Raw genomic sequence first — 81,465 nt, forward strand, 5'->3', positions numbered from 1 at the left:
GCGGTGGGGGGGGGGGGAATCGGGCCCTCCTTGTGTGGGGCGGCGGGGGGGGGCCCCCCCGCCGTCGTCCGCTCACCGGTTCGCTCAGGACCCCGGCTTGTAGATCCCGTACGGCACGAACTGGAACTCGGCCTTGCCGTCCTTGACCTTCGCGACTCCGTACAGGGAGATGCTCAGGGTGTCCTTGGTGTCCGTGTACGGGCTGTCCTTCGCGTAGCTGGAGGTGCTCTTGCTCTGGTACGAGAGCTCGGCCGTGCCGGTCGTCTTCGGCTCAACCGCTACGGCACCGTCCGGATAGACGCGGTCGCCCACCGCGTACGTCGGTGCCTTCGTGATGCTCCAGTGCACGTTGCGGTAGTCGTAGCCGGACCAGCCTGACCGGTCGAAGGGGCACTCGGCGTCCGTGAAGCCGGTGGAGGCCGGAAGCGCTGTCCGCGCCGCGCAATGATCCAGGAACGCCTTGACCGATGCATCGAGCTGGTCCCGGAACTCCTTGCTCGGCGCCGCCTTGAGGGTCGCCGAGGCAGGGGCCTGCGCCCCGATTGCCACGGTGGCCCGCTGCTTCGCGCCGTCGAGCAGCGGACTGCCCGTGTCGACTCCGAACGTGTACTGGCCCGGCAGCGCGTAGAACGTGAGCGTCGTGGTGCGGTCCGAGAGCCAGCCGTCGGGGCCGGTCTGCGCGGAGGCTGACCCGAGGCTGTACGAGGACCCCACGTTCACGTCCGGTCCAGCAGCCGTGACCGCCGAGCCGTTGGCCGTCATCTTCGGGTTCTTGGTGTTCACCGTGACCTTGACGGGGCGGACGAGACTGCCCGAATCGACTGCCCAGTTGTCGTCGAACACGTTGGGATCGCGTTTGGAGACCATGAAGGTCGTCCGCTCGGTGCGGCCGCCCTGACTGAGCTCCACGACGACGGACGACGACGTGCCCTTGGACTCGGTGCTCACCACCGAGTAGCGGTCGATCCGCCCGCCGGCCTTTCCGTAAATTTCATCGCTCAGCAGCGCCCGCGACTCGTTGGGCACGTTCGGTGAGACCTTCCCCATCGCACCTTGAGCCCGCCCTGCTACGACATCGTCCAGATAGGCCCGCACCACGGCGTCCGGTCCCCTGCCGGCTTTCACCACGGCGAGCGCAACGGCACCGGCGCCCACGAGCAAGCCAACACCGACGACGACGGCGAGCGCCACGAGCGCGCGCTTCCTCGCCCGCGGGCTCAGGGTCCCGACGGCGGGCAAGGCTGCGGCAGGCGCCGGTGGCGCGGAGGGCGAGGGCGCGGCGTCGTGCGCGGGGACTGCCGTGGGGCCAAAGCCCCTGCCCAGCCTGACAAGGACCGGACCCGGGAGAGCAGCCAACAGAGATGGAGCCAGGACGCGGCTCGCGGCTTCGGCGAGGAGGCCCCATGCGGCAAGGACAAGGGGGAACCACCCGGCCGGGCCCGCCGATGCTTGGACCGACCCTGCCCCGAGGAAGGCGCTGAAGCTAGCGCTCATCGACACGTGGAACAGGCCCAGGATCGCAAGTCCCGCGAGTCCGTACACGACAGGCCCGACCCAGGTGTGCCTCCAGTCCTGCGACGAAGCACCGCGGGCCAGGGCCAACACGGTTCCTGCCACCATGGTCACGAGGATGGCGAGGACCACGAGGAGCCACGCCGCCCAGACCGGCACGGGCCCGCTGTCCCCAGCGAGGAAGTAGTAGAGGCCTTCGTTCCGGACGGCACCGAAGGCGCTTCCGCTCGTGATCCCTCCGAGGTGGCCGATCGTGAACGCGCCAGCGGCCGCGTGGCCGAGCCACAGCAGGGCTGACAGCGTCGCGCCCCAGCCGCCCTGGATGCCGCCGGCGATCCAGGCCGCGGGGACGGCGATGACGCTGAAGGCCAGAAGGTGGACGGCGCAAGCCTTGGCGCCGGGCAGCACCATGGCCGCCAAGCGGGCAACCTGCGGGCCCACAGCAGGCTTCGGTACCTGCGCACGGCCCATTCCGGAGCCGAGCCATGCCATGCCCGCGCCGAGCACCAGGGCCACAAGGAACGGCACGAACCCCGCCGCACTGAGATCTACCGCCGCGCCCGACGATGCGGAGCGCACGGGCGCCGAAACGGCGATGACAGTTGTCGCCACCGCGAAGCCGAGGCCGAACGCACCAGCCTGGGCTGCGCGTACAGCGACGCTCGTGGCGGGCGAAAAGCGGGCTTGGAGCGCGCCGGCAGCGAGGGCGAGCAGGGCTGCAACGAGCGTGAGCCCTGCGGGCACGGCGAAGATGCTCGCCGAACCCTGGACACCGAACGCTGCCGAGGCGTGGCCCTCCGCGGAGCCCAGCAGCGCCATCGCGCCCAGCTGCGCCGCGATCGCCGCGACGGCACCGGCGGCCTCGCTGGCGACCGCGTCCCCCACTGCGGGCACCGACTTGCCGACGGATTCGACGGCCCCTCCGGCCGCAGCCAGAAGCACCGTGGCCAGACACAGGAGAAAGAACGCGAGCCCGGCGGCGACGCCCGCCGCAGCGCCCTGCCAGGGAATGGTGAATCGGTTGGCTGGTGCTGGAGCGGGAGGCTTCGCCTCCGCGTTCGCACTGTCAGCAGGCACATCAGAAAGCATCGAGCGATCTCCCCCCGGGATAGACCTTGTGGATGTCTTCGACAGACACTGCGAGCCTATCTGCGATCGATGCCCTGGGGTCCCGGCGGCGGAGGTCCTGTGGATAACCCGGCCAGGAAAGGCGAGCGAACGACGGCGGGTGCGCCCCCGCCGTCGTGCGCTCGCCCCGCGAGACGAAGCGCCTCAGGCGCGGCGGCTCGCTTCCCGCGCATGCCGCGGGCTGTCGGGGTTGAGGAGGGAGTGCTTGCGGCCATAGGCGAAGTAGATGACCAGCCCGATCGCGAGCCAGACCACGAACCGCACCCAGGTCTCCCAGTGCAGCTGCGTGATCAGGGCAAGCGAGGCGATCACGCCGAACGCCGGCACCACGGGCATCCACGGCAGGCGGAAGGTGCGCGGCGCGTGCGGCTTGGTGCGGCGGAACACGATGACCGAGACGCACACCACCACGAAGGCGGCGAGGATGCCGATGTTGGTCAGGTCGGCCACGGCCCGGATCGGGAAGACGCCTGCGAGGAACGCGGAGCCCGCGCCGGCGATCCACGTCACGCGCTGCGGGGTCCCGCCGCGGTCCACCTTAGAGAACCACTTGGGCAGCAGGCCGTCGCGGCTCATGGAGAACCACACGCGGGTCACGCCGAGGAGGAAGGTGAGCATCACGGTGAGGATGGAGAGCACTGCGAACACGGAGATGATGCTCGCGACGATGGGCAGGCCCACGCCCGCGAAGGCGGAGGCGAAGCCCGCCTTGGGGTCGATGTCGTGGTAGTTCTGCATGCCCGTCAGGACGAGGGTCGCCGCGACGTAGAGGAGCATCGCGATGACGAGCGAGAGGATGATCGCCTTGGGCATGTGCTTCTTGCCGTCGGTGGCCTCCTCGGCGGCGGTGCTCATCGCGTCGTAGCCGAAGACGGCGAAGAAGACCGTGGCCGCGCCGCTGGCCACCGGGGCGAAGCCGCTCGGCATGAACGGCACGTAGTTGTTCGTGTTGATGTAGAACACGCCCAGGCCCACGATGAACAGGATCAGGACCACCTTGACGACGACCACGGCGAGCTCGAAGCGGCCGAACGCCTTGGTGCCGCGGCTCAGGATCAGGGTCACCAGAAGGCAGATGAGGATGGCGGGCAGGTTGATGATGCCGCCCTTTCCCTCGTCCACGGTCGAGGCCATCCAGGCGGGCAGGTGCACGCCGAAGCCACCCAGGAACGCGTCCAGATAGCCGGAGATGCCGATGGCGACGACGGCCACGATGGCGATGTACTCGAGCAGCAGGTCCCAGCCGATGAACCAGCCCGCGAGCTCCCCGAGCGCCACCGAACCGTACGTGTACGCGGATCCGGCGCGTGGGATCATGCCCGCGAATTCGGCGTAGGAGAGCGCGGCCGCGGCCGACGCCAGCCCCGCGATGAGGAAGGAGATGAGCACCGCAGGCCCCACGCCCGGGTTGTCTGCATCGCCGTGCGCCACCAGACCGGCGAGGGAGAAGATGCCGACACCGATGATCCCGCCCACACCGATCGCCGTGAGCTGCCACAGCCCCAGGCTCTTGTGGAGGCCGCTCGTGGCGCTTTCCTCTTCGATCGCGTCCAGCGGCTTGCGGCGCCACACCGACCGGGCTTCTATGGAACTCATCGCCTACTCCTGCCTCAGTTCGAACACTCTTGGGTGACACAAGCCACACAAGTCCTGACCAGTATGGGAAGGCGATACCCATCAGGTAAAGCGACTTTTCTAGGCCAGTACTCTTCGGTTCTACCGACGAATCGGCCCGAGAGCCACTCCGCAGGGATTAGGCACGACGGCGGCGGCGCGCCTTCGCGGGTCGCGTCGCCGTGCTACTCCAGCTGCTCGCGCCGCTGTCCTATCCCAGCGGGTCGCGTCGCCGTCCTATCCCAGCGGGCCCTCAAGCTCGTCGCGACGGTGGACGAGGTACGCGGTCTCCGCGGAGTGGCCGGGCAGCCCGATCGCTCTGTCGTAGGCCGCGCGGGATTCATCGCTGCGGCCCAGGCGCCGCAGCAGCTCCGCGCGGGCGGAGTGGTAGGCACGGTAGCCGGCGAGCGCCTGGCCGAGCAGGTCGACGGCCGCGAGGCCCGCCTGGGGACCCTCGAGCTCGGCGACCGCTACAGCCCGGTTGAGCGCGACCACCGGCGAGGGGTCGAGGCGGATGAGCTGACTGTAGAGGGCCACGACCTGCGACCAGTCGGTGTCGCGGGCATCGCGGGCGGAGGTGTGCACGGCGTTGATCGCCGCCAGGATCTGGAAACGGCCCGGGGCATCGCCGGAGGCAAGGCGCTCCCGCACGAGCCTGTGACCCTCGGCGATGAGCACCGCGTCCCAGACCGCGCGGTCCTGCCGGTCGAGGGGGACCAGCTCACCGTCGGCCGAGACCCGGGCGGTGCGGCGGGCCTCGGTCATGAGCATGAGCGCCAGGAGGCCTACCGCCTCGCCGTCATCCGGCAGGAGGGCCCGGACCAGGCGGGCGAGCCGGATCGCCTCGGACGTGAGGCCGGGACGCACGGGATCAGTGCCGGGGCCGCTCGCCAGATAGCCCTCGTTGAACACGAGGAAGAGGACGGTGAGCACGCCGGAGACGCGCGCCGGGAGGTCCTCGGCCGAGGGCACGCGGTACGGGATGCGCGCCGTACTGATCTTGTCCTTGGCGCGCGTGATCCGCCGCGCCATGGCGCCTTCCTGGACCAGGAAGGCACGCGCGATCTCGGGCACGGTCAGGCCCGCGACCATGCGCAGCGTCAGCGCCACCCGGGCCTCCATCCCTAGCGCCGGGTGGCAGCAGGTGAAGACCAGCCGGAGCCGGTCGTCGTCGATGGCGCCGAGCGATGGGTGCGGGTCGCCGTCGTGCATCAACAACGCCTCCCGATGCTTGTCGTCGCGCTTCTTCTCGCGCCGGATCCGGTCGATGGCCCTGCGGTTCGCCGTGGTGGTGAGCCAGGCACCCGGGTTGGGCGGGACGCCGTCGTGCGGCCAGCGCTCGACGGCGACGGCGAACGCCTCGGCGGCAGCCTCCTCGGCGATGTCGAGGTCGCCGAAGCGGCGGGCCAGCGAGGCCACCACCCGGGCCCACTCCTCGTGGTGCGCCCGGGTGATCGCGGAGGCGACGTCAAGCGGGTTCAAAGGAACGGCCGCACCTCGATCTTCCGGTTGCAAGCCTTCGAACCCTCGGCGGCGAGCTTGAGCGCCGCGTCCAGATCGGGAGCTTCCACGATCCAGAAGCCCACGATCCACTCCTTCGTCTCCACGAAGGGCCCGTCGGTGACCACGGACTCCGCCCCCCTGTTGTCGATCACTGTGGCCATGTCCGGCCCGCCGAGCCCGCCGGCGAAGACCCAGTGGCCCTCGGCCTGGAGCCGTTGGTTGAACACATCGATCGCCGCGTCCTCCTCGTCGGTGGCGAGGTCGCTGCTGTCATTGATCACGGACACCAGATACTGCATCTCGGTCATCTCCTTCGGCTGGGGACGCCCCGCGTGGGCGGCCGCTCACCCCTGCAACGAACGGCCCTGCCCCCATCGGACACCGCCGGCTCGATTTCTTTCAAGCCGCCCCCGCCCCGCCCGCGCGGCTCACTCGACCGTCAGCACCACCCGGAAGCGCGCCTCGCCGGACATCATGCGGTCGAACCCGTCGGCAGCCTTCTCGAGCGGGTACTCCTCGATGAGCGGCCGGACGCGGGTGAGGGCGGCGAAGCGGAGGGTGTCTTCGGAGTCCTTCGCGGAGCCGGACGCGTGCCCTGCCACCGACTGGCTGCCGCCGACGATCGCCCCCGCGCTGACGGCAAGCGGGTCGTGCGGGACGCCGAGCACCACAAGCTTCCCGCGCGGTGCGAGCCCGCCGATGGTGGCCGTCATCGCCGCGGCATCCGTCACGGTGGCGAGCACGACGCTCGCCCCGCCGAGCGCGGAGAGCGCGCCCGCGACGTCGTCCGCCGTGCTGTCGATGTAGTGGTGGGCGCCGAGCTCGCGGGCGAACTGCTCCTTCTCGGCGCCGCGCGCGATCGCCACGGTCTCGAAGCCCATCCGGCTCGCGAACTGAACCCCGAGGTGCCCGAGTCCACCGAGCCCGAGGACGGCGACGACGTCGCCGGGCCGGGCGCCGCTGTTGCGGAGCCCGTTGAACGTGGTCACGCCCGCGCACATGAGCGGCGCGGCCTCCGCATCGCTGAGGGCGTCAGGTACCGCCGCGAGCGCGTCGGCTGGGGCCACGACGAACTCGGCGTACCCGCCGTCCGACGTGAGGCCGGTGACCTTACCGGCGCGGCACGAGATGAAGTCGCCGTCGCGGCACGCGTCGCATACGAAACAAGCACCGCCGAACCAGCCGACCCCCACACGCTGCCCGGGCTTCCACTGCTCGACGCCCTGCCCGACGGTCTCGACGGTCCCGGCGATCTCGTGGCCCGGGATGCGCGGGTAGGACGAAGCGAGGCCAGCGCCGGGCATTGTGTCGCTGTGGCAGATGCCGGAGGCGGCCACGCGGACGAGGACGTGTCCGCGCGGTACGTCGGGGACATCGCGCTCGACGGCTTCGAAGGACTCGCCGGGTGCTGGAATCTGGACGGCTCGCATGGTGACACCTTTCGTCGAAGGGCTTGCCTGACCGCGGCACAGGGCTAAGAGGGGCACCCCGGCCAAGGCTGGCGGGCGGACGCCCTGAATGCTGCGTTACCTACCGCCTTACCCGCGTACGGCGCCAGCGAATCACCCGCCCGGGCCGGGTCGCCGACGTCGTGGGTTTCGACGTCGCTCAACCGCCGTCCCCCGTCCGCAGCCGGCAGGTGAACTCCCAGGGGCGCAGGTCCAGGCTGGGGCTGCCGGAGTAGTTCCCGAGCAGAAGGTCCGCGTTCGCCCAGCCGGGGTCGCCAACGTCCACCTGCTGGGGGTCCCCGGAGAAGTTGCCCAAGACCAGCAGCTCCGTCCCGCCCAGTCGCCGGGTGAAAGCGTAGACGGCCTCGTGGTTCGGCAGGAGCATCGTGAAGTCGCCGTCGGCGATCACCGGCAGTTCGTGGCGGAGGCGGATGAGCTGGCGGTAGAAGCTGAAGACGGAGTCCTCCCTGTCGACTTGGTCGGCGGCATTGATCTCCACCGCATTCGGGTTCACCACGATCCACGGCGTCCCGGTGCTGAAGCCGGCGGCAGGGCCGGCGTCCCACTGGACGGGAGTGCGCGCGTTGTCGCGGTTGAGCGGCGCGATGGAGGCGAGGACCTCGATCGGGTCGAGCCCCAGCCCGCCCGTGGCCTCCTGGTAATGGTTGAGGACCTCGATGTCCCGGTGGGCGTCGATCCCGGTGAAGGCCATGTTGGTCATGCCCAGTTCCTCGCCCTGATAGATGTACGGGGTGCCGCGGTGAAGGTGCAGGACCCCAGCGAGCATCTTCGCCGAGAGCTCGCGGTACGCGCCGTCGTCGCCGAAACGGGAGACGGCGCGCGGCTGGTCGTGGTTGCCCCAGTAGAGGCTGTTCCACCCCCGCTCCGCGAGCCCCGACTGCCAGCGCCCGAGGGAGGCCTTGAGGTCGGTGAGGCGGAGTGCGCCCGGCCGCCACTTGTTGCCGTCAAGGTGGTCAAGGTTCACGTGCTCGAACTGGAAGACCATGTCCAGCTCCGCACGCGCCGGATCGGTGAACAGGACGGCGTCCTCGAGCGTGACGCTGGGCATCTCGCCGACCTTCAACAGGCCCGCGGCACGGCTGGCGAACACCTCGCGATGCATCTCCTGGAGGAACTCGTGGATGCGCGGGCCGCAGACATAGCCGCTGCGGTCGTGGCTGTAGGGCTCGCCCTCGGTGGCCGGGGCATCCCCCAGCGCCGGGTCCTTGGAGAGGAAGTTGACGACGTCCATGCGGAACCCGTCCACGCCGCGGTCCAGCCACCAGTTCATCATCGCGTAGACGGCCCGCCGCACCTCGGGGTTCTCCCAGTTCAGGTCCGGCTGCTTCTTCGAGAAGAGGTGGAGGTAGTACTCGCCGGTGGCCTCGTCGAATTCCCAGACCGGGCCGGAGAAGAACGATGCCCAGTTGTTCGGCTCTGCCCCGGGCGTGCCCGGTTCGTGGCCGGGCCGCGGCGGGCGCCACCAGTACCAGTCGCGCTTGGGAGATTCCTTGGAGGCGCGGGACTCCGCGAACCAGGGGTGCTCGTCCGAGGTGTGGTTGACCACGAGGTCCATGACCAGCTTCATGCCGCGCTCGTGCAGGCCTGCGATGAGCTCGTCCAGATCGGCGAGGGACCCGAAGAGGGGGTCGATGTCCTGGTAGTCGCTGATGTCGTAGCCGTTGTCGTCCTGCGGGGAGCGATACACGGGCGAGAGCCAGACGACATCCACGCCCAAGTGCCCGAGGTAGTCGAGGCGGTTGATGACGCCGCGGAGGTCCCCGACGCCGTCGCCGTTGGAGTCCGCGAAGCTGCGCGGATAGATCTGGTAGACGACCGCGCTGTGGAACCAATCGCGGGCGATGGCAGTGTCCTCGGAAGGCGATGTGTTGGGATTGGGCATGGGTCCTCCTGTGGCGGTCTCGGGCATCGTAGGCACGGCGGTGAGTGCCCGGCCAGAGCCGATACGGGAGCCGCCGTCGTGTGCGCGCTGGAAACTTCGGCGAGAGCCGACGCGTCGCGCCGCCGAAGAAAACATTGAAGTTTATGATTTACATATTCAGTGCAGACCAACGTGGAGGATGGTGGGGACCCTGGCCGAGCCCATGAGTGACCTCGCCGGCTCCGTCTCGCTCCGAGCCCTCGACCTGGCCGCACAGGTCCGCGCCCCCGGCCATGACGCGTCCGGCCGCGCCGAGCAGGTGACCCACCAGCTGGAGAGCGCCATCGGACTGGGGCTCCTCAGCCCCGGCGAGCGGCTTCCGACAGAGTCGATCATGGCCGAACATCTGGGGGTGTCCCCGCTCACCCTGCGGCAGTCTCTCGCCGTGCTGCGGAGCAAGGGGCTCCTCGAGACACGACGCGGACGCGGAGGCGGGAGCTACGTGACCGGGGTGCTCCCCGTTGTCGAAGCCGACATTGCCCGCATGCTGCTCAGCCACACGAGCGACGACCTTCGCGATCTCGTCGACCTCGCGGGCGCGACTGCGGGCTCGGCAGCTCGACTCGCGTGCCATCGCGCCGATGAGCAGGACCTCCGGCGGCTGCGCAGCCTCGCGAAGCGGTTTGCCGCGAGCTCCGAGGCCCCCATGCTCCGCCAGACGGACGCGCGGCTCCATATCGGGCTCGGCGTCGCCGCACAGTCCCGCCGCCTGACCGCGCTCCTGATCCAGATCCACGCCGAACTCTCCCCGCTGGCATGGAGCCACGCGTGGGAGCACGAGCAGGAATCCGCTGACACCGAGCACGGGGCGCTCCTGGACGCGATCGAACGAGGCGACGCCCGCGCGGCCGAGGACCTCGCCGTAGCGCATGTCGAACGGGAAGGTGCCCTCATCATCGACCAGCATCTGGCGCTCCTCACAGCGCACCTCGTGGACCCGCGATGAGCTCCCTCAAGCAGGCCCTGGGCGCCGCGGCGGAGTCCCTCGCTCAGCTACTTGACGGCGTGTTCGCGGACCTGGCCGCGCTGTCGGCGGCAGCCGCCGGCGCCCTCGCCGCCTCTGCCCCGTCGCGGAGCACGCTAGAGTCCCTCCGTCCGGTCGTCGAGCGCATCGTCCTGGCGCAGGACGGCCTCGTGGAGAGCGCCGGGGTCTCTGTGGTCTCGGGACTGCTGGCTGATGCCGAGACATGGCACCAGTGGTGGAGCCTCGTCGGGGGCAAGGTCGTCTTCGTCCCGCACAATCTCAACCCCGCATCGGTCAACTTCTACGACTACACCGAGATGACCTGGTTCCAGGGGCCGCTGGCATCAGGCCGCCCCAAGCTTGTCGGCCCGTACATCGACTTCGGCGGCGCCTTCGACAGGAAGGTCGTGACCGCCGCGCAGCCGGTGCTCCGGGACGGTCGAGCGGCCGCAGTGGCCGGGGCAGACCTCTCGATGGACCACCTCGAGCGCGCGTTCCTCCGGAAGCTGGGCCGCAGGGACGAGGACGTCGCCCTCATCACCGAAACCGGCAAGGTGGTCGCGTCCAATAGCGCGCGATTCGCCCCGGGCACCCGCTTCGAGGGCCCGCGGGCCGGGCTCCGGTCGGTGCCGATTCCCGCGGCGGCCCTCGCGTCCCCTCCTTGGCTCCTCATCGTCGCCGGCTGAACGCCTCGATCCGCTTCCAGGAAGGAGCACGACGCCGGTGGCCCACCCTCGGAGGGCGAGTCACCGACGTCGCGCGTCAGGCAGACACGGGTAAGCAGGGATCAGCTGGCGGGACCGCGGCTGCCGGCCTGCTGCAGATCAGGATCGCGCGGCGCGGACCCGTGCGGGGCGTCGTGGTGATGGTGCCCGGGGTGGTGCTCCTCGTACTCGATCTCGAGCTCGTCTGCCGAGGTGAGCCCGTTGGGCAGCTCGACGGTGGAGCGGGGGCCGGTGTACGTGTGCCTGACCCGGACCTGCCACGCGATCCACAGCGCGAGCAGGGTCCCGCCGACCACGAGGGGCGTGTAGTTCACGTACTTCCACTCGAACTCGGGGTTCCACGGGACGCCGCCCGGGGAAGTGGGGAGCAGGGCGATCACGGTAGTGACCGCGATCTCGATCACGGCGATGAGGTTGAGCCACGTGTAGTGGCGCCCGAGGTGCCAGGTGCCGCGCTTGAACGCGGAGCCTTTGCGCAGCCGCTGGAAGATCGGGATCGCGAACGCGAGGTACAGCCCCACGACGCCGATGGACACGACCGCGTTGAAGGCCACCGGCACGGGTGCGCCGTTGATGTCCACCTCGACGAGGGCGGGCAGTGTGAGGACGATCGCGAGCACGGCGACGAGGGCCACACTGTACAGCGGCACCCCGCGCTTGTTGAGCCGGGTCCAGAACCGGGCGCCGGGGACCGCGCCGTCGCGGCTGAACGCGAACAGCATGCGGGTTGTCGAGGTCATGCAGGCCATGGCGCAGAAGCACTGGCCGACGGTCGAGATCACGAGCACAGCGCTGACCCACGGTCCGCTCAGGGCCTGGTTCAGGACGGTGACCACGCTGCCGCCGCTCGCGCTCACGGCGTCGGCGTCCTGCACGGCGAACAGGATCGCGAGCAGGAGGATCCACCCGCCGATCGACGAGTAGAGGATCGCCCGCCAGATCCCCTTGGCCGCCGAGTCCGAGGCGCCCTGCGTCTCCTCGGACATGTGGCACGAGGCATCGTATCCGGTCACCGTGAACTGCGGCAGGATCGCTGCCTGCGGCAGGACGAGCAGCAGGAAGCCGATCCCCGAGGTTGCCCCGTCGAAGAAGCCCGTGTTGTTGATGCGCTGGGCGAAGACGTCGGAGATGCTCGCGTGCCGCTCGGGCAGGAAGGCGATGATCGCGATGATCGCGATGGTTCCGACCACATGCCACCACACCGAGATGTTGTTGAAGACCGCCAGCAGGTGGCTCGAGAAGATCGAGAAGAGCGTCACGACGACGAGCACGCCGACGAAGATGAGGAACAGCCGCGCGAGGGAGTACCCGTCGGCCCACTCCTGGCTGAACGAGGAGATGGTCAGGTCGATGAAGGTCGCGCACCCGTAGGAGACGGCCGCGACGATCGCGAGCAGTCCGACGAAGTCGAGCCATCCGGTGAAGTAGCTCGACCGCAGTGACCCGAGCTTCGCGGCCCAGTAGTACATGCCGCCCGAGGTGGGCATCGCCGAGACGAGCTCGCCCATGCACAGGCCGACCACGAGGATGAGCGCGCACACCACGGGCCAGCCCCAGCTCATGGCCATAGGCCCGCCGTTGTTCCAGCCGATGAAGAAGCTGATGAAGGGGCCAGAGAGGATGGAGATGACGGAGAACGAAATGGCGAAGTTGGAGAAGCCCGACCACGATCGCTTGAGCTCGGGCTTGTAGCCGAGATCAGCAAGTATCTCGTCGTCGGTGCGCTGTGATTCAGAGACTGACATGGGAGTCCTTGGGGAGAGAACGGATCCTGAGGGATGAGAGTGGCAAGAGCGTGCTACATCGAGGTCAGGCCGCCGTCGATGGGCAGCAGCTGCCCGGTGATGTAGCGGGCCCAGTCCGAGGCCAGGAACACGACCGCAGGGGCGATGTCCTCAGCGGTCCCCTGGCGCCCGAGCGGCACCTGAGTCCCGACGAGCCGGCTCAGGTCCTCCGGGTCGAGGTGGCCGAGGACCGGGTCATTGAAGCCCGTCTCGATCCACCCCGGGCAGACGCCGTTGACCCGGATGCCGCGCCCCGCGTACTCGACGGCGAGCTGCCGCGTGAGGTTCACGAGGGCACCCTTCGAGGAGTTGTAGGCCACGAGATCCGGCTCGCCGATGAGCCCCGACACCGACGCGGTGATGATGATCGCACCTGACTTCTGCTTGATCATCTGGGGAAGCACCGCGCGGACTGTGAGGAAGGTGCCGCGGACGTTGACCGTGAAGCTCTTGTCCCACTCGTCGAGTGTCTGCGTGAGCGCGGTGCCTGCCATGAGCACGCCGGCGTTGGCGTGGACGATGTCGAGCCGCCCCTGGGTGCGCACGATGTCATCGACCACAGCATTCATAGCCCGCTCGTCCGTCACGTCGGCGACGGCGGCAAGGCTCTCGAAGCCGGCCTCCTTGATGAGCTGCTCGGTCTCGGCAGCCCGCGCGTAGTCAATGTCGGACGCCACCACGAGCGCTCCGGCTTGGGCAAGTGCAAGGGCACTTGCGCGGCCGATCCCGTGGCCAGCACCGGTCACCAGGGCCACTTGGCCTGTCAGGGACAAAGGGTTCACTATCAGCCTCCGCGGTTGTCATGCGTTGAGTTCGGGCACCCCGAATGTGACGACAGTCACTTCCGTGGGCGATGGTCCAACTCTAGGGACGGTCACCGCGTTGCGCAATAGTCTTTAAATTTAAATGTTTATTTCGGTGAACTCTCCGTCATCGCGACAGTTGCCCTTGGTCGAGGACGGCGACGACCGAGCGAGCGGGTGGACGATGGACCCATGACCGAGGACATGGAAATGATCCAGCGCGGCATAGGGATTCTGACCGCCGCCCTCTCTTGGGAGCCGGACGACCCGACCGCAACGGCGATGTTCAAGGAGTCGCTGAAGACGCTGGCCCGGGTGGACGACACGGTGTCGGTGTCGTTCGCGGGTGGCTCCCCGGAGCAGGCCGCTGTGCTCCAGAAGGTGCTGCCCCAGGTGGTCCGGCAGCTCATCGAGGCCATGGCGCCGGACTACACGCGCCTCGTCCTCGGGATGGCCATCGGGTTCAAGAGCGTCGCCGATGCCTACCGGCAGGACGTCCCCGCCGCGAGCATCGAGGGCATCCTCCAGGCCGCCTCGCTGCACCTCGCCGAGGGCGACGACGAGTAATCCCGGCAGCAGGCGGACGACAGCGAGTGCCCACCCGCCGTCGTCCGCCAGAGAGAGGCGTCAGGGACGCCGCGCGGCCTCTGAGTCTGTGCGGGTGGGCAGGACGAGGATCGCGTCGCCGACGGGCCGCTCCGACGTTCCTGACGGGGTGTTGACCACCGCACCCTGGGCAACGGCGGTCGTGGAGCCGCCGCCGTCGAGGTTCATCGCCTGGATCATGCCAAGGGACTGGGCGACGCCGGCCTCCTCCTTCAGGCTCAGCCCGAGCGAACTGGTCGAGCGGCCGTCTGCAGTCACCAGCATCGTGCGACCCTGGGCGTCAGTTCCAGCGAAGGTGCGCGGGTTCCGCTTGTGGACCCAACCGTAGTAGAAGCTGTTGGAGTCGTTCTGGTGGACCATGCCGTCCTGGCGGGCGGTCACGTCCTCCTTGCCGTCCTTCACGAGCATGGGACCGCCATTGACGACACTCGTGTCCTTCGTGGTCGGCAGCCTCTTGCCGTCCTCGCCGACGGTGTCGACGTTGACCCTCAGCTTCTGCCCGATGTGGGCGAGGCCGCGCAGCTGCGCGATGCCGGTGCCGGTGGCCTGGACGGTGTGGCCACCGGCCGGGACCGCGGTTCCGCGGGAGTCTGTGACGGAGGTTACGGTGCCGTGGCTATCGAGGACTGCCTCGAGCCCTGCGCCCGTGGGTGACTTGGCCCCGAACTCGGGGGTGAAGGCCACGAGCTCATCCGGGTTGGTGCAGGTGATGTCCTGCTGGGGCAGCTCGGTGGGCTGGTCGCCCTTCTCGCCGCAGTTGCGGATCAAGCCGGGAGCGCGGTTGATGCCCGTCAGGGGCACGTTCGCGCCGTCCGCCGACAGGGAGCCGGCCCAGGTGAGGCGCTGGATGCTCGTGCGGTTGGTTGCACCATCGAGGATCAGGCCGGGGCGATCACCAACGGGCTCGCGAAGGGTCTTGCCGCCGTAGACGCCCACGCCTGCCGGGTCCCCTGGGGCGCCGGCAGTCGGGTCGAAGACGAAGAAGCCGGCGTTGACGCCCGCGACCGCGTATTGGGCCGCAGCGAGCTGACTCGTGGTCTCGGGCGCCTCCAGGTCCGGACCGAAGGATGCAGAAAGCTCGCCGTGGTACTGCTTCGGGTCGATCGTGATGACATCCAGGTTCCACGGGCCGCGCGTCTGGCCGATAGTTCCGGCGTCGCCATCCCAGCCGGTGTAGATGACCGACGAGGAGTAGCCGGCCGCCTTGATCTGGGCGATCAGGGCGGAGCCATCGGCCTTCACGGTGAAGTGTCCGGCACGGACCCGGTAGCCCAGAAGGCCTCCCGCGTCGGCCAGCTGCGGCGAAACCACCTGCTCAACGCGTGCGACCACACCCGCCGTCGCGAGCTTGGCGGCGACCGCCTCCGCGGCCGACTGGCTCGAAAGCGCCGATTTCGGCGCGTCGGGATCGGGTGAGCCAGTGGGGATCGCGACCTCCGCCGTCCAGAACAGCGAGCTGTCCGCGGCGCCGCGATGGATCTGCGTCAGCGTGACCCCTGGGGCGAGGGTCTTCTCGGTCCGGGTCTCCGGTAGGTCCTGGGCGCCGAGGTCAAGGTGGGCGGACGGAACCGACGCGGGCTTCGTCTGGGAAGCCTGGGTCGGACCCGCCGGACCGAGGAGAGAGGCTGAGACGACGGCCGCGAGGCCGACGGCGAAGAGGCTTCGAGGGGTCTTGGGTGAGCGCACCGTTCAAGGCTACGAAGGCGTCGAGGGTGCGGGGGCAGATCCGTGCACAGTTGGTCCAAGCTTCCCGCCGAGTTCACCTCAGCCTCGAAATGCCCCCTGCGCGGTGGGCATTCCTTGACGTCAACTGTGCGGAGGCGAGCGGCGCACGCGGTCCCCCTCCCGTGGCGCCGCCGCCATCGACCGGCAGCCTGCCCTAGGGACCATTCAGGTACATCGTCACCGGTCTGCGCAGCAGCAGGACGATCGCGGGCACGGCGATCAACACGATGGGAAGGTTATAGAGGCCGAGCGCGACCGTGCTGATGCCCAGCGCCAGCGCCTAGATGGCCAGCACCCGCGCCCATCGCCGCCTGTTCAGTAGGTTCATCGACGCGACCAACGAAAGCCTCGGTGAGGATCAAGACGGACGCCCGGAAGTCCTCGAAGGATTCGCCTGGCATCGCACCCACGTCGAACTCGCGCCGCAGATCGTCCGAGTTGTAGTAATCCATCTGAAGGGAGAAGGTGCCCACCCCGATGAGGAGCTGGATCGCCGCCGTCGCGATGACGAAACCGACAGCGAGGCGTGTCGCGAAGCGCTGGCCCGCCTCGGTGGGCTGGCGCCGCGGAAACGGCGCGGGCGGCGTCGCGTACCCATCGCCACGAGGCTGCAGGTAGGGGTACTGAGACTGGTTGTCGTAGGGGTATGGGGGCCGAATGTAGTCGGGCCCATCGGGCAGCCGCTCCGAGTCCCGCCGCGGGTCCTGCCTCTCCATGCAGGAAACCTAAGCAGCCGGAGGCGAACAGCACGAGAGCACAAGGGCCCGGAGTCTACGCGTTCTGAAGTCGGGACCGGGACCTTCGCAACTGGCGCCGTGCACCCGCGCACGGAAGCATTGACGCAACGGAAGGGAGCCGACATGAAGAAGATCCTCATCGCCTATGGAACGACCGAGGGGCAGACCGAGAAGATCGCGGACGTCATCGCGGACTCCCTCCGCGGCCGCGGCCTGGACGCCACGATGCTCGACCTCAGGGATTCACAGGACGAGGCCCTGGACGCCTACGACGGCGTGATCGTCGGCGGCTCCATCCACGTCGGCAAACACGACAAGCGCGTCGTCGACTTCGTCGAGAAGAACCGCGGCACGCTCACCTCGCGCCCCTCGGCCTTCTTCTCCGTGAGCCTCGACGCACGCAGCGCCACCGGCGAGGCCGAGAAGTACGTCGACGAGTTCGAGGAGCAGACCGGCTGGCGGCCGGCCAAGGTGGCCCTGTTCGCCGGCGCGCTGCTCTTCACGCAGTACGGCTTCGTCAAGCGCCTCATGATGAAGCGGATCGCGGCGGGCAAACCCGGCACCCTCGGCACCGACACGTCGCGCGACTACGTCTACACCGAGTGGGACGGAGTGCGGCGCTTCGCCGAGGACTTCGCCGCGGGTCTCAGCGCGCCCGGCGCGTGACGGCGGACGACGGCGGGTGCGCACCCGGCGTCGTTCGCCGCCTCGTGCGCAGCCCCTGTCCGAATGCGGCGGGGAGCCGCAGACTCGAGACATGAAGAAGCGCGTGACGGCCGTGGGCGCGGGCGCCGCTGCGGCCCTCGTATACTGGACGGCCATCCGGCCTCGGCTCAAGAACTGGGGCGCGACCCGCGAGGAGATCACAGGCCCTTACCCGGGTGCCGAGGTGGTCCCCGACGGCGAGCGCGGAGCGACCATGGCCGTGACGATCAATGCTCCGCCGGAGAAGGTCTGGCCGTGGCTCGTGCAGCTCGGCGGCGACCGCGGCGGGTGGTACTCGTGGGACCGTCTGGACAACGGCGGCCACCCGAGCGCCAGAAGCATCCATCCAGAATGGCAGGCCCTCGCCGTCGGCGACACCGTGAAGTACTGGACGGGCCGCGACGGCGCCGTCGACGCCTGGACGGTGGCGGTCCTCGAGGCGAACCGGTTCCTCGGTCTCCATGGGCTCAGCGACCTGCGCGGCCGGCCCCTCGACCCGGCCAAGCCGCGGCCGGCGGCCTACACGGAAGGGCTCTGGGGGTTCCTCCTGAACGAGCTGCAGGACGGCGAGACCCGGCTCGTCATCGGCGGGTACCAGGCCTTCCGGCCACGATGGGTCAGCCCCCTCCTCTCCGACGTGCTCTTCCCCCCGATCGTATGGATCATGCAGGCCAGGATGCTGCGCGTGCTCAAGCGGAACGCCGAGAGCCCCGCGCCAACGGACTGATGACCCGGCGGGCGGCGGAAGTCCCCGTCCGGTGACGGCGGGCCCTTGTGCCCAAGGCCCCCATGGGGCGGGATGCCTAACATCGAGGCATGACACTGCTCCCCGGGCTCACCGCGCGCGCCTGGGTCCCGCTGTACCGGGCCGCCGGGATCGCGGCGCTCCTGTTCGTCGCCTTCGGGGTCGCGGCGCTCTCGCTCTACTTCGTCAACCCGCCGCCGGTCTCGGGCGGCGAGGCGACCCTGCGCTTCATCGCGGACCACAAGGCCTCGTACGTCGCCCAGCAGCTGCTGTGGCTCGTGCCGTCGCTGTTCGGGCTCGTCGTGTTCACGGCCCTGCTGGTGGCCCACCTGTCCGCCGGTCCGAGCCTCGCGGTGCTCGGCTTCGTCGTCGGCGCGGGTTCCTGGATCGCACTCCTCGCGGTGCCGACCACGAGCGTCGGGACGCTTGCGCTGGTGACGCTGAGCGACCAGTACAGGGCGGCGGACGCCGGCGCGCGCTCGGCCTTCGTCGCGGCCGCGGAGGCGCTCGTGGCCAGCAACAACACCGTCACGCTCGCGGGGATCCTCACGCCGCTCGGCGTCCTCCTGATCTGCCTCCCGATGGTCCGTGGGGTCCTCCCCCACTGGATCGGCTGGCTCGGGCTCGCAACCGGCGCCCTGGGTCTCGCAAGCGAGGCGCTGCGCTTCGCCGTCACCTCCCTCTACGCGGTCTACGGGCCGCTGCTGTGGGTGTGGTTCGCGGCGGTCGGAATCGCCCTGCTGCGGCTCGATCGGGCCTCGCCGGCCCCGCTCCCGTGAGCCTCGCCACGACGCTGGCGGAACCCAACGGGCCACGCGGCCATAGGCCGTGACGTTCCACGAGCCCACCCGTTTCCCACCGAGAGCCTTCCCTGCGGATGCCGGAATCCGGGTCCTTTGCCCGGTGCGTTCCCTAGACGGCGCCCGTAGTCTGAAGCTATGGCCGCGCAGGAAATCCTCGAAGTGGAACGCAAGTACAACGTCGACGACGACGCCGCCGTACAGCCCCTCGCAGGCCTCCCCGGCGTGGACCGTGTCGGACCGCCGGTCACACATCACCTCGTGGCCGTCTACTTCGACACCCACGACTTCACCCTCGCGACGCACGGCATCACGCTGCGCCACCGCACCGGAGGCTCGGACGCGGGCTGGCACCTCAAGCTGCCCGAGGGAGCCGCGCGCCGCGAGATCAGGGAGCCGTTGGGGGTCGACAGCAAGGCAGTGCCCGAACGGCTCCGCAGGCTCGTCGCCGTCCACGTTCGGGCCGCAGAACTCGTGCCGGTCGCCCAGCTGACGACGCGACGCACTGCCTCCCCACTGCTCACGGCCGGCGGCGAGGTGCTCGCCGAGTTCAGCGACGACCGCGTCGAGTCCCAGGCGCCTCCCGGCATCGGGCAGCAGCAGCGGTGGCGCGAGTGGGAGATCGAGCTCGTCGACGGCACCCCGGACCTGCTCACCGCGGCCGACGAGATGCTCGCCTCCAACGGCGTGCACCCGGCCGAGCTCGCGTCGAAGCTGGCCCGCGCCCTCGGTCCCTCCCTCCCGCAGAAGCCGAAGCCCGCGGCGGCCCCGAAGCGCAAGGGGCAGGCCGGCGTCGTGCTCCTGACGTACCTGCAGCGACACGTCGACGCGCTCAAGACCGTGGACCCCGGCGTGCGCCTCGACGCGGAGGACGCCGTCCATCAGCTCAGGGTCAGCGCGCGCCGCATGCGCTCGGCGCTCGCAACGTTCAAGAAGCTCGTGGACGCCCCTACCGCAGACCGCCTCCGTGCGGAGCTGCAGTGGCTCGCAGGCACTGTGGGCCAGGCGCGCGACGTCGAGGTCATGCGCGAGCGCCTGACCGCCCTCGCTGCGGGCGAGCTGCCCGAACTGCTCGTGGGTCCGGTCGCGCAGCGTATCCAGGAGGAGTCGGACTCCCGCTACCGGCAGGCGCACGACGTCGGTCTGGCCGCCATGGACAGCGAACGGTACTTCCACCTACTCGACTCGCTCGACGCTTTCGTTGCCGACCCGCCTCTGACCGACCGCGCGCACCAGAAGGCCAGCAAGACGGTGGCGCGCCACATCGCCAAGGACATCGAGCGGCTGAAGGAGGCCGTCCGCGCAGCGGAGGACGCCGATGATGCCGACTCCTCGGGCGAGGCGGCTGGTGAGGAAGCGGTCGATGCCGCGCTCCACGAGGTGCGCAAGAGCGCCAAGCGCCTGCGCTACGCGGCAGAGGCCGCGACCCCGGTGCTGGGCAAGCGGGCCTCCCGGCTGGCCAAATCCGCGGAGCGGATCCAGGAGACCCTCGGGACGGTCCAGGACTCGGTGGTGAGCCGCGCCCATCTCCTCGACCTCGCGGCGCAGGCGCATGACGACGGCGACAGTGCGTTCAGCTTCGGTCGCCTGCACGCCCTCGAGCAGCAACGGGCCGCCGAGGCACGCGCACAGTTCGTCCGCGACTGGGCGGACTTCATCAAGAACCAGTAGGCAGGCCCACTCGGTTCGCGTATGTGGATGATGTGTCAGTCAGGGGCGAGTCTTCGGCGCACGATCGACCGTGTAGACTAGTCAAGAACGCCGCCTCCCAAGAATGGTGGTTTGGCCTAAGGCCTCGAACGCCTTCTCTCTGCGGCTCAAATTCTTCAGAGCATATCTCCACATCTGCTGCGCACGGCCACTCGGCCGGAGGACGCACCCACTGACTCTCATCTGACTCACTCACCCCCCATTGTCCGCGTCGGCGCCGTCGCCGCGGCTTATGACCGGCCGTCAACGGCCGGATGCACAAAAGGAAAAACAAGAATGGCCACTGGCACCGTGAAATGGTTCAACTCCGAGAAGGGCTTTGGATTCATCGCGCCCGATAACGGCAACCCCGACGTCTTCGCGCACTACAGCGCGATCGTCTCCAACGGCTACCGCTCCCTCGAAGAGGGCCAGCAGGTGGAGTTCGACGCCGAGCAGGGCCCCAAGGGTCCGCAGGCCGTGAACATCCGCCCTCTCTGATTTTGAGGCATCTCGTGGGCGGGCCGCTTCTGCGGCCCGCCCACGGGCTCAACTCCTGCTGTTCACCCACTGCGCTGAACTGAGCGCTAACCCCATAGAAGGTGCTCTGATCTCGACGGTGTCCAGCCCCACAGTCCAGGCCCCGCGCAGCCCCAAGGCGCACGCGGGCACGGACACGTTCCCGCCCCTGACCCGGGCGTATCTCCAGGTTTCGCAGGTTGTCCGCGAGACTGGACTCCTTCGGCGCACGCCGTGGTTCTACTCCCTCGTGGGAGCGGCACTCGTGGTACTCCTCGGAGCAGGCCTCACCGGCTCGATCCTCCTGGGGCACAGCTGGTTCCAGCTGCTCATCGCCGCCGGCTTGGGGATCGTCTTCACTCAGATCGCATTTCTCGCCCATGAGGCCGCCCACCGCCAGATCCTGGCGTCCGGACCAGCCAATGACAGGCTCGCCCGCGGGCTCGCAGCCGTCGTAGGCATGAGCTACTCGTGGTGGGACTCCAAGCACAGCCGCCACCATGCAAACCCCAACCGCGTCGGCAAGGACCCGGACATCGAGGTCGACACGATCTCCTTCATCGAGGAGGACGCCTCCCAGGCCAAGGGCCTGAGGCGCCTCATCACACGCCGTCAGGGCTGGTTCTTCTTCCCCCTGCTGACCCTCGAGGGCATCAACCTCCACTTCCTCAGCGCGCGCCACCTCGCCTCCCGCGGCCCCGTGAAGGGCCGATGGATCGAGATCGGCCTGATCGTGCTGCGCTTCGCACTCTTCCTCACGCCCCTCTTCCTCCTGCTGCCGGTCGGAATGGCGTTCGCGTTCCTCGGTGTCCAGCTCGCGGTGTTCGGCCTGTACATGGGCGCGACCTTCGCCCCGAACCACAAGGGCATGCCGGTCATCGCGAAGGACGCCAGGCTCGACTTCTTCAGCAAGCAGGTCCGCACGTCCCGGAACATCTCGGGAGGCTGGTGGGCAACGTGGCTCATGGGCGGCCTCAACTACCAGGTCGAGCACCACCTGTTCCCGAGCATGCCCCGCCCTCATCTGGCGCAGGCCCGGCAGATCGTCCGCGAGCACTGCCGCACCCTCAAGGTCCCCTACACGGAGACCAACCTGTGGCGCTCCTACGGGATCGTCATCAGCTACCTCAACCGCGTCGGGCTCGCCGCCCGCGACCCCTTCGAATGCCCCATCACCGCGCAGTACCGGCGCGCCTGATGGCGAGCGGCCGGGCGTACCCTGAATCATGAGAACGAACTACGTTCGGGGGGCCTCACTCAGCTGCTCCGAGTCTCAGGCGGAGATCAGGGACATGCTCGCCGCGTCTGGGATTCGGCAGTTCCAGTTCCGCTCCGAACAGGGCCGGGCCGGCGTGGCCTTCAGTACCGGCGACCGCCGGTTCCGGCTAGTCCTGCCGGTCGCGGTGGCCGCCGCTGGCCCGCCGGATTCACGGAGCTCGCAGGACGCCGCCCGCAGACACTGGCGGCAGCTCTCGGTGCTGATGCGGGCCAAGCTCGACGCCGTCTCCTCGGGAATCGTCACCTTCGACGAGGAGTTCCTGGCGTACATGGTGATGCCGGGCGGGGGCACTGTCTTCCAAGCGACCGCGCCTGGAATCGCGAGCGCCTACGCCGTGGCCCAACCGCACGTGTGACTCACACGCCGTCGAACGTCACCAGCTGCCGGATCACCGAGCCTGACGCGAGCGCGTCCATGCCCTCGTTGATCTCCTCGAGCGTGATCTGCCGCGAGACGAGCCGCTCGAGCGGGAGGCGTCCCGCTCGCCACAGCTCCTCGAACGCCGGCACGTCCCGCTTGGGCACCGCCGAGCCGAGGTAGCTGCCGACCACGGTCTGAGCCCGGGCCGTGAGCTGGAGCGGCTCGATCTCAGCCGTCGCCCCCGGCGCGGGGAGCCCCACCGTCACGAGGGTCCCGCCGAGCCCGAGCAGTCGGAAGGCGGTCTCGAACGCCCGCGGGTGGCCCACCGCCTCGAGCACGACGTCGGCCTCCACCTTTCGCTCGACGGCCTCCCCCGGGGTATAGGCCTCGGCGGCCCCCCACTCCCGCGCAGTGGCGAGCTTGGACTCCTGCGAATCCACCGCGATGACCCGGCAGCCCGTCGCGAGAGCCGTCAGCAGTCCTGCCATCCCCACTCCCCCGAGGCCCACGACGGCGACACTCGTCTCTGCGGTGATCCTCCCCGCGTTCAGCAGCGCCCCGCCGCCCGTGAGCACCGCGCATCCGAGGAGGGCGGCGACGGTGGGCGGGACGTCGTCGCCCACGGGCACCACCGAACGCTCGTCGACGACAGCATGCGTCGCGAAGCCGGACACGCCCAGATGATGCTGCACCGCTTCTCCCCTGCGCGTGAGGTGGCGGGTCCCCGTGAGGAGCGTCCCGGCCGCGTTCGAGGCGCTCCCGCGCTCGCACGGCAGGCGGCCCTCAGTGGCACACGCCGCGCATTCGCCGCAGCGTGGCAGGAAGGTCATGACGACCCGCTGCCCGGGGCCCACGCCCACGACGCCGGGCCCCACCTCCTCGACGATGCCAGCCGCCTCATGGCCCAGGAGCATCGGCACCGGCCGCGGGCGCGAGCCGTTGACCACGGAGAGGTCCGAATGGCACAGGCCAGCCGCCTCGATGCGGACCAGCAGCTCACCGGCCCCGGGGCCGGTGAGCTCGAGCTCGTCGATGGTGAGCGGCTGGCTCGCCGCGTACGGCGCGTGCGCGTCCAAGGTGTTCAGGACGGCGCCGCGGATGATGCGGGTGGCAGTCACGCTCGCTCCTCAGTTCCGGCCGCGGCCGGAGCCTGAACGGAAGGCCTCCACGACGGAGGCCATGTCCTCTGCGCCGTGGCCGGCCGCCGCCGCTGCCTCGAAGCGGTCACGCAGCGCGTCCATGAGCACCGCGCTCACGCCGCTGGACCGGAGCGCGTCGCCGATGAGCCCAGAGTCCTTGGCCGCACCCTCGAGAGGGAACGCCGGCGGATACTCTCCAGCGATCATGGCCGCGCCCTTGAGCTGCGCATACGCGCTGTCGGTCCCGGCGCCGGAGATCGTGTCGAGGAACAGCTGCGGGTCGAGCCCGAGGCCGCGCGCCAGGTCGATGGCCTGCGCCGTGCCGCCGACGAGCGTGAGCACCCACGAGTTCATCACGAGCTTGAGGCGCTGCCCGTCGTCTGGCCTCTCGCCGACCCACACCGTCTCCGAGCCGATCGCGTCGAACACCGGCTCGACGGCGCCCCGCACCTCGCCCGGACACCCCGCGAGGACTGTCAGCGTCCCCTGCTCCGCGGGCTGGCGCGTGCCCATGACCGGCGCGTCCACGAACGCGACGCCCTGGGCACGGGCCAGCCCGGCCAGCCGCTGCGCGCCTTCCACGCCGACGGTGGCGCTCTGGACCCACACCGCGCCGTCCTTCATCGCGGGCAGGGCCTCACCCATGGCGTCGGCAATCGCGGCCTCGTCGAACAGCATCGTCACCACGATGTCCGCGTCCCTGACGGCGTCGGCCACGCTCTCGGCGACCCGCGCGCCGTCGTCCGCGAGAGCCTCCGCCCGCCCGCGCGTGCGGTTCCAGACGGCGACCTCGAACCCCGCCTTGGCGAGGTTCTTCGCCATCCCCGCGCCCATGATCCCTGTGCCGAGTACGGCGACTGATGTGCCCATGTGTGCCTCCTTAGACCTGTGCCCACGCTAGTTCGTGCAGCGCCGGGCCCTCAAGGCCGCGTGCCTCCGAAGGGCATTGCCCCGGCGAAGGCCCCCTGCGACGATGTCTCCGTGGCATACGACACAGAGCTCGCGGACCGGATCCGCGGCGTCCTCATCGGCACGGCCGACTTCACCGAGAAGAAGATGTTCGGCGGCCTCGCGTTCCTGGTCGGCGGGAACATGGCAGTGAGCGCGAGCGGCAACGGCGGCATGCTCCTGCGCGCCGACCCCGCGGCCAGCGACGAGCTGTGCGCGACCCCGGGCGTCGAGCGCGCCGTCATGCGCGGGAAGGCGATGGACGGCTGGCTGCGCGTCGCAGACGAGGTGATCGACTCCGAGGATGGGCTCAGGCACTGGGTGCGGGTCGGCGTCGCATACGCGGGCTCACTGCCGCCGAAGTAGCCGCCGGGCTCCGACGCCGCTGCGCTGTGCCACCGGGCCCCCCGCTCAGCCGACGAGCATGAGCCGCACCCCGCCGTCGTGCGCCACGGACACCGAGACGGCCGTGAAGTCCGGCACCCAGTAGGTCGGCGAGTACGACGCCGCGCGCTCGCCGACGCCGAGCACGCGCGCCCCCGCCGCAAGACCGGCGGCGATCCCTGCCTCGGAGTCCTCGAGCACGAGGCATGCGCCGGGATCCACTCCGAGCGTCGACGCGGCGAGGAGGAACCCCTCGGGATCGGGCTTGCTCGCCCTCACCATCTCGGCGGTTACCGCGACGGCCGGAAACGGCAGGCCGCCGGCGGCCATGCGGCGTCGCGCGAGGTCGTCGTCGGCCGAGGTGACGAGCGCGTGCGGCACACCGTCGAGCGCCGCGAGGAACACGCCCGCACCGGGCACGGCGACCACGCCGGCAACGTCCTCACGGGACTCGTCCAGCATGCGCTTCTCGTCAGCCAGGTTGTCCGCCGGGGGCCGATCCGGCAGAAGCAGCGACATCGTGAGCCAGCCCTGGCGCCCGTGGATGAGCGGCTCGACCGATCCCCACGCGAGGCCCTGCACGGCGGCCCACTCGGACCACAGCCGCTCGACCACGGCATCCGAGTTCACGAGTGTCCCGTCCATGTCGAGCAGGAGGGCGCTGGCGGTGACGGTCTGGATATTCATGGGTCCATTCTCCTGAGTCTCCCCACCGCACATGACATAATCCCCATAGTGGTCCTATCTGGATCGCACCAGATGCGAGGAGGCCCCCGTGCCGGCGACCCAGGCTGACGCACCGCGCGTGGCATCCATCAGCAATTCGAGCGTCCCCAAGCATGAGCAGCTCCGCTCCATCATCCTCAAGCTCGCCAAAGAGGAACTCGAGCCGGGTGCCCGGCTCCCGAGCGAGCGCACCCTGATGGACGCCTACGGCGTCTCCCGCATCACGGTCCGGGCAGCGATCGGCCGCCTCGTGACCGAGGGGCACCTCGTGCGCGTCCCGGGCAAGGGCACCTTCGTGGCGGACGCCGCGATCCAGTCCACCCTGCACCTCGCCTCGTTCACACAGGAGATGGAGTCGCGGGGCCTCACCGCGAGCACGGTGGTCCTGACCGCCGAGCGCACGACGGCGCCCGAGGACACCGCGGATGCGCTCGGCCTCGAGCCCGGCACCGACGCGATCCACCTGCGCCGGCTGCGCCTCGCCGACGGTCGGCCGGTGAGCGTCGACGACGCGTGGTACCACCCGACCCATGCCGAGCGGCTGCTGGACATAGACCTCACCGGCTCGGTGTACAAGGCACTGGCCGAGAAGTTCGGCCACCAGATCGACCGTGCGCGCCAGACCGTCCGGGCCGAAGGCGCGCCCGCAGACATCGGCGTGCTCCTCGGCACCGGCACGGGCGCACCGATCCTCTTCTTCGACCGCGTATCATTCTCGGGCGATCTGCCGATCGAACACGCGCGCTCGTGGTACCGCTCGGACCGCTATGCGTTGAGCATGGAAGTCCGGCTGTAGCCCAGCCTGCGCTCCGCTCAGGCGCCGTTGACTGAGAACAGGTCAGCCCCCGCGTCAACCGGACCCCTGGCCAGGACCCTCGCGGCGTCCGGCTTGGTGTCGAGCACGACGACGGGACTCACCAGCGAGTAGCCGGCGGCCACAGCGGCAGCCGGGTCGACCCGCATGACGGGAGCCCCGGCGTCGACCGTGTCCCCCTTCGCAGCGAGCAGCTCGAAGCCCTCGCCCTTGAGCTTGACCGTGTCGATGCCGACATGCGTGAGCACTCCACGCCCCGCCTCGTCCACGACGATGAACGCGTGGGGCAGGAGCTTGACGATCTTCCCGGCGACCGGGGCCACGACGTCGAACACGGCACCCGCGGGCGGCTCGACGGCCGCGCCGGAGCCGACCATCTGCGCCGAGAACACCGGGTCGGGGACCTCCGCGAGGGGCATGGCCATGCCGGCGAGTGGCGCGCGGACCACGAGGGTTGCCGCCATCAGAGCAGGTCCTCGATGTCCTCGGCGAGCGTGTCCGCCTCGGGTCCCACGATGACCTGGACCGCGGTGCCCGCTGCCAGTACCCCGTGCGCTCCGGCGGCCTTCAGTGCGCCCTCATTGACGAGGGAGGCGTCCTTGACCTCGGTCCGGAGGCGCGTGATGCAGGCCTCCACCTCGACGATGTTCCCGGCCCCACCGAGGCCCGCGATGATCTTCTCTGCCTTCGACATGGCATGTCCTCTCTGACTGTGCGCTTGCGACCAGCCCGCGGAGTCGTGAGCTCCTGACCGTTCGGATTGCCCCTTGACATCGGATCCCGGAGCCGTCCAGACTGAACTGGTCATAACCAGACAGTACCGGCTCGGGCCGGATACGCACAAGACCTCAAGACCAAGAACCGCAAAGGTGCATCTCATGGCAATTGATACGCCGGCCAAGGCTCCGGACAAGAAGCCCAACCTGGTCTTTGCGACCCTCCAGCGGCTCGGGCGCACGCTCATGCTGCCTATCGCGGTCCTGCCCGCCGCCGGCATCCTGCTGCGACTCGGCCAGGCGGACCTGCTCGGGGCCATCCCGGGCTTCGGGCAGGGCGCGGCGGTCATCTCCGCGGCCGGCAACGCCGTCTTCGCGTGGCTCCCGCTCATCTTCGCGGTGGGCATCGCCATCGGCTGGGCCAAGAAGTCGGACGGCTCGACGGCCCTCGCCGCCGTGGTCGGCTACATGGTGATCGACGGCGTCTTCAAGGCGATGTCACCGATCGTCCTTGCCGGCCAGGTAGACCCGGCCGGCAAGCCCGCCGTCATCAACTACGGTGTTCTGGCCGGCATCATCGTGGGCCTGTTCTCGGCATCGCTGTGGCAGAGGTTCTACCGGACCAAGCTGCCGGACTTCCTCGGCTTCTTCTCCGGCCGCCGCCTCGTGCCCATCCTGACCTCGGTCACGAGCCTCGTCTCCGGCGTGGTCCTCTCGCTCCTGTACCCGCTGTTCAACTCGGGCCTGTCCTGGGTGGGCCAGGCCGTGGCCTCCAACGCCGTGGTCGGTGGCGGCGTGTACGGGTTCGCGAACCGCATGCTCATCCCGGCAGGCCTGCACCACATCCTGAACTCCATGGTCTGGTTCCTCGTGGGCGACTACACCGACGCGTCCGGCCAGCTGGTGCGCGGAGACCTCAACCGCTTCTTCGCGGGCGACCCGAGCGCGGGGACCTTCATGACCGGCTTCTTCCCGATCATGATGTTCGGCCTCCCGGCCGCCGCCCTCGCCATCTGGCGCCACGCGAAGCCCTCGCAGAGGAAGATCGTGGGCGGCATCATGCTCTCGACCGCGCTGACCGCGTTCCTCACCGGCATCACCGAGCCGCTCGAGTACTCGTTCATGTTCGTCGCGTTCCCGCTCTACATCGCCCATGCCGCGCTCACCGGCACGTCCCTGGCCCTCGTGAACGCACTCGGCATCCACGACGGCTTCACGTTCTCCGCGGGCCTGATCGACTTCATCCTGAACTTCGGCAAGTCCCAGAACGGATGGCTCCTCATCCCGATCGGCATCGGCTACGCGCTGGTCTACTACTTCCTGTTCTCGTTCGTGATCAAACGGTGGAACCTGCGCACGCCGGGCCGCGAGGACGACGAGGTGACGGTCGAGACCGAGCCCGCCAAATAGGGCGAGGCGGCGCACGACGGCGACCGCTCGCCGTCGTGCGCGGGCTCACCGCCCGCAGCTATCCCCACCCGACCCGTGACCCCAGAGGAAGAGTCAGCATGGAGATCATCGTTCTGCCCGACGCCGATCAGGTGGCCCGCACCGCCGCCGACATCATCGAAGAGCGGGTGCGCCGCGGCCCTGCTGTTGTGGGCCTCGCGACCGGCTCGACGCCCCTCGGCACGTACCGCGAGCTCATCCGGCGGCACCGCGAGGAAGGGCTGAGCTTCACCGGCGCGCAGGCGTTCCTGCTGGACGAGTACGTGGGGCTGCCTGACTCGCACCCGGAGTCCTACCGGTCGGTGATCCGGCGCGAGATCGCCGACCACGTGGACTTCGCCTCGGATGCGGTGCACGGACTCGACGGCGAGGCCGCAGACCCCGCGGCCGAGGCCGCCCGGTACGACGCGTCGATCGCCGCGGCCGGCGGCATCGACGTGCAGATCCTCGGCATCGGGACGGACGGGCACATCGGCTTCAACGAGCCCATGAGCTCGCTCGCCTCCCGCACCAGGATCAAGACCTCACGGAGCAGACCCGCCGCGACAACGCGCGGTTCTTCGCGCGTCCCGACGATGTGCCCGAGCACGTGCTGACCCAGGGCCTCGGCACCATCCTCGAAGCGCGGCACGTACTGCTTCTCGGGCTCGGGGAGGCGAAGGCCGAGGCGGTTGCGGCCGCGGTGGAAGGACCCGTGGCCGCAGTGTGCCCGGCGTCGGCACTCCAGCTGCACCCGCACGTGACGGTTCTCATCGACGCCGCCGCGGCCTCGCAACTCGAGCACACGGAGTACTACCAGTACACGTACGGGAAGAAGCCGGCATGGCAGGGCTTCTGAGCCGCACGCCTGCGGTGATTGATCCCCCCGTGGTCGAGCGCAGTCGAGACCACGTCTCAAGCCCAGCCCTCGAGTTCGCGGTCGAGTCCGCAGCCGGCGTGAAAATCGCGCTCGCGGTCGGCGCGGACCGGGTCGAGCTGTGCGCGGATCTCGCCGCGACCGGCGGGGTCACGCCGACTCTCGCGGCCGTCGACGCCGCATGCGCGGTGGGCCTGCCGGTGCACGTGCTCGTGCGCCCGCGGCCCGGCGGCTTCACCTACACCGACGACGAGCTCGAGGCGATCGAGCGGGACTGCCTCCTCGCGGTGCGTGCGGGGGCGGCCGGAGTCGTGGTGGGCATGCTGGCGCCCGACGGCGGCCCCCACACCGAGGTTCTCAGGCGATTGGTCGGCGTCGTGCGCAGCGAGGAGCCAACGGCCCAGGTGACGTTCCACCGCGCGTTTGACGCCGCGCTGGCCTCGGGCGTGGACCCGGCTGCCGCGCTGGAGACCCTCTCGGGGGCCGGTATCGACAGAGTCCTCACGAGCGGCGGCGCGTCCGACTGCATGCGGGGACTCGAGGGACTGCGCCGGCTCGTGGAGCTCGCGCGGGAGGCGACGGCGGGGCTCGAGATCATGGCCGGGGGTGGAGTGACCGCTGCCCTCGTGCCTCCGCTCGTCGGCGCCGGGGTGCATGCTGTGCACGCGTCGGCGCGAGGGCGACGCGTGACGATTGATGAGGCCGTGGCTAGCGCCATCGCCTGCCGCCATCGGGATGCGGTGACGCAACTGCGCATCCCTCCAGGCCGAAGGGAAGCCCGATCACCCCTGGATTTTACGGATTCTTAACGTTCCGAATATTCACAAATTTGTGAAGCCAGCGTAGCTTCAACATCATGACAACGGTCATTAGAACAGTCGGCCTCCACAAGCACTTCGGCCGGGTCCACGCCCTCGACGGCCTCGACCTCGAGGTCACCCAGGGCGAGATCCACGGCTTCCTCGGCCCGAACGGCGCCGGGAAGTCCACCACGCTGCGCGTCCTGCTGGGCTTGGCCCGCGCTACCTCCGGAACCGCAACCGTCCTCGGCAAGAATCCGTGGACCGACGCCGTCGAGCTTCACCGCCGCATCGCAAGCATCCCCGGCGACGTGAGCATCTGGCCCAACCTCTCCGGCGGCGAGGCGATTGACCTTATCTCGAGGCTGCGTGGCGGCACCACCGATCATGTGAAGTACAAGGCACGCAAGAAGGAACTCTGCGAGATCTTCGACTTCGATCCGACCAAGAAGGGCCGGGCGTACTCGAAGGGCAACCGCCAGAAGGTCGCCCTCATCGCGGCCTTCGCCACGGACGCGGAGCTCTACCTTTTCGACGAGCCCACGAGCGGCCTCGATCCGCTCATGGAGGCAGTGTTCACCCGCGAGGTCCGCAAGCTCGCCGATCGGGGCGCCACAGTGCTCCTCTCGAGCCACATCCTCTCAGAGGTCGAGCGGCTCGCACACCGGGTCAGCATCATCCGCTCGGGCAGGATCGTCGACGGCGGCACCCTCGACGCGCTGCGCCACCTGACCCGCACAGAGATCTCCTTTGCGGTCGACCACATCGACACCGCCGCGCTCGGCCTGCGCCCCGAGGTCCACGACCTCACCGTCGCGGAGGGCCGCGTGAAGTTCGGCGCCGACTCCGACCACGTCGCCCAGGTGCTGCCGCTCCTCGGGAGCTTGAACGTCCAGAGCCTCCTCGTCTCGCCGGCCTCGCTCGAGGAGCTCTTCCTACGCCACTACGGCGACACGGTCGCACCGGCGGAGGACACCAACCACGACGACGGCCGCTCGGCGCGCCGGCACCGCTCGACGACCAGCACAGGAGCCTGAGATGGACACCTTCCTCATGCTCTACCGGCAGAGGCTGCGCCGCGACCGCTGGCAGCTGGTCAGCTGGGTTGTGGGAATCGGCGCCATGACGGTCTTCGCGGCCGCAGCGGTCGCCAAGACCTACGGCGACTTCACCGAGCAGGCAAGCATCCTCAAGGTCGCTCTGGCAACGCCAGCCATCCTCATCTTCCGCGGCCTCGCCCGCGGACCCGGCCTCGGCCCGTTCACTTTCTTCGAGATCTTCACGTTCCTTGCGCTGCTCGCCGGCTGGATGAGCACGTTCATGGCCGTGCGCCACTCGCGAGCCGAGGAGGAGAGCGGGCGCTCGGAGTTGATTTCCTCGACGCCGGCCGCACGCATGCTCCCCCTGGCGGCCACTGTCGTGCACGGAATCGTCGCGAACATCCTGGCCGCGATCGTCGTGGCCCTCGGGTTCATCGCCGCGAACCTCGACCCGGCCGGGTCTCTCCTCGCAGGCGCTGCCACCGGCGCCGTCGGCATCTCGTTCCTCGGGATCGGACTGCTCGCGGGCGAGTTCATGAGCACCTCACGCGGGGCGAACGCCATCTCGGCCTCGCTCGTGCTCGTCGCCTACCTCCTGCGCGGCTTCGGCGACGCCGCGGGCACCCCGGGCGCAGACGGCATGTCCATGACGGCGGGATGGCCCAGTTGGATCTCCCCCATCGGCTGGGGCCAGCAGACGTTCGCGTACACGGGCGACCGCTGGTGGCCGCTCGTGCTTCCGCTGGCACTCGGGGCCGTGTGCATCGCCGCGACCGCCCTCATCATGGACCGCCGCGACGTCGGCGCCGCCCTCCTGGCGGGACGCACTGGACGGGCCGACGCCCGCCCTGCCCTCGGCGGCTCCTTCGCCCTCGCGGCGCGGCTCCAGATGGGGTCCATCATCGGCTGGTGCATCGGCGGGCTCGCGACCGGGCTCCTGACAGGCGGCCTAGGGTCCGCGGTCAATTCGATCACCGCCGCCAACGAGGGCACCACTGTGGCCCTGCGCAAGATGATCGAGGCACAGGGCAGCTCAATTTCCCAGCTCCTCGTTTCGGTGTTCTTCCTGCTGGCCGGCGTCCTCGCCGCCGCATGCGCCCTCCAGGCCGTCATCCGGGCGCGGCAGGAGGAGGCCGCGGGCACGGGGCCGTGGCTCGTGTCCCAGCCGCTCGGCAGGATGCGCTGGTTCGCGGACTACCTCGCTCTCGGGGCGCTGACCATCGTGGCGGTGCTGCTCCTGGCGGCCCTCGGCGCGTGGCTCTCGCTCGTCGCCTCGGGGGACACCTCCGAGGCCGTGGGCGACGTCTGGATGACCGCGATCGACCAGATCCCGGCGGCGCTCATCTTCCTGGCCGTACCGGCCATGGTGTTTGTGGTCTGGCCACAGGCCACGATCCCGGCCGGCTGGACGATCCTCGGGGTCGCCGTGCTGCTCGGCGTGTTCGGCGGCCTGATCGGCGTAGACAAGTCGATCCAGGACATCTCCCCGTTCACCCACACCCCGGTGCCCGGTCCGGGTGGCACGGACTGGACAGGCGGCTTCTGGATGCTCGGCATCTCGGCGGTGGCGGCGGGCGTGGCCCTCGCCCTCATGAGGCGGCGTGAGGTCGGGTCGGCGTGAGCGCGGACCCTGCCCCCGCTGGGGCGCACGACGACGGTGCTGCCGCCGGCGGCGCCAAGCCCATCGCCGCCCCCGCAGCTGCAGCCGCCGGCGACCCGGCCGGCGTCGTGCGCCCCGAAGCCGGGATGAGTCGCATCCCGGAGGCAGCAGAAGGCTCGGCTGCGGTCATGATCGCGGCGGGCTTCCCCAAGATGCCGGCGCGGGCCCTCATGGCGCTCGTTGTCTCGGACGACGGTGCGCTGACCGCGGCCGAGCTGGCCGAGGTGCTCGGCGCGAGCCCGGCCGCGGTCTCGGGAGCCGTGCGGTACCTGCAGACGGTCGGGTTCGCGCACCGGGTCTCACAGCCGGGCAGCCGCCGCGACCGGTACGCCCTCCCGGACGACCTCTGGTACGTCGCCACCCTGCGCCAGAACCCCGTCTACGACCGCCTGGGCTCCCTTTCGTCGAATCTTGCCGACGAGCTCCCCGCCGGATCCGCCGCGCGCGCCCGAGCCGAGGACATGGCCCACTTCTACCGCTTCATCGCGCGGCGGATGCCCAGACTCCTCGACGAATGGGAGCAGGAGCGGGCTGCCGACCGGGGCCGCCCGGACTAGCGGGCCCAAGCCCAGGGGCGCGGGGCCCGTCGAAGGGGCGGACACCCGCCGCCGGCGCTCCACAGCGGCAAGGGTTCAACGTGTGGCAACCCAGATTTCATCTGGCAGTGGAAGGCTCCCCGCAGGGGACCGCGCACTGATCCGATCGCACCCACATCGATCGAGAAGAGGGCACCACCATGCCAGGACTGAACCGCCGCCACTTCCTCCAGCTCTCGGCGGCGACCGCCGCGAGCACCGCGATCGCCGAAATGCTCGGGGAGAGCATCGCCCGCGCCGCGAGCATCCCGGCGAACCGCGCAACCGGATCCATCAAGGACGTCGAGCACGTCGTGGTCTTCATGCAGGAGAACCGCGCGTTCGACCACTACTTCGGCACGCTCAAGGGCGTGCGCGGGTTCTCTGACCCGCACCCCGCGATCCTCCCCACCGGGGAGAGCGCCTTCCACCAGAACAACGGCACGCGCGATGTCACGCCCTACCATCCGAACGTACCCAATCTCGGTCTGCAGTACCTCGAGGACCTCGACCACTCGTGGAAGATGACCCACGAGGCGTTCAACGTGGGCAAGTATGACAAGTGGCTCCCCGCCAAGTCCGACGCGACCATGGCGTTCTACGAGCGCAATGACATCCCGTTCCACTTCGCCCTCGCGGACGCGTTCACCGTGTGCGACCAGTACCACTGCTCGGTGCTCGGACCCACGGACCCGAACCGGTACTACATGTTCGCCGGCGGCGACGACCCGGCCGGCAAGGGCAACGGCTCGGGCATCGGCGGCGGCCCCGACCTCTGGAACGACGAGACCGGCTACACGTGGAGCACCTACCCCGAGGAGCTCGAGAAGGCCGGCGTGAGCTGGAAGGTCTACCAGGACATCGGCGAGGGCCTCGACCCGGCGCACTACGAGGGCTGGACGGGCAACCCGTACATCGGCAACTACGGCGACAACTCGCTCCTGTACTTCCTGCAGTACCAGAACGCCAAGCCGGGCACCCCGCTCTACGACAAGGCCCGCACGGGCACCAACATCCTCGGGGGCCACGACGACCTGTTCCGCATCTTCCGTGAGGACGTCAAGAACGGGACCCTTCCCCAGGTCTCGTACATCGTGGCGCCCGAGGCGTACACCGAGCACTCGAACTGGCCGCCGAACTTCGGCGCTTGGTACACCGCGAACGTCATGAACATCCTCACCTCGAACCCCGACGTGTGGAGCAAGACGGCGCTGTTCTTCATGTACGACGAGAACGACGGCTTCTTCGACCACATCGTCCCGCCGCACCCCAACACCCCGCAGATTCCCGGCGCCTCGACCGTCTCGACGGATGGCGAGTGGTACGACGGCCGCATGACCTACTCGGGCGACAAGGACGTTCCCGGCCACTTCGGGCTGGGCGTGCGCGTGCCCATGATCGTCGTCTCGCCGTGGAGCATGGGCGGCTGGGTCTGCTCCGAGACGTTCGACCACACGTCGATCGTCCGGTTCCTCGAGACCCGCTTCGGTGTGAAGTCCCCGAACATCACGCCGTGGCGCCGCGCCGTCAGCGGAGACCTCACGAGCGCGTTCGACTTCTCCGCCACCGGCGGCGCGGTCCCGGCCCTGCCGAACATGTCCTCGGACCACCCGACGGCCGCGGACATCGCGAGCGGCAAGAAGTACCCGAACTACGTGCCGACCCCGCCCCTCGTCAACACCATGCCCAGCCAGGAGAAGGGCACGCGCCCGTCCCGCCCGCTCGGCTACGAACTCGACGTCGAGGCGACGCTCGACGCCGGCAAGCTCTCCGCGCACTGGACGAACGGCGGCTCGCTCGGTGCCCACGTCCAGGTCCGCTCGAACCTGCTCCCGGCCGGCCCGTACTCGTACACGATCGGCGCTGGCGCCTCGCTCGACGCCTCGTGGACTCTTGGCGCCGAGTACGACGTGCACCTGCACGGTCCAGCCGGCTGGTACCGCCGTCTCGCAGGCACAACGACGGCGGCGGACATCCGCGTCACCGTCACCCGCAATGGGGCTGCCGGGCACGCGCAGTTCCGGATCACCAACGCTGGCTCCGCCGCGGCGGCGCTCACGCTCAAGGACGCGTACGGCGCCGGGTCCCAGGCCCTCGCGCTCAACCCGGGGCAGGGCAAGACCGTGGTGATCCCGACGCAGGGCGGGTGGTACGACCTCACCGTCACGGCAGCTGCGGACCCGAAGCTCGTCCGCATCCTCGCCGGACGCCTCGAGGTGGGCGGGCAGCTCACGAGCGATCCGCAGCTGGGCCGCTGAGTCCGACTGTTCGCTGAACGGATGCGTGCGTTCCCGCTCGGTTGTCAGTCCCAGCCGGGCGGGAACGCGGCGTGTCGCGCCACGACACGGATTGGCGACGCGACAACTGGGCGGGAACGTACACCCGTGGCAGGGTAGACCCCGAAACCCAGCACCGCCCTAGCGGAAGGAAGCGCGCCATGTCCCGCATCGCCATCATCGGAGGCCACGGCAAGGTGGCCCTCCTCCTCGCGCCCCTGCTCGTGGCACGCGGGGACGAGGTCACGTCGATCGTCCGCAGCGCGGAGCAGGTCGGGGACGTCGAGGCGACGGGCGCCACGGCGGTCGTCGCCGACATTGAGAACCTCGACGGGGCCGGACTTGCGGAAGTCCTGGCCGGGCACGACGCCGTGGTGTGGTCCGCCGGTGCGGGCGGCGGGAACCCTGCCCGCACCTACGCCGTTGATCGCGATGCCGCGATCCGGTCGATGAAGGCCGCCGCGACCGCCGGCGTGCCGCGGTACATCATGGTCTCCTACCTCGGCGCCCGACCCCACCACGGGGTGCCGGAATCGAACCCGTTCTTCCACTACGCGGAGGCCAAGGCCGCCGCGGACGAGCATCTGCGCGGCACGTCCCTCGACTGGACCATCCTCGGGCCCTCTTCCCTCACCCTCGAGCCGGGCACGGGGAAGATCGACCTCGCGGACTCAGGGGACTCCCGCAGCGTGAGCCGCGCTGACGTCGCCGCGGTTGCGGCCGCCACGCTCCGCGAGCCGCGCACCGTGCGTCTGTTCGTCGGTTTCAACAGCGGGCAGACGCCCATCGAGGAAGCCCTCGGCTCGCTCTGACGCGAGCCCGGGGCACGCCCTGAAGCGACCGCACGCCCACGCCCCAGCTGGCCCGGTACTGTGGCCACAACAGGTCGTCCTTCCCTCAGGAGCACATCATGACTGGACCCATCGTCGTCGGCGTCGACGGAAGCGCGACTGCGAACCGCGCGGCGGAGGAGGCTCGCAACCTCGCGGTGGCGCTCGGTGTGCCGCTGCGCGTGATCTCGGCCTTCGACACGGACAACACCGAGGTCCTCGGCAGCGGCAGCGACACCTGGATCGTCTCCGACGCTGACACGACGGTGTCCATCGCGAAGAACGTCGCGCATGCACTCGAGGCGCCGGGCCTCACCGTCACCTACGGCGCGGTGCGCGGCAAGCCGGCCGAGGCCATCATTGCCGAGGCCGAACGCGTCGATGCGCGGATGATCGTGGTGGGCAACCGTGGCATGCAGGGCCTCACCCGGATTCTGGGCAGCGTGGCCAACACAGTGGCGCACTCCGCCCCGTGCGACGTCTACATCGTCAAGACCGTCGGCATCTGAGCCTTGCCATGGGGGCCCGACCTCGTTGGGAGAGGCTCGACGGGCAGACCGTCGTCGTCACCGGCGGCACCACGGGCATCGGCTACTTCACCGCGGAGGAGTTCGCCCGGTTCGGGGCCAGCGTGATCATCACCGCGCGCAGCCCCGGGCGTGGAGCCGCGGCGGAGGCGAGCCTCCGCGCCCGCGTGCCGGGCGCCGTCGTGCGTACCGAGGCACTCGATCTGGCGAGCCTCGCCTCGACGCACGACGCCGCCGCGCGCCTCGCGCGGCTCCCCCGCCTCGACGCGTGCCTCGGATTCGAGCTCGCGCGCAGGCTCGGGGGCACCTCCGCGTCCTCGGTCGTGGTCCATCCCGGCACGGCGATGGATGCCCTCTCGCCTGCCCTCTCCGGGGTGAGCACGAACCAGCCGGACGTCCTGACGGGCGCGCTCGCTGGCCTCCGCCCGCTGCTGCGCCTGTTCGGCCACGGAAAGGACCGCGCTGCCTGCACCCTCGTCACCGCCGTTGCCGGCCGCGAGGTGGCGAACGGCGAGTACTGGGGTCCTTCGGGGCCCTTCCAGCTCCGCGGGCGCCCCGCACGCCACACGCCCCGTGCATCGGCCGTGGATCCCGGAGCCGCCGCACGGCTCGTGGCCCGCGCCGAAGAGCTGACGGGCGCCCGGCTCTCCGTGTGAAGCGGCCGCTGCCCCGTCACCAAGCTGCAGTGGGCCGGCCCGGTGAGGCCGACATCACAGGACCGTCACAACTCGCCGACGGCGCCCGGGGGTGCCCCGCCCGGCGGCCCGCGCATGATAACCGTTGAACATGAGCAACTGGGACAGCGAATACGAGCGGACCGTCGCCTCGCAGCCGGTCACCGAGTCGGACCGCAACTCGGAGGTGCTGCGCATTCCGGGGAGCGCGCTGACAGCCTTCCCCATCACGCCGGAGGTCGTGACGATCTCCGTCAACGGTGCGGAGCGTTCGGTCCTGTGGAGCCCGCGAAGCAACGATCGCCGCTCGGGCACCCTTGCCGTGGGGATCGACATCATGAGCGCGCTCCCTGTCAGCGAGCCGGTTCGGATCGGCGTCAAGGACGGCGTGTTCCACCTGCAGCCGGCGCTGCTCGCCGCCTGATTCCCGCGCCTCGGGCTCGCGTACGGGTCCCCATCGCCCCGCACGCTGCGCCGCTCGGGCCCTCGGCGAGCTCGGGCGCGAGAAATGTCGGACCCCTGAGGTCTCCTGAAAGTGCAGCCGGCCCCTCGCGGGCCGGCTGCACCACCGCCGCTGGGTCGGGACAGGATGCAGCGCGCGGGGAGACGTCCGGGACGGCGAATATGGGGGGCCGCCCCGGGCGTTCACCCTGCCTGAAGGCCTCTGGGCTGTGCTTGTGGTGCCTCGCGCGCTGCCTGTGGGGCGTCGGTCCGTCGCCGCGTCCGCAGGCCGGCTCCCGGGCGTCACGCCGCGCCGAGGCCTTGCCGCCCTGCCCGCGGGCGCCCCACAGTGGAGCATGGGCCTGCTCCACTACATGAACATCGCATCTCTCGACGGCTACATCGCGGACCGCGAGGGCAGGTTCGACTGGGCCCGGCCGGACGACGACGTCCATGCGGCGGTCAATGACCTCCTGCGAACGGTCAGCACATACCTCTACGGACGCCGGGTCTACGAGGTGATGCGCGTCTGGGATGATCCCGGCATCGCAACGGACGCACCCGCCGTCGTGCGTGACTTCTCCCACATCTGGCGCGCTGCGGAGAAGATCGTCTACTCACGCACGCTCGCGGACGTCGATACCGAGCGCACGCGGCTCGAGCGTGGGCTCGACCCGGACATGGTCCGTGCCCTCAAGCGGGGCTCGGCCGCGGATCTCGCGATCGGCGGCCCGGGCCTCGCCGCGGCCGCGTTCGCGGAGGGCCTCGTGGACCGCGTCCATCTGTTCATCGCCCCGGTCACGGTGGGTGGCGGCACCCCCGCGCTTGCCGATCAGAGGCTCGATCTCTCGCTCAAGGAGGAGCGCAGGATCGGACGCTTCGTGTACCTGCACTACGGGGTGCGGATGTAGGCACGGAAACCCCGCCTCGCGCCCGGCGCACCACCGTGGGCCTCACGGGAACCTCGGCGTGCCGTTTTCCAGAACATGATCTAATGCTCTGGTGCCGTGGTCGCGGTGCAGGGTGAGAAGGCAGGGCATCAATGGTGGAAGCGGGCGTTCCCGAAGGTCAGTACTGGTTCGTCGGGTCGAACTCGGCAGACCAGGAGCCCCGGGACCAGACCGAACGGTTCATCTCCCAGCACATCTGGGAGAACGGCTTCGAGGACCGCTACCTGGACACCGTGAAGTCCATGAAGGTCGGCGACCAGATCGCCCTCAAGAGCACCTACGTCCGCCGCAAGTCCCTCCCCTTCGACCCCAAGGGCCATGCCGTCCCCGTCATGGCCATCAAGGCGATCGGCGTGATCACCGCCAACCCGGGTGACGGGCGCAAGATCGGCGTGGACTGGACCCGCGTCGACCGCCCGCGCGAGTGGTACTTCTACACGGGCCGCCACACCATCTGGAAGGTCACCCCGGGCCACTGGATGCGCGAGGAGCTCCTCCGCTTCGCGTTCTGGGGCCAGCGGCAGGACACTGACCGCTTCCGCAACGACCCCGCCTGGGCCAAGCGCTTCGGCGACGTGGACCCGAAGCCCGAGCAGCGTTTCGAGTGGACGGCGTTCTACGAGGCGATGGCGACGGCGCTCCTGGCGTTCCGCAACCGCCGCACCGAACTGCTGGGCCACCTCCGCGAGATGCAGGAACGCCACGAGGAACTCGGCTTCCTCATGGACCGGGACTGGCGGGACAACCCCGTGCCGCTCAAGGACATCTGCCCGTTCACCGTGATGGGCACGTTCAACCGGGGCACCACGCCTGCCAAGCGCACGGCAATCGCGTCCGACTGGGCGGAGTTCCTCGGCGTCACCGTCCCTGCCCCCACGGGCTTCGACGGCATCCCGCTGCTCAACAACCAGAACTCGTGGTTCTTCCCGCCCGCCGGCACGCGCCAGCGCGACGACATCGAGAGCCTGTGGGACGTCCTCGCGTCGGCCTTGGCGGCAGCGGATTCGAGCGAGGACCATGAGCGCCTGCGCCTCGCCAACGCCTACGATCGGGCCCGCGACATCTACCGCGTGGGCACGAAGCTCACGATGGGCCTCTTCTGGATCCGCCCGTGGAACTATCTCCCGCTGGACGGCCGCTCACGCCAGTACCTCAAGACCGAGCTCATGCTCGACCAGGACTTCTTCACGGCCGACGGCACCGCGTACGTGACGCTGCTGGACACGCTCGCCTCGAAGTTCGAAGACCCGCAGTTCGCGGTCCATTCCTTCCCCGAGCTGTCCTGGACGGCGTACCTCGAGCGCTACGGCCATGGCGCCCACACCGAGGCGACCGAGGGCGATGCACCCGAGCCCGAGGACGATCCGACGCCGATGTCCCCGCAGGCCAGCTACACGGTCCGCGACATCGTCACGGACGGCTGCTTCATCGGCGAGTCGGACCTCAACGGCTACCTCGCACGGTGGCGGTCCAAGAAGAACCTCATCCTCCAGGGCCCTCCCGGAACGGGCAAGACGTGGCTCGCCCGGCGCCTCGCGTACGCGCTCATCGGCACGAAAGACAACAAGTCGGCGCTGCGCGCCACCCAGTTCCACCCGAACTCGAGCTACGAGGACTTCGTACGCGGCTGGCGTCCGGGCTCTGACGGCAAGCTGACCCTCGTCGACGGGCCGTTCCTCGAGATGGTTGAGCGGGCCAACGCCAACCCGGACGTGCCGCATGTGATGCTCATCGAGGAGATCAACCGCGGCAACCCCGTCCAGGTCTTCGGCGAGCTCCTGACGCTCATCGAGGCCGGGAAGCGCTCCCCGCGCGAGTCCCTCCAGCTGGCCTACCCGCGTTCGGGCACCGAGAGCGTCCACGTGCCGAGCAACCTGTACATCATCGGCACCATGAACCTCGCGGACCGCTCGCTCGCGATCATGGACCTCGCGTTCCGACGCCGCTTCGCCTTCGTCTCGCTCGAGCCGAACGTCAACGACGCGTGGCAGACGTGGATGTCGGCACGGCACGGCGTCGAGGCGAAGGAGCTCGAACTCGTCCGCTACCGCTTCGAGGCCCTCAACGATCGGATCGCGGACGATCCCTCGCTCGGTTCCGAGTTCCGGCTCGGCCACTCGTTCGTCACGCCTCCGGCCGAGGAGCGCGTCTCCTCGTTCTCCGACTGGTTCCGCGGCGTCGTCGACACCGAGATCGTCCCGACCCTCGAGGAGTACTGGTTCGACGATGCGGCGAAGGCCGAGGCCGCCTCGGCTGCCCTCCTCGAAGGCCTCGAGTGACCGATCTGCTCCCCGAAGAGGATCTCCTGGACGCGACAGAGCAGAAGGCGATGTCTGCGGCAGACGGCTCCGTCGTCGTCGCGGGCGGCGTCCGCATCCCCGTCCGCAACGTGTGGCTGCTGCTGCTCTACGCGTCGGAGTTCTACCAGTCGGGCCCCGAGGCGTTCGACGGCGTCGAGGAGTACCCGGAGAAGCTGCCAGAGCTGCTCGCCGAGCTGCTCATCGCGAGCACCGAGGACCGCCTGCGGAGGCCGCTGACGCCGTCGTTCTCGAAGACGTCGCGGGACCTCTCCCGCGTCCGGGGCGGGATCGACACGCTCCGCACCGAGTCGCACCAGCTCCTCTCGCGCGGGCTCGTCGCGTGCCGGTTCGAAGAGCTCACCGTCGACACCCCCCGCAACCGCCTCATCCGTACCGCGCTCGACTCGATCGCGCGCCTGTGCGAGGACGAGGACCTCGTGCGCCGATGCCAGGGCCAGTCCCAGCGGCTCGCCCGGCTCGGGGTCGGCGTCATCGACCTCCGCGCCCGCCAGCGCGACGCCGAGGTGCGACTCACCCGCAACGACCAGCGTGACCGGTCCGTACTGCTCGCGGCCCGCCTTGCACTCCAGCTTTCCCTGCCCTTCGGCCGCAGCAACCCGGGGCACGGGCGCGGTGCCCTCGACGAGCGCCAGTTCCGGAACCTGTTCGAGCGGGCGGTCGGCGGCTTCTACTCGATCCATGGGCGCCCGCGCGGCTGGTCGGTGCAGCGCGGCCGCAAGGTGGGCTGGAAGACGAGCGAGGCGACCCTGGGGATGGCGGCCGTCCTTCCGCACATGGTGACGGACGTCTGGATCGACGTGCCGACGCGGGGCCGGCGCCTCATCGTCGACACGAAATTCACCGCTGCGCTGCGTCCTGGCCGGTTCGCACGGGAAACGCTCAGCTCGGGCCACCTGTACGAGCTGTACGCCTACGTGCGGGAGCAGGAGTCCGGCACCGACCCGGCCTCGCTCACCGCCGGGGGACTCCTGCTGTACCCGTCCACGGGCACTGCCCTGGCGGAGTCGTTCATCTCCTCGGGCCACCGCCTGGGCGCGGCGACTGTGGACCTCTCCGTGTCCTCGGTCCTCGTCCGGGAGCAGCTCATCGACGCGGTCACCCCCTACCTGGGCCCGCGCAAGCCTTAGGGGGCGCGGTAGCCCACGTGGACCTCGGTGTCGAGGCCTCGCAGGGAGCTCAGCTTCACGAGGAGACCGAAAAGCTCGGCTGTCTGCTCCGCGGTGAGGCCCTCGACAATCGCGGCCTCCTGCGCCTCGGCTGAGTGCCGCAGTGAGCGGAGCACGCTGGTCCCGGACTCGGTGAGTCGCAGCTCTTGCACCCGCCGGTCGGCCGAGCTCCGCGTCCGGGTGACGAGCCCGGCGCCCTCCAGCCGGTCGATGAGCGCGACCACGCGACTCTGGACGGAGCCGAGTCTCCCTGCGAGCTCACGCTGGCTGATACCCGGGGACCGGCCGATGATCCGGATCACGCCGGCCTCCGACGGGGAAATGCCTAGGCCTCGAGTCTGGTCGGCGAAGAGCTCGGTCGCGTGCGCTCCGAGCTGGGAGAGCAGAAACCCGATGCGGACTCGACCTCGCTTGTCCCCGAGGGGCACATCTTGCTGGGGACTATCTGGCATAGATCCACGATACAGCATTGACTGCATAATTCATCGTGTGAATAATTATATCTATGACTGATTCAGCAGCTCCGCTCGTCCACCACGAGGATGCGCGCTTGGGGCGTCGGCCCGACGGCCCGAACGCCGGGATCCTCGCGATCGTCGTGCTCGTGCTCTCGATCGCGTCGGTCGCCCTGCCTGCCATGGCAGCTGGCACGGCCTACCCCTCGACGTCGGCTGCCTCCGACGCCATCGCGCGCTACTTCAGGGATCACCCCTTCTCAGGGAACCTCACCGGCTTCCTCGCCTTCGGCGCCTCGGTCCCTCTAGGGATCTACGCTGCGACCACGTACGCGCGCCTCCTCCGGCTCGGCATCCGCGTGCCCGGCCCCAACATCTCCTTCTACGGCGGCATAGCAGCCTCGGTCATGCTCGGCGCGTCGGGCCTCCTCATCTGGGCCATGGGCCAGTCGGCAGGCGAGGCCCCCGCAGCCGTCGTGCGCCTCGTCGCGGACGCCGCGTTCGCGCTGGGCGGCTTCGGATTCGCCACGGGCACCGGACTGCTCATCGCCGGCATCGCGGTGCCCGCCCTCATCCTGCGGCTCACGCCACCATGGCTCGCTTGGGCCGGGCTCGTCCTCGCGGTCTTGGGCGAGATCTCGTTCTTGGGCATGTTCTGGCCGGGACTCGACTATCTCCTGCCGATCGTCCGCTTCATCGGGCTGGCCTGGCTCGCCGCAGTCGGCTTCATACTCCCCCGCAACCGCCACCAGGTCCCGAAACGCTGAAGCTAAGCCGTCAATGTCCTCGCCGGCATGGTGCTCATGGGCGCGAGCCTCGCGGCGTACACGTTCGCGTCGTGCTCGGAGACCTGCTCGCCGGTACCCACTCATCGGGTCAGGCAGTCAACGCGTTCGCCACCGCCTTCTGGCTGCCGGTGGTCGCCGTCGCCCTGCTCCCGGCCACAAACACGGCCTCGGAAGCAAGCCGGGCACACTGACGAACGTGGAGAGGCCCCCAAAGAAAAATCCGCACGGAAGGAGCACCATCATGGAAACCATCACTGAAGACGTCTTGGACGTTGTGAACGCGTGGGCAGCGGCCGAACTGGAGGGAGACGTCGAAGCCTACGGCGCCCTGCTCATCGACGATTTCCAAGGCATCGGGCCGGTCGGGTTCGTCCTCGACAAGGCACGCTGGGCCCAGCGGCATCTCGGCGACGTGGTCAACGAGGAGTTCGAGATCCTCGAGCCGCACCTGCGCCAGTACGGCGACACGGCCCTCGTCGAGGCCGTTCAGCGGCAGAAGACCCAGGCCCGCGGGCACGAGGCGAGCGCGTCGTTCCGCGTGCTCATCGTGCTCGTCCGCGACGACGATCGATGGCTCATCACGAACATCCAGTTGAGCGGACCGCTCATCCCGCCCGGCGACACCGCATCCTGGCTGCGGGAGCAGAACCGATGAGGAGGGCGGAACCCCGGCGGGCAGCGTGTCACTGACACGCTGCCCGAGGTACAGCGCGGTGAACCGAGTGCCCGCTGGGGTCCTCGCGTCCGGCGTGCGAGGATGGGCGCATGGGTGAGGTCACCGACTATCTCGCAACCCTCGACGGTCCCGACGCGGCCGCCGTGAGGCACGTGTACGACGTCGCCCGCGAGATCGCGCCCGAGGCAACCGAGGGACGCAGCTATGGCATGGCTGCCCTGCTCTGGCATGGCAAGGGGTATGCGAGTGCGATCGTGACGAAGAATCACCTCTCGCTGTTCCCTTTCAGCGGCCACGTCCTCGAGGGCGTCGGCGACCGCTTGGGCGACTTCGACTGGGCCAAGGGCACGCTTCGGTTCTCCCCCGGGCATCCCGTCCCCGACGAGATCCTGCGCGACATCTTCAGGGCCCGGATCGTCGAGATCGAGTCGAAGCTCAAGAAGCCATCGAACGGCGCGTGACCAGGAGCTTTCCCGCACGCTCTGGACTACCCTCGAACTAGGCCCCTGTGGCCTTATCGGGGGGTATGCGCGTGGTCGCGGGCATGTGGACCGCCAGGGCGTTTCTGGCGGCGCTGGAGTCCTTGAGCTCGGACGACGAGCTCAGGAAGTACAAACGCGCGTTTCCTCTGGCCCGTCGCGGCCGTGAACGCTTCCTCGGGGTGGCGATGGCCTCGGTTTCCGAACTCGCGCGGGCCTCGACCGGCATGCCGCTCGACGAGGTAGAGAAGCTGCTCGAGAGTCCCTGGCACGAGGCGCGCGCCGGGGCTGTGGGCATCATGGACCTTCAGGCGCGCAACCGGATGACGACGCCCACGCACCGCCGCGCGCTGTTCGAGCTGTACCTGCGCAGGCATGACCGCATCAATTCGTGGGATCTCGTGGACCGTGCCGCGATCCACGTGGTGGGCGGCTACCTCGCTGACAGGTCGCGGGACCCGCTGTACGCGCTCGCCCGCTCCCCCGAGCCGTGCGAGCGCCGGACGGCGATCGTGGCCACCATGTACTTCCTCGGTTCCGGAGACACCCACGACCTGTTCGCGATTGCCCGCCTGCTCGCCGACGACCCTGACAGGGAGGTCCAGAAGGCGACGGGCTGGGCGCTGAGGGCGGCAGGACCGCCCGGGCTCGAGCACTTCCTGGACCAGTGGGCTCCGCGCATGGACCGGGTTGCCCTCCGGTACGCCGTGGAAAAGCTGCCCAAGGTGACGCGGGAAAGGTACCTCAAGGCCTCCTGACGTTCACTCCGCCCGGCAGGCGGCCAGCAGCTCCCCCGCCTTGTCATGCTCGCCCTGGGTCATCCAGAGCCCGTACTCTCCCTTGACCTCGACGACGTCCACGGCATATTCGCATCGGAAGGCCTTGTTCGGAGGAAGCCACGTGGCGAGGTCTCCGTCGCCCTTGTCCTGGTTGGCCTGGCCGTCCGCGGAACGGAGGTTCGCCGGATCGTTGGCGAATTCGAGCCGCTTCTCGGCCGTCCACTGCTGGGCGCCCTTCTGCCATGCGTCCGAGAGCGGAACCACATGGTCGATCTGCACATCGGCAGACCGCTCGCCGCGCCTGAACTCGATGGTCTTGCCCGTGTAGGGGTCATGCAGGGTCCCGGAGAGGACAAGGCAGTTGCGCGTGCCCTCCTTGAAGGTGGGATCCGCGAGGTCGCGCCCGAGGATGTCATTCCGGGTGTCGCAGCCGTTCCGGTCCGTGTCCGCCCAGGCCTGGCCGAACTGTGCGCGCGTGTAGCCCGTCTTCGGCGCCCGGCCCTTGACCGCGATGGCGTTCAACGACGCCTTCGCGGCCTCGAGCCGCGCGGCCGGCACTCCTCCGATCTGGGCGTGCACTCCTGGGACCGGGGACTCCAGCCCCGGGACGCGGACGAGCCCCACAAGCCATGCGAAGACGACAGCTACCAGCGCCGCCGGGAGCACGAAGCCCAGGGCGCCGGATCGGCCCCAGCGGCGCCGGTAGCTGCTTGACGATCGTTCAAGCATGACGAGCCCCCCACCCGATGATGACCTCATAGGCTCACCGTAGGCGAAGGCCCCGACATTCTTCGGGCCGCGACCGGACTATGTGGACAACCTCCCGGCGATCAGGAGAAGGCCACGTCCTTGGTGGCGTGGTCGTACTCGATGGTGACCGACCCGCCGTCGTGCGCGAGCTCGTGGTTCGCCCCGTTGAAGGTACCGAACGCGCCGTAGTTCTCATCCCACGAGCGGTTGATCGCGATCTTGAAGGTGTAGTGGCCGGCGGGGAGGTCGACAGTGCGGACCCAGCGGCGCACCTGGGCGTCGAGGCCCATCTGGACGGCGTCCGGCTGGGGCTCCCAATCCGCGTCGGCCCCCAGATGCGTTCCGAAATCGCCGGCGATGGCGACTGCTTCGGGCTGATCAAGGTCGACGGCGCCCGGAACATCAGGTACGTCGGTTTCGTCTGCGGGGGCCTGTGCCGCAGCGGGCGCCGGGATCTCTGACGCAGTCGCCTCGATGGGCGCGGCCAGCTGCTCCGGCTGAGGCGCGGCGACGGTCTCCTTGACTGCCGCGGCCTTCTTCGCGGGGGCCTTCCGCGCGGGCTTCTTCTTCGCGGGCGGCGCTGCGGGAACTGGGGTATCAGCGGGGACAGGCGTGCCTGAGGCGAGGGCCTCGGCGAGCGCTTCGGCGGTCGGGAAGGCGACGGTAGCGCGGAGGCCGTCCTCGGTGATCGCCCAACCGGTCCGGCCCTTGACCATCCAGCCTGCCTTGACGAGCTTCGCTGTGGCAGCCGTCAGCGCCTTGTGCCCGCGCGGAATCCCGCCGGCCAGGAGGAAGGCCTCGGCCTCGTCGAAGGGAACCGCATCCACGGCCGCCGTCAGGACGGCCCGCGCATCCACCTGCTCGTCGGCCCATGCGGCCTCCGCGAGTCCGTCCAGCACCGCCTTGAGACGGAGTTCGAGCTTTCCTGCCGCGTTCGCGTTCCTGGGCATATCTTCCCCTCGTTGCGTTGCCTGCGGGACCCACATGCTCTCGGACCCCGTCTCCATGCTGTCCTGTTACTCGCGGGTCGCCACGTCGGTGACCGAGTGTGACGTGCAGAACAGGACTTCTGCCCAGCTTTTCGCGATCGGGTTTCGCGGAGGTTACAGGGACGCAACGGATTCGTGCCGGTACTCCTCGACGGCAGGCCCACGCCCGTCAGCGGAATGATCCGCCGACGGGCGCGGCCAGCGTCAGCCCGCAGTTGCGCTGCAGAGCGCCGAGGCCAACGACCCACTGCCCGTCTTCTTGGCGACGCTGTGCCCATCGATGATGATCTCGCAGGACACGGCCGCGTTCTTGTTCTGGTAGTCCGAGGCCGTCACTGACAGGAGAGCCGAGGCGAATCCCGTCGACGTGACGTCCTTCGACCAGTCGGCAGCGACATCAGTCTGGCTGGAGCCGTCGGGCGCCCAGTAGTGCACCGTCGCTGCGCCATTCGTGCTCACCTTGTACTCGATCGTGTGCTTCGCGCTCGCCTTGGCGGAGTAGGTCTCGAGGCTCTTCGACACCGCAGTCGACGCCGACGACACTGCTGCTGCGACCACGACGTTGACGACGACGGCCGTGACGATGGCGATCACGGCGAGCACGAGCCCGATGATCGCCATGGCCTTCCCGCCCATCCTGCGAACGAGCGAGATCAGCGCACACACCACGCCCGCGATGGCCAGCACGAAGGCCATGACGTTCACGATCGGGATGAAGCTGAAGACGAAGGCAAGCGCACCGAGAACGAGCGCGACGATCGCAAGAGCCGAACCGTTGCGCTGCTCACGGGGCCAGACCGGCCCCTGACCCGCCGGACCGGCAGGCATCCCCTGCGCGCCGGAATCACTGAGCGGCGACGTGGGCGTAGTAGACATGGTGTCCCCCTTGGAATGATCTCAGACTCGCGGTCGCCAGCCCCATGCTGGCGATCCTCCGAGTCGTGATCATGCTGCGCAGGGCGTCCGACATTTCTGCCACCCATCCCCCCACCGTGATGAACATCACGGACTAGTGCGAGAAGAGCCCCGTCGCGACGTAGGGGGCGAGCCGTTCCCGCTGCTCCAGGGTGAGCCGCATGAGGCGGCCCGACGCCTCGTCGACAAAGGCGAGCTGCGTCGTCGCGCGCACGCACTCGTGCCCGTCGACGGGATCGTGCACCACGTAGTCCAGAGTCAGGGCTGCGGCCTTGAGCCCGCTCACCCAGACGTCCACCCTGGCGGGGACGTTGCGGTAGTCAAGCGGCCGGAGGTAGCGCACGCGATGTTCGACGACGAGTGCGAGCGTCCCGTCGGGCACGGCCGAGAAGAGCGGGACGAGGGGCTCGACGCCTGCTGCACCCGTGCCGCCAGGAGGGCCGAACGCCGCGATGCGGGCCTCCTCGAGCATGCGCATGATCTCGACGTTGTTGATGTGCCCATAGGCATCCATGTCTCCCCAGCGCATGGGAACGGCCACGCGGAGCCGCTGGCCGCCGTCGTGCGCCGCGGCGCCAGCCCCCTGGGCCCGCTGTGGTGATGCCGGGATCTCGCTGCTCACCCCATGGGTCTACCACACGTCGCGACGCCCCGACCCCGAGTGACCGTGGGGGCCGGGGCGCATCGCCGGGGCGGGTGCCTCTTCTCCCGGCGTGCGGTGCCGCGGGGAACGCCCGGGGCGCTTGGTGCCCCGCCGGCGCCGGCCCCGCGGCTGGCTGTGCGTCTGTCTGGTGGCTGCTGTGCTGGTGCTGTTCCCCGCAGGACCCAGTGCAATCTCTGGACGTCCCGTCTGAACCGATGGCTCCAGCCTACGGACGCGATCTTGCGGCGCGGTGTCCCCAGTGTTTAATCGTCGTTTCGCCCTGCACGGCGAGCCGGATCCGCGCGAGTGGGCCCCTAGCCACGACTCGCGCCGGACCCAGCCTTGCGCGTGGCTAGGATGGGATCAACTCCTCGCTTTAGGTGGTGCCAACGGTGGACGTGCTCGAATTCGACGACGTGGTGATCGGTTTCGGCAAGGGTGGCAAGACGCTCGCTGGCGTTCTCGGCCGCGCTGGCCGCCGGGTCGCCGTCGTCGAGCAGTCCGAGCAGATGTACGGCGGCACGTGCGTCAACATCGGCTGCGTGCCCACGAAGGCTCTCGTCTACGCCGCCCACTTGGGTCACGACGGGGATGACGCCGCGCACTACACCGACTCGATCGCTCAGAAGGACGCCTTGACGGCGAAGCTCCGCGCCGCCAACTTCACGATGCTCGACTCCGTGGACACCATCACGGTCATCACCGCCCGGGCAGAGTTCGTCGGGCCAAAGCGCGTGCGGCTGAGCGCCGGCACGGACGAGCGGGAGCTGACCGCCGAGCGGTTCTACCTCAACACCGGATCGCTCCCCGCCGTGCCGGACATCCCCGGCGCCTCCGAGGGCGGGCACGTCCTGAGCCCGCGGATCCACACGTCCACCGAGCTCATCTCCGAGTCGAATCTCCCGGGCCGCCTCGTGATTGTGGGCGGCGGGTACATCGCCTACGAGTTCGCCTCGATGTACGCCGCCTTCGGCTCCGAGGTCACGGTGGTGGACCGCTCCCCCATCCCGCTCAAGCACGAGGACCGCGACGTCGCCGCGGCGGTCGCATCGGCGCTGACGGGCGACGGCGTGCGGTTCCTCCAGGGCGCCCGTGTCACCGGGGTCGCCGAATCCGGCGAGACAGGCGTCCCCGCGCACGACGGCGCGCTCGCTCCGGCCCTCGTGGGAGTCGCCACCGCTTCCGGTCCGATCACGATCGAAGCCGACGCGGTGCTCCTTGCTCTCGGACGCAGCCCGGCTACGGCGGGGCTGGGCCTCGACAAGGCGGGGGTCGAGACGGACGGGCGGGGCGCCGTCGTCGTCGACGAACGCCTGCGCACCACGGCACCGGACGTGTGGGCGCTCGGCGACGTCAACGGCGGCCCGCAGCACACCTACGTCTCGCTCGACGACCACCGAATCGTCCTCTCCCAGGTGGCTGGCGGCCCCGAGCGCACCACGGCGGACCGCCGGACCATCCCGACGACCACGTTCGTCACGCCCCCCATGTCCCGCGTGGGCCTCACCGAGGGAGAGGCCCGGGCGCAGGCCGACGAGCACGGCTGGGACGTGGGCGTCGCGTCGAAAGAGGTTGCGAAGATCGCTGCGATGCCCCGGCCGAAGATCGTCCGCGACCCGCGCGGCCTCATCAAACTCGTGGTCGACCGGAAGACCGAGACCGTTCTCGGCGCCACGCTGTTCTGCGTGGACTCGCAGGAGATCGTCAACCTCGTCTCCTTCGCGATGGACCATGGCCTGCCCTACACCGCGCTGAGGGACCGGATGTACACGCACCCGTCGTCCTCCGAGGCGCTCAACGAGGTGCTCGGCACGATCGTCTGACCAATTGTCTGACCACCAGATGTCGGCCGCCGTGCCGGAAGAGAGGGGAACACGATGCTGTTCGACCACAACAACGATGAGCCGATCCGAGTCCTGACCGACGCCGAGAGCTGGGAGCTCCTCGACAACGCCCGCCACGGGCGCCTTGCCACGGCCGCTGCCGGCGAGCTGGACATCGTACCGATCAACTTCAGGGCCTCCGGCGGGAAGCTGTACCTGAAGACGACCCCCGGCACGAAGCTCGCGGAGCTGACGATCCATCCGCAGGTGGCCTTCGAGGCGGATGGGATCCTCCAGGATGAGGCCTGGAGCGTAGTGGTCAAGGGAACGGCCCGGGTGCTCGAGCACGCCGACGAGATCGCGGCCGCCGAGGCGGTCGGCGTCGAGACCTGGCTGCCTACACCCAAGACCGTGTACGTCGAGCTGGCACCCACAACGATCGCGGGCCGGCACTTCCTGCTCGGCGCCGAGCCCGAGCAGACGACGGCGCGGGACTACTGACACTCGGCGCCCAACCGGCGCCGAGGCGGCCCTGAAAGGGGCGAAAACATGGCCAACTCGCCGTCGGGCGAATCGATGGTGCACCGGATCGTGCGCGTCATCGAGGCGTTCGACGGCGAGCACCACACCCTCAGCGCCGCGGAGCTCGCGCGACGCTCAGGGCTCCCGAGCAGCACCGCGTACAGGATCGTCGACGAGCTGCTCGCCGAGTCGGTCCTGGACCGCGACGGCCAGCGGCTGCGCCTCGGGACCCGGCTGTGGGAGCTCGTCTCCCGCGGATCCAAGGTTCTGGGCCTGCGCGAGGCCGCGCTGCCCTTCATGGAGGACGTCCAGTCCGTGGTCGGGCACCACACGACGCTCGGTGTCGTCGACCAACAGGACGTGCTCTACATCGAGCGGATCGGGTCCAGCGAGTCCGCCGTCAACATCACCCGGGTCGCGGGGCGCCTGCCCATCCACGCGACGTCGACCGGACTCGTCCTGACCGCGTTCGGCCCGGTCGACGCCCAAGAGACTTTCCTGCGACGGCGCCTCCCGAAGCTCACGGACACCACTGTCACCGACCCGGACGAGCTGCGGCGCCAGCTCGCCGAGATCCGCCGCTCCGGGTACTGCGTCATGCCCGGCACGATCGTGCCGGAGTCTACGGGGGTGGCGGTCCCGGTCTTCAACGCCGACGGGGCCGCAGTCGCGGCCCTGAGCGTGGTCATCCCCCGCGTGAACGGACCGGTCCAGACCTCCATTACCGCTCTCCAGACGGCGTCACGCGGCATCTCTCGCGCACTCGGATGGGACGGGACCCTCCGCGACGCCATCCGCCGGAGCCTCTGACCCCCCACCTCCGACCGCCTCCCGAAGCAACTTCCCGATCATTGGGAAGATGTGATCCACCGAACACTCTCGGATGCGACGCTCGATTCCAGCCAGTTCACCGGCTCGAAGGAGAGTCCCCCATGAAATACCTCAACGGCACCCCTCAGGCCACGTACGACGTCGTCGTGCTCGGCTCGGGCGCGGGAGCGCTCACTGCCGCCGCGACCGCAGCGCGAGCAGGCAAGTCCGTCTTCGTCCTCGAGAAGGCCAGCCTCCTCGGCGGCACGAGCGCGATCTCGGGCGGCATGCTCTGGATCGCCGCCAACCACTATGCCCGCCAGCGCGGCAGCGGCGAGGGCGGCTTCAGCGACACGGCGGAGGCCGCCGCCCAGTACGTCCGGGCCGTCTCCCGGGGCCGCGGCCGCGAGGAGCTCCTCGACGCCGCCGTCTCCTACGGCGACTCCATGCTCCGCTACGCCGAAGACGAGCTCGGCGTCAGGTTCCTATTCCTCGACAACTTCCCGGACTACCGCCAGGATCTCCCGGGCGCAGTCGACGGCGGCCGGACCATCGAGCCGCAGCTGGCCGACATCGACGAGCTGCTCGGCGACCTCGGCCAGCACGTGCGGTCGGACGGCCGCGCACCGTTCACGATGCAGGAGTACGAGGACTGGGGCGCCTTCACCCGCTTCCCGTGGGACGAGCTCGACGCCCGTGCGAAGGCGGGCCTCGTCGCGAAGGGCCGCGCCCTCATCACGATGCTGCTCGCGGCCGCGGTGCGGGACGGCGTCCACGTCGCCGTCGAGGCCCGCGGCGAGCGGCTGCTGCACAACGGACAGCCGGCGCACGACGGCGGGCGGGTCACCGGCGTCGTGCTGGCCACGGGCGAGGAGATCGCCGCGGGCGAGGCAGTGGTGATCGGAACGGGCGGGTTCGAGTGGGACCACGCGCTCGCCGACTCGATGCTCGCGAGCCGCCTCCACACGATGTGCTCTCCGCCCACGAACGAGGGTGACGGCCTGCGAATGGCCCAGCGCCTCGGCGCCCAGACGCGCGGGACGCGCGAGGCCTGGTGGGCGCCCATGTCCATCACCGGTGACACGCGGGACGGGCGCCCGATCGGCACGCTCCTGCGCTTCGAGCGGCAGGGCCCGGGGTCGATCATGGTCAACCGCCACGGCCGCCGGTTCGCCAACGAGTCCCAGAACTACAACGACCTGGCCCGGTGCCTCCAGTCGTGGGACTCCCCGAACAACGCCACGCTCAACACCCCGGCCCACGTCGTCTTCGACCAGGCCTACCTCGAGCGGTACGGCCTCCTCGCCCACCGGGCGGGCGAGCCCACGCCGGACTACCTCGTCGAGGGCGCCACCCTCACGGAGCTCGCCGCGAAGATCAGCGTGCCGGCCGCGAACCTCGTCGCAACCGTCGAGCGGTTCAACGAGTTCGCGGTCAAGGGCGAGGACCCGGACTTCCATCGGGGCGAGACCGCCTACGACCGTTACTGGGGCGACGCCGGCAACGCGTGGCCCAATCCCTCGCTGGGCCCGCTCGAGCGGGGCCCGTTCTACGCCCTCGAGGTGGTCAACGGCGCGTTCGGCACGAACGGCGGCATCGCCACTGACGGGCGAGCGCGCGTGCTCGACGTCGACGGCGCCGCAATCCCGGGCCTGTTCGCCGTGGGCAACGCGACCGAGAGCGCCTACGCCGCGGGCTACCCCGGCGCGGGCGCAACGCTCGGCCCGCTCATGACCATGGGGTACCTCGTGGGCCGCACGATCGCCGGCCAGTCGGCGGACTACGAACCCGCCGCGGACGACGCCGTCCCGTCCGTCCGCGGGAACCTCGCCGACGCTGGGCTTGCGGGAGCCGAACTCGAAGGAGCCGTCCGATGATCCGCCACGCCGTCCTGTTCAAGTTCACGCCCGATTTCCCCGCCGAGCAGCGCGCGGCCTGGACCGCCGGGCTCGACCGGATGCGCGGCAACGTCCCCGGCCTCCTGGCCCTCACGCACGGGCCCGACGTCATCCGCTCGGAGCGGGCCTTCGACTACGCCATCGTCGCGGACTTCGCGTCCGTCGCCGACATCGAGGTCTACAACACCCATCCCCTGCACGAGCCGCTGAAGAAGTACTCCTTCCCGAACAGCGAGCAGATCATCTCCGTCGACTTCGAGATCCCCAAGGACACCCCATGAGCACTGCAGCCCGCCCCCACCCAGCCGGCCCGTCAGCGCCCGGCGCCCCCGCGCCGTCGCACGTCGCCACGGACGCCCCGCGCAAGACGCCCGGCAAGACTCCGGGCAAGACTCCGGGCAAGGCGGCACTTGCGTCCTTCCTCGGCTCCACCCTCGAGTACTACGACTTCTTCATCTACGGCACGGCCGCGGCCCTCGTGTTCCCGGCCCTGTTCTTCCCCGCCGACAACCCGACGGTGGGCCTCATCGCGGCGTTCGCCACGTTCGGCGTGGCTTATGTGGCCCGCCCCCTCGGCGGCATGGTCATGGGCCACTTCGGCGACCGGCTCGGGCGCCGCAACGTCCTCCTCGTAACCCTGTCCCTCATGGGTCTGGCCTCGCTGGGCATCGGCTTCCTGCCCACGTACGACTCGGTTGGCCTCCTCGCCCCCGTGCTCCTGACCCTCGGACGGCTGCTCCAGGGCTTCTCCGCCGGCGCCGAGTCGGCGGGCGCCTCAACCCTGACGCTCGAGCACTCCCCCGAGGGCAGGCGCGGCTTCTTCACCTCGTTCGTCATGACCGGCTACGCGTCCGGCATGGTCCTCGCGACCATCGTGTTCGTCCCGATCACCTCCCTGCCGAAGGCCGACCTCATGGCGTGGGGCTGGCGCGTTCCGTTCTGGTGCTCGATCGTGGTGCTCGCGATCGCCTACTGGGTGCGGACGCACCTCGAGGAAACCCCGGTGTTCGAGGAGGCCCGCGAGTCGGACACGCGCAGGAAGCTCCCCCTCGGCCAGGTGCTGCGGTTCCAGGCGGCCGACGTGGTCCGCGTCCTGTTCATGTCCATTTTCTCTGTGATGCAGACGATCTTCACGGTGTTCGGCCTCTCCTACGCCACGGCCCACGGCGGACTCGACAGGGGCGCGATCCTCACGATCAACGCGGTGACCATCGGCCTGTCCATGGCCGTCATGCCCGCCGTCGCCGCCCTGTCCGACCGGATCGGCAGGAGGCCCGTGCTCCTCGTCTCCATGGTGGGCTGCATTGCCGCCCTCTTCGGCTACTTCTGGGCGCTCGGCACCGGGAACCTCGTCCTCGTCTTCGTCGCGAGCTTCCTCTTCATGACCGTCCTGTACTCGGGATTCAACGGCGCATGGCCCAGCTTCTTCGCCGAGCTCTTCGCCGCACCCGTCCGGTACACCGGCATGGCGCTGGGCAACCAGCTCGGCCTGCTCGTCGCCGGATTCGGACCCATGATCGGCGGCCTGCTCATGACCTCCGGCCCCACCGGCTGGATCCCCGTCGCCGTGTTCGGGTCGGTCTGCGCGCTCGCGGCCATCATCGCCGTCGCGACCTCGAGGGAAACCGCCCGCACCCCGATCGACGAGCTCGGCGAGCCGTACCTCAAGGCCGTCGCGGCCAAGCGCTGACCCACAACACGAACAGGAATGACACCAGTGAAGAAGACAGCAGCCTGCGACGTCCTCGTCGTCGGATCCGGAGCCGCGGGCATGGCCGCCGCGCTCAAGGCGGCCAGCCAGGGCCTGAGCGTGATCGTCGCCGAGAAGGAGCAGTACTTCGGCGGTACCACCGCAATCTCCGCGGGATGGGCCTGGGTTCCGGGCAACAGGGTGGGCGCCGCGGCAGGCGACACGCGTGAGGAGGTCGAGACCTATCTGAAGAACCTCGCTCCGGGGACGTACGACGCCGACGGCGTCGCGCAGTTCCTCGATGCCGTCCCCGAGGCGCTGGACTTCTTCGAGCGGGAGACCGACGTCGAGTTCGTCTACCCCGAGAAGGCGCCCGACTACCAGATGGACCTCCCGGGCGCCCGCCTCGGTGGCCGCGCGATCCTGCCGAAGGACACCGACGCCCGCATCCTGGGCGACAAGCGCCTGCTCATGCAGCCCTACCTGTCCTCCTACACGGTGTTCGGGTACATGCCGCAGGTGGGACCCGACATGAATGAGTTCGTCCATGTCAACCAGTCGGTGAAGTCCTTCGTGTACGTCGCGAAGAAGCTCCTGCGCACGTGGCTCGACACCGCACGCTACCGCCGGCCCGTGCTCCGCACGAACGGAAACGCCCTCATGACCCTCATGGTCAAGAGCGCCTACGACGCGGGCGTGCGGATGTGGACATCCTCGCCCGTCGTCTCGCTCACGCGAGGAGACGACGGCGCGGTCACCGGGGCGGTGCTCGGCGGCGAGCACCCCGTGCGGGTCGAGGCGAAGCTCGGCGTCGTCCTCGCCGCGGGCGGATTCTCCGGCAACGCCGAGCTGCGCAGGCAGTACTTCCCGCACGACGCCACGGGCGACGACCACTTCACGCCCACCGTCGGCCACGGCGGCGACGCCGCGACTCTGGCCCTGGCCGCGGGCGGGCGGATCGACGACGGCGTGTCCTCCGTCGGCTCGTGGGCCCCCGTGACGGTGTTCCGCTACCGCGACGGGCGCCAGCGCCTCTTCCCGCACCTGCGGGCCATTGGCCTGCCCGGTCTCATCGCCGTGGATCGCCATGGCAAGCGCTTCGGCAACGAGGCCCTGAGCTACCACGACTTCGGCGGGGCGATGATCGCGCACAACGCGGGCGAGGACAAGACCTTCGGGTGGGTCATCGGTGACGCGAAGACGATGCACAAGTACGGGATCGGCTACGCCAAGCCGTGGCCCATGCCGCGGGGCTACTTCTACAAGACCGGCTATCTGGTCAAGGGACCGACGCTGGACGAGCTCGCAAGCAAGATCGGCGTCGACGCCGCTGGTCTCAAGGAGACGGTGGCCGAATTCAACGTGGGCGCACGCGCCGGCGAGGACCCCGAGTTCGGGCGTGGCTCGACCGAGTACAACCACTTCCGCGGGGACATGGACCACAAGCCCAATCCCAACCTGGCGCCCCTGGACAAGGGCCCGTTCTACGCCGCCAAGATCCAGATGGGCGACCTCGGCACGTTCGCGGGCATCGCCGTCGACCGCGACAACGTGGTCGTCACCGAGGAAGGCGCCCCGATCCCGGGCCTCTTCGCGGTCGGCGCGGCCGCGCGCAGCGTGTTCGGCGGCGGGTACCCGGGGTATGGCTCGCACATCGGCGCGGCGCTCGTGTTCGGGTACCGGGCGGGGCGCGATGTCGCCCGCCTCGCGGCAGCGAGAGGGATCAGGCGCGACGTGGAGCGAGGCCTCGAGGTCACCGAGGAGGCCGCACGATGACCCCGGTATCGGATCGAGTCGCCGGGAAGGTCGCCCTCATCTCGGGTGCGGCCCGCGGCATGGGTGCCTCGCACGCGCAGGTCCTCGCGGAGCACGGCGCGAGCGTCGTCATCGCCGACCTGCTCGACGACGAGGGCCGCACCCTCGCCGAGAAGATCAATGCTGAGTCCAACACCGGGATCGGGCGCGACGTCGCCCTCTTCGTCCACCTCGACGTCACGGACTACGAAAGTTGGCAGCGCGCGGTGAATGCCGCCGTCGAACGCTTCGGGACGCTCGACGTGCTCGTCAACAACGCTGGGATCTTCACGCGCGGCAGCGTCGAGGACGCAGACGTCGACGAGTGGCGCCGCACCATCGACATCGACCTGACCGGGAACTTCCTGGGCATGAAGGCCGCGGTGCCGGCCATGAAGGCCTCGGGCGGGTCGATCATCAACATCTCCTCGATCGCCGGGCTCGTCGGGTTCAAGAACCGGGCGGCCTACGCGGCCGCGAAGTGGGGGGTCCAGGGGCTCACCAAGACGAGCGCGATGGACCTAGGTCCGTACAACATCCGGGTCAACTCGGTGCACCCGGGCTCGGTCAAGACGCCCATGACGGCGGGCCTGGCGCGCGGCTTCGGGCAGATTCCGCTGGGCCGTGACGCCGAGACGCAGGAGATCTCGGACCTCATCCTGTTCCTTGCCTCGGACGAGTCGAGCTTCATGACCGGCGCGAACCTCGCGATCGACGGCGGCGAGACCGCGGGGAACAACCTGCGGCAGGACGCCTAGGTGGGCCAGGCATTCGCCGGCCGGGTGGCGGTGGTGACCGGCGCGGCGTCGGGCATCGGGGAGGCGACCGCGCGTCTGCTCGCCGGGCGCGGCGCCGCCGTGGTGATCGGGGACGTCGCGGAGGGGGCGGACGACGTCGCGCGCTCCCTCCGGGACGCCGGTCACCGCGCGCTGTGGGTACGCACTGACGTGACGGACGAGGACTCGGTGGCTGCGCTCATGGACCGCGCGGCCACCGAGTTCGGCTCGCTCGACGTCCTCGTGGCCAACGCCGGCATCGCCGAGCCGAAGGGGCCCCTGCACGAGCTCGATGTCGCCGCGTGGCGGCGGGTGGTCGAGATCGACCTCACCGGCGTTGCGCTGTGCGGCAAGCACGCGCTGCGGCACATGGTCGCTGCCGGGTCCGGGTCAATCGTCAACGTGTCCTCGATCCTCGGCACCGTGGGGCAGCGCAACAGTTCCTCGTACTCCGCCGCCAAGGCGGCCGTTGCGAACCTGACGCGGTCCACCGCCGTGACGTACGCGGCGAGCGGGATCCGAGTCAACGCCGTCGCACCCGGGTACGCGGACACGCCCCTCGTGGCAGGCCTGCCCGAGGACGTGCGCGGCGGCATCGCCGCGAGCCAGCCGATCGGCCGGCTCGCTCGGCCCGAGGAGATCGCCGAGGCCATCGCGTTCCTCGCCTCGGACGCGGCCTCCTTCGTCGTGGGCACGATCCTCGCCGTAGACGGCGGCTACACTGCCGTCTAGCCATGCCCGAACCCACACGTGATTCCATCATCAGCAGGGTGGTGCGGATCCTCAGCTGCTTCGACCGCAGCACGGCGGCCCTGAGCCTGAGCAGCCTCGCCCGCCGCTCAGGGCTGCCGCTCACCACCGCGCACCGAATCACGGACGAGCTCCTGCGCCACGGGCTGCTCGAGCGCGACTCCGCGGGCGACCTCCGGCCCGGCCTGCGGATGTGGGAGCTCGCGAACCGCGCCTCGCATGCCCTGACGCTCCGCGAGGCCTGCCTGCCGTTCATGGAGGATGTCCAGGCGGCGGTCCACCACCACGTCACCCTCGCCGTGCTCGACCGCGGCAGCGCCCTCTACGTCGAGAGGCTCTCCGCGCCCGAATCGCCGCTCGAGGCCGCGAACATCGCCCAGCGCATGCCGCTGCACGCCTCCTCGAGCGGCCTCGTCCTGCTCGCGTTCTCCGAGGCCGCCGTGCAGGCCCGAGCCCTGGCCGGCCCACTCGAGAAGGTCACGCCGGAGACCGTCACCGACCCCGCCGCACTCCGCCGGACCCTCGCCGACATCCGCCAGAAAGGCTTCGCGGCGCCACCGGGCATCGGTCGGACCGAGTGGATCGGCGTGGCCGTTCCCGTCTTCGGGTCCGAGAGGACGGCCGAGGGACCGGTCATCGCGGCGGCTCTCAACGCGATCCTCCCCCGCACCGAGGCCGACCTCGTCCCGCGGGTGGTCGTCGCACTCACGACGGCGGCCCACGGCGCCACCCGAGCCCTCCGCGGCACGATCGGCCAGCCCGCGACCCCCTAACCTCGAGTGGCCGCCTCGCCGCGATCCGTGTCTGCGCACGACGCCGTCCCCCGCCGAACGCCGCCCCCTCCCCGGACGCAGGCCTCTCGCCAAGTTCAGGTCTCGCGACCAAGTGCGCTACGGGCCGACTCCATTGCGACAGCAGTACTTGACGACACGGACAGCGAGACGCGAAGCTCGCGGCGAAGTTCTGGCTGCCGGCTATCCCCGATCCCGAGGCCACAGGGCTCGACGTCGGCCTCACAGGACCCGGCCTCGGCAGGGTGGCCACCGCTCGAGGCCCGAGCGGGGGAGGCAATTCTTCCGACCACCGGAAGGGTCCCTGTGATCGGGTCCACGGGCACGCCACACTCGATGCAACGACGTGATCAGCGTCACGGGATGCGGCACAGAAGTCGCCCCGAAGCCCCTTGAGACCGCATAGCGTGCAATGCCGCGCGCCCGCGGCCGGAAGGAACTCATCATGACCCTCACCTGCCCGTTCACCGGAGTGACGGCCGACGCCGCCGGTGACGCTCCCAGCCCAGGCGCGGAGACCGCCGTCGTGCGCCAGGCAACGCCGGAGCTGCCGCCCTACTCCCACGAGCTCGACTGGCCCGAAGGCCTCGAGCCGTTCAAGGTTGTCGACGACGGCAGCCAGGGCGACCCGTACGCCCACTACCGCTGGATGCTCGAGAACGCCCCGGTGCTGCGGGCGGCGTCGCCCGTCTCGGACGTGTGGTTCATCTCCCGGTTCGAGGACGTCCGCAAGGCGCTTCGGGCGCCGAAGGTCTTCTCCTCGGAGGTCGTCAGGCCGGTCCCCCTCACGTTCCTGACGCTCATCGACGCCCCGGACCACTCGCGCCTGCGCCAGATCGTCGCGAAGGCGTTCACCCCCAAGGCCATCAACCTCTTCGAGGATCGGATCCGCGAGACCGCCGGGAAGCTCCTCGACGAGCTCATCACACGCGGCGGGGGCGACGTCGTCGAGGAGTACGCGATCCCCCTGAGCATGTCCACGATCAGCGCCCTGCTCGACGTCCCGGCCGAGGACTTCGACAAGATGAAGTTCTGGTCCGACGAGACCTTCAGCTACTTCGGCCGCCTGGCCCGCAACGCGCCGGGCACAGGCACCGACGAGGAGAGCGCCAACGCCTTCTTCGCATACCTCAAGGACACGATGGAGCGCCTCTACGCGGAGGGCAACGAGTCCGTGGGCGGGCACATCGCGCGCATGTGGAAGGAGGGGCAGCTCTCCGAGAAGGAGGCCAAGGAGCTGTGCGCGTTCGTGTTCATCGCCGGGCACGACACGACGACGATCCTGCTCGCCAACGCGTTCCGCGTGTTCACGGAGCAGCCGGGGCTCCTGGACCGGATCCAGGCAAACCCAGCGGACGCGGACGCTTTCGTCGAGGAACTCGCGCGGTACCGGGGAACGGTCCAGCGCGTCTCGCGGATCACGACCGAGGAGGTCGAGGTCGCGGGGGTGACCCTGCCGAAGGGCGCGATCGTGCGGCTCATGCCCGCTGCCGCGAACCACGATGCGGCGAAGTACCCCGACCCCGACGTGTTCGCCATCGACCGCGACACCAATGGACACCTCGGCTTCGGCCACGGCGTGCACGCGTGCCTCGGCGCGCCGCTCGCGCGGCTCGAGACGCGGATCACCACCGAAATCCTGGGCAGCCGCCTCGCGCACATCGCCCTGGACCCCGCCCACGAGATCGAGTACGTGCGCGGCAACAATCTGACCAACTCCGGGCCCGAGCGCCTCGTTGTGACCGTCGAAGCCCGCAACGGCACCAGCCAGAACACGGGAAGCCAGAACACCGCGGAGGTCCGCCATGCGTGAGAACATCCAGACCGCCCGTCCCGCCGTGGTCATCGTCGGATCCGGCCACGCGGGCGTCGGCGTCGCCGCCGGTCTGCGGTCACGGGGCTGGGAGGGCAGGATCGTCCTGGTCGACGCCGAGGGGCAGCTTCCGTACGAGCGGCCGCCGCTCTCGAAGGACCTCCTTGTGCCGGGCGCCCCGGCCGAGCCCGTGCCTATGCGCAAGGAGTCCTGGTTCGAGTCCCGCGGGATCGAACGCGTCCACGGAACCGCCGCATCCATCGACCGCGATCGTCGTGAGCTGCGGCTCGCGGACGGGCGGGCCCTGCCCTACGTGAAGCTCATCCTCGCGACCGGCTCAACGCCCCGGCGCCTCACCGTCCCGGGCGCGGACCTCGACGGCGTCCTGATGCTCAAGACGCTCCCCGACGCCCGCCGCCTCGCGGCCGAGCTCGCCCCGTCGTCCGACACTGCCCCGGACGCGGCGCGCCACGTCGTCGTCATCGGTGCGGGGTACATCGGGCTCGAGGTCGCGGCCGCGGCGGCCAAGCACGGCTGCCGCGTGACCGTGCTCGAGTTCCAGGACCGGGTCATGAGCCGTGTGACGAGCGAGCCCGTCTCGCGCTTCTTCGAGGGCCTGCACGGGCGCGCCGGCGTCGAGTTCCGCTTCGGTGCCGCCGTCACGGCGCTCGAAGGGACCGACTCCCCGGACGGCGCCGGGCGCGTCGAGTGGGTCGTGACGGCCGACGGCGCGCGGCACCGTGCCGACGTCGTCGTCGCCGGGATCGGGGTGATCCCCGAGCAGGGTCTCGCGGCCGACGCCGGACTCGAGGCGTCCGACGGGATCCTCGTCGACGCCGGCGGACGCACCTCCGACCCAGATATCTACGCGGCCGGCGACGCGACGCGGTTCGCGAGCCTGTACGACGGCGCGAGCCAGCGCCTCGAATGCATCCAGAACGCGCGGGCCCAGGCCGAGGCCATTGCCGCGGACATCGCCGGGCAGGCGCCGCCCGCGCCCGAGGTGCCGTGGTTCTGGACCGTCCAGCACGGGGTCCGGCTGCAGACGGCCGGCGTCCGGCATCCCGACGACGACGTTCTCCTGCGTGGCGACCCGGCCAACGGGAAGTTCTCCGTCATCTACCTGCGCGGCGGCCGGGTCGCCGCGGTCGACACGGTCGGCTCCCTCGCCGACTTCAACGCGGGCAAGAAGCTCGTCGCCCAGCGCGCCACGATCGACCCGAGCCTCGCCGCCGACCCGTCCCTCCCGCTCGACCAAGCCATCGCTCCCCTTGAGCCCGCCGCGCTCTGAGGCGCGGATCCCACTGCCCACCACACCGAAAGGCCACTGACATGCCCACGACCATCATCGCCGTCGACCGCGACGGCACCCGGCACTCGCTCGTCTGGGACGAGGACCAGACCCTCATGGAGACCCTGCGCGACAACGACCTGCCTGTGCTCGCCTCGTGCGGCGGAACGGCGTCGTGCGCGACGTGCCATGTGTACCTCGAGGAGCCCGTCGCCGCGCGCCTCGGCGAGCGCAGCGCCGACGAGGCCGAGCTCTTGGCCGACGCGGAGGGGTTCCGCGAATGCGGCTCGCGCCTCTCATGCCAGATCGGGCACGACGCCGCGCACGATGGCATCCTCGTGGAGCTCGCGCCCGAGGGCTGATTCCTCGGCGGGCACTGACCGAAGAAAGCACCTCGGTCGGGACCGTCGCGGATGACGACGGTCCCGACCGAGGCCGCTACGTCTGGCGCGTTCCCCCGGCCGAGGCCGCCGCGGCCTCCGCCTCGAAGTCGATCCCGCCGGCGAACTGGCTCATGTAGAGCCTGTGGTAGGCGCCGCCGCGCTCAATGAGCTCCTCATGCCGGCCCTGCTCGACGATCTTGCCCGCCTCCATGACCAGGATCGTGTCCGCGTCCCGGATCGTGGAGAGCCGGTGCGCGATCACGAACGAGGTGCGGTCCGTCCGCAGCGCGGCCATGGCCTTCTGCACGAGCAGCTCGGTGCGAGTGTCCACGGACGAGGTCGCTTCGTCGAGGATGAGGAGTGACGGGTTAGAGACGAACGCCCGGGCGATCGTGATGAGCTGCTTCTCGCCCGCGGAGACGTTGGTCCCCTCCTCGTCGATGACCGTCTGGTACCCGTCCGGCAACGCCCGTACGAAGCGGTCCACGTAGGTGGCCTTGGCGGCCGTCAGGACCTCCTCCTCGGTGGCGTCGAGATTGCCGTACCGGATGTTGTCGTAGATCGTGCCCCCGGAAAGCCAGGCGTCCTGGAGCACCATGCCGACCTTCGAGCGGAGCTCCGCGCGGGACAGGTCACGGATGTCGACGCCGTCGAGAAGGATCCGCCCGGACTGGATCTCGTAGAACCGCATCACGAGGTTCACGAGAGTCGTCTTGCCGGCACCCGTCGGGCCCACGATCGCGACCGTATGGCCCGGTTCGGCGGTGAGGGAGAGGTCCTCGATGAGCGGATTGTCCTCCGAGTAGGAGAACGAGACGTGCTCGAAGTCGACGTGGCCGTCGGTGACCTCCGGCAGGTGGGCTGTGGCTGTCTCGGGCTCCTCCTCCTCGGCGTCGAGCAGCTCGAACGTGCGCTCGGCCGAGGCCACCCCGGACTGGAGCATGTTGGCCATGCCGGCGATCTGCCCGAGCGGCTGCGTGAATTCGCGCGAGTACTGGATGAACGCGGTCGCGTCGCCGAGGCTCATCTGGCCGGCGGCGACCCGCAGGCCTCCCACCACCGCGATTCCCACGTAGGCGAGGTAGCTCACCCAGTTCATGACCGGGAAGATCATGCCGGAGACGAATTGGGCATCGAACGAGGCGCGGTACAGCTCCTCGTTCTTCTGGTCGAACCGGCGGACCATGTCCTCCTGGCGCCCGAACACCGTCGCGAGGTCATGCCCCGAGAACGACTCCTCGATCTGCCCGTTGAGCAGGCCCGTGTTCTTCCACTGCGACTGGAACATCTTCTGGCTGCGCGAACCGATCACGCCGGCCACGACGCCGGAGAGCGGCAGCGCGATGAGCGCGATCAGCGCGAGCTGCCACGACACGATGAACATCATCACGACGATGCCGAGCACCTGCAGGAGCGAGGAGAGCAGCTGCGAGAATGCCTGCTGGAGCGCCTGCTGGACGTTGTCCACATCATTCGTGACGCGTGAGAGCACGTCGCCGCGCTGGCGGGTGTCGAAGTACCCGAGCGGCAGCCGATTGATCTTCGACTCGATGTCCTGGCGCAGGCGGTAGATGACCCGCATCACGAGACGGTTGAGCAGGTAGCCCTGGGCCCACATGAACACGGCCGCGACCGAGTACATGAGCAGCACGATGGAGATGAGGAACGTCAGGCGCGAGAAGTCGATGCCCTGGCCGGGCACAAGATTCATGCCGGCGAGCATGTCTGCGAAGTTGTTCTGGCCCTGGGCTCGCAGGCCCTCGATGATCTGGTCCTTCGTGACGCCCGCCGGCATCTGCTTGCCGATGGCGCCGGAGAAGATGACGTCCATGGCCTGGCCGAGGATCTTCGGGGCGATCACCGTGAGCACCACGGACACGAGGATGAAGAGCACGACGACGGCCATGAGCGCCCGCTCAGGCTTCAGCAGCCCCATGAGACGCAGGGCACTCGGGCCGAAGTTCTTGGCCTTCTTGGCGGGCATCGAGCCGAAGGCGCCGCCGTCCGCCTCAGTCGGGGTGTACTCGTCCTCGACGACCTCGGCCGTGGCCTCCGCGGCCGGCTTGCTGTTCTCGCTCATGCCCTCTCCCCCGTCACTCCGGCTGTGCCCGCTGCGCTCGCCGCGTCTTCCGCGGTGATCTGCGACTGGACGATCTCCTGGTACGTCGGTGACGTCTCGAGCAGTTCCTCGTGGGTACCGCGGTCCACGATCTTGCCGCCATCGAGCACGAGGATGAGGTCGGCGTCGACGATGGTTGAGACGCGCTGCGCAACGATGATGACCGTGGCCTCGGCCGTCTGCTTCTTCAGCGCCCGGCGCAACCGGGCGTCGGTCGCGACATCGAGGGCCGAGAAGGAGTCATCGAACAGGAACACGGAAGGCTTCGCGACGAGGGCCCGCGCGATGCACAGCCGCTGGCGCTGGCCGCCCGAGACGTTCGTCCCGCCCTGCGAGATGCCGGATTCGAGGCCTTGGTGCTTCTCCCGGACGAAGTCCGCGCCCTGGGCGACCTCGAGGGCCTCCCAGAGTTCGTGCTCGGTTGCGTCCTGGCGGCCGAACCGCAGGTTGTGCGCAATCGAGCCCGAGAAGAGGTAGGGGCGCTGCGGGACCATGGCGACCCGCGAGGTGATCTCGGAACGGGGCATGCGGTCCACGGCGACACCGTCGAGGAGCACCTGCCCGCCGGTCGTGTCGTACAGCCGCGGAATGAGGGAAAGCAGCGTCGTCTTGCCGGAGCCGGTCGCGCCGATGATCGCGACGGTCTGGCCGGGGCGAGCCGTGAACGAGAGCCCGGTGAGGATGTCCGCCTCGGCACCCGGATAGGAGAAGGAGACATCGCGGAACTCGACAACGCCCTCGCGCCGCGCAGGAACCTCGGCATCGGTCGGCGCCGCCATCGAAGGCACGACGTCAAGCACCTCGCCGATGCGGTCCGCGCACACCGCGGCGCGCGGGATCATCATCGCCATGAAGGTGCCCATCATGACTGCCATGAGGATCTGCAGGAGGTACTGGAGGAACGCCGTGAGGGATCCGACCTGCATGTCTCCCGCGTCCACGCGCTGGCCGCCGAAGTACAGGACTGCGGCGGTTGCGAGGTGCAGGAGCATCATGATGATCGGGAACATGAGCACGAAGATCGCGCCGACCTTGAGCGAGACGTCTGTGAGCGCCTTGTTGGCCTCGGCGAACCTCCCCTCCTCGAACGGCTCGCGGACGAACGCGCGGACCACGCGGATGCCCATGATCTGCTCGCGCAGCACGGCGTTGATTCCGTCGACCCGCTTCTGCATGCCCCGGAACAGCGGCAGGAGCAGGTAGACGAGGTAGCCGACGATCGCGAACAGGACCGGCACCGAGACCCAGACGAGCCACGAGAGGCCGAGGTCCTCGCGGAGGGCCATGATGATCCCGCCGACGCACATGATGGGTGCGGACACCATGAAGTTCAGGCCCATGAGCAGCAGCATCTGCACCTGCTGGACATCGTTGGTACCGCGCGTGATGAGGGTCGGCGCGCCGAAGGACTGGACCTCCTGCGCCGAGAAGGATGTGACCTTGCGGAAGACCCCCTGCCGCAGGTCGCGTCCGAACGCCATCGCGGTCTTCGCTCCGAAGTAGACAGCGGCGACGGCGGTGGCGACCTGGACCAGCGCGATCCCGAGCATGATGGTGCCCTGGCCCCAGATGTAGCCGGTATCGCCCTTCGCGACGCCCTGGTCGATGATCTGGGCGTTGAGGCTGGGCAGGTAGAGCGTCGCGATGGTCGTCGCGAGCTGGAAGACGACCACGGCGAGGATCCATGGCCAGTAGCGTGCGCTGTAGCGCCGGATGAGCGTGAGGAGCATTGAAGTCCTTCGAGTTCTGGGCCCCACGGTGTGCGGATGGGGCGTGTCCAGCGTAGTTCGCCCACCGGGCCGGGTGCATCAGTCTTGAGGACTAAACGGGCAGCCTGCGGACAAAGGACTGTCCGCAGGCTGCCCGGGCTTCCAGCTGCCCAGAGGCCGCCAGCGAAGCTGCTCAGTTGGCGGTGTGCCGCCCCCGCGTTGCGAGGTACAGCGCCGCCTCCTTCTGGAGCGCCCGCTCGGCGGCGAGCTCTCCCTGGATCTCGGCGAGCGTCGCGGCCGTCTGGCTCTGCTCGGCCGCGAGCCGCTGCTGCGCGTCGAGCTGGTCCGCGATCCGCGACATCAGCTGGGCGAGCTGCGCCTGCTGGCGCCCCAGGAGCCGCTGGGTCTCCTGGATCGCTGCGAGGGTCTGCCCCTCGGCCCGGGCCGGGTGCTCCCCCGATGCCGGCTCTGACTCCGCGAGCAGGAGCCTGAGCTCGCTGTCCAGCTCGGCATCCTGCGGCTCGCTCCCGGCGAGCACCTCGCGGATTGCGGCCCGGCGCATGGCGGGCGACGGCGCGCCGGTCGCCTGGGGCGAGCCCGCATCCGGTGACGTGGTCGCCACAGGCGAGGACCCGCCGTCGTGCGCCGACACGGTGCCGTGCGGAGTATTGGCCGCGTCGGCGACGGCTGGCGCGACGGCAGGCGCGGACGCCGCAAGGACCTCGGCAGCCGAGGTGACGGCGGGAACCGTGCCCGTCGGGGGCTTGACGATGTCCACAGTGCGGCGCAGGGGGATCTCCTTGATGAAGAGGACCGCGAGGAGGGCCACGACCCCGATGACCGCGGCGATGAGGAACACGCGGGCCGTCGCGTCGCCGAACGCACCGCGGACGATGTCGGCGATCGGGCCAGGCATGTCCTTGAGGTCCATGCTGCCGCCAGCCGAGCCGCCGGCCGTCTTGATGCCGCGGTCGGCGAGGCCCTGGACCACGAGGTCGCCCGAGCGGTTGCTCAGGACGGCGCCGAGCACCGAGACGCCGACCGCGCCGAAGACCGAGCGGAAGAACGCGACCGTGGAGCTCGCGGTGCCGATGTCCGAGGACCTGACCGTGTTCTGGACACCCAGGACGAGGTTCTGCATGGTCATGCCGAGGCCCAGACCGAGGACGGACGTGTAGACGCCCGTGAGCCAAAGCTCCGTGGTGTGGTCGATCGTGCCGAGCATTCCCAGGCCGGCAATCATCAGGATCGAGCCGAGGACGAGGAATCGCTTCCACCGGCCGGTCCGGGTGATCATCTGGCCCGAGGCCACGGAGCCGATGAAGTTGCCGGCGATCATCGGAAGCGTCAGCAGGCCGGCCTCGGTGGGCGTGGCGCCGCGGGCCACCTGGAAATACTGGCCGAGGAACGAGGAGGAAGCGAACATCGCGACGCCGACGGCCGCAGACGCAACGATGCTGAGCGCCGTCGTGCGGTTGGCCACGATCTTGAGCGGGATGATCGGCATGGCCACGCGGCTCTCGACGATGACGAGCAGGATGAGCCCGACGACCGAGCCCCCGACCATCGCGGCCGTCTGCCAGCTCCACCAGTCGTAGTAGTCGGCCTTGCCAGCGAACGAGACCCAGACCAGGAGCGTGCTGACCGAGGCAGTGAGGAGGACGGCGCCGAGCCAGTCGATCTTCGCCGGGCGCTTGACGTGCTGGATCTTGAGCGTGATCTGGATCAGGATGAGCGCGACCACGGCAAGGGGCACGCACACGAAGAACGTCCAGCGCCATCCGAGGGGCGAGTCGACGATGAAGCCGCCGAGGAGCGGGCCGCCGGCCGTCCCGACCGCCATGACGGCGCCCATGTATCCGTTGTACTTGCCTCGATCGCGCGGCGGGATCATCGTGCCGATGATGGCCATGGCCATTGCGGTCAGACCGCCGAGGCCGACGCCCTGGATGACGCGGGCGGAGATGAGCCATGGGATGTTCTGGGCGAAGCCGGCCAGAACGGAGCCGGCGACGAACACGACGATGTTCAGCTGCGTGAGGAGCTTCTTGTCGAAGAGGTCCGCGAGCTTGCCCCAGATCGGGGTGGTCACGGCATTCGCGAGCAGCGCGGCCGTGATGACCCACGCGAAGTCGGTCTGGGTGCCCTTGAGGTCCGCCATGATGGTCGGGAGGGCGTTGGCGACGATGGTCGAGGACAGGATTGCGGTGAAGAACGCTGCGAGCAAGCCCGTGAGGGCCTCGAGGATCTGCTTGTGGCTCATCTGCGGAGCCGCGGCCTCAACGGGCTGCAAGGGCTTCCTCCTTCGTGGTGGTCTGTGTGGTCTGGGGTGCCGAATGAGCGGGGCGCATGCGGTGCGAGCCGGCATGGAGTGCCTCGGAGAGCTGGCCGACCGCCGTCACTGCCGCGGAAGCCTGGTCCTCGTCCCAGCCGGCGAGGTAGCCCTGGAGCCGCGCGATGCGATGCTCCTCGACGTCCTCGAGCTGTGCCCTGCCAGCCTCTGTGAGCGCCACCAGCTGGGCCCTGCGGTCCTCGGGATCACGACGCCGCTCGACCAGGCCGAGGCCTTCGAGCTCGGCGAGGTGCCTGCTGAGCACAGGCGCGCTCACGCCGAGCTTGCCCGCGAGGTCCACGGCACGTCCGCCGTACTCGGCGATCATGCGCAGGACGCCCTGCAACGCGACACCGAGGTCGCCGTGCTTGAGCTCGGTGCTCGACAGGCACCGGATCACCCGCTGCAGGTCGAAGACGCGGTGGATGAGCTCCCGTGCGGTGTCGGGATCGACAGGCATGGCCCCTCCTAAGATTGATTGCTTACCGCAACTATACACTGAATGGTTGCTTGTGCAAACTAATTCGATAGGTGACCTTAGTAACACCGGTGAGCGGGCGCCGTCGTGCCTTAACCACGTCTGGGGGTCACGTTCTGAAGGTCACGTGATGTGCGTGACCCCCAGAAGGTGACCCCCAGGAGGTGACTCCCAGACGGGAGGCGGGCTTGCGCTAGGACTCCAGGTGAGTCGGAGCGAACATCTTGAGCAGCGTCTCGACCACGACGACGTTCGGCCCGTCTGCGGCGAAGCCCTCCTCGAGCGCCTCACGCACGTGCTCTGGCGCCACGCGCTTCGCGGGGACTCCGAAGGACTCGGCGAGCGCCACGAAGTCCGGCCGGGCGAGCTCCGTCGCGGTGGCCTTTCCGAAGGCCCCGACCATGTACTCGCGCAGGATCCCGTAGCCCCCGTCGTCCACGATGAGCCATGTGACCGGGACGTTGTGCTGCTTGGCCGTCGCGAGCTCGGAGATCGAATACATCGCCGAGCCGTCGCCGGACACCGCGAGGACGCGCGCGGGCTTCCCCGTCGTCGCGAGCCCCACGGCACCGCCGATCGCCGCGGGGAAGCCGAAGCCGAGCCCACCCGCACCCTGCGCCGAGTGGAACTGGCCCTGCCGGGCGTCCCAGCAGCTCCACGCCCAGTACGCGGAGATGGTCATGTCCCAGAACGTCTGCATCTCGTCCGGCACAGCTGCGCGGATGTCGGCCATGAACTGCAGTTCCTTGGCAAGGTCCTGCGACTCGAGCCTCGCGCGGACCTTTGCGAGCGATTCGGCGACGAGAGCCTCGGGCGCCTTGCCGTGCCAGTCCGGCACGGGCCGCTGGCCATTGTGCGACGGCGTCGTGCCGAGTGCCGAGTTGAGGGCGGCAAGCGCCTGCCCAGCATCGGCGCGGATGCCCAGGCCCGGGCGGTTGGACTCGAGGACGCGCGGCTCGGCGTCGATCTGGATGATCCGGCCGCGCGGTTCGAAGGTGAAGTAGTTCGAGGTGACCTCGCCGAGCGAGGAGCCGACGACCACGAGCACGTCCGCATCCTCGAGCACATCGGTCATGTACCGGTCCTCGATCCAGGACTGGAGCGAGAGCGGGTGCTCCCACGGGAACGCGCCGTTGCCGCCGGGCGTGCAGATCACCGGCGCGCGCAGCTGCTCCGCGAGGTCGAGGAGCGCCTTCTCGGCGCGCCCGCGCCGCGTCCCGCCCCCGGCGATGATCGCCGGGCGCTTCGCCTCACGCAGCCACTTGACCGCCTCGCGCACGAGCTCGACGCGCGGCGGGTTGTCCGCGGCCTCGGCGAGCGCGTCCTCGACCGGCGGGACCACGATGGGATCGAGCAGCACGTTCTGCGGAATCTCGACCCACACCGGCCCCTGGGGCGAGGAGATCGCGTCGGTCCACGCGTCCTGGATCGCGCTCGGGATGCCCGAGGCGTGCTGGATGAGCCGCTGGCTCTTCGTGACGTTCGCGGCCGAGGCCTTCTGGTCGTCGAGCTGGTGCAGCATTCCCTTGCGGCGGGCGCCAAGTCCATCGAGCGGAATCTGGCTCGCGATCACGACCATCGGCACGCCGGTCGCGTAGGCCTCCTGAAGGCCCGCGAGCGAGGTGAGCGCGCCGGGGCCGGTCGAGAGGAACAGGACGCCGACCTCGCCCGTGGCGCGCGAGTAGCCGTCCGCCGCGAACGCCGAGTTGTTCTCGACGCGGCTCGAAACGAAGTGCAGGTGGCCGCGCCCCATGGCATCGAACAGGCCGAGCGCGTGCTGGCCCGGGATGCCGAAAACGGTCTTCGCGCCGAGCGCCTCGAGGGTCTCCACCACGAGGTCCCCGCCGTTGCGCAGGGGTGCCTCCACGTGGACGTCGTCACGCACGACGGCGGACTGGTCGCCCGCCGCTCCCGCGTCACCCTGGTTTCGGGTGCGCTCAACCACCGTTGCGCGCGCCTGGGCGTCCCCCGCCCACGGCGACTCGACCGGGCTCACTGGGCACCCGCCGTCGTGCCCTGTGCAGCGGCACCGGAGCTGGCCCTGCGGTCGACTGCACTGTTCGCCTTCGGCAGCTCGCTCATGAGCGTCACGAGGTCGTAGGCGACGTGGCTCGCGGCGACGCCGGTGATCTCGGCGTGGTCGTAGGCCGGGGCGACCTCGACGACGTCGGCTCCGACGAGGTTGAGCCCGCGCAGGCCGCGCAGGATCTCGAGGAGCTCGCGGCTCGTGATGCCGCCGGCCTCGGGCGTGCCCGTGCCGGGGGCGTGGGCGGGGTCGAGGACGTCGATGTCCACCGAGACGTAGAGGGGACGGCCGCCGATGCGGTCGCGCAGCTTGGCGACGACCTCGCGCACGCCCTGGTAGTAGACGTCGGAGGAGGTCACGATGCCGAAGCCGAAGCGGCGGTCGTCCTCGAGGTCGCGCTTGCCGTACAGCGGTCCGCGGGTGCCGACGTGGGAGATCGCGTCGGTATCGAGGATGCCCTCCTCGACGGCGCGGCGGAACGGGGTGCCGTGCGTGTACTCGGCGCCGAAGTAGGTGTCCCACGTGTCGAGGTGGGCGTCGAAGTGCAGGAGTGCCACGGGCTCGCCGGCGCGCTCGGACGCGGCGCGCAGCAGCGGCAGGGCGATCGTATGGTCACCGCCGATCGTGAGGAGGCGCGCGCCGTCGGCCGTCAGGTCCAGGGCGTTGTGCTGGATCGTCTCGATGGCCTCGTGGATGTTGAAGGGGTTGACGGCCATGTCCCCCGCGTCGGCGACCTGCGCGTTCGCGAACGGCGAGGCGTCCAGCGCGGGGTTGTACGGGCGCAGGAGGCGGCTCGCCTCGCGGACATGGTTCGCGCCGAAGCGCGCGCCCGGGCGGTAGGACACGCCGGCGTCGAACGGGACGCCGACGATCGCGATGTCCGTCTGTCCCACCTGGTCCAGCCGGGGCAGGCGGGCGAACGTCGCCGCTCCGGCGAAGCGCGGGACGCGGGACGAATCGATGGGACCGAGGTTGCCGTTCTCCTCGATGCGCAGCTCTTCCAAGGGCACCTCCATTGATGCAGTGTGGCTGTGATCCACACTACAGGAAAAGTTGCCTCATATGCACCCCTTGTTTACGCGGACACTATCCCGCCGTGAGACTCAGGACGGCAGACCTCACCTGCTGCCCCTCCTTCGAGGCCCACCACGCCTTGGCATTGTCCACGCTCCCGCACTTGTTGAGGTCCTCGCCGCCAAGCCAGACAGTGATGAAGTATGGGGGTTGCACGGCGCCCGGCCCGACGGGCACAGGGCCCCCCGGGGGAAGGCCTCCGGCAACGCCCGCCCCGTCCGATGGCACCTGCGAAGAGATCCGCAGCCAGCAGACCGTGCCGGGCCCGCCCGCCGGTTGGGGCACCTCGGCGAAGTACGCGTACTGGTACCCCGCGAAGCCGCCCGCAGCGAGACCGGGGAGCGCGCCCGATTCGATGACCGTGCGCTGCACGGGCCACCCGACGTCATAGGCCCCGGAATTGATCTGCACCGTGACGACGGGCTTCCCTGAGGCATCCTTGAACGCGGCGGACTCCCCCGTGCCGCCCATGCCGGCGTAGGTCTTCGCGTCAACTATCCAGCCCGACGGATAGCGCAGGCTCAGCTTCTGGGTGGTGAAGGAGAACGTCGCCAGATTCTCGGTGGGAGTCGGGGTCGGGGTCGGCGTGGGCGTCGCGCTCGCTGTGGCGGACGACGGCGGCGCAGTGCCCTGCGTCGTCGTCTGCGGTGAGGCTTGAGGCGCCCCGCAGGCGGCCAACGCCGCCGCGAGCGCGAGGGCTGCGGCGGCCTTGAAGGAGGAATGGCGTCGAGTCATGGCCGGTCCTCTCACCTGACGCATGGTGCCTGCCTACATTGTCGGCCCCGAGCGATCTGCAGGGTAGAAGCTACGCCATGGCCAACGAACCCGGGAGCCTGTCACGGAACCCGGATAGCAGGTGCGCACGCGCCGTCGTGGGCCCCACCGGCGCTAAGGTTCCATAAAGAGCAGTTCCCGCCGGTTCGCCGTGGCCTACGCTCCAAGCTGCAGCACCCCCATATTCCGAGAGATCAGCAGGAGCCATGTCCACTCTCATGCGGCCACCGGCCGAACCGTCACCGCGCCGCAGGAATCGCAGATCCAGCTTCAGGCAGTGGCTCCTCGAGGGAATGCCGGAATCCGCGGGCAAGCGGCAGGGCCCCCACGGCGTCCCGCACGAGGACCACAAGCCCTCCTCATGGTGGCGGGTGATGTGCCTCACTGGCGTCGACTACTTCTCAACGCTCGGCTACCAGCCGGCTATCGCCGCGCTCGCCGCCGGACTTCTCGCGCCGCTGGCCACGATCATCCTCGTGGTCGTGACGCTGGCTGGCGCTCTCCCGGTATACCGGCGCGTGGCCCGCGAGAGCCACCGCGGCGAGGGGTCCATCGCGATGCTCGAGCGACTCATGCCGCGTTGGACGGGCAAGCTGTTCGTTCTCGCGCTCCTCGGCTTCGCTGCAACCGACTTCATGATCACCATGACACTCTCCGCGGCCGACGCGAGCGCGCACCTCATCGAGAACCCCTTCGCGCCCCCGGCGCTGCACGGGCAGCAGATCACCATCACGCTCGTGCTCATCGCGGCCCTCGGGATCGTGTTCCTGCGCGGGTTCAAGGAGGCCATCAACGTCGCCGTCGTGCTCGTGGGCATCTACCTCGCGCTCAACGCGGTGGTCGTCGGGACTGCCGTGGTGCGCGTTCTGACCGAAGGGGCCATGGTCACCGACTGGTGGGGGGCGCTCACCACCCAGCACAGCAACCCGCTGATCATGGTGGGGATCGCCCTCATCGTGTTCCCGAAGCTTGCCCTCGGCCTCTCCGGCTTCGAGACCGGCGTCGCCGTCATGCCCCAGGTCAAGGGAGACCCGAGCGACACCGAGGAGAACCCCACGGGCCGTATCCGCGGAACGCACCACCTGCTGACCACGGCCGCCCTCATCATGTCCGCGTTCCTGATCACCTCGAGCTTCGCGACGACCATCCTGATCCCCGCCGCGGAGTTCGAGGACGGAGGAAAGGCCAACGGGCGCGCGCTCGCATACCTCGCGCATCAGTTCTTCGGCGACGGGTTCGGGACCGTTTATGACGTCTCGACGATCGCGATCCTGTGGTTCGCGGGAGCATCCGCCATGGCCGGACTGCTCAACCTCGTGCCCCGATACCTTCCGCGTTACGGTATGGCTCCGACGTGGGCGCGCGCCGTCCGGCCCCTCGTTCTCGTCTTCACGGCGATCGGCTTCCTCATCACATGGATCTTCGAGGCGAGCGTCGATGCGCAGGGCGGAGCGTATGCGACCGGCGTCCTCGTGCTCATGACGTCCGCCGCAGTGGCCGTGACGCTGTCCGCGCGGCACAAGAAGCAGAAGGCCCAGATGTGGGCGTTCGGCATAGTGAGCGCCGTGTTCGTCTATACCACCGTCGCCAACGTCGTGGAGCGCCCGGACGGCATCCGCATCGCTGCGCTGTTCATCGTGGGGATCCTCGTCGTCTCGTTTGCCTCCCGCGTGGGGCGCTCGTTCGAGCTGCGCGCCACCCATGTGCGCCTCGACGAGCAGGCGCTCGAATTCCTCGCGGACACGGACCAAGGCCCCATCCGACTCATCGCCCACGAACCGAAGCGGCTTGACTCAGACCGGTACCGGTCGAAGCTTGAACACGCCCGCGCGGCCAACCACCTGCCCGAGGACGCGGACATCCTGTTCATCGAGGTCGTCGTGGACGACTCCTCCGAATTCGAGCAGGAGCTCGACATCCATGGCGTCAAGCGCCACGGCTTCAAGGTCCTCGAGGTGCACTCCAGCAACGTGCCCAACACCCTTGCCGCGATCCTCCTGCACCTGCGCAACGTCACGGGACTCATGCCGCACATCTACTTCCGCTGGACCGAGGGGAACCCGGTGGCGAACCTCACCAAGTTCCTGTTCTTCGGCGAGGGCGAGATTGCGCCTGTGACTCGCGAGGTGCTGCGCGAGGCGGAGCCGGACATCACCGAGCGCCCCTGGGTGCACGTGGGCTGATACGCCTCTGGCGTCCTCCCCGCACGTTCCCGCCCGGTTGCCGACGCCGCTGGCAACCTACTCGCGCCCCTCATGGGGCCACAGAGAAAGGCCAATGCCATGAAGGCCTTCTACAACCTCTGGTACCGCCACGGCACGCCGCCCTGGGTGGGACCCGCCAGAAGCGAACTCGTCCGGCTTGTCGAATCGGGCCGCGTCCCGCCCGGTCGCTCCCTCGACCTCGGCTGCGGCGAAGGGGACAACTCGATATTCCTCGCCCAACATGGCTTCGATGCAACAGCTATCGACTTCGCGCCGGCAGCCCTCGTGAAGGCGAGGGCCAAGGCGGAGGCTGCGGGCGTCGCGGTGCGCTTCGTGGAGGATGACCTCACGCGCATGAGCAACGTGGCTGGGCCATTCGACGTGCTCGTCGACTACGGCTCGTTCGACGATCTGAGCATCCAAGACCGCGACTCATACATGCGGGCCGTGGTGCCGCTGCTGCGCTCGGGCGGGCTGTTCCTGCTCTGGTGCTTCGAATGGATTCCGTCGCGGTGGGAGCGCGCGGCCGTCGCGGCGCTGCCGTTCGGGCAGATGGCGCTGCTCCCGGGCGAGGTAGAGCGCCGGTTCGGGGCTGAATTCGCGATCGAGCGGGTTGCAGGGGAGTCCGGACTGCGTGGGTGGCCGCACGGCTGGGCGGCGTACTTGATGACGCGGAAGTAGGGACCGCGTGACGCGTGCCCCACCGGGCGGGTCCGCGTGCAACACCGCATACGCGAGCGAGAAGCATCTGGAACGGGCGGGCGTCAGCGCGACGCGGCGGGCACGAGGATCCAGAGCACCGTGGCCGGCTCGTCCGTGGGGTTGATCCACGTGTGCGGCTCGCGGCCGGGGAAGCTGAGGGTGTCCCCGGCGTTCAGGGTGTACTGCTCGTTCGTCATGATGAGGGTGAGCGTGCCACGCACTACATGGAGCACGTCCACGTCGCAGTCCACGGCGTACAGCTCGGACTCTCCCCTGCCGTGCGGCGCGATGTCCGCCTGGAGCACCTGCAACCGGCGCTCGGATCTGGCCGTGAGAAGCTTCTCCACGATGCCTTCGCCGCCGAGCGAGATCCGGGGTGCTTCCGCGGCCCGCGTGAGCGAGGTCTCCGGGACGGCGAACAAGTCGCCGATGGCGATCGAGAGCACTTGGCACAGGGTCACGAGCGAGGCCACGGACGGGGAGGTCAGGTCGCGCTCAACCCGTGAGAGGAAGCCCTTGGTCAGTCCGGTCGCGTCGGCCACCTGCTCGATGGTCATGCGCTGGGACTGGCGTGCGGCGCGGATGCGGGAACCGATCGCGACCGGCGTGTTGGTGGGCTCGACGGGGAGTGCTTTCATCGGTGCTCTTTCTGGGCGAATGCCGTGACGGCGGTCGCAACGGACTGTTAGACGAATCACCCATAGCCTATCGGACAACACCTGTTGCCCAACAGGAATCCGCACCTGTTACTGAGGATTTCCGCGCGGGCGGGAGCCACGGTTGGCGCGGCGCATCGAGGATCCCGCACCCGTTTCGGTCGCCTAGCCTCCCCCGACGAGCGCACGATGGCGGCCCGGCCGACCTACTGGGCAAGAGCGACCAGAAGGAGCTTGAATTCAGGCTCGCCTAACTCCCAGACGGCGGTTGACCGCGCGAATTCGGAGGCCGAAAAGGTCTACAGTAGCCGAGGCAATGGGGCCACCCAGTACCCTCAGTCCCACAGGAGCCTCCATGCAGAAGACGCTGCCTACGCCCTCGGGCCGCCGTCCCGAGCCGACCTCCGCCGATCTCCGCCGCTGGCGCCAGTACCTCGCCGATGAGAAGGCCGAGGCTGCGATCTACCGCGCGCTCGCCTCGCGCCGCGAGGGCGAGGAACGCGACATCCTGCTCGGCCTCGCCGAGGCAGAGCGCCGCCATGAGGCGCACTGGACGACTCTCCTCGGCGACAGAATCGGCCGTCCGCGCGCGGCGTCGCTGCGCAGCCAGCTGCTCGGATTCCTCGCCCGGCACTTCGGCAGCGTGTTTGTGCTCGCGATGGCCCAGCGCGCCGAAAGCCGCTCCCCGTATGCTTCCGACCCCTACGCGACGCCAGCCATGGCCGCAGACGAGCGCATCCATGAGGAAGTGGTGCGAGGCCTCGCCGTCCGCGGCCGGACCCGGCTGTCCGGGATGTTCCGTGCCGCCGTTTTCGGGGCCAACGACGGGCTCGTGAGCAACCTGTCGCTCGTGGCAGGCATGGCCGCATCCGGCGTGGCGAGCCACGTGGTCCTGCTCTCTGGCGTCGCCGGGCTCCTGGCCGGCGCGCTCTCGATGGGTGCCGGCGAGTTCATCTCGGTGCGGTCACAGCGCGAGCTGCTCTCGGCGTCGCGCCCCACGCAGATCACCCTCACGGCCGCCCCGGATCTGGACCTCACCGCGAATGAGCTGGTGCTCGTGTACAAAGCACGCGGCATGAGCCAGGCAGCCGCCGAGCACCGCGCGGCCGAGCGCCTCGGCGACTTCTCCTGCGACTGCGATCCCAGCCTGTCCCTGCACCCCGAGAAGGAGGAGCCCGAGGACGAGCACGAGGCGATCGGGTCCGCGTGGGGCGCCGCGAGCGCGAGCTTCTGCTTCTTCGCCTCAGGTGCAATCGTGCCGATCATTCCATTCCTGTTCGGGATGGTCGGGGTTCCGGCGCTCCTCGTGGCCGGTGTGCTCGTAGGCATCGCGCTGCTCGGAACCGGTGCGGTCGTGGGCCTGCTCGCGGGCGCCTCGCCGCTCACCCGGGCGCTGCGGCAGCTCGCGATCGGCTTCGGCGCAGCTGCCGTGACGTACCTGCTCGGGTTCGTCTTCGGCGTCTCGATGGGCTGACCCCGCACCGCGGACAGCTGACCCCGCAACGGCGAGAGGTGACCCTGCATCCTGACGACGGGATGCGGAGCCACCTTCCTGCGATGCGGAGTCACCTTCCTGCGATGCGGAGTCACCTCCGCTGGCCTGAGAGGCGATAAGTCGGACGGCGCCTATCCCCGAGCTATGCTCCGCGCCGCACCGATGATCGCGTCGACGCGCCGCGGGCGGCGGAGCCCCGGCGGGACCGCCGCGACCACCGAGTTGGACGGGAGCGGATCCGATATCGGCACGAGGACCACGCCAGCGGTCTGGAAGTGCTCATCCATGCCCTCCCAGACATTGGTCACGGAGTACGCCCGGCCGCTCGCGACGATGCCGCGGATGTTCTCCGCGACAACGCTCTTCCAGCGCACCCGCGGTTCCACACCGACCGTCTGGAACATCGAGATGACGCGCTCCGCGCTGGGCGGGACGTCGAACAGCACGGCGTCCTCCTCGGCGAGGTCGGCGAATCGGAGTGAGGGCCTCGTCGCGAGGGGGTGGCCCTTCGCGAGCATGATATGTGGCCGCGACTCGGCGATCGTCACGAGGTCGACGCCGGGGACTGCCTGGAGCGAGTAGACGAACGCGGCGTCGAGCTCGCCGTCCGCGACCGAGCGCTGGAGTTCCTCGGCCGCGCCCTCGACGAACTCGAGCTTGATCTCGGGCCACCTCGCCGCAGTCTCGGCGAGGAGTCTCGGCATGAGCCGGGGACTGATCGCAATCATGCACCCGAGACTGACGCGCCCGCGGAGCTCCTCCCAGCCTCCCCGCACGCTGCTCGGAATCTCGGCGACCTCGCCGAGGATGCGCCGGGCCCTGCCGCCGAGGGCCGTTCCCGCTGCGGTCGGGACCAGCCGTTTGGACCGAGATCTCACGAACAGGTCGACGCCGAGGGCCTTCTCGAGCTGGGCGATCGCCATCGATGCCGCGGCCTGCGAGATGCGGCTGCGCTTCGCGGCCTCGGTGACCGAGCCGGCGTCGAGCACCGCGACGACGTATTCGAGCTGGCGGAGGGTGAACTCCGAAGACATAAGCACTCCTGATAAGAGACCTTCGATTGATTGATTATACAAATCATGTGGCGGACACCACACTGGGACGCAGACCCCCGATCAACCAAGGAGCTCCCGCATGGCCCTCACCCTCGAACCCCACGTCGTCACCCTCGGCACGGCAGGCGGCCCGCGCTGGTGGTCGGCTCCCGACTCAGGTGAGCGGACCGGGATCGCGACCGCGGTCGTCGTCGGCAACGCGTTCTACCTCGTGGACCTCGGCCAGGGCGCCGGGCGCCGGATTGCGCAGGCGGGCCTCGACCTGAAGGACCTGCGCGCGCTGTTCATCACGCACCTCCACTCGGACCACGTCTACGACCTCGCCGGGCTGGGCATCTTCGGCCTCTACGCGCTCCAGGACCGCGCGGGGACGGATCCCGTCCGGATCCTCGGACCCGGCAACCGCGGCGAGCTGCCCCCGGTGTCCCCGCGCGCCGTCGTGCGTCCCGAGCCGCTCGCCCCGCAGAGCCCGACGCCGGGCACGCGCGAGATGTTCGAGACCCTCATGGCCGCGCACGCGACGGACCTCAACGACCGTATCCTCGACTCGCTCAAGCCGAGCCCGCTGGACGTGTTCCGCGCCGAGGACATCGAGATCCCCGCCGGGATCGGCTACCACCCCAACACGAACGCGACCCCCGAGATGGATCCGTTCGAGGTCTACCGGGACGAGCTCGTCACCGTCACCGCGATCCTGGTCGAGCACCCACCGGTGGCGCCGGCCTTCGCGTTCCGCTTCGACACAGCCGAGGGGTCTGTCACGATCTCCGGCGATACCTGCTTCACCCCCAACCTGATCGCCCTCGCCCAGGGCACAGACCTGCTCCTGCACGAGGCGATCGACTTCGAGTGGGTCGAGTCCCTGTATGGGGACAAGACCGACGACGCGTCGCGCGCCGCGCGGGACCACCACTACAAGTCCCACACGAGCGTCCGGGAGGCGGCGAAGGCCGCCGAGGCCGCCGGCGCCGGCACCCTGGCGCTGCACCACCTCGTCCCGGGGCATGCCCCGGACAGCGTCTGGGCCGAGGCTGCCGAGCACTTCTCCGGCCCGTTCGTGCTCCCCAGCGACCTCGACGTCATCCCCTTCGGGGGGGGGCGCGGGCGGCGGGCCCCCCGGCCGCCCCCCTAGGGCGGGGGTGCCAG

General features: G+C 69.5%; 75 protein-coding genes and 1 pseudogene. 47 read left to right on the forward strand and 29 right to left on the reverse strand.

The annotated features are described in order from the left end of the window. Positions 1 to 84 precede the first annotated feature (84 nt). The 6 genes from RBS60_RS16845 to RBS60_RS16870 form a co-directional block, all read right to left on the reverse strand. Positions 85 to 2,589 carry a hypothetical protein gene (locus RBS60_RS16845; protein WP_307958723.1) on the reverse strand — a complete coding sequence of 835 codons (2,505 nt, stop codon included), beginning with the start codon at positions 2,587 to 2,589 and terminating at the stop codon, positions 85 to 87. Between the two features lie 195 nt (positions 2,590 to 2,784). Further along, the gene (locus RBS60_RS16850; protein ID WP_307958724.1) at positions 2,785 to 4,236 is read right to left on the reverse strand and encodes an amino acid permease; all 1,452 of its coding nucleotides are present in this window, start codon (positions 4,234 to 4,236) and stop codon (positions 2,785 to 2,787) included. 255 nt (positions 4,237 to 4,491) lie between these two features. Continuing rightward, on the reverse strand, positions 4,492 to 5,736 hold the full coding sequence (locus tag RBS60_RS16855) for a DUF6596 domain-containing protein (RefSeq protein ID WP_307958725.1): 1,245 nt from the start codon (positions 5,734 to 5,736) through the stop codon (positions 4,492 to 4,494). Next, a complete protein-coding gene (locus tag RBS60_RS16860) occupies positions 5,733 to 6,056 on the reverse strand; it encodes a YciI family protein (protein WP_307958817.1) in 324 nt (107 codons plus the stop codon). Before RBS60_RS16860 ends, RBS60_RS16855 begins: the two co-directional genes overlap by 4 nt. A gap of 129 nt (positions 6,057 to 6,185) precedes the next feature. After that, on the reverse strand, positions 6,186 to 7,187 hold the full coding sequence (locus tag RBS60_RS16865) for an alcohol dehydrogenase catalytic domain-containing protein (RefSeq protein ID WP_307958726.1): 1,002 nt from the start codon (positions 7,185 to 7,187) through the stop codon (positions 6,186 to 6,188). A 178-nt stretch (positions 7,188 to 7,365) separates the two neighbouring features. Beyond that, positions 7,366 to 9,108, reverse strand: coding sequence for an alpha-glucosidase (locus RBS60_RS16870; protein WP_307958727.1), 1,743 nt, complete (start codon positions 9,106 to 9,108; stop codon positions 7,366 to 7,368). Between the two features lie 202 nt (positions 9,109 to 9,310). Between RBS60_RS16870 and RBS60_RS16875 the strand changes: the two genes are divergently transcribed. Further along, on the forward strand, positions 9,311 to 10,093 hold the full coding sequence (locus RBS60_RS16875) for an FCD domain-containing protein (protein WP_307958728.1): 783 nt from the start codon (positions 9,311 to 9,313) through the stop codon (positions 10,091 to 10,093). Further along, on the forward strand, positions 10,090 to 10,797 hold the full coding sequence (locus RBS60_RS16880) for a cache domain-containing protein (RefSeq protein WP_307958729.1): 708 nt from the start codon (positions 10,090 to 10,092) through the stop codon (positions 10,795 to 10,797). Before RBS60_RS16875 ends, RBS60_RS16880 begins: the two co-directional genes overlap by 4 nt. 101 nt (positions 10,798 to 10,898) lie before the next feature. On the opposite strand, the gene RBS60_RS16885 is transcribed toward RBS60_RS16880, so the two are convergent. Continuing rightward, positions 10,899 to 12,581, reverse strand: coding sequence for an amino acid permease (locus RBS60_RS16885; RefSeq protein ID WP_307958730.1), 1,683 nt, complete (start codon positions 12,579 to 12,581; stop codon positions 10,899 to 10,901). Between the two features lie 53 nt (positions 12,582 to 12,634). Then, positions 12,635 to 13,393, reverse strand: a complete 759-nt coding sequence (locus tag RBS60_RS16890; RefSeq protein WP_307958731.1) for an SDR family NAD(P)-dependent oxidoreductase — start codon at positions 13,391 to 13,393, stop codon at positions 12,635 to 12,637. Positions 13,394 to 13,615: 222 nt separating this feature from the next. On the opposite strand from RBS60_RS16890, the gene RBS60_RS16895 reads away from it, so the two are divergent. Continuing rightward, complete coding sequence (locus RBS60_RS16895; RefSeq protein ID WP_307958732.1) at positions 13,616 to 13,990, forward strand: hypothetical protein; 375 nt, start codon at positions 13,616 to 13,618, stop codon at positions 13,988 to 13,990. Between the two features lie 60 nt (positions 13,991 to 14,050). On the opposite strand, the gene RBS60_RS16900 is transcribed toward RBS60_RS16895, so the two are convergent. Further along, a complete protein-coding gene (locus RBS60_RS16900; RefSeq protein ID WP_307958733.1) occupies positions 14,051 to 15,715 on the reverse strand; it encodes a phosphodiester glycosidase family protein in 1,665 nt (554 codons plus the stop codon). A 275-nt stretch (positions 15,716 to 15,990) separates the two neighbouring features. Continuing rightward, the gene (locus RBS60_RS16905) at positions 15,991 to 16,470 is read right to left on the reverse strand and encodes a hypothetical protein (RefSeq protein WP_307958734.1); all 480 of its coding nucleotides are present in this window, start codon (positions 16,468 to 16,470) and stop codon (positions 15,991 to 15,993) included. A gap of 144 nt (positions 16,471 to 16,614) precedes the next feature. On the opposite strand from RBS60_RS16905, the gene RBS60_RS16910 reads away from it, so the two are divergent. The 7 genes from RBS60_RS16910 to RBS60_RS16940 all read left to right on the forward strand — a co-directional run bounded on the left by RBS60_RS16910 (position 16,615) and on the right by RBS60_RS16940 (position 22,583). Then, positions 16,615 to 17,157: a flavodoxin domain-containing protein gene (locus tag RBS60_RS16910; RefSeq protein ID WP_307958735.1), complete on the forward strand. Its 543-nt coding sequence runs from the start codon at positions 16,615 to 16,617 to the stop codon at positions 17,155 to 17,157. Positions 17,158 to 17,248: 91 nt separating this feature from the next. Then, complete coding sequence (locus RBS60_RS16915) at positions 17,249 to 17,923, forward strand: hypothetical protein (protein WP_307958736.1); 675 nt, start codon at positions 17,249 to 17,251, stop codon at positions 17,921 to 17,923. Positions 17,924 to 18,012: 89 nt separating this feature from the next. After that, complete coding sequence (locus RBS60_RS16920) at positions 18,013 to 18,720, forward strand: DUF4386 family protein (protein WP_307958737.1); 708 nt, start codon at positions 18,013 to 18,015, stop codon at positions 18,718 to 18,720. Between the two features lie 159 nt (positions 18,721 to 18,879). Continuing rightward, complete coding sequence (locus RBS60_RS16925) at positions 18,880 to 20,412, forward strand: CYTH and CHAD domain-containing protein (protein WP_307958738.1); 1,533 nt, start codon at positions 18,880 to 18,882, stop codon at positions 20,410 to 20,412. A gap of 315 nt (positions 20,413 to 20,727) precedes the next feature. Next, on the forward strand, positions 20,728 to 20,931 hold the full coding sequence (locus RBS60_RS16930; protein ID WP_307958739.1) for a cold-shock protein: 204 nt from the start codon (positions 20,728 to 20,730) through the stop codon (positions 20,929 to 20,931). 118 nt (positions 20,932 to 21,049) lie between these two features. After that, positions 21,050 to 22,147 (forward strand): acyl-CoA desaturase, encoded by a 1,098-nt coding sequence (locus RBS60_RS16935; protein ID WP_307958740.1) that lies wholly within the window; start codon positions 21,050 to 21,052, stop codon positions 22,145 to 22,147. A 28-nt stretch (positions 22,148 to 22,175) separates the two neighbouring features. Further along, positions 22,176 to 22,583, forward strand: a complete 408-nt coding sequence (locus RBS60_RS16940) for a hypothetical protein (RefSeq protein WP_307958741.1) — start codon at positions 22,176 to 22,178, stop codon at positions 22,581 to 22,583. A gap of 1 nt (position 22,584) precedes the next feature. Here the strand turns inward: RBS60_RS16940 and RBS60_RS16945 are convergent, their stop codons facing one another. After that, entirely contained in the window at positions 22,585 to 23,706 is a 1,122-nt protein-coding gene (locus tag RBS60_RS16945) for an alcohol dehydrogenase catalytic domain-containing protein (RefSeq protein WP_307958742.1), read from the reverse strand. 9 nt (positions 23,707 to 23,715) lie between these two features. Then, positions 23,716 to 24,597, reverse strand: a complete 882-nt coding sequence (locus RBS60_RS16950; RefSeq protein WP_307958743.1) for an NAD(P)-dependent oxidoreductase — start codon at positions 24,595 to 24,597, stop codon at positions 23,716 to 23,718. A gap of 111 nt (positions 24,598 to 24,708) precedes the next feature. Here RBS60_RS16950 and RBS60_RS16955 point away from each other — a divergent pair, with 111 nt between their 5' ends. After that, a complete protein-coding gene (locus RBS60_RS16955; protein WP_307958744.1) occupies positions 24,709 to 25,041 on the forward strand; it encodes a TfoX/Sxy family protein in 333 nt (110 codons plus the stop codon). A gap of 45 nt (positions 25,042 to 25,086) precedes the next feature. Here the strand turns inward: RBS60_RS16955 and RBS60_RS16960 are convergent, their stop codons facing one another. Continuing rightward, positions 25,087 to 25,746, reverse strand: a complete 660-nt coding sequence (locus RBS60_RS16960; protein WP_307958745.1) for an HAD-IA family hydrolase — start codon at positions 25,744 to 25,746, stop codon at positions 25,087 to 25,089. A gap of 88 nt (positions 25,747 to 25,834) precedes the next feature. On the opposite strand from RBS60_RS16960, the gene RBS60_RS16965 reads away from it, so the two are divergent. Next, the gene (locus RBS60_RS16965; RefSeq protein ID WP_307958746.1) at positions 25,835 to 26,581 is read left to right on the forward strand and encodes a GntR family transcriptional regulator; all 747 of its coding nucleotides are present in this window, start codon (positions 25,835 to 25,837) and stop codon (positions 26,579 to 26,581) included. Positions 26,582 to 26,598: 17 nt separating this feature from the next. Here the strand turns inward: RBS60_RS16965 and RBS60_RS16970 are convergent, their stop codons facing one another. Then, positions 26,599 to 27,063 carry a PTS glucose transporter subunit IIA gene (locus RBS60_RS16970; RefSeq protein WP_307958747.1) on the reverse strand — a complete coding sequence of 155 codons (465 nt, stop codon included), beginning with the start codon at positions 27,061 to 27,063 and terminating at the stop codon, positions 26,599 to 26,601. Beyond that, a complete protein-coding gene (locus tag RBS60_RS16975; RefSeq protein ID WP_307958748.1) occupies positions 27,063 to 27,596 on the reverse strand; it encodes a PTS glucose/sucrose transporter subunit IIB in 534 nt (177 codons plus the stop codon). Before RBS60_RS16975 ends, RBS60_RS16970 begins: the two co-directional genes overlap by 1 nt. Here RBS60_RS16975 and RBS60_RS16980 point away from each other — a divergent pair. The 14 genes and pseudogenes from RBS60_RS16980 (at position 27,478) to RBS60_RS17045 (ending at position 42,841) form a co-directional block, all read left to right on the forward strand. Continuing rightward, positions 27,478 to 28,725 carry a PTS transporter subunit EIIC gene (locus RBS60_RS16980; RefSeq protein WP_307958749.1) on the forward strand — a complete coding sequence of 416 codons (1,248 nt, stop codon included), beginning with the start codon at positions 27,478 to 27,480 and terminating at the stop codon, positions 28,723 to 28,725. The genes RBS60_RS16975 and RBS60_RS16980 overlap by 119 nt on opposite strands. Positions 28,726 to 28,823: 98 nt before the next feature. Continuing rightward, positions 28,824 to 29,602: pseudogene (gene nagB / locus RBS60_RS16985) on the forward strand (glucosamine-6-phosphate deaminase). Next, a complete protein-coding gene (locus RBS60_RS16990) occupies positions 29,587 to 30,429 on the forward strand; it encodes a copper homeostasis protein CutC (protein WP_307958750.1) in 843 nt (280 codons plus the stop codon). The pseudogene nagB and the gene RBS60_RS16990 overlap by 16 nt, the downstream one beginning before the upstream one ends. Before the next feature lie 47 nt (positions 30,430 to 30,476). Next, positions 30,477 to 31,457: an ABC transporter ATP-binding protein gene (locus RBS60_RS16995; protein WP_307958751.1), complete on the forward strand. Its 981-nt coding sequence runs from the start codon at positions 30,477 to 30,479 to the stop codon at positions 31,455 to 31,457. A 1-nt stretch (position 31,458) separates the two neighbouring features. Further along, positions 31,459 to 33,081: a hypothetical protein gene (locus RBS60_RS17000; RefSeq protein WP_307958752.1), complete on the forward strand. Its 1,623-nt coding sequence runs from the start codon at positions 31,459 to 31,461 to the stop codon at positions 33,079 to 33,081. Beyond that, positions 33,078 to 33,677, forward strand: coding sequence for a MarR family transcriptional regulator (locus tag RBS60_RS17005; RefSeq protein ID WP_307958753.1), 600 nt, complete (start codon positions 33,078 to 33,080; stop codon positions 33,675 to 33,677). Before RBS60_RS17000 ends, RBS60_RS17005 begins: the two co-directional genes overlap by 4 nt. A gap of 179 nt (positions 33,678 to 33,856) precedes the next feature. Further along, the gene (locus RBS60_RS17010) at positions 33,857 to 35,953 is read left to right on the forward strand and encodes a phosphocholine-specific phospholipase C (protein WP_307958754.1); all 2,097 of its coding nucleotides are present in this window, start codon (positions 33,857 to 33,859) and stop codon (positions 35,951 to 35,953) included. A 179-nt stretch (positions 35,954 to 36,132) separates the two neighbouring features. Then, a complete protein-coding gene (locus RBS60_RS17015) occupies positions 36,133 to 36,783 on the forward strand; it encodes an SDR family oxidoreductase (RefSeq protein WP_307958755.1) in 651 nt (216 codons plus the stop codon). 98 nt (positions 36,784 to 36,881) lie between these two features. Beyond that, positions 36,882 to 37,310, forward strand: coding sequence for a universal stress protein (locus RBS60_RS17020; RefSeq protein WP_307958756.1), 429 nt, complete (start codon positions 36,882 to 36,884; stop codon positions 37,308 to 37,310). Positions 37,311 to 37,318: 8 nt separating this feature from the next. After that, positions 37,319 to 37,984, forward strand: coding sequence for an SDR family NAD(P)-dependent oxidoreductase (locus tag RBS60_RS17025; protein ID WP_307958757.1), 666 nt, complete (start codon positions 37,319 to 37,321; stop codon positions 37,982 to 37,984). Between the two features lie 130 nt (positions 37,985 to 38,114). Then, positions 38,115 to 38,426 (forward strand): hypothetical protein, encoded by a 312-nt coding sequence (locus tag RBS60_RS17030; RefSeq protein WP_307958758.1) that lies wholly within the window; start codon positions 38,115 to 38,117, stop codon positions 38,424 to 38,426. Positions 38,427 to 38,673: 247 nt separating this feature from the next. Beyond that, positions 38,674 to 39,354 (forward strand): dihydrofolate reductase family protein, encoded by a 681-nt coding sequence (locus RBS60_RS17035; protein WP_307958759.1) that lies wholly within the window; start codon positions 38,674 to 38,676, stop codon positions 39,352 to 39,354. A gap of 131 nt (positions 39,355 to 39,485) precedes the next feature. After that, on the forward strand, positions 39,486 to 41,672 hold the full coding sequence (locus tag RBS60_RS17040; protein ID WP_307958760.1) for an AAA family ATPase: 2,187 nt from the start codon (positions 39,486 to 39,488) through the stop codon (positions 41,670 to 41,672). Continuing rightward, complete coding sequence (locus tag RBS60_RS17045) at positions 41,669 to 42,841, forward strand: 5-methylcytosine restriction system specificity protein McrC (RefSeq protein WP_307958761.1); 1,173 nt, start codon at positions 41,669 to 41,671, stop codon at positions 42,839 to 42,841. Before RBS60_RS17040 ends, RBS60_RS17045 begins: the two co-directional genes overlap by 4 nt. Here the strand turns inward: RBS60_RS17045 and RBS60_RS17050 are convergent. Beyond that, positions 42,838 to 43,332, reverse strand: coding sequence for a MarR family transcriptional regulator (locus tag RBS60_RS17050; RefSeq protein WP_307958762.1), 495 nt, complete (start codon positions 43,330 to 43,332; stop codon positions 42,838 to 42,840). The two genes, RBS60_RS17045 and RBS60_RS17050, sit on opposite strands and share 4 nt — an antisense overlap. Before the next feature lie 53 nt (positions 43,333 to 43,385). Here RBS60_RS17050 and RBS60_RS17055 point away from each other — a divergent pair, with 53 nt between their 5' ends. From RBS60_RS17055 to RBS60_RS17070, 4 genes are all read left to right on the forward strand, one after another. Then, on the forward strand, positions 43,386 to 44,102 hold the full coding sequence (locus RBS60_RS17055) for a hypothetical protein (protein ID WP_307958763.1): 717 nt from the start codon (positions 43,386 to 43,388) through the stop codon (positions 44,100 to 44,102). Positions 44,103 to 44,364: 262 nt separating this feature from the next. Continuing rightward, entirely contained in the window at positions 44,365 to 44,778 is a 414-nt protein-coding gene (locus RBS60_RS17060) for a DUF4440 domain-containing protein (protein WP_307958764.1), read from the forward strand. Positions 44,779 to 44,888: 110 nt separating this feature from the next. Continuing rightward, on the forward strand, positions 44,889 to 45,260 hold the full coding sequence (locus RBS60_RS17065) for a DUF1801 domain-containing protein (RefSeq protein WP_307958765.1): 372 nt from the start codon (positions 44,889 to 44,891) through the stop codon (positions 45,258 to 45,260). Between the two features lie 83 nt (positions 45,261 to 45,343). Next, on the forward strand, positions 45,344 to 46,036 hold the full coding sequence (locus tag RBS60_RS17070) for a DNA alkylation repair protein (RefSeq protein ID WP_307958766.1): 693 nt from the start codon (positions 45,344 to 45,346) through the stop codon (positions 46,034 to 46,036). A 3-nt stretch (positions 46,037 to 46,039) separates the two neighbouring features. Here RBS60_RS17070 and RBS60_RS17075 read toward each other — a convergent pair whose 3' ends face one another. From RBS60_RS17075 to RBS60_RS17090, 4 genes are all read right to left on the reverse strand, one after another. After that, complete coding sequence (locus RBS60_RS17075; protein WP_307958767.1) at positions 46,040 to 46,786, reverse strand: HNH endonuclease family protein; 747 nt, start codon at positions 46,784 to 46,786, stop codon at positions 46,040 to 46,042. A 101-nt stretch (positions 46,787 to 46,887) separates the two neighbouring features. Further along, positions 46,888 to 47,757 (reverse strand): glycosidase, encoded by an 870-nt coding sequence (locus tag RBS60_RS17080; protein WP_307958768.1) that lies wholly within the window; start codon positions 47,755 to 47,757, stop codon positions 46,888 to 46,890. 243 nt (positions 47,758 to 48,000) lie between these two features. Then, positions 48,001 to 48,672 carry a hypothetical protein gene (locus tag RBS60_RS17085; RefSeq protein WP_307958769.1) on the reverse strand — a complete coding sequence of 224 codons (672 nt, stop codon included), beginning with the start codon at positions 48,670 to 48,672 and terminating at the stop codon, positions 48,001 to 48,003. 133 nt (positions 48,673 to 48,805) lie between these two features. Continuing rightward, complete coding sequence (locus RBS60_RS17090) at positions 48,806 to 49,240, reverse strand: acyl-CoA thioesterase (protein ID WP_307958818.1); 435 nt, start codon at positions 49,238 to 49,240, stop codon at positions 48,806 to 48,808. Positions 49,241 to 49,737: 497 nt separating this feature from the next. Here RBS60_RS17090 and RBS60_RS17095 point away from each other — a divergent pair, with 497 nt between their 5' ends. The 13 genes from RBS60_RS17095 to RBS60_RS17155 all read left to right on the forward strand — a co-directional run bounded on the left by RBS60_RS17095 (position 49,738) and on the right by RBS60_RS17155 (position 63,674). Then, positions 49,738 to 51,177 carry an FAD-dependent oxidoreductase gene (locus RBS60_RS17095; protein WP_307958770.1) on the forward strand — a complete coding sequence of 480 codons (1,440 nt, stop codon included), beginning with the start codon at positions 49,738 to 49,740 and terminating at the stop codon, positions 51,175 to 51,177. Between the two features lie 54 nt (positions 51,178 to 51,231). Next, a complete protein-coding gene (locus tag RBS60_RS17100; RefSeq protein WP_307958771.1) occupies positions 51,232 to 51,678 on the forward strand; it encodes a pyridoxamine 5'-phosphate oxidase family protein in 447 nt (148 codons plus the stop codon). A 48-nt stretch (positions 51,679 to 51,726) separates the two neighbouring features. After that, positions 51,727 to 52,509: an IclR family transcriptional regulator gene (locus tag RBS60_RS17105; RefSeq protein WP_307958772.1), complete on the forward strand. Its 783-nt coding sequence runs from the start codon at positions 51,727 to 51,729 to the stop codon at positions 52,507 to 52,509. 122 nt (positions 52,510 to 52,631) lie between these two features. Then, positions 52,632 to 54,386 carry an FAD-binding protein gene (locus tag RBS60_RS17110; RefSeq protein WP_307958773.1) on the forward strand — a complete coding sequence of 585 codons (1,755 nt, stop codon included), beginning with the start codon at positions 52,632 to 52,634 and terminating at the stop codon, positions 54,384 to 54,386. Then, the gene (locus RBS60_RS17115; RefSeq protein WP_307958774.1) at positions 54,383 to 54,688 is read left to right on the forward strand and encodes a Dabb family protein; all 306 of its coding nucleotides are present in this window, start codon (positions 54,383 to 54,385) and stop codon (positions 54,686 to 54,688) included. Before RBS60_RS17110 ends, RBS60_RS17115 begins: the two co-directional genes overlap by 4 nt. Continuing rightward, a complete protein-coding gene (locus tag RBS60_RS17120) occupies positions 54,685 to 56,097 on the forward strand; it encodes an MFS transporter (RefSeq protein WP_307958775.1) in 1,413 nt (470 codons plus the stop codon). The genes RBS60_RS17115 and RBS60_RS17120 overlap by 4 nt, the downstream gene beginning before the upstream one ends. Before the next feature lie 27 nt (positions 56,098 to 56,124). Further along, a complete protein-coding gene (locus RBS60_RS17125; protein ID WP_307958776.1) occupies positions 56,125 to 57,873 on the forward strand; it encodes an FAD-dependent oxidoreductase in 1,749 nt (582 codons plus the stop codon). Further along, on the forward strand, positions 57,870 to 58,649 hold the full coding sequence (locus RBS60_RS17130; RefSeq protein WP_307958777.1) for an SDR family oxidoreductase: 780 nt from the start codon (positions 57,870 to 57,872) through the stop codon (positions 58,647 to 58,649). The genes RBS60_RS17125 and RBS60_RS17130 overlap by 4 nt, the downstream gene beginning before the upstream one ends. Then, the gene (locus tag RBS60_RS17135; protein WP_307958778.1) at positions 58,650 to 59,399 is read left to right on the forward strand and encodes a glucose 1-dehydrogenase; all 750 of its coding nucleotides are present in this window, start codon (positions 58,650 to 58,652) and stop codon (positions 59,397 to 59,399) included. A 2-nt stretch (positions 59,400 to 59,401) separates the two neighbouring features. Beyond that, positions 59,402 to 60,190, forward strand: coding sequence for an IclR family transcriptional regulator (locus RBS60_RS17140; protein ID WP_307958779.1), 789 nt, complete (start codon positions 59,402 to 59,404; stop codon positions 60,188 to 60,190). 463 nt (positions 60,191 to 60,653) lie between these two features. After that, positions 60,654 to 62,021: a cytochrome P450 gene (locus RBS60_RS17145; protein WP_307958780.1), complete on the forward strand. Its 1,368-nt coding sequence runs from the start codon at positions 60,654 to 60,656 to the stop codon at positions 62,019 to 62,021. After that, a complete protein-coding gene (locus RBS60_RS17150; protein WP_307958781.1) occupies positions 62,014 to 63,312 on the forward strand; it encodes an FAD-dependent oxidoreductase in 1,299 nt (432 codons plus the stop codon). Before RBS60_RS17145 ends, RBS60_RS17150 begins: the two co-directional genes overlap by 8 nt. Positions 63,313 to 63,353: 41 nt before the next feature. After that, a complete protein-coding gene (locus RBS60_RS17155) occupies positions 63,354 to 63,674 on the forward strand; it encodes a 2Fe-2S iron-sulfur cluster-binding protein (RefSeq protein ID WP_307958782.1) in 321 nt (106 codons plus the stop codon). Positions 63,675 to 63,750: 76 nt separating this feature from the next. On the opposite strand, the gene RBS60_RS17160 is transcribed toward RBS60_RS17155, so the two are convergent. From RBS60_RS17160 to RBS60_RS17190, 7 genes are all read right to left on the reverse strand, one after another. Further along, positions 63,751 to 65,775: an ABC transporter ATP-binding protein gene (locus RBS60_RS17160; protein ID WP_307958783.1), complete on the reverse strand. Its 2,025-nt coding sequence runs from the start codon at positions 65,773 to 65,775 to the stop codon at positions 63,751 to 63,753. Continuing rightward, complete coding sequence (locus RBS60_RS17165) at positions 65,772 to 67,544, reverse strand: ABC transporter ATP-binding protein (protein WP_307958784.1); 1,773 nt, start codon at positions 67,542 to 67,544, stop codon at positions 65,772 to 65,774. Before RBS60_RS17165 ends, RBS60_RS17160 begins: the two co-directional genes overlap by 4 nt. 172 nt (positions 67,545 to 67,716) lie before the next feature. Next, positions 67,717 to 69,786 carry an MFS transporter gene (locus RBS60_RS17170; RefSeq protein ID WP_307958819.1) on the reverse strand — a complete coding sequence of 690 codons (2,070 nt, stop codon included), beginning with the start codon at positions 69,784 to 69,786 and terminating at the stop codon, positions 67,717 to 67,719. Between the two features lie 16 nt (positions 69,787 to 69,802). Continuing rightward, positions 69,803 to 70,315 (reverse strand): MarR family transcriptional regulator, encoded by a 513-nt coding sequence (locus RBS60_RS17175; protein WP_307958785.1) that lies wholly within the window; start codon positions 70,313 to 70,315, stop codon positions 69,803 to 69,805. Between the two features lie 211 nt (positions 70,316 to 70,526). Next, on the reverse strand, positions 70,527 to 72,218 hold the full coding sequence (locus RBS60_RS17180; RefSeq protein ID WP_307958820.1) for a thiamine pyrophosphate-binding protein: 1,692 nt from the start codon (positions 72,216 to 72,218) through the stop codon (positions 70,527 to 70,529). A 107-nt stretch (positions 72,219 to 72,325) separates the two neighbouring features. Beyond that, positions 72,326 to 73,363 carry an agmatinase gene (speB, locus tag RBS60_RS17185; RefSeq protein ID WP_307958821.1) on the reverse strand — a complete coding sequence of 346 codons (1,038 nt, stop codon included), beginning with the start codon at positions 73,361 to 73,363 and terminating at the stop codon, positions 72,326 to 72,328. 82 nt (positions 73,364 to 73,445) lie between these two features. Beyond that, positions 73,446 to 74,168 (reverse strand): hypothetical protein, encoded by a 723-nt coding sequence (locus RBS60_RS17190; RefSeq protein ID WP_307958786.1) that lies wholly within the window; start codon positions 74,166 to 74,168, stop codon positions 73,446 to 73,448. A gap of 245 nt (positions 74,169 to 74,413) precedes the next feature. Between RBS60_RS17190 and RBS60_RS17195 the strand changes: the two genes are divergently transcribed. After that, a complete protein-coding gene (locus RBS60_RS17195; protein ID WP_307958787.1) occupies positions 74,414 to 76,390 on the forward strand; it encodes an amino acid transporter in 1,977 nt (658 codons plus the stop codon). Positions 76,391 to 76,489: 99 nt separating this feature from the next. Beyond that, the gene (locus RBS60_RS17200) at positions 76,490 to 77,092 is read left to right on the forward strand and encodes a class I SAM-dependent methyltransferase (protein ID WP_307958788.1); all 603 of its coding nucleotides are present in this window, start codon (positions 76,490 to 76,492) and stop codon (positions 77,090 to 77,092) included. A gap of 83 nt (positions 77,093 to 77,175) precedes the next feature. Here the strand turns inward: RBS60_RS17200 and RBS60_RS17205 are convergent, their stop codons facing one another. Beyond that, positions 77,176 to 77,751: a cupin domain-containing protein gene (locus RBS60_RS17205; protein ID WP_307958789.1), complete on the reverse strand. Its 576-nt coding sequence runs from the start codon at positions 77,749 to 77,751 to the stop codon at positions 77,176 to 77,178. 373 nt (positions 77,752 to 78,124) lie between these two features. Here RBS60_RS17205 and RBS60_RS17210 point away from each other — a divergent pair, with 373 nt between their 5' ends. Next, a complete protein-coding gene (locus tag RBS60_RS17210) occupies positions 78,125 to 79,243 on the forward strand; it encodes a VIT1/CCC1 family protein (protein ID WP_307958790.1) in 1,119 nt (372 codons plus the stop codon). A gap of 152 nt (positions 79,244 to 79,395) precedes the next feature. On the opposite strand, the gene RBS60_RS17215 is transcribed toward RBS60_RS17210, so the two are convergent. Further along, positions 79,396 to 80,298, reverse strand: coding sequence for a LysR family transcriptional regulator (locus RBS60_RS17215; RefSeq protein ID WP_307958791.1), 903 nt, complete (start codon positions 80,296 to 80,298; stop codon positions 79,396 to 79,398). Positions 80,299 to 80,398: 100 nt separating this feature from the next. Between RBS60_RS17215 and RBS60_RS17220 the strand changes: the two genes are divergently transcribed. Then, entirely contained in the window at positions 80,399 to 81,451 is a 1,053-nt protein-coding gene (locus tag RBS60_RS17220) for an MBL fold metallo-hydrolase (RefSeq protein WP_307958792.1), read from the forward strand. Positions 81,452 to 81,465 lie beyond the last annotated feature (14 nt).

The sequence above is a fragment of the Sinomonas sp. ASV486 genome, from assembly GCF_030908215.1.
Classification (GTDB): Bacteria; Actinomycetota; Actinomycetes; order Actinomycetales; family Micrococcaceae; genus Sinomonas; species Sinomonas puerhi.

Excerpts from the sequence above, each read along its gene's own strand:
- RBS60_RS16850 (WP_307958724.1), bottom strand. The coding sequence starts at position 4,236 with ATGAGTTCCATAGAAGCCCGGTCGGTGTGGCGCCGCAAGCCGCTGGAC.
- RBS60_RS16860 (WP_307958817.1), bottom strand. The coding sequence starts at position 6,056 with ATGCAGTATCTGGTGTCCGTGATCAATGACAGCAGCGACCTCGCCACC.
- RBS60_RS16865 (WP_307958726.1), bottom strand. The coding sequence starts at position 7,187 with ATGCGAGCCGTCCAGATTCCAGCACCCGGCGAGTCCTTCGAAGCCGTC.
- RBS60_RS16870 (WP_307958727.1), bottom strand. The coding sequence starts at position 9,108 with ATGCCCAATCCCAACACATCGCCTTCCGAGGACACTGCCATCGCCCGC.
- RBS60_RS16875 (WP_307958728.1), top strand. The coding sequence starts at position 9,311 with ATGAGTGACCTCGCCGGCTCCGTCTCGCTCCGAGCCCTCGACCTGGCC.
- RBS60_RS16880 (WP_307958729.1), top strand. The coding sequence starts at position 10,090 with ATGAGCTCCCTCAAGCAGGCCCTGGGCGCCGCGGCGGAGTCCCTCGCT.
- RBS60_RS16885 (WP_307958730.1), bottom strand. The coding sequence starts at position 12,581 with ATGTCAGTCTCTGAATCACAGCGCACCGACGACGAGATACTTGCTGAT.
- RBS60_RS16895 (WP_307958732.1), top strand. The coding sequence starts at position 13,616 with ATGACCGAGGACATGGAAATGATCCAGCGCGGCATAGGGATTCTGACC.
- RBS60_RS16905 (WP_307958734.1), bottom strand. The coding sequence starts at position 16,470 with ATGGAGAGGCAGGACCCGCGGCGGGACTCGGAGCGGCTGCCCGATGGG.
- RBS60_RS16910 (WP_307958735.1), top strand. The coding sequence starts at position 16,615 with ATGAAGAAGATCCTCATCGCCTATGGAACGACCGAGGGGCAGACCGAG.
- RBS60_RS16915 (WP_307958736.1), top strand. The coding sequence starts at position 17,249 with ATGAAGAAGCGCGTGACGGCCGTGGGCGCGGGCGCCGCTGCGGCCCTC.
- RBS60_RS16920 (WP_307958737.1), top strand. The coding sequence starts at position 18,013 with ATGACACTGCTCCCCGGGCTCACCGCGCGCGCCTGGGTCCCGCTGTAC.
- RBS60_RS16925 (WP_307958738.1), top strand. The coding sequence starts at position 18,880 with ATGGCCGCGCAGGAAATCCTCGAAGTGGAACGCAAGTACAACGTCGAC.
- RBS60_RS16930 (WP_307958739.1), top strand. The coding sequence starts at position 20,728 with ATGGCCACTGGCACCGTGAAATGGTTCAACTCCGAGAAGGGCTTTGGA.
- RBS60_RS16940 (WP_307958741.1), top strand. The coding sequence starts at position 22,176 with ATGAGAACGAACTACGTTCGGGGGGCCTCACTCAGCTGCTCCGAGTCT.
- RBS60_RS16950 (WP_307958743.1), bottom strand. The coding sequence starts at position 24,597 with ATGGGCACATCAGTCGCCGTACTCGGCACAGGGATCATGGGCGCGGGG.
- RBS60_RS16960 (WP_307958745.1), bottom strand. The coding sequence starts at position 25,746 with ATGAATATCCAGACCGTCACCGCCAGCGCCCTCCTGCTCGACATGGAC.
- RBS60_RS16970 (WP_307958747.1), bottom strand. The coding sequence starts at position 27,063 with ATGGCGGCAACCCTCGTGGTCCGCGCGCCACTCGCCGGCATGGCCATG.
- RBS60_RS16980 (WP_307958749.1), top strand. The coding sequence starts at position 27,478 with ATGGCAATTGATACGCCGGCCAAGGCTCCGGACAAGAAGCCCAACCTG.
- RBS60_RS16975 (WP_307958748.1), bottom strand. The coding sequence starts at position 27,596 with ATGCCGGCGGCGGGCAGGACCGCGATAGGCAGCATGAGCGTGCGCCCG.
- RBS60_RS16990 (WP_307958750.1), top strand. The coding sequence starts at position 29,587 with ATGGCAGGGCTTCTGAGCCGCACGCCTGCGGTGATTGATCCCCCCGTG.
- RBS60_RS16995 (WP_307958751.1), top strand. The coding sequence starts at position 30,477 with ATGACAACGGTCATTAGAACAGTCGGCCTCCACAAGCACTTCGGCCGG.
- RBS60_RS17000 (WP_307958752.1), top strand. The coding sequence starts at position 31,459 with ATGGACACCTTCCTCATGCTCTACCGGCAGAGGCTGCGCCGCGACCGC.
- RBS60_RS17010 (WP_307958754.1), top strand. The coding sequence starts at position 33,857 with ATGCCAGGACTGAACCGCCGCCACTTCCTCCAGCTCTCGGCGGCGACC.
- RBS60_RS17015 (WP_307958755.1), top strand. The coding sequence starts at position 36,133 with ATGTCCCGCATCGCCATCATCGGAGGCCACGGCAAGGTGGCCCTCCTC.
- RBS60_RS17020 (WP_307958756.1), top strand. The coding sequence starts at position 36,882 with ATGACTGGACCCATCGTCGTCGGCGTCGACGGAAGCGCGACTGCGAAC.
- RBS60_RS17025 (WP_307958757.1), top strand. The coding sequence starts at position 37,319 with ATGGGGGCCCGACCTCGTTGGGAGAGGCTCGACGGGCAGACCGTCGTC.
- RBS60_RS17030 (WP_307958758.1), top strand. The coding sequence starts at position 38,115 with ATGAGCAACTGGGACAGCGAATACGAGCGGACCGTCGCCTCGCAGCCG.
- RBS60_RS17040 (WP_307958760.1), top strand. The coding sequence starts at position 39,486 with ATGGTGGAAGCGGGCGTTCCCGAAGGTCAGTACTGGTTCGTCGGGTCG.
- RBS60_RS17050 (WP_307958762.1), bottom strand. The coding sequence starts at position 43,332 with ATGCCAGATAGTCCCCAGCAAGATGTGCCCCTCGGGGACAAGCGAGGT.
- RBS60_RS17055 (WP_307958763.1), top strand. The coding sequence starts at position 43,386 with ATGACTGATTCAGCAGCTCCGCTCGTCCACCACGAGGATGCGCGCTTG.
- RBS60_RS17060 (WP_307958764.1), top strand. The coding sequence starts at position 44,365 with ATGGAAACCATCACTGAAGACGTCTTGGACGTTGTGAACGCGTGGGCA.
- RBS60_RS17065 (WP_307958765.1), top strand. The coding sequence starts at position 44,889 with ATGGGTGAGGTCACCGACTATCTCGCAACCCTCGACGGTCCCGACGCG.
- RBS60_RS17070 (WP_307958766.1), top strand. The coding sequence starts at position 45,344 with ATGTGGACCGCCAGGGCGTTTCTGGCGGCGCTGGAGTCCTTGAGCTCG.
- RBS60_RS17075 (WP_307958767.1), bottom strand. The coding sequence starts at position 46,786 with ATGCTTGAACGATCGTCAAGCAGCTACCGGCGCCGCTGGGGCCGATCC.
- RBS60_RS17080 (WP_307958768.1), bottom strand. The coding sequence starts at position 47,757 with ATGCCCAGGAACGCGAACGCGGCAGGAAAGCTCGAACTCCGTCTCAAG.
- RBS60_RS17085 (WP_307958769.1), bottom strand. The coding sequence starts at position 48,672 with ATGTCTACTACGCCCACGTCGCCGCTCAGTGATTCCGGCGCGCAGGGG.
- RBS60_RS17090 (WP_307958818.1), bottom strand. The coding sequence starts at position 49,240 with ATGCGCTGGGGAGACATGGATGCCTATGGGCACATCAACAACGTCGAG.
- RBS60_RS17100 (WP_307958771.1), top strand. The coding sequence starts at position 51,232 with ATGCTGTTCGACCACAACAACGATGAGCCGATCCGAGTCCTGACCGAC.
- RBS60_RS17105 (WP_307958772.1), top strand. The coding sequence starts at position 51,727 with ATGGCCAACTCGCCGTCGGGCGAATCGATGGTGCACCGGATCGTGCGC.
- RBS60_RS17110 (WP_307958773.1), top strand. The coding sequence starts at position 52,632 with ATGAAATACCTCAACGGCACCCCTCAGGCCACGTACGACGTCGTCGTG.
- RBS60_RS17115 (WP_307958774.1), top strand. The coding sequence starts at position 54,383 with ATGATCCGCCACGCCGTCCTGTTCAAGTTCACGCCCGATTTCCCCGCC.
- RBS60_RS17120 (WP_307958775.1), top strand. The coding sequence starts at position 54,685 with ATGAGCACTGCAGCCCGCCCCCACCCAGCCGGCCCGTCAGCGCCCGGC.
- RBS60_RS17130 (WP_307958777.1), top strand. The coding sequence starts at position 57,870 with ATGACCCCGGTATCGGATCGAGTCGCCGGGAAGGTCGCCCTCATCTCG.
- RBS60_RS17140 (WP_307958779.1), top strand. The coding sequence starts at position 59,402 with ATGCCCGAACCCACACGTGATTCCATCATCAGCAGGGTGGTGCGGATC.
- RBS60_RS17145 (WP_307958780.1), top strand. The coding sequence starts at position 60,654 with ATGACCCTCACCTGCCCGTTCACCGGAGTGACGGCCGACGCCGCCGGT.
- RBS60_RS17150 (WP_307958781.1), top strand. The coding sequence starts at position 62,014 with ATGCGTGAGAACATCCAGACCGCCCGTCCCGCCGTGGTCATCGTCGGA.
- RBS60_RS17155 (WP_307958782.1), top strand. The coding sequence starts at position 63,354 with ATGCCCACGACCATCATCGCCGTCGACCGCGACGGCACCCGGCACTCG.
- RBS60_RS17160 (WP_307958783.1), bottom strand. The coding sequence starts at position 65,775 with ATGAGCGAGAACAGCAAGCCGGCCGCGGAGGCCACGGCCGAGGTCGTC.
- RBS60_RS17165 (WP_307958784.1), bottom strand. The coding sequence starts at position 67,544 with ATGCTCCTCACGCTCATCCGGCGCTACAGCGCACGCTACTGGCCATGG.
- RBS60_RS17170 (WP_307958819.1), bottom strand. The coding sequence starts at position 69,786 with ATGAGCCACAAGCAGATCCTCGAGGCCCTCACGGGCTTGCTCGCAGCG.
- RBS60_RS17175 (WP_307958785.1), bottom strand. The coding sequence starts at position 70,315 with ATGCCTGTCGATCCCGACACCGCACGGGAGCTCATCCACCGCGTCTTC.
- RBS60_RS17190 (WP_307958786.1), bottom strand. The coding sequence starts at position 74,168 with ATGACTCGACGCCATTCCTCCTTCAAGGCCGCCGCAGCCCTCGCGCTC.
- RBS60_RS17195 (WP_307958787.1), top strand. The coding sequence starts at position 74,414 with ATGTCCACTCTCATGCGGCCACCGGCCGAACCGTCACCGCGCCGCAGG.
- RBS60_RS17200 (WP_307958788.1), top strand. The coding sequence starts at position 76,490 with ATGAAGGCCTTCTACAACCTCTGGTACCGCCACGGCACGCCGCCCTGG.
- RBS60_RS17205 (WP_307958789.1), bottom strand. The coding sequence starts at position 77,751 with ATGAAAGCACTCCCCGTCGAGCCCACCAACACGCCGGTCGCGATCGGT.
- RBS60_RS17210 (WP_307958790.1), top strand. The coding sequence starts at position 78,125 with ATGCAGAAGACGCTGCCTACGCCCTCGGGCCGCCGTCCCGAGCCGACC.
- RBS60_RS17215 (WP_307958791.1), bottom strand. The coding sequence starts at position 80,298 with ATGTCTTCGGAGTTCACCCTCCGCCAGCTCGAATACGTCGTCGCGGTG.
- RBS60_RS17220 (WP_307958792.1), top strand. The coding sequence starts at position 80,399 with ATGGCCCTCACCCTCGAACCCCACGTCGTCACCCTCGGCACGGCAGGC.